The organism is Myxococcus sp. XM-1-1-1, assembly GCF_020037095.1.
In the GTDB taxonomy this organism is placed as follows: Bacteria; Myxococcota; Myxococcia; order Myxococcales; family Myxococcaceae; genus Myxococcus; species Myxococcus fulvus.
Genome location: NZ_JAIQDH010000010.1, coordinates 1 through 115,343, shown reverse-complemented (window position 1 = coordinate 115,343; position 115,343 = coordinate 1). Strand labels below are relative to the sequence as shown.

87 protein-coding genes (1 of these 87 running past the window's edge) are annotated in these 115,343 nt (G+C 70.2%); 64 read left to right on the top strand and 23 right to left on the bottom strand.

Annotated features, from left to right (window positions below):
• A protein-coding gene (locus K8640_RS20910; RefSeq protein WP_223748625.1) for a carboxypeptidase regulatory-like domain-containing protein crosses the window boundary here: on the bottom strand, nt 1–1,930 show its 5' portion. It extends 953 nt beyond the left edge of the window; only the first 1,930 of its 2,883 coding nucleotides appear in the window; its start codon is at nt 1,928–1,930; the stop codon falls past the left edge of the window.
• A 272-nt stretch (nt 1,931–2,202) separates the two neighbouring features.
• On the opposite strand from K8640_RS20910, the gene K8640_RS20905 reads away from it, so the two are divergent.
• The 4 genes from K8640_RS20905 to K8640_RS20890 all read left to right on the top strand — a co-directional run bounded on the left by K8640_RS20905 (nt 2,203) and on the right by K8640_RS20890 (nt 6,070).
• Nucleotides 2,203–2,874 carry a phosphoribosylanthranilate isomerase gene (locus K8640_RS20905; protein ID WP_223748624.1) on the top strand — a complete coding sequence of 224 codons (672 nt, stop codon included), beginning with the start codon at nt 2,203–2,205 and terminating at the stop codon, nt 2,872–2,874.
• A 113-nt stretch (nt 2,875–2,987) separates the two neighbouring features.
• The gene (locus tag K8640_RS20900) at nt 2,988–3,932 is read left to right on the top strand and encodes a patatin-like phospholipase family protein (protein ID WP_223748623.1); all 945 of its coding nucleotides are present in this window, start codon (nt 2,988–2,990) and stop codon (nt 3,930–3,932) included.
• Nucleotides 3,933–4,010: 78 nt separating this feature from the next.
• Entirely contained in the window at nt 4,011–4,787 is a 777-nt protein-coding gene (locus K8640_RS20895; RefSeq protein ID WP_223748622.1) for a hypothetical protein, read from the top strand.
• 116 nt (nt 4,788–4,903) lie between these two features.
• A complete protein-coding gene (locus tag K8640_RS20890; protein ID WP_223748621.1) occupies nt 4,904–6,070 on the top strand; it encodes a proprotein convertase P-domain-containing protein in 1,167 nt (388 codons plus the stop codon).
• A 55-nt stretch (nt 6,071–6,125) separates the two neighbouring features.
• Here the strand turns inward: K8640_RS20890 and K8640_RS20885 are convergent, their stop codons facing one another.
• Nucleotides 6,126–6,866: a TVP38/TMEM64 family protein gene (locus K8640_RS20885; protein WP_255653314.1), complete on the bottom strand. Its 741-nt coding sequence runs from the start codon at nt 6,864–6,866 to the stop codon at nt 6,126–6,128.
• 354 nt (nt 6,867–7,220) lie between these two features.
• Here K8640_RS20885 and K8640_RS20880 point away from each other — a divergent pair, with 354 nt between their 5' ends.
• The 8 genes from K8640_RS20880 to K8640_RS20845 all read left to right on the top strand — a co-directional run bounded on the left by K8640_RS20880 (nt 7,221) and on the right by K8640_RS20845 (nt 14,031).
• On the top strand, nt 7,221–7,670 hold the full coding sequence (locus tag K8640_RS20880; RefSeq protein WP_141324348.1) for a general stress protein: 450 nt from the start codon (nt 7,221–7,223) through the stop codon (nt 7,668–7,670).
• A 38-nt stretch (nt 7,671–7,708) separates the two neighbouring features.
• Nucleotides 7,709–8,047, top strand: a complete 339-nt coding sequence (locus tag K8640_RS20875; RefSeq protein WP_046713755.1) for a hypothetical protein — start codon at nt 7,709–7,711, stop codon at nt 8,045–8,047.
• 32 nt (nt 8,048–8,079) lie between these two features.
• Complete coding sequence (locus K8640_RS20870; RefSeq protein ID WP_223748619.1) at nt 8,080–9,300, top strand: sodium:proton exchanger; 1,221 nt, start codon at nt 8,080–8,082, stop codon at nt 9,298–9,300.
• On the top strand, nt 9,297–10,595 hold the full coding sequence (locus K8640_RS20865) for a cation:proton antiporter (protein WP_223748618.1): 1,299 nt from the start codon (nt 9,297–9,299) through the stop codon (nt 10,593–10,595). Before K8640_RS20870 ends, K8640_RS20865 begins: the two co-directional genes overlap by 4 nt.
• Before the next feature lie 35 nt (nt 10,596–10,630).
• A complete protein-coding gene (locus K8640_RS20860) occupies nt 10,631–11,242 on the top strand; it encodes an L-threonylcarbamoyladenylate synthase (RefSeq protein WP_223748617.1) in 612 nt (203 codons plus the stop codon).
• 60 nt (nt 11,243–11,302) lie between these two features.
• Complete coding sequence (locus K8640_RS20855) at nt 11,303–12,253, top strand: hypothetical protein (protein ID WP_223748616.1); 951 nt, start codon at nt 11,303–11,305, stop codon at nt 12,251–12,253.
• Between the two features lie 66 nt (nt 12,254–12,319).
• Entirely contained in the window at nt 12,320–13,246 is a 927-nt protein-coding gene (gene xerD, locus K8640_RS20850) for a site-specific tyrosine recombinase XerD (protein ID WP_223748615.1), read from the top strand.
• Between the two features lie 128 nt (nt 13,247–13,374).
• Nucleotides 13,375–14,031, top strand: a complete 657-nt coding sequence (locus K8640_RS20845) for a Uma2 family endonuclease (RefSeq protein WP_223748614.1) — start codon at nt 13,375–13,377, stop codon at nt 14,029–14,031.
• Here K8640_RS20845 and K8640_RS20840 read toward each other — a convergent pair.
• Complete coding sequence (locus K8640_RS20840) at nt 13,935–15,119, bottom strand: DUF4388 domain-containing protein (protein WP_223748613.1); 1,185 nt, start codon at nt 15,117–15,119, stop codon at nt 13,935–13,937. The two genes, K8640_RS20845 and K8640_RS20840, sit on opposite strands and share 97 nt — an antisense overlap.
• Nucleotides 15,120–15,401: 282 nt before the next feature.
• On the opposite strand from K8640_RS20840, the gene trpS reads away from it, so the two are divergent.
• The 6 genes from trpS to K8640_RS20810 all read left to right on the top strand — a co-directional run bounded on the left by trpS (nt 15,402) and on the right by K8640_RS20810 (nt 25,355).
• Nucleotides 15,402–16,448: a tryptophan--tRNA ligase gene (gene trpS / locus K8640_RS20835; protein ID WP_223748612.1), complete on the top strand. Its 1,047-nt coding sequence runs from the start codon at nt 15,402–15,404 to the stop codon at nt 16,446–16,448.
• A gap of 163 nt (nt 16,449–16,611) precedes the next feature.
• Nucleotides 16,612–17,481 carry a segregation/condensation protein A gene (locus tag K8640_RS20830; RefSeq protein WP_223748611.1) on the top strand — a complete coding sequence of 290 codons (870 nt, stop codon included), beginning with the start codon at nt 16,612–16,614 and terminating at the stop codon, nt 17,479–17,481.
• A complete protein-coding gene (gene scpB / locus K8640_RS20825; protein WP_223748610.1) occupies nt 17,468–18,451 on the top strand; it encodes an SMC-Scp complex subunit ScpB in 984 nt (327 codons plus the stop codon). The genes K8640_RS20830 and scpB overlap by 14 nt, the downstream gene beginning before the upstream one ends.
• A 24-nt stretch (nt 18,452–18,475) precedes the next feature.
• Nucleotides 18,476–21,133 carry a pseudouridine synthase gene (locus K8640_RS20820; RefSeq protein WP_223748609.1) on the top strand — a complete coding sequence of 886 codons (2,658 nt, stop codon included), beginning with the start codon at nt 18,476–18,478 and terminating at the stop codon, nt 21,131–21,133.
• Nucleotides 21,134–21,216: 83 nt separating this feature from the next.
• On the top strand, nt 21,217–23,337 hold the full coding sequence (locus tag K8640_RS20815) for a HEAT repeat domain-containing protein (RefSeq protein WP_223748608.1): 2,121 nt from the start codon (nt 21,217–21,219) through the stop codon (nt 23,335–23,337).
• A complete protein-coding gene (locus K8640_RS20810) occupies nt 23,337–25,355 on the top strand; it encodes a cyclic nucleotide-binding domain-containing protein (protein WP_223748607.1) in 2,019 nt (672 codons plus the stop codon). The genes K8640_RS20815 and K8640_RS20810 overlap by 1 nt, the downstream gene beginning before the upstream one ends.
• A 15-nt stretch (nt 25,356–25,370) precedes the next feature.
• On the opposite strand, the gene K8640_RS20805 is transcribed toward K8640_RS20810, so the two are convergent.
• Nucleotides 25,371–26,063 carry a general secretion pathway protein GspE gene (locus K8640_RS20805; protein WP_141332434.1) on the bottom strand — a complete coding sequence of 231 codons (693 nt, stop codon included), beginning with the start codon at nt 26,061–26,063 and terminating at the stop codon, nt 25,371–25,373.
• A 161-nt stretch (nt 26,064–26,224) separates the two neighbouring features.
• On the opposite strand from K8640_RS20805, the gene K8640_RS20800 reads away from it, so the two are divergent.
• Complete coding sequence (locus tag K8640_RS20800) at nt 26,225–27,049, top strand: hypothetical protein (protein WP_223748606.1); 825 nt, start codon at nt 26,225–26,227, stop codon at nt 27,047–27,049.
• Between the two features lies 1 nt (nt 27,050).
• Here the strand turns inward: K8640_RS20800 and K8640_RS20795 are convergent, their stop codons facing one another.
• Nucleotides 27,051–28,298, bottom strand: a complete 1,248-nt coding sequence (locus K8640_RS20795; RefSeq protein WP_223748605.1) for an SLC13 family permease — start codon at nt 28,296–28,298, stop codon at nt 27,051–27,053.
• Between the two features lie 89 nt (nt 28,299–28,387).
• Here K8640_RS20795 and K8640_RS20790 point away from each other — a divergent pair, with 89 nt between their 5' ends.
• The 3 genes from K8640_RS20790 to K8640_RS20780 all read left to right on the top strand — a co-directional run bounded on the left by K8640_RS20790 (nt 28,388) and on the right by K8640_RS20780 (nt 32,977).
• Nucleotides 28,388–30,805 carry a DEAD/DEAH box helicase gene (locus tag K8640_RS20790; RefSeq protein WP_223748604.1) on the top strand — a complete coding sequence of 806 codons (2,418 nt, stop codon included), beginning with the start codon at nt 28,388–28,390 and terminating at the stop codon, nt 30,803–30,805.
• A gap of 19 nt (nt 30,806–30,824) precedes the next feature.
• Nucleotides 30,825–32,384, top strand: a complete 1,560-nt coding sequence (locus K8640_RS20785; protein ID WP_223748603.1) for a ribonuclease H-like domain-containing protein — start codon at nt 30,825–30,827, stop codon at nt 32,382–32,384.
• A gap of 110 nt (nt 32,385–32,494) precedes the next feature.
• Nucleotides 32,495–32,977 carry a peptidylprolyl isomerase gene (locus K8640_RS20780; RefSeq protein WP_141333454.1) on the top strand — a complete coding sequence of 161 codons (483 nt, stop codon included), beginning with the start codon at nt 32,495–32,497 and terminating at the stop codon, nt 32,975–32,977.
• A gap of 90 nt (nt 32,978–33,067) precedes the next feature.
• Here the strand turns inward: K8640_RS20780 and K8640_RS20775 are convergent, their stop codons facing one another.
• The 3 genes from K8640_RS20775 to K8640_RS20765 all read right to left on the bottom strand — a co-directional run bounded on the left by K8640_RS20775 (nt 33,068) and on the right by K8640_RS20765 (nt 36,870).
• A complete protein-coding gene (locus K8640_RS20775; RefSeq protein WP_223748602.1) occupies nt 33,068–34,075 on the bottom strand; it encodes a hypothetical protein in 1,008 nt (335 codons plus the stop codon).
• A 56-nt stretch (nt 34,076–34,131) separates the two neighbouring features.
• A complete protein-coding gene (locus tag K8640_RS20770; RefSeq protein ID WP_223748601.1) occupies nt 34,132–35,022 on the bottom strand; it encodes a bile acid:sodium symporter family protein in 891 nt (296 codons plus the stop codon).
• A 222-nt stretch (nt 35,023–35,244) separates the two neighbouring features.
• The gene (locus tag K8640_RS20765) at nt 35,245–36,870 is read right to left on the bottom strand and encodes a M28 family metallopeptidase (protein WP_223748600.1); all 1,626 of its coding nucleotides are present in this window, start codon (nt 36,868–36,870) and stop codon (nt 35,245–35,247) included.
• 149 nt (nt 36,871–37,019) lie between these two features.
• On the opposite strand from K8640_RS20765, the gene tesB reads away from it, so the two are divergent.
• From tesB to K8640_RS20740, 5 genes are all read left to right on the top strand, one after another.
• Nucleotides 37,020–37,898: an acyl-CoA thioesterase II gene (gene tesB / locus K8640_RS20760; protein ID WP_223748599.1), complete on the top strand. Its 879-nt coding sequence runs from the start codon at nt 37,020–37,022 to the stop codon at nt 37,896–37,898.
• A gap of 54 nt (nt 37,899–37,952) precedes the next feature.
• Complete coding sequence (locus tag K8640_RS20755) at nt 37,953–38,648, top strand: type 1 glutamine amidotransferase (RefSeq protein ID WP_223748779.1); 696 nt, start codon at nt 37,953–37,955, stop codon at nt 38,646–38,648.
• Between the two features lie 266 nt (nt 38,649–38,914).
• A complete protein-coding gene (locus tag K8640_RS20750; RefSeq protein ID WP_223748778.1) occupies nt 38,915–39,454 on the top strand; it encodes a PDC sensor domain-containing protein in 540 nt (179 codons plus the stop codon).
• Nucleotides 39,455–39,472: 18 nt separating this feature from the next.
• Complete coding sequence (locus K8640_RS20745; RefSeq protein ID WP_223748598.1) at nt 39,473–41,365, top strand: methyl-accepting chemotaxis protein; 1,893 nt, start codon at nt 39,473–39,475, stop codon at nt 41,363–41,365.
• A 177-nt stretch (nt 41,366–41,542) separates the two neighbouring features.
• The gene (locus tag K8640_RS20740) at nt 41,543–43,909 is read left to right on the top strand and encodes a hypothetical protein (RefSeq protein WP_407940328.1); all 2,367 of its coding nucleotides are present in this window, start codon (nt 41,543–41,545) and stop codon (nt 43,907–43,909) included.
• A 115-nt stretch (nt 43,910–44,024) separates the two neighbouring features.
• Here the strand turns inward: K8640_RS20740 and K8640_RS20735 are convergent, their stop codons facing one another.
• From K8640_RS20735 to K8640_RS20720, 4 genes are all read right to left on the bottom strand, one after another.
• Nucleotides 44,025–44,951, bottom strand: a complete 927-nt coding sequence (locus K8640_RS20735) for a helix-turn-helix domain-containing GNAT family N-acetyltransferase (protein ID WP_223748596.1) — start codon at nt 44,949–44,951, stop codon at nt 44,025–44,027.
• A 27-nt stretch (nt 44,952–44,978) separates the two neighbouring features.
• Nucleotides 44,979–45,968, bottom strand: coding sequence for a bile acid:sodium symporter family protein (locus K8640_RS20730; protein ID WP_223748595.1), 990 nt, complete (start codon nt 45,966–45,968; stop codon nt 44,979–44,981).
• 58 nt (nt 45,969–46,026) lie between these two features.
• Complete coding sequence (locus K8640_RS20725) at nt 46,027–47,115, bottom strand: endonuclease/exonuclease/phosphatase family protein (protein WP_223748594.1); 1,089 nt, start codon at nt 47,113–47,115, stop codon at nt 46,027–46,029.
• A 127-nt stretch (nt 47,116–47,242) separates the two neighbouring features.
• Nucleotides 47,243–49,015: a hypothetical protein gene (locus K8640_RS20720; protein WP_223748593.1), complete on the bottom strand. Its 1,773-nt coding sequence runs from the start codon at nt 49,013–49,015 to the stop codon at nt 47,243–47,245.
• A 178-nt stretch (nt 49,016–49,193) separates the two neighbouring features.
• On the opposite strand from K8640_RS20720, the gene K8640_RS20715 reads away from it, so the two are divergent.
• Nucleotides 49,194–50,417, top strand: coding sequence for a low specificity L-threonine aldolase (locus tag K8640_RS20715; protein ID WP_223748592.1), 1,224 nt, complete (start codon nt 49,194–49,196; stop codon nt 50,415–50,417).
• A 91-nt stretch (nt 50,418–50,508) separates the two neighbouring features.
• The gene (locus K8640_RS20710; RefSeq protein WP_046713785.1) at nt 50,509–50,703 is read left to right on the top strand and encodes a hypothetical protein; all 195 of its coding nucleotides are present in this window, start codon (nt 50,509–50,511) and stop codon (nt 50,701–50,703) included.
• A gap of 2 nt (nt 50,704–50,705) precedes the next feature.
• Here the strand turns inward: K8640_RS20710 and K8640_RS20705 are convergent, their stop codons facing one another.
• From K8640_RS20705 to K8640_RS20680, 6 genes are all read right to left on the bottom strand, one after another.
• On the bottom strand, nt 50,706–51,992 hold the full coding sequence (locus K8640_RS20705; RefSeq protein ID WP_223748591.1) for an MFS transporter: 1,287 nt from the start codon (nt 51,990–51,992) through the stop codon (nt 50,706–50,708).
• Nucleotides 51,993–52,103: 111 nt separating this feature from the next.
• Entirely contained in the window at nt 52,104–53,240 is a 1,137-nt protein-coding gene (locus tag K8640_RS20700; RefSeq protein WP_223748590.1) for an ABC transporter permease, read from the bottom strand.
• Nucleotides 53,241–53,256: 16 nt separating this feature from the next.
• The gene (locus tag K8640_RS20695; RefSeq protein ID WP_223748589.1) at nt 53,257–54,390 is read right to left on the bottom strand and encodes an ABC transporter permease; all 1,134 of its coding nucleotides are present in this window, start codon (nt 54,388–54,390) and stop codon (nt 53,257–53,259) included.
• A gap of 4 nt (nt 54,391–54,394) precedes the next feature.
• The gene (locus K8640_RS20690; protein ID WP_141324951.1) at nt 54,395–55,333 is read right to left on the bottom strand and encodes an ABC transporter ATP-binding protein; all 939 of its coding nucleotides are present in this window, start codon (nt 55,331–55,333) and stop codon (nt 54,395–54,397) included.
• Nucleotides 55,330–56,091, bottom strand: coding sequence for an ABC transporter ATP-binding protein (locus tag K8640_RS20685; protein ID WP_223748588.1), 762 nt, complete (start codon nt 56,089–56,091; stop codon nt 55,330–55,332). The genes K8640_RS20690 and K8640_RS20685 overlap by 4 nt, the downstream gene beginning before the upstream one ends.
• A complete protein-coding gene (locus tag K8640_RS20680) occupies nt 56,088–57,152 on the bottom strand; it encodes an HlyD family secretion protein (RefSeq protein ID WP_223748587.1) in 1,065 nt (354 codons plus the stop codon). The genes K8640_RS20685 and K8640_RS20680 overlap by 4 nt, the downstream gene beginning before the upstream one ends.
• A 303-nt stretch (nt 57,153–57,455) precedes the next feature.
• Here K8640_RS20680 and K8640_RS20675 point away from each other — a divergent pair, with 303 nt between their 5' ends.
• The 9 genes from K8640_RS20675 (at nt 57,456) to K8640_RS20635 (ending at nt 68,240) form a co-directional block, all read left to right on the top strand.
• A complete protein-coding gene (locus tag K8640_RS20675) occupies nt 57,456–57,644 on the top strand; it encodes a hypothetical protein (RefSeq protein WP_223748586.1) in 189 nt (62 codons plus the stop codon).
• Nucleotides 57,645–57,710: 66 nt separating this feature from the next.
• Entirely contained in the window at nt 57,711–58,322 is a 612-nt protein-coding gene (locus K8640_RS20670) for a TetR/AcrR family transcriptional regulator (protein ID WP_223748585.1), read from the top strand.
• Nucleotides 58,319–59,533, top strand: coding sequence for an MBL fold metallo-hydrolase (locus tag K8640_RS20665; protein WP_223748584.1), 1,215 nt, complete (start codon nt 58,319–58,321; stop codon nt 59,531–59,533). The genes K8640_RS20670 and K8640_RS20665 overlap by 4 nt, the downstream gene beginning before the upstream one ends.
• Nucleotides 59,534–59,545: 12 nt before the next feature.
• On the top strand, nt 59,546–60,889 hold the full coding sequence (locus K8640_RS20660) for a HAMP domain-containing sensor histidine kinase (protein ID WP_223748583.1): 1,344 nt from the start codon (nt 59,546–59,548) through the stop codon (nt 60,887–60,889).
• Between the two features lie 67 nt (nt 60,890–60,956).
• Nucleotides 60,957–62,309, top strand: coding sequence for a sigma-54-dependent transcriptional regulator (locus K8640_RS20655; protein WP_370640372.1), 1,353 nt, complete (start codon nt 60,957–60,959; stop codon nt 62,307–62,309).
• Nucleotides 62,310–62,398: 89 nt separating this feature from the next.
• On the top strand, nt 62,399–64,339 hold the full coding sequence (locus tag K8640_RS20650) for a CocE/NonD family hydrolase (RefSeq protein WP_223748581.1): 1,941 nt from the start codon (nt 62,399–62,401) through the stop codon (nt 64,337–64,339).
• A gap of 411 nt (nt 64,340–64,750) precedes the next feature.
• Nucleotides 64,751–65,827 carry an RNA 3'-terminal phosphate cyclase gene (rtcA, locus tag K8640_RS20645; RefSeq protein ID WP_074952728.1) on the top strand — a complete coding sequence of 359 codons (1,077 nt, stop codon included), beginning with the start codon at nt 64,751–64,753 and terminating at the stop codon, nt 65,825–65,827.
• On the top strand, nt 65,824–67,146 hold the full coding sequence (locus tag K8640_RS20640; RefSeq protein ID WP_223748580.1) for a hypothetical protein: 1,323 nt from the start codon (nt 65,824–65,826) through the stop codon (nt 67,144–67,146). Before rtcA ends, K8640_RS20640 begins: the two co-directional genes overlap by 4 nt.
• A 74-nt stretch (nt 67,147–67,220) precedes the next feature.
• Entirely contained in the window at nt 67,221–68,240 is a 1,020-nt protein-coding gene (locus tag K8640_RS20635; protein WP_141324932.1) for a hypothetical protein, read from the top strand.
• Between the two features lie 49 nt (nt 68,241–68,289).
• Here the strand turns inward: K8640_RS20635 and K8640_RS20630 are convergent, their stop codons facing one another.
• The gene (locus K8640_RS20630; RefSeq protein ID WP_141324930.1) at nt 68,290–68,643 is read right to left on the bottom strand and encodes a hypothetical protein; all 354 of its coding nucleotides are present in this window, start codon (nt 68,641–68,643) and stop codon (nt 68,290–68,292) included.
• 103 nt (nt 68,644–68,746) lie between these two features.
• Between K8640_RS20630 and sppA the strand changes: the two genes are divergently transcribed.
• The 12 genes from sppA to K8640_RS20570 all read left to right on the top strand — a co-directional run bounded on the left by sppA (nt 68,747) and on the right by K8640_RS20570 (nt 79,106).
• Complete coding sequence (gene sppA / locus K8640_RS20625; RefSeq protein WP_223748579.1) at nt 68,747–70,534, top strand: signal peptide peptidase SppA; 1,788 nt, start codon at nt 68,747–68,749, stop codon at nt 70,532–70,534.
• On the top strand, nt 70,531–71,133 hold the full coding sequence (locus K8640_RS20620; protein WP_223748578.1) for a hypothetical protein: 603 nt from the start codon (nt 70,531–70,533) through the stop codon (nt 71,131–71,133). The genes sppA and K8640_RS20620 overlap by 4 nt, the downstream gene beginning before the upstream one ends.
• Before the next feature lie 200 nt (nt 71,134–71,333).
• Nucleotides 71,334–72,419 carry an Mrp/NBP35 family ATP-binding protein gene (locus K8640_RS20615; RefSeq protein ID WP_141324925.1) on the top strand — a complete coding sequence of 362 codons (1,086 nt, stop codon included), beginning with the start codon at nt 71,334–71,336 and terminating at the stop codon, nt 72,417–72,419.
• A gap of 19 nt (nt 72,420–72,438) precedes the next feature.
• Nucleotides 72,439–72,966, top strand: a complete 528-nt coding sequence (locus K8640_RS20610; protein ID WP_141324923.1) for a hypothetical protein — start codon at nt 72,439–72,441, stop codon at nt 72,964–72,966.
• A gap of 2 nt (nt 72,967–72,968) precedes the next feature.
• The gene (locus tag K8640_RS20605; protein WP_141324921.1) at nt 72,969–73,403 is read left to right on the top strand and encodes a hypothetical protein; all 435 of its coding nucleotides are present in this window, start codon (nt 72,969–72,971) and stop codon (nt 73,401–73,403) included.
• A 69-nt stretch (nt 73,404–73,472) separates the two neighbouring features.
• Complete coding sequence (locus tag K8640_RS20600) at nt 73,473–74,321, top strand: 3-hydroxyacyl-CoA dehydrogenase family protein (RefSeq protein ID WP_223748577.1); 849 nt, start codon at nt 73,473–73,475, stop codon at nt 74,319–74,321.
• Nucleotides 74,322–74,342: 21 nt separating this feature from the next.
• Nucleotides 74,343–75,119: an enoyl-CoA hydratase-related protein gene (locus tag K8640_RS20595; RefSeq protein WP_223748576.1), complete on the top strand. Its 777-nt coding sequence runs from the start codon at nt 74,343–74,345 to the stop codon at nt 75,117–75,119.
• Complete coding sequence (locus K8640_RS20590) at nt 75,116–75,868, top strand: hypothetical protein (protein ID WP_223748575.1); 753 nt, start codon at nt 75,116–75,118, stop codon at nt 75,866–75,868. The genes K8640_RS20595 and K8640_RS20590 overlap by 4 nt, the downstream gene beginning before the upstream one ends.
• 69 nt (nt 75,869–75,937) lie before the next feature.
• Nucleotides 75,938–77,080, top strand: coding sequence for an acyl-CoA dehydrogenase (locus tag K8640_RS20585; protein WP_223748574.1), 1,143 nt, complete (start codon nt 75,938–75,940; stop codon nt 77,078–77,080).
• A 5-nt stretch (nt 77,081–77,085) separates the two neighbouring features.
• Nucleotides 77,086–77,535, top strand: coding sequence for an AgmX/PglI C-terminal domain-containing protein (locus tag K8640_RS20580; RefSeq protein ID WP_223748573.1), 450 nt, complete (start codon nt 77,086–77,088; stop codon nt 77,533–77,535).
• Between the two features lie 10 nt (nt 77,536–77,545).
• On the top strand, nt 77,546–78,691 hold the full coding sequence (locus tag K8640_RS20575) for an acyl-CoA dehydrogenase family protein (protein ID WP_223748572.1): 1,146 nt from the start codon (nt 77,546–77,548) through the stop codon (nt 78,689–78,691).
• Between the two features lie 4 nt (nt 78,692–78,695).
• A complete protein-coding gene (locus K8640_RS20570) occupies nt 78,696–79,106 on the top strand; it encodes a hypothetical protein (RefSeq protein ID WP_223748571.1) in 411 nt (136 codons plus the stop codon).
• A 535-nt stretch (nt 79,107–79,641) separates the two neighbouring features.
• Here the strand turns inward: K8640_RS20570 and K8640_RS42890 are convergent.
• Entirely contained in the window at nt 79,642–81,963 is a 2,322-nt protein-coding gene (locus K8640_RS42890) for an Ig-like domain repeat protein (RefSeq protein ID WP_305070670.1), read from the bottom strand.
• A gap of 596 nt (nt 81,964–82,559) precedes the next feature.
• Between K8640_RS42890 and K8640_RS20555 the strand changes: the two genes are divergently transcribed.
• The 7 genes from K8640_RS20555 (at nt 82,560) to K8640_RS20525 (ending at nt 90,304) form a co-directional block, all read left to right on the top strand.
• Nucleotides 82,560–84,272, top strand: a complete 1,713-nt coding sequence (locus K8640_RS20555; RefSeq protein WP_141330440.1) for a 30S ribosomal protein S1 — start codon at nt 82,560–82,562, stop codon at nt 84,270–84,272.
• Nucleotides 84,273–84,491: 219 nt separating this feature from the next.
• Complete coding sequence (locus tag K8640_RS20550; RefSeq protein WP_223748570.1) at nt 84,492–85,673, top strand: acetyl-CoA C-acetyltransferase; 1,182 nt, start codon at nt 84,492–84,494, stop codon at nt 85,671–85,673.
• Nucleotides 85,674–85,754: 81 nt separating this feature from the next.
• A complete protein-coding gene (locus K8640_RS20545; RefSeq protein ID WP_046713813.1) occupies nt 85,755–86,453 on the top strand; it encodes a CoA transferase subunit A in 699 nt (232 codons plus the stop codon).
• Between the two features lie 7 nt (nt 86,454–86,460).
• A complete protein-coding gene (locus K8640_RS20540) occupies nt 86,461–87,117 on the top strand; it encodes a CoA transferase subunit B (protein ID WP_223748569.1) in 657 nt (218 codons plus the stop codon).
• 68 nt (nt 87,118–87,185) lie between these two features.
• Nucleotides 87,186–87,569 carry a TIGR02266 family protein gene (locus K8640_RS20535; RefSeq protein WP_141330444.1) on the top strand — a complete coding sequence of 128 codons (384 nt, stop codon included), beginning with the start codon at nt 87,186–87,188 and terminating at the stop codon, nt 87,567–87,569.
• Between the two features lie 36 nt (nt 87,570–87,605).
• Nucleotides 87,606–88,907 (top strand): class I SAM-dependent RNA methyltransferase, encoded by a 1,302-nt coding sequence (locus K8640_RS20530; RefSeq protein WP_223748568.1) that lies wholly within the window; start codon nt 87,606–87,608, stop codon nt 88,905–88,907.
• Nucleotides 88,907–90,304, top strand: coding sequence for a VWA domain-containing protein (locus tag K8640_RS20525; RefSeq protein ID WP_223748567.1), 1,398 nt, complete (start codon nt 88,907–88,909; stop codon nt 90,302–90,304). Before K8640_RS20530 ends, K8640_RS20525 begins: the two co-directional genes overlap by 1 nt.
• Nucleotides 90,305–90,337: 33 nt before the next feature.
• On the opposite strand, the gene K8640_RS20520 is transcribed toward K8640_RS20525, so the two are convergent.
• Together K8640_RS20520 and K8640_RS20515 are read right to left on the bottom strand one after the other, a co-directional pair.
• Nucleotides 90,338–91,300: a GNAT family N-acetyltransferase gene (locus tag K8640_RS20520; protein WP_223748566.1), complete on the bottom strand. Its 963-nt coding sequence runs from the start codon at nt 91,298–91,300 to the stop codon at nt 90,338–90,340.
• A 102-nt stretch (nt 91,301–91,402) separates the two neighbouring features.
• Nucleotides 91,403–94,423 carry an HYR domain-containing protein gene (locus K8640_RS20515; RefSeq protein WP_223748565.1) on the bottom strand — a complete coding sequence of 1,007 codons (3,021 nt, stop codon included), beginning with the start codon at nt 94,421–94,423 and terminating at the stop codon, nt 91,403–91,405.
• A 220-nt stretch (nt 94,424–94,643) separates the two neighbouring features.
• Here K8640_RS20515 and K8640_RS20510 point away from each other — a divergent pair, with 220 nt between their 5' ends.
• The 7 genes from K8640_RS20510 (at nt 94,644) to K8640_RS20480 (ending at nt 101,114) form a co-directional block, all read left to right on the top strand.
• Complete coding sequence (locus K8640_RS20510) at nt 94,644–95,171, top strand: hypothetical protein (protein WP_223748564.1); 528 nt, start codon at nt 94,644–94,646, stop codon at nt 95,169–95,171.
• Nucleotides 95,172–95,244: 73 nt separating this feature from the next.
• Nucleotides 95,245–96,633 carry a tRNA (N6-isopentenyl adenosine(37)-C2)-methylthiotransferase MiaB gene (gene miaB, locus K8640_RS20505; RefSeq protein ID WP_141330456.1) on the top strand — a complete coding sequence of 463 codons (1,389 nt, stop codon included), beginning with the start codon at nt 95,245–95,247 and terminating at the stop codon, nt 96,631–96,633.
• A gap of 3 nt (nt 96,634–96,636) precedes the next feature.
• The gene (locus K8640_RS20500) at nt 96,637–97,152 is read left to right on the top strand and encodes a gamma carbonic anhydrase family protein (protein WP_046713821.1); all 516 of its coding nucleotides are present in this window, start codon (nt 96,637–96,639) and stop codon (nt 97,150–97,152) included.
• A 39-nt stretch (nt 97,153–97,191) separates the two neighbouring features.
• On the top strand, nt 97,192–97,662 hold the full coding sequence (locus K8640_RS20495; protein ID WP_223748563.1) for a cyclic nucleotide-binding domain-containing protein: 471 nt from the start codon (nt 97,192–97,194) through the stop codon (nt 97,660–97,662).
• 28 nt (nt 97,663–97,690) lie between these two features.
• On the top strand, nt 97,691–98,710 hold the full coding sequence (locus K8640_RS20490; RefSeq protein ID WP_223748562.1) for a hypothetical protein: 1,020 nt from the start codon (nt 97,691–97,693) through the stop codon (nt 98,708–98,710).
• Between the two features lie 16 nt (nt 98,711–98,726).
• Nucleotides 98,727–99,566 carry a DedA family protein gene (locus K8640_RS20485; protein WP_223748561.1) on the top strand — a complete coding sequence of 280 codons (840 nt, stop codon included), beginning with the start codon at nt 98,727–98,729 and terminating at the stop codon, nt 99,564–99,566.
• A 156-nt stretch (nt 99,567–99,722) separates the two neighbouring features.
• Nucleotides 99,723–101,114 carry an MATE family efflux transporter gene (locus K8640_RS20480; RefSeq protein WP_223748560.1) on the top strand — a complete coding sequence of 464 codons (1,392 nt, stop codon included), beginning with the start codon at nt 99,723–99,725 and terminating at the stop codon, nt 101,112–101,114.
• Nucleotides 101,115–101,189: 75 nt separating this feature from the next.
• On the opposite strand, the gene K8640_RS43425 is transcribed toward K8640_RS20480, so the two are convergent.
• On the bottom strand, nt 101,190–115,343 hold a 14,154-nt coding region (locus K8640_RS43425; RefSeq protein WP_223748559.1), incomplete at its 5' end, for a non-ribosomal peptide synthetase.

The following is a 115,343-nucleotide window of genomic DNA, read 5'->3' as shown; positions in this document are numbered from 1 at the left end:
CCGAGACACTCGGCGCGCCATTGGGTTCCAGCACCGTGACGGAGAGGGGACGCTCCGCCTCGCGGACCTGCAGGTCCACGCGCTCGGTCGCGCCCGCCTTCAGGTCGACGACCTTCTCCTGGTCGCTGTTCTGGTTGCCCACGTCGACGAGCCATGCGGCGACGCGGTAGCGCCCGGCTCGCACTCGCATGCTCCAGGTGCCGTCCGCCGCGGTGGGGATCTGATGTGCCTCCGTGCGCGCCGTGTCCGCGAGCTGCGCGAAGACCGTCACGGCCGCCGTGGGCACGCGCCCGTCCGCGAGCTTCACGGTTCCCTCGAGCGTGCCTTCGCCCCCCAGCTTGAGCTTCACCTGATGTGTCTGGCCGGGGCTCACCGCCACGCGCTCGCGGACATGGAGCTGACTGCCCGGCCGGCGCGCGGCGACGAAGACGTCACCCGGCGGGACGTCCTCGAGAACGAAGGCACCCTGTGCATCCGTCACCGACGTGAGCACGCCTTCCATGGGCATCATCCGCCAGCGACGCTCGGGGGTGACCTGGATTCCCGCGAGAGGTTGGTCGCTGTCGTCGACGACCGTGCCCTCGATGCGCCCATTGGCGTCCAGTTCGGCCAACATCTCGAAGCGCTGACCCGCGAGCACCGTGATGCCTTCTCGCCGCAGAACCCGGAAGCCCTTCGCCCGGACCGTCACCGAATAGGAACCCGGTGCGAGGTTCCCCGCATCGAAGCGTCCGTCCGTGCCGCTCGTGGCGCTCGCGACCTCGGCGGGGGCGGCGTCGAAGGTCGCCACCATGGTGCCCGGGGCGATGGACACCGTGGCTCCCGCGATGGGCACGGAGGTGCCCTTGCCGCGCACGATTCCCGTGAGAGACGCGGCGGCGCCCAGTCGGATGCGGACGTCACGGAGGGTCATCCCCGCGCCGACGACCGCGCGCTCCCGCGCGGTGCCCGTCAGCGCATCCAGCCGCGCCGACACTTGATAGACGCCCGGGGGCACATCGAGCGAAAACCCACCGCCCGCGCTGGTTTCCGTCTCGAACGTCTCGCCCATGCCCGTGGCCGTGACGCGAGCCCCCGCCGCGGGCTTGCCCTCCGGCAGCTCGACGAATCCCTCGATGAAGGCCGAGCCATCGAGCTCGACGACGAGTCCGGAGGCCGGAGCCTGGACCCGGGCGATGCGCCGGGTCGAGTGGGCGGGCGCCGTGACCTCGAGCTGGTATTCGCCGGGCGTGAGTCCTTCGCAGCGGAAGAGGCCGCGCTCGTCGGCCGAGGCTTCGTGACGTTCCTCCTCCGGTACGGAGGTGGTCGCGACGGAGGCGGAGGCCAGCACCGTGCGCGGCGTGAGCGTGAGCCTCGCGAGAGGGACGGGGGCCTTCGAGGCGCGCTCGACGACCGAGCCCGACAAGGTCACACCCTCGCCAAGGGTGAGGCGTACGGGCGTGAGTGCCTCGCCACGAGGACGGGTGAGCGACAGCCTCGCGGTGGCGAACCCCCGCGCCTTCGCGGTGACGAGGTACGGACCGGGCCTCGCGGGGAGTCGCAGCGTGCCCGTGGCGTCCGTGGTTCCTCGCCCCGCGACGAACCACGTGGGGCGGCCTGTCTCAGGTGAACGCGGCCCCTGGACGTAGAGCGATACCTGCGCTCCCTCGACGGGCCGCGAGCTTCCGTGGACTTCGACCTGGACGGTCCCTTCCTCCTCGCGCATCGCTTCGGCGACCGGAGGTGTCCCTGTCGCGGGAGCCTGGGCCACGGTCCCTCGCGGGGTGGAGGGTGACGCAGGCTTCGCCTTGGCCGACTCACCAGGAGAGGCGGAGTCGGACGCGGGGGGAATCGAGGCGTCTCCCCCCTCTGTCGACGCCGCGCGCCAGATGAAGAGCACACCCACGAGCGCCAGGCCGATCGCCACCGCGAAGACTGTCTTTCGACTCATTGTCCCTCCCGCGCTCATTCTCTCGCCAGACGGACCGGGAGTGCCAGTCCCTCGGCTGTTCGCCGCGACGTTGCAGGAACTCCGAGCGCTCGTGACTCGGCGAAGACCGCATCCGACGAGCTTCGAGGTGGGCCTCGACAGGCCACGGAAGGCACCGAAGCGGCGCGTGCAGCGGCAAGGTGCCCGGCCGATGGACTTCTCCTTTCGCGGCTCCCTCTCGTTACCTATGTCGTCGTGCTGGCTCAGGCCCGCTCGAAGGATGGAGGAATCCGATGCAACCGGTGCGACATGTCCGGGTGAAGGTGTGCTGCATCTCGTCGCGCGAGGAGGCGAGACTCGCGGTGGAGTGGGGCGCCGATGCACTGGGGCTCGTCTCCAGGATGCCCAGCGGTCCCGGTGTCATCGATGAGGCGCTCATCACCGAGCTCGCCGTCACCACACCTCCCGGTGTCTCCACCTTCCTGCTGACCTGTGAAGAGGACGCCGAGCAGCTCATCTCCCAGGTCCGTCGCACCCGCGTGAACACCGTGCAGTTCGTCGACAGCCTTCCGGTGGGGACACTGCGGCGGCTGCGCGCGGCGCTGCCCGCTGTGAAGCTGGTGCAGGTGGTCCACGTCGTCGATGCCGCGTCCGTGGAGGAGGCTTGTGCCGTCGCTCGCGAGGTGGATGCCTTGCTGCTCGACTCCGGCAACCCGTCCCTCGCGGTGAAGGAGCTGGGTGGCACTGGCCGCGTGCACGACTGGTCCCTCAGCCGGCGCATCCGTGAGGCGGTCGCCGTCCCTGTCTTCCTGGCCGGGGGCCTCAAGCCCGAGAACGTGGCGGAGGCGATTCAATCCGTGGGACCGTTCGGCCTGGACGTGTGCAGCGGACTGAGGACTTCGGGGGCGCTCGACGCCGACAAGCTCCAGCGCTTCATGCGCGCGGTGCGGGCCGCCGAAGGCTGAGTCGACGCGGGAAGGGCCCAGGGGAGGACAGCGGGCCTGGGCCCTCGGGCGATACCGGGCCTCCGCCGTGGTGCCTATCTCCCGCTTCCCACCGTCCCCAGCGAGGTAGCCCCATGTCGGACCGTCCCGCGACGCTCGTGCTGTCTGGTGGTGGAGGCAAGGGCGCCTTCCAGGTGGGCGCCGAGCGGGTGCTGCGTGAGGTGCACGGCTTCCGCTGGGAGCGCGTCTTCGGCGTCTCGGTGGGCGCGCTGAACGGCGCCGTCATCGCCCAGCGCGAGTACGAGCGCCTGACGGACCTCTGGATGAACCTCCGCGAGTCGGACGTGTACCGGAGATTCCCCTGGCTCGTCGTCGCCCTGCGCATCGGCCTGCTCAACAAGCTGGGCATCCATGACAACACGCCCTTGAGAGATCTGGTCGAGCGCAACCTCGCCGGAAGGCCCTTCGCCATCCCCGCCCACGTGGGCCGCGTGTCGCTCACCTCGGGGCAATACGAGCTGGTGTCGAGCGACGCGAGCGACTTCCTCTCCGCCGTCTGGCAGAGCGCGACCATGCCCGTCATCTGGGAGCCCATCGGTCCCCAGGCCATCGTCGACGGAGGCCTGCGCAACGTGACGCCGCTGGGCGACGCGCTCGGGTACTCGCCCACGGAGATCGTCGTCATCGCCTGTTCTTCCTCGCGACTGGAGCCCGTCCGCCATCCCGCCAACATCCTGGACGTGGCCCGTCGGAGCCTCACGGACATCACCCTCAACGAAATCCTGATGAACGACGTGGATGTCTTCGTGCGCATCAATGACATGGTGAGACAGGCCCATGAGCAGGGGACGTCGCTCCGCGCCCCGGACGGCAAGCCGTATGTCTATTGCCGCATCACCGTCATCGAACCCACCGCGCCCATGGGCGATACGCTCGACTTCTCCCCGGAGATGATTCGCATGCGCCTGCGCCACGGCGAGGACCGGGCCCGCGCGGTGATGCGGCCGACAGGCGTGGGCCCCGGAGAGCGCATGCCCCCGCGCATCGCCGCCCAACTGGAGCCCATCCTCCATTCCTGAGCCGCCAGTTCCGGAAGGTGGGGGCGGCTGGCTACGATGCCTCCCGCCCTGCCGCATCCGGGGCGCGGGAGGAGCACGGTGGGTGAGCGTCAGCGAGTGGCGGTGTCCGGACCTGGCGCGGAGGACTCCGCGACCGAGCGCCTCGAAGCCCTGGTCCGTCGGGCGCAAGGCGCCTCGGAGGAGGAGCGAGGACTTCTGGCCGAGGACATCAACACGCTGCTGCTCCAGTTGCCCTCCGCGCCCGACCCCCAGCGCAGCGCGACGCTGGTGCGCTCCTACCTGGAGACACATGCCCTGGCGGGGCTCGGCACGCCGACGATGCCGTCGACCATCGCCGCCACCCAGGCGCTGCTGAGCCTGGGCTACCCCGATGCGCTCACGCTGACACCCGAGGAACTCGACGCCCTGCGCCAATGGCAACGGCAGCGCTTCGCGGTCCCCTGGCTCATCCTCCTCGTGACGTTGTTCGGGGTCATCCTCGTCCAGCTCTTCCTCCTGACCATGGGCTCGGAGAACGCGCTCTTCGTCCGCTTCAACGCGACGCTCCGGGCCCTGTCCGGCGAGCCCCCGGCGCCGCCCACCCTCATGGAGTTCCATGAGGAGCTCGTGCGGAACTCGGCCTACCGATTGCTGTTCGCCCAGTTCGTCGCGGGCGCGGCGGCCTTCTTCTACTCGGTGACCGCGGGCCGTCGGCGCGGAGGCCGGGCCCGCGCGCGACGCGTCTTCCTGACGCTGGCCGGAGTCGGAGCGGCCATGGCCCTGTTCCAGCTCCCCGCGAACGGGTGGATCGCCGCCACCACCTTCACCGCCGCCGCGGGCGCCTTCTTCTGCGCCGCCAGGCTGAAGCCGACCTGAAGGGGCCGTGACCGGCGACTCGTGACGTCTCTGTTGAAGATTACGTCGGACACCTGATGTACACGGTTCTCATGACCTTCAACTTGATGCGGTATCTACCGCTTTCCATTCTTCCCATGCTGTTGGGCTGTGGAACCCCCGCCGACGAGAAGCCCGCCGCGGTGCTGATGACGCGCGCGCAGGCCCTGATGACGGGGACTCCGGCGTCCACGGGCGTGCTGGCGTTCCTCAACAGCCGCTCGACGACGGTGGCCGTGCTGGACAACGAGGTGCCGCTCAACGCGCTCACCGCGCAGAGCCTGGTCGCGTACCGCAACGGGCCGGACGGCATCGAGTCCACGGCGGATGATCGCCACTTCGTCTCCATCGCCCAGGTGGACGCGGTTCCGCAGGTGGGCCCGGCCGCGCTGGAGGCGCTGGAGGCCTATGTCCGGGGCACCGGCCGCGTGGAGATGCCGCTGGACGAGCAGGTCGGCATCTTCCACGGCATCGCGTTCAACCTCGCCGAGGCCCGCCGGGTCATCGCCGCCGCGAACTCGGCGCCTCTCAACGTCCTGCAGGGCACCGTGGGCCTGAGCGCGGCCCAGGCGCAGGCCGTCATCGACGCGCGCCGCATCGACCACCTGGTGGAGCTGTCCCGCCTGCCGTTCATGGATGGCGCGGGGCTGCAGGCGCTGAAGAACCACGTCGCGCTCGCGCCGGAAGGTGACCCGTGCACCGGGCCGAACACGTGTCAGGCGGGCCTGTCGTGCACGGGCCTGGCCTTCGGCGGTCCCATCGCCTACGGCCGCTGCCGCAACACGGCGTACGTGCCGGGCGACGGCGACAGCTGCTCCGTGCTGCGTCCGTGTGCCGCGGGCCTGACGTGCTCGGGGCCCCAGTCCGGCGCGGAGGACGGGCTCTGCCGTCCGTCGTGGATGGCGGGCACGTTCACGAACCACGCGGACCTGTCGCTGCCGGCCTCGACGACGACGCCCTGGGTGTCCACGGTGGGCGTGGTGGGGCTCGCGACCGTGCCCGAGGACATCACCGTGGAGCTGGACCTGGTGCACGCCCAGCCGTCGAAGCTGGTGCTGACGCTCGAGGACCCGGGTGGTGAGACGGCCCTGCTGTGGGACGGCCCCAACGAGGGCGTGCCCCCGGCGCGCATCCCCGTGACGCGGGGCATCCCGCGCGACGGCACCATCAACGGCAAGTGGCTCCTGCGCATCTCCAACCCCACGGGGCAGGGCAGTGGCACGCTCCGCTCGTGGTCCGTGAAGCTCACCAGCCGCTGGGACTGAGGTCGGAGGGAACCTCCGGGGCCGCGCGGGTGTCCGCGCCCGCGCGCGCCTCCACTCAATACGTGGCAGGGACGCCGCTGCTCTTGGCCTGAGCGGCAGGCACCGCCGCGGCCGTCGCGCTCCGCAGCTCGGGAACCGTCGAATCCCCTCGCGCATCAGATGGCGGTGAAGGGACTTCCGGAGCCTCATTGAGCTCCTTGTAGAAGCGACGGCCGATGAACACACCCAACACCAACGACAGGACCAGGCCCGCGGCGGACACCGCGGTCATCACCGTGCGTCCCTGGGCCAGCCCGCTGCCGAACTGCGCGGTGAGGAAGGTGCCGGGAATGGTGCCGAGCATCACTCCGGCCACCGAGGGCCAGAACCGCGCGCCACTGGCGGCGGCCGCAGCCAGCATCACGTCGGTGGGGCACAGCGGGTTGATGCACATGGTGAACGAGAAGAGGAAATCGTTGCGCTTCGCCGCGCGCACGAGCGCCGGGTACTTGCCGCCGGCCAGGCGCTTCATCGGCCGGGTCCCCAGCTTGCGTGCCAGCACGAAGAGCAACATGGCGGCCAGGAAGCTGCCCGTTAGTGAATAGAGGGTCGCTGCGAGCGTCCCGAACATCATCCCGCCCACGGCGGTCATGAGCTGCCCGGGCAGCAACGTCAGGGGACGTACGGCGAGGAAGGCGATGTATGCCAAAGGCGCCGCATCACCCAGTGGGGCCAGCAGATCCGAGAGATGTCGCTGGTCGATGAAGTCCGGCCCCAGGAGCCGGAGCGTCAACAGTCCACCCACGGACACGAGCATCGGGGCCAGGACCCGAAGCCATGTCTTCGCACCCTGCGCCACGCAACGCCTCCCCGCGGCACGAGAACACGCGCCGCGGGCATGAAAGTGAGTGTCGGTTCGGGAATCGGCAATGCGGAGGGAATTGTTTTCAACAAGAGAGCGTCCTGCCGGGCATGCCTCCGCCGGGAAAGTAAGCAGGGCGAGCTTGACGAACCCACCGGAATCATTGGGGTTTTGGTGTGGTGGGTCAGGCGAGAACGGCTGGCGGTGTACGGAGCTTGCTTGCATCGGGGCGCTTCCGTCCCAAGGTTTCAGGCAAGGGGCAATCGCGGTGAGGGATGGGGGCAGGCAGCCAAGAGAGGAGAGGGCGCAATGTCGGACAAGGACAACAAGGGCAGCATGACGGTGGCCGAGGCGGGCCGTAAGGGTGGCGAGACGGTCCGGAACGAGCGAGGTCGCGAGTTCTACGAGACCATCGGTCGCAAGGGCGGAGCGACGGTGAAGGCGGAGCGAGGTCGCTCGTTCTACGAGGAGATTGGCCGCAAGGGCGGCGAGACGGTGAAGGCCGAGCGCGGCGCCAAGTTCTACGAGGAGATCGGCAAGAAGGGTGGCGACCGGGTCAAGGCCACCCGAGGGCCGAACTTCTACGAGGAGATTGGCCGCAAGGGTGGGCAGAAGGTGAAGAAGCTCATCGAGGAGGGCAAGCGCGCGGCCCGGGCCGCGATGGCGGCGACGCCGGAGGGCTCCGCGCCGCAGCAGGAGGGCTCCACGCCTCCGGCGGCTCCCTCCGGTGAGACGGCGGGCCCCGGCCAGAACGAGTAGCGTGGCCAACGGCACGCGGACCCGGTAAGACGGCCCGCGTGTACCTGGTCATCACGTTCCTCGAGCAGGTGGAAGGCACCGAGCGAGCCATCCGTCGGCTCCGGGAGTTTGGAATCCCGGAGCCGCTGGTGGTCCGAGCTCGCAGCGCGGCCGCGGCGCTGTCCGCCGAAGTCCCCGTGTTCGCGGGGCTTCGCAGTCTGGCCCTCGGAGCGGACGAGGACCGGGTGTTGTTGGTGAGCACCCTCCCTGGCGTGTCGGCCGAGGAGATGGAGCGGATGATCCAACGTGTCCAGCTGGAGATGGACGCGGATGATCCCCCGATGGGTCGGCTGGTAGCCCTCCCGGTGATCGCCGCCCCCACCCACCGGCGCTCGTGACGAGCGGGGCGTGGCCGGTGTAAGCAAGCCCCGTGCAAGCGCTGCTCGTCTTCCTCGCCATCGCGGCGCTCTCCCTGCTCGCATCGAGTCCGGCGTTGGACCCGGGGCGTTTCCCCGCGCTGGCGCGGCTGGCGGCGGGGGGATTCCTGTTCCTGTTGTTCGGCGTGGTGTTGGGGCCCTCGGCGGCGGGGGTGCTGTCCGCGGAGGACGTACAGCTGATGCGCCCGGTGATGGCGCTGGGGCTGGGCACCGCGGGCGTCATCCTGGGGTTGAACCTGGAGCCCCGGCTGCTGCGGCTGTTGCCCCGGCCGGTGTACGCGGCGGCGCTGGCGCACTCGGGCACGGCGTTCCTGTTCGTGGCGGTGCCGCTGGTGGTGCCCCTGATGCTGACTTCGCGGCCGTCCGTGGTGGCGGCGGTGGGGGCGGCGTCGCTCCTGGGCGCGGCGGCGAGCCTGTCCTCCGGACACTTCGCGGTGCTGGCGTACCGGGGCGGGCGGATGGACCGGGCGCGGGGGTTGGGCGTGGCGCTGTTGACGATGCTCGACGACGCGCTGGGGCTGGCGGTGCTGGCGGTGGCGCTGGTGCTGGGCGCGGGCTCCAACGCGGGGGAGGGGCTGGGGCTGGTGTGTCTGGCCATGCTGCTGGGCGTCCTGTGCGGCGCGTTGCTGGCGTTCCTGACGCGGGCGATGAAGGACCCGGCGGAGCTGACCACGGTGACGTTGGGCATGGTGGCGCTCGTGGGCGGCGCGGCGGCGTACCTGCGGGTGTCGGCGCTGCTGGCGGGCGTGGCGTGTGGGGCGACGCTGGCGCTGGTGGGCGGGCGCACGGTGGAGCGGGTGGCGCGCGCGCTGGGGCGGGTGGAGCGGCCGGTGTTCCTGGTGGTGGTGTTCCTGGTGGGCAGCGGGCTGTACACGCGCGACTGGGCGGCCTGGGCGCTGGTGCCGGGCTTCGTGGGGCTGCGGTTCCTGGGAAAGGTGGTGGGGGGACGGATGGCGCAGCGGCTGGCGCGGGGCGTGTTGGAGCTGCCGCCCCGGGTGGGCTACGCGCTCATCGCGCAGGGCGGGCTCGCGCTGTGCCTGGTGGCCGAATACGAGTTCCTGGTGCCGGGCACATTGGCGCGCCGGGTGTTGGACGTGGTGGTGGTGGGCGCGGTGGTGAACGAGCTGCTCGCGGGACCGGCGTTCCGCCAGGTCCTCTCGCCACCGCCGCCGCGTGAGCCTCCGGAGTCCGCGAGCGTGGGGGTGGCCACATGAGGGGCGCGGTGCTGCGGTTGCTGCTCCTGGTGGGGCTGCTGGCCATCATCAGCCGCGCCCAGGTGCTGCGCGAGGACGCGGGCACGCCGGTGACGCTGGCGGCCGGCGCGCTGCTCTTGTGCGGCCTGTTCGCGGGCAAGGTGGCCAAGGGGCTGGGGCTGCCCCGGCTCACGGGCTACCTGCTGGTGGGCGTGGCGGTGGGGCCGTACGCGTTGGGCTTCATCCCGGGCGAGGGCGTCAAGGGGTTGGACCTGGTGAAGGGGCTCGCGGTGAGCCTCATCGCGCTGGTGGCCGGCACGGAGCTGCGGCTGGGGCTCATCCGCCGCGTGGGCGCGAGGGTGGCGCTCCTGTGCGCCGCGGTGTGCGGCGTGACGTTCGCCGTGTGCTTCGGGGCGACCTTCGCGCTCAAGCCGCTGCTGCCGTTCCTGGCGCCGATGTCCTGGCAGCAGGCGCTGGCGGTGAGTGCGCTGGTGTCCACGGTGGTGGTGTCGTTCTCGCCCACGGTGACCATCGCCATCGTCCAGGAGACGAGCGCGCGGGGCTCCTTCACGGAGTTCCTGATGGCGCTGGTCATCATCGGCGACCTGTTCGTCATGGTGGCGTTCGCGCTGGCGGCCGGCGTGACGCGGGCGAGCTTCGGCGGCGGGCTGGACGTGACGGGCCTGTTGAGCGGGGTGGGGTGGGAGCTGTTCGGCTCGGTGGTGGTGGGCGGGGTGCTCGCGGTGGTGATGCTCCTCTACATGCGAGGAGTGAAGCAGGAGCTGCCGCTGTTTCTGGTGGGACTGTCCTTCGCGGCGGCGGAGGGGGGCACGCGGCTGCACCTGTCCCCGCTGCTGGTGTCGCTGGCGGCCGGCGCGCTCATCGCCAACCTGGACGAGCGCGAGGGGGAGCGCATCCACCACGCCATCCAGCGCGCGGGGCTGCCGGTGTTCGCGCTCTTCTTCGCGGCGGCGGGCGCGGGGTTGAAGCTGGACGCGTTGATGACGGTGGGGCCGGCGGCGCTGCTCCTGGTGGTGCTCCGGGGGCTGGCCATCTGGTTCGCCTGTCGACGCTTCGCCCCCACGGATGACCCGCGGCTGAAGGAGTACCTGTGGATGGGGCTCATCTCGCAGGCGGGCGTGACGTTCGGCCTGGCGGCGCTGGTGTCGCGCACGTTCCCGACCTTCGGGCCCCAGGTGGAGGTGCTCATCGTCGCGATGATCACCGCGCACGAGCTGGTGGGCCCGGTGTTGACGCGACGTGCACTGACGGCCAGTGGCGAAGTCAGGACGGACGAGGCACAGGGAACCGCGTAGGCTTTTGGGCCGCACGCAGGAGGGACACACGAATCATGGCCGCACCCATCCTCGAGGTGGACATGGAGCACCCGTCGCCGCGCCACATCCAGCGCGCGGTGGAGGTGCTCGAGCGCGGCGGGCTCATCGCCTACCCGACGGACACGTACTACGGCATGGGCTGTGACCTGGGCTCGAAGAAGGCCATCGAGCGGCTCTACCAGCTCAAGGGACGCGACAAGAAGAAGCCCCTGTCCTTCCTCTGCCCGGACCTGTCGGACGTCGCCCGTTACGCTCACGTCAGCAATTTCGCGTATCGGACGATGAAGGGTCTCACTCCAGGTGCGTTCACCTTCATCCTCGAGGCGACGCGGCTGGTGCCCGATTTGATGATGTCGAAGCAGAAGCAGGTCGGCATCCGGGTCCCGGATGCCCCCCTGGCGCGCGAGCTGACGCGTGCACTGGGGCGCCCCCTGGTGACGACGTCGGTGAGCAATACGGACGGTGAGCCGCTCACGGACGCGCGGGAGATCAAGGACGCGTTCGGGCATGGCCTGGAGCTCATCCTCGACGGAGGCGTGACATTGAACGAACCGTCGACAGTGGTTTCACTCATCGGCGACACGCTTGAAATCCTCCGGCAGGGCAAGGGTAGGCTGGAGGACTGAAACTCGAACAAGAGGGGGGCCGCCGTGGAATCAGGGGCCGCGGAGCCAACGCGAACGGACATGCCGCAGCAGGTTCCGTCGCTGATGAGGTTGCTATTGCTACTGTTGTTCCGCCCGGTGGACCTGCACTACAGGCTCCGCGCGGCGGGAATCCTCGCGCCCGGGGGGCGCATCGGCCAGCTGTGGCGTGAGCAGGCCAATGGCGGCCGGGCCGCGGGGCTCTACGTCCGGCGGATGTTGTTGATGCTGGTGGTGGGCTCGCCGCTGGTGACGGGGCTGGTGGGGCTGGGGTTGTACTGTGCCGGCATTCCACTTCGCGGCGGCTGGGCGGTGTCCGCGTTGTGTTGTTCGGCGGTGGGTCTGGCCCTCGCGCAGGTGTCGGGGCTCGCGGCCGGGGTGATGTTGGGCTCCTTGGCGAGCCTGTCCATGCTGGTGGGGTTGCACGCGACGGCGGCGGGGGCCTTCGGGCCGGTGCTCGGGGGCGCGGCGGGGGTGGCGGTGGGCATCTGCCTGGGCATGGTGTCCGGGCTGTCGGTGGGCAGCATCGCGAGCATCAGCGGCGGGCGGGGTCCGTCGGTGTGGCGGGTGCAGGTGGCAGCCATCGTCACCAGCGTGGTGCCCATGTTGGTGTGGAGCCGGCAGGCCAACGTGTCGTTCGCGGGCGCGGTGGCGGCGTCGGCGCTGGTGGCCTTCCTGGTGAGCGCGTTCCGGTTGCCGCTGTACGCGCTGGAGGTGCTCGCGTCGGCGGTGGCGTACGCGGTGGAGCGGTGGACGGGGCGCCCGACGTTGCACTGGGTGCCGGTGCGCCATCACAACCTGAGCTACCTGCCGCACCCGTTCCTGAGCCGGCACCTGGCGCTGGCGGTGCGCTCGCGGCCGGCGGAGGTGCTGGCGGTGGCGGATGCCTGCCTGCGCTCGCCGGGCAACATCCTGGTGGGCTGGCCGTGGGTGGTGCAGGCGCTGGAGCGCGCCTCGACGACGGAGGGCGCGGCGGGCGGGCCCCATGGCTGAGGGGCGCGCCCGGGAAGTTGGGGGCGTTGGATTGCCTCGGCGCGAGGCTCCGCTAGCCTGAAGGCCATGGAAGGGTTGCTCGACGCGTTCATCGCGTTCATCCGCGCCGAGCGCGGGCTGTCCGGCAAGACGGTGGATGCCTACGCCGCGGACCTCACCGCGTACTTCGAGGACCTGCGCGGGCGCGGCGTCGACGATGTGACGCGGGCGCGCCAGGAGGATGTGACGGCGCACCTGTCGGCGCTGACGAAGGGCGGCCTGGGCAAGCGCAGCCAGGCGCGACACCTGGCCGCGCTGCGCGGCTTCCACCGCTTCCTCGTCGCCGAGCGGCTGGCGGACAAGGACCCGACGGAGGACGTGGACACGCCGCGCTCGGCGCGCAAGCTGCCCTCGTTCCTGACGCTCGAGGAGGTGGAGCAGCTGCTCGCCGCGCCGGACGAGGGCTCTCCCGCGGGGCTTCGGGACAGGGCGATGCTGGAGGTGCTCTACGCCACGGGGCTGCGCGTCAGCGAGCTGTGCGGCCTGGGCGTCAACGACGTGCAGCTCAGCGCGGGGTATCTGGTCGCGAAGGGCAAGGGCGCCAAGGAGCGCGTCGTCCCGTTGGGGCGCGTGGCGGTGGAGAAGGTCCGCGAGTACCTGGCCGGCTCGCGTCCGGCGATGCTCGGGCGGCGTGAGGCGCGGGCGCTGTTCGTGACGCCCCGGGGCTCAGGCTTCACCCGGCAGGGGTTCTGGAAGCTCATCAAGCGCTACGCCCTGAAGGCGGGCATCCTCAAGCCGCTGTCTCCGCACAAGCTGCGGCACTCGTTCGCCACGCACCTGGTGGAGCGCGGCGCGGACCTGCGGGCCGTGCAGCAGATGCTCGGTCACGCGGACCTGGCCACGACGCAAATCTACACGCACGTGAACAGCGCCCGGCTGCGCTCGGTCTACGACGAGTTCCACCCGCGCAGCGACGCGTTCACCCCCAAGAAGAAGCGCAAGACGGGGTCGTAGCCGCGACGGTGGGGTCGGTGGACCCGACATGTCAGACCGGGCGTTAGACTGCCTACGTATCAGGTCGACACCCTGTGGGGTGGGGTGTCACGCGAGGGACGCTGGGCGTCCCATCGACGGAGGCAGGCGTGGGAGACATCCGAGGAACGAAGCCCAGGACGTATGAGGACATCGAGACGCCGCCCCTGCCGTGGGTGGCGGAGCCGCTCGAGGCGCTGTGGCCCGCGCCCATGCCCCGCGCGGCGGTGGACCTGAATCCGCTGGTGCATCGGCTGGGAGCGCTGCTCGTGCGGCCCTTCGACTGGGCCCGGGGCGGGCCGGGGGGCTGGTGGTTCCTGGAGACGCCGGAGCTCCACCTGGAGTCGGGCGTCGTCGTGCCCCCGTTGGCGGCCTGGCGACGGGCGGAGGTGCCGGAGCCCCCCGAGCCTGAGGCACCCTGGCTCACACCCGCGCCGGATTGGGTCTGCGAGGTGCTCTCGTCACGGAGCGGGGAGCTCTCCTCTCGGATGCAGGCGTATCACCAGGCCCGCGTGGAGCATGTCTGGCTCATCGACCCGGCCCGGTGTCGCCTGGAGGTGTACCGACGCGGGAACAGGGGCTGGGCGCGGGTGGGGGTGCACGAAGGCTCCGCCCGGATGCGCGCGGAGCCCTTCGACGCGGTGGTCCTGGACCTGGGGGAGCTCTGGCTTCAGGAGCCCACGTTGACCGCGGGGACGCCGAAGGGGTCCGTGCTGGTGCGGCGCGCCTCGGCGGTGGCGTCGGAGCCGGGCAGGGGCGCGACGTGAATGAGCCCGGAGGCCATCAGCCGGTGCACCGAACGCGACGCGGCCAGCTCGCCCATGGCCGCGGTGCGCAGCGCCTGGCGGATGCTCCGGCTGCCTCGCAGCTTCGAGTACAGATAGAGGTCATCTGCCGTAAGCTGCGACGGGGTGGGGCGGGGGATGGGCTCGAAGACGAGCCGTCCATCCAGCGCGAACAGCTCGTCGCTCAGGGCCAGCGTCAGGCGGACCTCGGCCTCACGGTACAGGGCGTGGGCCTCGGGGACGGGGCCTCGCTCGAGGATCTGCGCGGCCAGGGCCACCGCGTGGTCGTACTTGCCCGACTCCAGGAAGCGCTTCACCAGGTTCAGGAGCTCGGCCAGCTCCGCGGCCTCTCCCAGCCTGGGGCCCTTGGGCAGGCGCGGCGCCAGGGCGCCCCGGCGATAGAGGTGGAGGATCCACCGCGCGGCGAACAGCGGGGCCTCCTTCGCCGTGGCCAGCATCTCCCCCAGCGTGGCGCCGCTCGCGGCCAGCTCCAGCAGCTTGTCCTCCTCCTCGGAGAAGGTCTCCACGGCGAACTCGCGGAACACCCTGAAGGTGGCGTCCAGGTGCGGGAAGACCTCGCGGAACACGGACCACTCGCGCAGCCGCGTCACCGCGTCGCGGTGCAGGCTGTTCAGCGCGAGCTTCAACCCCACCGCGCGGGAGGACGGCGGGAGCTTCGGGGTGAACTCCACCTCGCCCGACTCCCAGCCGTAGCAGTCGAAGAGGGCCTCGCGGGCCTTGTGCTCCATCGCCTCGATGAGGCGGGGCAGTTCCACGAAGCAGCGCTGCACCAGGAAGGTGCCATAGGGGGTGCCCGCGCCCTCCGCCGCCTCGAAGGCCGCCGCGGCCCGGGGAGCATCCAGGATGCGCAGGTTCACCAGGACCTGGGACAGGTGCTCGCGGGGGTCATTCGAGCTCTCACCCACCAGGAAGCCGTCCTTCACCTGGAAACACCGCCGGATGGCTCCGCGCTCCACGCGCAGGGTGCCTTCCACCCCCGCGGTCGAGAACAACGGCGGCATCACCATCTGCAGGCGATAGCTGGCGAGACTTCCCTTGAATGACTCCATGCCGGTCTGTCCTCCCGAGGTGAGGTTGCTCGCAGGTGTGGCGGTCAGGGTACCGCTCCATCCACCGGCGCTCAACCGCAAGCGCCTGGAATCACTCAGGATTTCCGTGCGCGCCGCAATTTTCCACGAGGGCTCGCGGCGGGCGGGCGTCAGGCCCGGGGAGTGCCCGCGACTGAACGGAAGATTGCAGGGGCGCGGCGGGTGTGCGAACCACCTCGACGCTGCAGAACACAAAACGCGCGAAAACGACTCTGCGCGCTGACTCCCGACTCGGAACCCGACATGCGGACCCTCTCAGGCGTGCAGTCCTCCGGCAAGCTGCACATCGGCAACTACTTCGGCGCCATTCGCCAGTTCGTGCAGCTCCAGGAGGAGGGCGAGGCGTACTACTTCATCGCCAACCTGCACGCGCTCACCACGGTGCGTGACGCGAAGCTCGCGCTGGAGCTCACCCGCGAGGCGGCGCTGGCGTACCTGGCGCTCGGGGTGGACCCGAAGAAGGCGGTGCTCTTCCGCCAGAGCGACGTGCGCGAGGTGCTCGAGCTCAACTGGATCCTGGGCACCGTGGTGCCGCACGCGCACCTGGAGCGGGCCCACAGCTACAAGGACAAGGTGGCCAAGGGCATCAGCCCGGACTTCGGCCTCTTCGCCTACCCGGTGCTGATGGCGGCGGACATCCTGCTCTACAGCACGGACTTCGTCCCGGTGGGCAAGGATCAGATCCAGCACGTGGAGTTCGCCCGTGACTGGGCGGTGAAGTTCAACACCGAGTACGTGAAGGGCTACGATCCGGCGGACCCGGACGGCAAGGAGCGCGGCCACGCGCCCGGCATCCTCAAGCTGCCCCAGGCTCGCATCCAGGAGGCCACCCAGACGGTGCCCGGAGTGGACGGCAAGAAGATGTCCAAGTCCTACGGGAACACCATCGAGATGTTCGGGGACGAGAAGGAGATCAAGAAGCGCATCATGTCCATCAAGACGGACTCCACGCCGGTGGAGGCGCCCAAGCCGGTGCCCGAGGGCAAGCCGGCGGACGCGTCGCTCGTCAGCGAGGTGCCGCTTTACGACTTGCTCAAGCTGATGCTGCCGGCGTCCGAGTTCGCGGAGGTGGACGCGTCGTGGAGGGCGGGAGGGAAGGGCTACGGGGAGTACAAGAAGAAGCTCCTGGAGGCCTTCCACACGACCTTCGGACCGGCCCGTCAGCGGTACGCCGAGCTGGCGGGCGACCCGGCGGAGCTGGAGCGCATCCTCCAGGATGGCGCCCAGCGGGCCCGCCAGGAGGCCTCCGTCCTGATGGACAAGGTCCGGCGCGCGGTGGGCATCCCGTGAGGTTCCGGGCCTGAACGGGTGTTTACCGCCGTTTGTTTGACCCACCTGGGACCCACTGTTAAGGAGGTGTGTCCCCCGGTTCGCGCTCGAATCACGCGAATCCGGGCCCTTGCGTGATGACCAGCAGCCACCGACAGCCAGAAGGGCCGCCAGGAACACGCCGGTGAGTGACGGCCGCCCGACATCGGCCGATGAAGGCCTCGGCGAAGGCGCCCCGCCCCGGACCCCGGCGGACGCCTTCCGCGTCGCGCTGCCCAACTTCGAGGGTCCGCTCGACCTGCTGCTCCATCTCATCAAGGAGCACCGGGTCGACATCTTCGACATCCCCCTGGCGCTCATCACCGAGAAGTACCTGGAGCACCTGGAGCGGATGCGGGAGATCAACCTGGACATCGCCGGGGAGTTCCTGGTGATGGCGTCCACGTTGGCCCACCTGAAGAGCCGCATGCTGCTGCCCCGCCAGGACGCGGTGGCGGTGCCCGAGGGCGGCGAGGCCCTGGCGGCGGTGGAGGAGCCCGAGGACCCCCGCGCGGAGCTGGTCCGCCGGCTGCTCGAGTACCAGAAGTACAAGGACGCCGCCGAGCACATGGCCCGCCAGGACATCCTGGGCCGGGACGTGTTCGCGCGCAGCGTCCCGGTGGAGGCGGTGCCCATCCCCGAGGAGGAGGTGGGCCTGCAGGAGTTCAGCGTCCTCAAGCTCATCGAGGCGCTGGACCGGGTGCTGGAGCGGCTGACGCCCAAGGTCCAGCACGAGGTGGTCCGGGAGAAGATCACCCTCTCCGAGGCCATCCTGCGCATCGTCGGGCGGCTGCGTCCCCAGGGACAGGTCCTCTTCGAGAGCCTGTTCAACGAGGAGGACACGCCCACCCGCCAGGAGATTGTGGTCACCTTCCTGGCGATTCTGGAAATGGTGAAACGCCGGCTCATCCGTGTGGTACAGGACGAGCCGCTCGGGCCCATCCTGTTGTTGCCCAACGGGGATGCCCTGGAGCGGCTGGCCCCCACGGAGGTCGACGAGAGTGACTACCGGTAGGAAAGGCTCCCGAGGCGGAGACGGCGAGGAGTCCGCCGCGTCCGGAGGGCCGAGCCCCTTCTCCGAGGAGGAGCTGGCGGCCGTCACGGGCCCCGGCCCGGCGGACGAGCTGGACGAGGTGGAAGCGGCGGCCATCGAGGAGGACTCCGAGTCCACGCCCGACCTGGAGACCTCCTTCGAGAAGCTGGTCTCCAAGAGCCGCAAGCTGTCGCAGGACCGCGTCCGGACGGTCATCGAGAGCGTGCTCTTCGTGGCGGAGCGCCCCCTGTCCGTGGACGAGCTGTACCAGGCGACCGGCATCGAGCAGACGCTCATCGCCGAGGCGCTCAACCAGCTGTCCGGCATCCACCGGGACGGCATCAGCGGCATCGTCCTGTACGAGGTGGCCGGCGGCTGGCAGTTCCGCACGGACCCCCACTCGGGCGAGTACGTCCGGCGCTACCTGCGCGTGAAGCCCCAGCGGCTCACCCGGGCGGCGGTGGAGACCCTGGCCATCATCGCGTACCGGCAGCCGGTGACGCGGCCGGAGTTGGAGGACATCCGCGGCGTGGATTGCGGCGCCGTGCTCAAGGCGTTGATCGACCGCAAGCTGGTGAAGATCCTGGGCAAGCGCGAGGAGGTGGGGCGACCCATCCTCTATGGCACTACGCGTGAATTCCTGGAGTTCTTCGCCCTGAAGGACCTGTCGGCGTTGCCCACGCTGCGGGAATTCCACGAGCTCACGCAGGAGCATCGCGAAATCGTGGAGAAAGAAGTACGACCCGCACCGGCAGCGGCGGGGACGGTGGAAGCACTCTCCGACCCGGGATTCACGAAGCGGATGGAGAAGAGCGCGGCGGCGAGCGAGGCCGCGCTGGAGGACCTGGAGGAAGCCATGGCGGCGGCTGACCAGATACAGAAGGCCAGCTCCAGTGTCCTGGACACAGCCCCCAAGCCCGAGACGGGCACCGAGGGGCAGAAGCCCGAGTGACGGGCAGCAAGTGAAGGGGAAGTAATGGCGGCCGAACGACTACAGAAGTACCTGGCCCGCGCGGGAGTTGCTTCGCGCCGGCACGCAGAAGAGCTGATCACCGCGGGCCGCGTGGCGGTGAACAACACGACGGTGACGGAGCTGGGAAGCCGGGTGGAGCCGGGGACGGACCTGGTCTCCGTGGACGGCAAGCTCGTCACGCCGCCGGACGAATCGTCCTACTTCCTGCTCTACAAGCCCGTGGGCGTGGTGACCACGCTGTCGGACCCCCAGGGGCGCCCGACGGTGGCGAACTACGTGGAGGAGACGGGCAAGCGCCTGTTCCCCGTGGGCCGGCTGGACTACGACGCCGAGGGAGCGCTGCTGTTCACGGATGATGGCGCGCTGGCGCACAAGCTGACGCACCCGAGCTTCCAGGTGCCTCGCACATATCTGGCGAAGGTGAAGGGTCAGCCCGACGTGCCGACGCTGGAGAAGCTGCGCGGCGGCGTGCGGCTGGAGGACGGCATGGCCACGCCGGTGTCGGTGGGCGTGTTCGAGGCCGCCGAGAAGAACACGTGGCTGAAGATCGTCGTGGCGGAGGGCCGTCCGCACCTCATCAAGCGGCTGTGCGCCGCCGTGGGGCACCCGGTGGTGCGCCTGTTCCGTCCGGCCTACGCGGGCGTGGGCGTGGAGGGTTTGCGCCCGGGTGAGCTGCGTCCGCTGAAGAAGGCGGAGGTCGAGCTGCTCAACGAGGTGGCCGACGGGAAGGCGTCGCCTCCGTCGTCGGAGCTGCGGCTGCCGCCTCGGCGCCATGGTCGCGCGGCGCCGGGCTTCGATGAGTCGGACGAGGACGAGCTGGCCATGGACGATGACGCGGCGCCGGTGCGCCGCAAGCCCGCGGCCCGTGCGGAGCGGAAGCCGGCGGGTGAGGGTGGCTCGGGGCTCGCGCGCTTCGGCCGGGACCGTGCGGGCGCGGGTCGTCCGGCTCGCAAGGAGTTCGGGAGCGGGGATGCTCCGCGCTCGCGTGGACCGCGTGCGGAAGGTGGTGCGTCGCGCTTCGGTCGTCCTGCTCGGAAGGAGTGGGGCGAGGGCGCTCGCGGTGAGGGGCGCCCGGCGCGCAAGACGTTCGGCGGTGACGAGGGGCCTCGTGGCGCTCGGAGCGCTGGTGGCGAGGGGCGTCCGGCTCGTAAGTCGTTCGGTGCGGGTGGTGAGGACCGTCCGGCCCGTAGGGCATTCAGCGCCGGTAGCGAGGATCGCCCGGCTCGTAAGTCCTTCGGCGGCGATGAGGGCCGCCCGGCGCGTAGGTCCTTCGGCAGTGACGAGGGGCGTCCGGCGCGCAAGCCCTTTGGCGGTGACGAGGGTCGTCCGGCGCGTAAGTCTTTCGGCGGTGATGAGGGCCGTCCGGCGCGCAAGTCCTTCGGCGGTGACGAGAGTCGTCCGGCGCGTAAGTCTTTCGGCGGTGATGAGGGCCGTCCGGCTCGCAAGTCCTTTGGTGCCGGAGGCGAAGGTCGTCCGGTTCGCAAGTCTTTCGGCGGTGACGAGGGTCGTCCGGCTCGCAAGTCCTGGGGCGGCGATGACAGTCCTCGTAGCGCGGGTGGCGAGGGCCGCCCCGTACGCAAGACGTGGGGCGCTGGTGGCGACGAGGGTGCACGCGGTGAGGGACGTCCGGCTCGCAAGACGTGGGGCTCCAACGACGAGGGTGGTGCCCGCAGCGCGGGACGTCCTGCCCGTAAGGAGTGGAGTGCGGGTGGCGAGGATCGTCCTGCCCGTCGGTCCTTCAGCGCGGGTGGAGCGGATCGTCCGGCTCGCAAGTCCTTCGGCGCGGGTGGAGAGGATCGTCCGGCTCGCAAGTCCTTCGGCGCCGGGAGCGAGGATCGCCCGGCTCGCAAGTCCTTCGGCGCCGGCGAGGATCGTCCGGCTCGCAAGTCCTTTGGTGCCGGCGAGGATCGTCCTGCCCGTCGGTCCTTCGGCGCGGGTGGCGAGGATCGTCCGGCCCGTCGGTCCTTCGGCGCGGGTGGCGAGGATCGTCCGGCCCGTAAGGCCTTCGGTGCCGGCGAGGATCGCCCGGCTCGCAAGTCCTTCGGCGCCGGGAGCGAGGATCGTCCTCGGGGTCCTCGTGGTGCGGGTAGTACGGGCCAGGCCCGGTTCGGCCGTGGCGGGAGCTCCGATCGCGCGCCCAGCGGCGAAGGCCGTCCTCGCTTCGGCGGCGCTGCGTCCCGTGGCGCATCCAGTGGCATGAGCCGTCCCCGCTTCGGCGGTGCCGCGGGCGGTGAGTCCAGCGGAGAGGGCCGTCCTCGCTTCGGTGGTGCGCGAAGCGCGGGTGGCCCGGCGCGTCGTTCATTCGGCGACAAGGCCGCTCCGCGCGGCCGCGCCGAGGGGCGTCCGTCTCGGGGTCCCCGTGACGCGGAGGGCGCTGGCCCTCGGGGTCGCGGCTTCGGCGCGAAGCCCGGCGGCAGGGGCGCCAAGGGAGCAGGCGGCGAGGGGAAGAGCTGGGCCCCCTACGACGACCGTGGCGCTCCCCGTGAGCGAGTCGTCCGCGCGGGCGCCCGAGGGGCCGCTCCCACGGACGGTCGCAAGTCCGAGGGCTTCCAGGACTGGGGCAAGAAGAAGGAGTCGGGCTCCAAGCCCCGCTGGAGCGCTCAGGCTCCGCGCGGCGGCCGGTCCGGCGGACCTTCCAAGGGACCTCGCCGTCCTCGCTGAGGACCACACGGCGGATTGGGCGACAAGGGGGGTGTTGATATAACCCCTCGCGACTTTTCCACCGTTTCCCTCAGCGGAGACCGATGCGAACCGGCGCACGCCCCTACATCCTCATGCTGGCCCTGGTCCTCGGTTGCAACGGGAGCCGGGACCAGCTCCTCGCAGACCTCCAGAGTCCTCGACCGGAGGTCCGCGCCCTGGCGGTGAAGAAGCTCGCCGGACAGGGCAATCCCGATGACCTGATCCTCTTCACCCGCGCGGCCAAGGACCTGGCGTCCATCGTCCGCGCAGAGGCGGCCGTCGCGCTCGGCGAGAGTCAGGATCCTCGCGTCGTCGACCTGCTGGGCGAGCTGCTCGAGGACTCCGACGAGGAGGTCCAGGGCCGCGCGGCCATGGCGCTCTCCAAGGTGCGCAACGACAAGGCCAAGGCCTACCTCACGCTCCAGTACGGGCGCCGGGGGCGCACCACCCGCCAGGTCATCGTCCAGGCCCTCAAGAACGCCAACGTGCCGGGCGCCATGGCGGAAGTCGTGGCCGCCGAGGCCAAGGGCCAGTGGGACCGCAACCTCCTCACGCTCACCGAAGGCGAGCTCCCCGAGCGCGTCGGCGCCGCCGAGGAGCTGGGCAAGAGCGGTCGTCCCGAGGCCGTGAATCGGCTCCTGCCCCTGGTCCGAGACAGCCAGGTCATCCTCGCCGCCGCCGCCGTGCGCGGCCTGGGCGACGCGGGTGACAAGCGGGCCGTGGGCGACATCGCGCTTCTGCTCGACGAGAGTTTCCCGGAGCTGCGCGAGTCCGCCATCACCGCGCTGAGCAAGCTGCAGGACCCCGCCGCCGCGCCGCGCCTCCAGGCCGTGGCCGTGGAGAAGAGCGCGGTGAGCCCTCTGGCCATCGACGCCATCCTGTCCTTCCCGCGCACGCCGGAGACCGACACCGCGCTGTGCGCCGTCGCGCTCGATGGTGCCCCGTCCGACGCGCTCGCGGCGGCCCTGGCGATGCGCACCCGCGGCGGCTGCCCGTTGGACCCCATCGGCGAGCGCCTGGCGCGTCCCGCCACCGCCGCGAGCGGGCTCCAGGCCGTCGCCGGGCTCGGCCCCGTGGCCCAGCCGCTGCTCGCGAAGGTGACGCCGTGGCTCAACCAGAACGATGCCACGCTGCGCATGCTCGCGGTGGACGCCGTGGCCGCGGTGGGCGACGCGTCCGTCGTGCCCCAGCTCCAGAAACTCTACGAGCAGGAGGCCAAGGGGCTGGAGGCGCTGCGCTCGGACTGGGTCACCCAGAAGCTCCCCGAGACTTACGGCGCCGGGTTCGACCCGTCCGGCACGACCTCCCCGCACGTCGCGGCCTCGCCGAATGACGAGCGCGCGTCCCGCCACGCCTCGCTCTTCGAGCGGGTGAAGGCGCTCAACGCGCAGCGGGCCAAGGACGCGGGCCGCACCGTGGTCAAGCCCCGCGTGCCCAGCGAGCTGTTCGACGACGTGGAGGCCGAGCGGCTCGTCCCGCTGGCGACCCTGATTCGCGCGCTGGGGGCCCTGCGCGCGCCGGGCGCCCTGGAGCTGCTCAAGGGATACAGCCAGGACCCGAGCATCCCCCTGCGCACGGCGGCGCTCGTGGGCCTGACGCGCCTGGGCGCCGAGGGCGTGGCCGTGGCCCGCGAGGGAATCTTCGAGCCCGAGAGGGATCTCCAGAAGACGCTGGCGCAGGCGCTCGCCGAGTCGGGCGAGGCGGGGCAGGTGGCCTTGCTGGAGGCGCTGCCGAAGATGGGCGGCGAGAAGCTGCTCGTGCTGGACGCGCTGGCGAAGGGCCCCGGGGTGCCGGCGTCGGCGTCGGCGGTGCTCCAGGGCGTGGTGAAGGAGGGTGGGCCGGAGGCGGCGCTCGCGGCGGTGGTGCTCGCGCGCATCCAGGCGAAGGACGCGGTGCCCACGCTCATCAAGGCGCTCGATGAGACCAACAGCGTGGCGAGGCGCGACGTGCTGCTGGCGCTCGGGACGATCGGGGACGTGCAGGCGGCCGACGTGGTCGCGAGGGACTTGTTCCACGACCTGCCGGAGATTCGCGCGGCGGCGGCCACGGCGCTCAAGCGCATGGGCGCGACGACGCACTCGGAGTTCCTCGATGCGCTCAAGAGCGACTACTTCCGGACCGTGCGTGACGCGGCGGGCGCGGCGCTGGCGAAGGGGGGCACGGCTTCGGAGGGGGCTCGGTAATGGAAGCACGCAAGCTCAAGGACAGCGCCGCCGCGGCCTTCACCAAGGGGCGCTTCTCCAAGGCCGCCGAGCTGTACGAGGACTTCTGCAAGCTCGACCCCAAGGACCACCAGTCGCGCCTGCGCATGGGTGACGCCTGGGCGAAGGCAGGGGAGCGCGAGCGCGCCGTCGCCGCGTACCAGTCCGCCGCCGAGGGCTTCGCCAAGGAGGGCTTCCTCCCGCGCGCCATCGCCGCGAGCAAGCTCATCCTCGAGCTGGACCCGAGCCACCAGGGCGTCCAGCAGATGCTGGCGAACCTCTACGCGCGCCGAGGCACGCCCGTGGGCGCCCGGGCCCGAGGCCCCATGGGCAGCGCGCTCTCCGCGCCGCCGCCGCCCGAGCGCCCCGCGCCGTCCCCGCAACCGGTGTCGGGCGACGCATCGGATGGACTCGAGCTCTCCGTGGAGACGTCCTCCAACACCTCCAGCGCGGAGGAGGTCGTCGTCCATTCCGTGAGCGTGGGGCAGGAAGCCGAGCCCGCCACTCACGATGACGAGGCACCGTCCTCCCACGTCGAGCCGTCGAGCACCGGATGGGCCGAAGCGGGCCTCTCCCCCTCGAGCACCGTTGCCGTGGCACGGGCTTCGATGGCACCGTCGCCCGCCTCGAGCACCGCCTCCGAGGATGAAGGCTTCGACGTCGTCGTGGGCGAGCCCGAGCCGGGTGCGCCCCCCACGGCGAGCTCACTGCCTCCAGGACTCGCGCCGCGCACCCCGCAGCGAATCACGCCCCCCTCGGCACCTGTGCCCGCGGCGAAGTCCCCCGTGAGCGGGAAGTGGAAGGCGTTGTCCTCGCCCATCGCGGATGCACAGGCGATGGAGCCCGGCCTCCCGCCGACGCCCACGGTCATCGACCCGCCCTCGGCGCCTCCGGGCCTGCGCCCGCGCCGCGCGGACGTCACGCCCCCCGCGGGCGCCACCGCCGTCCCGTTCCGCGAGGTGTCCCGCGAGCTGGGCGCATCGCTGCGCGCGGTGACGCCGCGCCCGTCGTCCTTCACCGAGCTGGAGCTCGAAGCGGACTCCCTGCTGCATGCCGTGGAGCTCGCGGCCCAGGCCGGTCTGAATCAGCGGGCCGGGAGCGCCGCCGTCAGCGACGAGGAGGAGGTCTTCAGCCTCACCGAGGAGGTCATCACCGACGCGCCCTCTCTGGACGCGCTGCCGACCATCCCGCTGTTCTCGGACCTGCCTCGCGACGCCTTCATCGAGCTGTTCGAGCGCTGCCCGCTGCGCCGCTTCAGCGCGGGGGAGCGCATCATCGAGCAGGGCAGCCACGGCGATGCCTTCTACGTCATCTGCGAGGGCCAGGCCCGCGTCTTCCGGATGGACGCCGAGCGCCGCGTGGAGCTCGCGGTGCTCGAGGGCGGCGCGTTCTTCGGCGAGATGGCCATCCTCTCCGGAGCGCCGCGCACCGCCTCCGTGGAGGCCGCCTCCGAGGACACGCAGCTGTTGGAGATCTCCGCGCCCGTCCTGGCCTCGCTCTCCCGGAGCCATCCGCAGGTGGCCGCGGCCCTGAAGAAGTTCGTGCGCCAGCGTCTGCTCACCAACGTGATGAACACCTCCGCGCTCTTCCGGCCCTTCAACCGGAAGGACCGGCGCACGCTGGTAGAGCGCTTCCGCGCCCGCGACGTCGAGCGCGGTGACGTCATCATCCGCGACGGGGACCAGACGGACGGGCTCTACGTCCTGCTCTCGGGCGAGGTGGAGGTGCACAAGGACGGGCACCTGCTCACGCGGCTGAAGGAGGGAGACCTCTTCGGCGAAATCTCCCTGCTCCAGAAGACCCCCGCCACGGCCACCGTGACCGCGGGGCGTCACACCACGCTCCTGCGACTGCCGCGCGCCGACTTCGACGCGCTCATCTCCAGCCACCCTCAGATCCTGGTGCTCATCTCCGAGCTGAGCGACGAGCGCCTTCGCCGCACGGAGCAGGTGCTCGGCGTGGAGGCCCTGGGCGGCGACGAGGACCTCATCCTCGTCTGAACCGGGCCTCGTCCCTCAGCGCACCTTCGCGAGGTAGTCGTCGCGGGTGACGAGGCCCCGCGTCTCCAGGAGCTCCAGCATGGCGCGCAGCGAGCGCGCCTGCTGCGCCACCATGCGCTCCAGGTCCGTCACCTTCTGCGTGAGGGCCTCCACCTGCTGCGTGAGCTCACCCTCCCGGACGGACGACGGGCCCGACGCGCGCGGTGCGGGCATCAGCTCCACGGCCGACTCGGACGGAGGCGCCAGCTCGAAGGTCTGCTCGTCGATTCCGAACGCCAGCGGAGACGCCGTCGTGGAGGTGATCTCCCCATGGTAGTGACGGCGGATGGCCCGCTCGATGGACGAAGCCGCGGCCACCACCACCTGGAGCCGCTGGCCCGTGTGGAACGCCAGCTCCTGGAGCGACTCCACGTTCGTCGGGTCCGACGTGGCCACCGTGAGCAGCTTGCTCGACGGCTCGTAGGCGGTGGGGAACACCGTGTAGCGCTCGGCGATGTCCACGCGCAGCGCCTGCATCGCCGGAGCCGAAGGCGTCAGGGCATCCAGGTCCACCGTGGGGATGGCGAGCTGGCGCGACAGGGCGTGCACCATGGAGCTCTCGTCCACGAAGCGCATCTGCACCAGCGTGAGGCCCAGGCGGCCTCCCCACTTGCGCTGCTCGGCCAGCGCGGAGCGAAGCTGGGTCTCGGTCAGGAGACCCGCATCCATGAGGATTTCCCCGAGCCGGCGCTTACGGCCGGGGGGAGGGGGTGCCACGGAGGAAGGATTCACGCGCGGGAGCATACCAGCGGACGGCTCGTCGGGAGGGCAGGGCGGCGCCACGGGCCCGGAAGGGGCGGGCCGCCCCGCAATGGGGTAAGTCTCAGGTCATGACGCGAAGCCTTCTCCCGTTTCTCGCGCTGGCGCTCTGCGCCGGCTGTGCGTCGCAGCGGCTCGCCGGCGCCGACCTGGACCGCGTGCGCCGCCCCGCCTTCATCTCCCGCATCGAGGACGGCGCGGGACCTCGCAGCTTCGTATTCCGCGAAGACTCCGCGTACGGCGACAAGCTCAAGAAGCTGGAGCCCGTGGAGGCGGACCGGCGGCTCACCGTGAAGCTCCAGCAGGCGGTGACGCGCTTCGAGATTTCCGAGCGGCTGCGCGTCAACACGCTGACACAGCTGCCTCGCGAGGCCCCGTGGACGTACACGGTGGACCCCGCGCGCGTGGCGTCCGTGCTGGAGAGCTTCCTGGTGGAGGAGGTCCCCGCGAACGCTCCGGACTACGACCTGGTGACGCCGCTGGGCGCGGACACCATCGTCGAGTTCGTGGTGCAGGAGTACGGCATGCGCAGCAAGAAGGGCCACGCGGGTGCCTTCCTGCGCGGCTATGGCCGGATGTTCACGCTGGATGGGCGCTCGGAGGTGTGGCGTCACCCGTTCGAGGTGGACCAGGTGGAGGCGGGCGCGGAGCACCTGGACCCGTTCAAGGTGGGGAAGAACCCGGACCTGTTCCGCCAGGCGCTCACCACGCTGTTGGACCAGGTGGCGCTCGAGTTCGTGAAGGACCTCACGCCCAGGGACCGTCGCGGCGGCCCCTCGGTGGCGACGCCTCCGGGCCCCGCCGCTCCCGACGCCGTCGCGCCCACCTTCGTCGAGCCGCCCAAGCCGCCCGACCCGGAGCTGGCGCCGGGCGAGCTGCCGGACCCGGACCCCTGAGTCAGAACAGGGCGTGCTCCGCGAGGAGCACCGCGATCCCCACCACGAAGCTGACGAGCGTCACGGGCAGCCCCACGCGCAGGTAGCGCATGAAGGACATGTCCACCTTGCCGCGCGCCGCCTCGAAGACGATGAGGTTGGCGACGCTGCCGACGAGGGTGAGGTTGCCGGCCAGCGTGGAGCCCAGGGCCAGCACGTGCCAGCCCAGCTCCACGTTCTGCAGCGTGGGCACCCACGAGCGCGCGAGCATGACGAAGGGCACGTTGCTGAAGAGGTTGGACGCCACCAGCGTCAGCCCCGCGAAGCCCAGCGTCTCCCGCCACGGCGGCCCCGCCATCAGCGGCGCGAAGATGAGGCGGATCTCCTCCGCCCAGCCGTGCTTGTTCACGCCGTAGACCACCACGAAGAGGCTGGCGAAGAACAAGAGCAGCACCCAGTCCACGCGCTCGAGCGCCTCGCGCGGCTCGCGACGGGACAGGGCCATCACCAGCGCGGCGCCGGCCAGCGCGCTCCAGCTCATGGGCAGCCCGGCGAAGAAGGCCACGATGACGCCCACCGTCACCGTGAGCGTCAGCACCAGGAGCCAGCGGTCCACGGGCGGCGGCGGCGGCTGGGGCTCGAAGCGCTTCGTGCTCAGCTCGTTGCGGAAGAGGTACACCAGCGCGGCGGCGACGATGACGGTCGACAGGAGCGCGGGCACCGCCATGTACGCCGCGAAGCTGGCGTACGAGATTCCCGACGCGCCCTGGATGAGCATGTTCTGCGGGTTGCCGGTGAAGGTGGCCACCGAGCCGCTGTTGCTGCCCATGCACACGGCGAGCAGGTACGGCACGGGCGGCAGCTTCGCGTCATCCACCGTGGCGAGCACCAGCGGCGTGAGCATCAAGCACACCGTGTCGTTGACCAGGAAGGCGGACAGCACCGCGGAGATGAACGTCACGGCGATCAACAACAGGCGGGGCGTGCGGGCGCGACGTACCGCCCAGGCGCCGGCCGTGCGGAAGACGGCGGCCTGGGACATGTACGCGGCCAGCAGCATCATCCCGAGCAGCAGGACGATGGTGTCCGCGTCGATGGCGTGCTTCGCGGTGTCCTCGCTGTGGTTGAAGACCTCCGCGGGCGAGACCACGCCGAACACCACCATGAGGACCGCGCCGAGCAGCGCGCCTCCGGGGCGGTCGAGCTTGAGGAAGGGGAGCCGGGCGCCGGCGATGAAGACGTAGGTGAACAGGAAGATGGCGAGGGCCACGGGCGCGGGAACCTAGCCGAGCCCCGTCCGGCGTGCTCGACCGTGTTCGCGTTGTCCGCCCCGGTACACACCTGTACAGTGCCCGCCCCATGAAGTTCGAGAAGGAAGAAGGGGCCTTCGGTGGCCCGCGTCGCACCCCGTGGAACGCCCCCCGGGGGTTGGACTCCGTGCTCCAGCAATGGAAGGCGGACCGGGGCCTGTCGCCCTGCTTCTCGCTCGACGAGGCCACCCCCGCCCGGGTCGGCTCGTTCGCGCCCATCCCCGAGGACGTGGCCCCCCAGGTGCGGGAGGCGCTCCGCCAGCGAGGCGTCGAGCAGCTCTTCTCCCACCAGGCCGAGGCCTTCCGGCTGGCCCGCGCGGGCCGGAACCTGGTCATCGCCACCCCCACCGCCTCGGGCAAGAGCCTCTGCTACAACCTGCCGCTGATGGATCGCTTCGCCCGGGAGCCCCAGGCGCGCGCCCTCTACCTGTTCCCCACCAAGGCGCTGTCCAGGGACCAGGAGGAATCCCTCCGGGCCTTCATGCGCGAGGCCGGGCTGACGCATGGCGCGATCACCTTCGACGGGGACACGCCGGCGGACGCACGCCGCGCCGCCCGGGAGCGGGGGGGCGTGCTGCTCACCAACCCCGACATGCTCCACACGGGCATCCTCCCGCACCACGCGAGCTGGGCTCGTTTGTTCTCAAACCTGCGCTACGTGGTCATCGACGAGCTGCACACGTACCGGGGCGTCTTCGGCTCGCACCTGGCGAACGTGCTGCGCCGGCTGCGTCGGGTGGCGCGCTTCCATGGCTCGGACCCGGTGTTCATCGCCGCGTCGGCGACCATCGGCAATCCGCAGGCGCACGCGCGGCGGATGCTCGGATGTGACGTGGAGCTGGTCGCCCAGAGCGGGGCGCCGGCGGGTGAGCGGAGGGTCATGGTGTTCAACCCGCCCGTGGTCAACGCGGAGCTGGGCATCCGGGCCAGCTACCTCAAGACGGCGGTGCGGCTGACGTCGGACCTGGTGCGCGCGGGCGTGTCGACGCTGCTGTTCGGACAGTCGCGCAACAACATCGAGGTGATGCTCAAGTACCTGCGCGACCGGTTCGTCGAGGAGAAGCTGGATCCGTCGCTCATCCAAGGATACCGGGGCGGCTATCTGCCGGGGACGCGACGGGCGACAGAGGCGGCGCTGCGCGCGGGAGAGGTGCGGTGTGTCGTCGCGACGAACGCGCTGGAGCTGGGCATCGACATCGGCTCGCTGGACGCGGTGGTGTGCGCGGGCTACCCGGGCTCGGTGGCGGCGCTGATGCAGCGCTTCGGCCGCGCGGGACGTCGTGGCGCGGGGAGCCTGGCGTTGCTGGTGACGTCGAGCGCGCCGTTGGACCAGTACATGGCCGCGGACCCGCGCTTCCTCATCGGCGCGCCGGTGGAGCACGCGCGCATCGACCCGGACAACGTGGAGATCCTCGTCCAGCACCTCAAGTGCGCGTCGTTCGAGCTGCCGTTCGAGGAGGGCGAGGCCTTCGGCGACGTGCCGGCGGAGTCGACGGCGGAGGCGCTGGGGTTCCTCGCGCAGCACCAGGTGGTGCATCCGACGGCGGGGGAGGGTGGCCGGCGCGTGTTCCACTGGTCCTCGGATGCGTATCCGGCGAACCACGTGTCGCTGCGCAGCGTGGGCTGGGACAACGTGGTCATCATCGAGCGCGGCACGGACCGCACGCTGGCGGAGATGGACTTCCGCTCGGCGCACACGATGTTGCACGAGCAGGCCATCTATCAGCACGAGGCCGAGCAGTATCAGGTCGAGCAGTTCGACTACGAGAACCACAAGGCCTTCGTGCGCAAGGTGGCGCCGGACTACTTCACGGACGCGATGACGTACGTGCGCGTGAATGTCATCCAGGAGGACCAGGGCGCGCCCGTGGGCCCGTCGCTCCAGGCCGGCATGGGCGAGGTGAGCGTCATCGAGAAGGTCGTGGGGTACAAGAAGATCAAGTACCACACGCACGAGAACGTCGGTTACGGCGAGGTGGCGCTGCCGGAGATGCAGATGCACACCACGGCGCTGTGGCTGACGGTGCCGGAGTCGGTGGTGCGCTCGATGAAGGCACCGAGGCCCGCGGTCATCGACGCGCTGCGAGGCATCGCCACGGCGCTGCGCACGGTGGCGTGCGTGGGGTTGATGATCGACCCTCGGGACATCGGCAAGACGCTGGGCAGCCGCGATGACGCGGACGGGCCTCCGCGCAAGGATGGCGGGGTGGGGTTCGATCCGACCATCTTCCTCTACGACAACATCCCCGGCGGCGTGGGGCTGGCGGCGCGGCTGTATGACCAGCGCGACGAGCTGCTCGTGCGCGCGCGGCGACTCCTGGAGTCCTGCGCGTGTGAGGAGGGCTGCCCGGCGTGCATCGGCCCGGCGTCGGGTGTCATGCCGGGACAGGCTCCCGTGGACCCGCATCCGCGCAAGCGCTTGGGGCTCGAGGTGCTGAGCCTGCTCGGCGTCGCGGGCGTGCAGTAGACGGCGGAGGGCTCGGCGCGTGGACCTCAAGCGAAAGCTGGCGCGACTGACGGGCGTGGGCCCCGGCGGCAAGCCCGCGAGCCGCGTGGCCACGCTCCCGGAGCCGTCGGACGAGGGGAGGGCTCCACCAGGGAACGTCGCGGAGCGTTCAGCCGAGGCGAACACCTTCGCTCCTGCGTCACCGCCGCCGACGGTGTCAGCCGCCCCGGCTCCTGCCCATACGGGACAATCCCCCGGGCCGGACGAGACATCGCGCCACGCCGTCACGCCCGAACCGTCAGCCGCCGCCGCATCGCCCCAGGCCCCCGCGCGCCCGAGCGACCCGCGCATCGAGTCCCTCCGGCGGATGCTCGCGGACTGGTCCGAGCGACAGGGGCAGACGGCCGCGCGCCGCCCCACCCAGCCTCGTCCTCCTCCCGGTCCGCTGCCCGTCGTGGCCCAGGAGACACCGCACGGCACCGTCCACGTCTCCGAGCGCCTCCTGCCTCCGGACCACCACCACGGCAGCGCCCCCGTGGCCGGCGCACTCGACGTGGAGGGCGCCCTGGTCGCCCGGCTCGCGCTCCACGAGGACCTGGCCGGCGTGGACTACCAGCGCATGCTCTTCCTCGACACGGAGACCACGGGCCTCGCCGGCGGCACCGGCACCGTGCCGTTCCTCGTGGGCCTCGCCTGGTTCGAGGGGCGCTCGCTGCGCGTCCACCAGCTCTTCCTGCGCAAGCTCGGCGAAGAGGCCCCCATGCTGCGCGTGCTCGCCGAGCGCATGGCCCGCTCCTCCTGCATCGTCACCTTCAACGGCAAGAGCTTCGACTGGCCGCTCTTGCGCACGCGCTTCGTCCTCAACCGCGTGAAGGCCCCCGCCGAGCTGCCCCACCTGGACCTGCTCCACTGCGCCCGCCGCGTCTTCAAGCACCGGGGCGCCGGCACGCGACTGGTCCACATGGAGGAGCAGGTGCTCGGCCTGCGCCGCGTCGATGACGTGGACGGCTCGCTCATCCCGGACCTGTACTTCCGCTACCTGCGCGGCGGCGACGGCGCCTCGCTGACGCCCGTGCTCGAGCACAACGCCAACGACCTCCTCCTCCTCGCCGCCCTCCTGGGCGAGATGGTCCGCCGCTTCCGCGCCGGCGACGGCACCGCCGTTCCCCGGGACGAGGACCCCAGGGACCTGCTCGGCTTCGCGAGCGTGGCGCTCCGGGCGGGAGACCACACCCGGGCCCGGGCCTTCGCGGCCGCGGCGACGAAAGGCTCCGGCACCGTGGGCATGGAGGCCCACGCCCTGGCCTCGCGCCTGGCCCGCATGGCCGGCGAGCCCCAGGCCGCCGCGGACCACCTGCACCAGGCCCTCCAGTCCGCCCGGGGCTTCCAGGCGGCGAGCCTGCACCTGGAGCTGACCAAGCTCTACGAGCACTCCCTCAAGGACCTCGCGGCCGCGCTGCGCCACGCCCGACTCTCGGCGGCGGCGGAGTTGCCGGAGGACCACCGGCGCCGCATCGTTCGCCTGGAGGGCCGAATCGACCGGAGCACGCGGGCCCGCGCGCTGGACCTGGGCGCCCGCCCACCTCGCCCCGGCCCCTGAACGCCCTTGCGTCCGGTTTCGGGCGGGGGGCCCCGCTCCCATGCCCTCCCGCAGACCGGCCGAGCACATGATGGGAGCGTTGGACAACGGCCTGCGCTAAGAGAGGCGCCATGAAAATCGCGAAGGACAGTGTCGTCTCCATCGACTTCAAGCTTCACCTCGGCGATGGAAAGCTCATTGACGAGAGCGAGCCGGGAGATCCGCTCGTCTACCTGCAGGGCCACGAGGAGGTCGTCCCCGGCCTGGAGAAGGCCCTGGAGGGCAAGGCGAAGGGAGACAGCCTGTCGGTCGTCATCCCCCCCGAGGACGGCTACGGGCCGCATGACCCCGAGGGCCTCGAGGAGGTCCCCCGTGACGAGTTCCCCGAAGGGCTGGAGCTCCAGGAGGGCGGCATCCTCACCGCCACGGACCCCGAGGGCGACGAGGTCGACCTGCTCGTGAAGGAGATCAAGGGCGACACCGTGGTGGTGGACTACAACCACCCGCTCGCCGGCAAGACGCTGCACTTCCAGCTGACCGTGGCCGACGTCCGCGCCGCCACGGCCGAGGAGCTGGAGCACGGCCACGCTCACGGCCCGGACAGCCACCACTGATTCGAACCCCGGGGCCTTCGTGAGCCCCGGGCCCCACCACCGCTCCCGCGAAGTCCTCTCGCGGGAGCGGCCCTTCCTCCCTGACGCGGACTAGCGCCCGCCCATCAGGTCCGAGTTGAAGGAGAAGCCCAGCAGCAGGTACGGCATCGCCTCCTGACGGCTGGGGTGCTTCAGGTACCAGGCCACCATGCCCAGCACCGTGGGGCGGTTGAACATCGTGCCCTCGTCCGTGTTGAAGGCATAGGAGACGACGGGGCCCGCGCGCATGTGGCTGTTGTCCGCCTTCAACGCGTCGGAGACCCCCTGGTCCTCGGTGTACTGCGGCCACACGCCGCTGAAGCGCGCGCCCAGCATCCACCGGCCGGACAGGTAGACGACGTCCGAGTCGTTGGTGAAGACCCAGCCCTTGCCCGCGAGCAGCGAGTCGAGCATCGGGTCGTAGAACGTCGTCTCGCCGTCGCGCAGCGACAGGTTCCAGTACTCGATGCTGAACTTGGTGCGCACCGCGATGGGGCCCACCTTCGCCTGCAGCGTCGGCTCCACCAGGAAGTGGTGGCCGCTGGTGCTGTAGGCCGCGTCCTCGCGCGCATCCAGCGCGTCATCCGAGAAGTCGTTCAGCGGGTTCGCGTACCCCTGCAGGAACCCCATGGTCCCCAGGAAGTTCGTGTACTCGTAGCTCAGCCGCAGGTTGAACAGGGCGATCGGCTGGATCTCGAACATCGGACCCACCTTCAACGAGGCGGGGTTCGCCTTGATGAGGGCCGCGGCGTTGACGAACGTGTCGCGCATCAGCACGGACTCGCTGTTGAACAGCCGCTTCTGGATGACCAGCCGGTTCTGCGTCTCCAACCCGATGGGGTTGACGCGGAACAGGTTGAAGCTGGTCATGTACAGCCGGACGTTGGGGATGGGGCGGGGTGGGGGGACCGGGGAGGGCTCGCTGGCGGGGGCGACCTCCGGGGTGTTCGTGGGCCCGGCCGTGGGAGCATCCGGCGGAGGCGTCGGCGTGGCCGCGGACTGCTGCGCGGCCGCGGGGGACACCAGACCCAGGCTCAAACAGAGCGTGCAGATGGACAGCGATAGACGCTTGAGCATCATCTCGACACTTCCTCGGGTGGGGGAGACCGCGGCGGGGAGGAACCGCGGCGGGTGCTTCAGGAACGACTGGGGGTTGCGGCGGGAGAGTCCTGCTCGTCCGCGTGGCGTCGCGTCACCGCGTAGCCGAACGCCGCGGCCGTGAAGTACATGATGATGCTGTAGATGGCCGGCGGGATGGCCATGGTGGCGTTGCCCAACAGCAGCGGGCTCATCGCAATCGTCATCGCGAGGATGCCGTTGTGGATGCCGATCTCCATGCCGATGGCCACCGCCTGACGCCGGGGGAGCCGGAACAGCAGCGGCGTCACGAAGCCCACGCCCATGCTCAACAGGTTGAAGCTCAGCGCCGCCAGGCCCACCTGCTGGAAGTACGCGCCGATGTTCTGGCGCTCCTGGTACACGGCCGCCGCGATGACCACCGCCAGGAACGCGGCGGACATGATGCGGATGGGCTTGTCCAGCTTGAGCGCCACCTGGGGCTTCCTCGAGCGCACCAGCATGCCGATGCTCACCGGCCCCAGCACGATGATGAAGACCTGCAGCACCTTGGCGAACTGCATGGGCACCGCCCGGTCCTCGCCCATGAAGTGGTTGAGCGAGAAGTTCACGATGAGCGGCAGCGTCACCAGCGTCAGCGCGCTGTTGACCGCCGTGAGCGTGATGTTCAGGGCCACGTCACCGCGGGCCAGGTGGCTGAAGAGGTTCGCCGTCGCGCCGCCGGGGGAGGCCGCCAGCAACATCAGCCCCACCGCCAGCTCCGGCCCCAGTCCGAAGGCATGGGCAATGAGAACACCGCCGGCGGGAAGCACCAGCATCTGGCACACGAGCCCCACGATCACCGCTCGCGGGTAGACGATGACGCGCTTGAAGTCCGCGAGCGTCAGCGACAGTCCCAGGCCGAGCATGATGACGGCCAACGACAGTGGAATCAGAACCGCGGTGAACACGTTTGACTGCATTCGCCCCCCGTCGATGTGCGGGCGCTCCTCGCCCGTCTCGCGGCAGATGTATCAATGCAAACAAGCGTGGCGCAAATGGGTGTCTCGCTTCAAGCCACCCCTTGCGATTTGCATCCCGCACGTGAGCAGCGATGACGCCGGGCGTCATTGTTTGTCACGTCGATGGAAAGCTACACCTGTACGCGTGTTACCGGGCCCGCATGGGCGGTGTCATGGATTGCTCAGGGAGGGGGTCGCGTTCGCCTTCGTCGGCGCGAAGCGCAGGAAGAAGCTGTCGTCGTTCCAGCGCGGGCGCTCCGGGGCGTTGGCCACCGCGAGCGTCAGGTCCGCGAGCATGCGGACGAACTTCACGGCGCCCTCCTGGTGGATGGGCTGCGACAGGTCATCCGACGGCGCGTGGTAGTGGCGCGTGTACCAGCGCTTGAAGGTGCGCTCCTCGGCGGAGCCCGGCGCGTAGCCGAACTTGAAGGACAAGGCCGGCACGCCCTGGCGGATGAAGGAGTACTGGTCGCTGCGGATGAAGAGCAGCCGGTGGGGCTCCGGGTCCGGCATCGGCTTCACGCCGTGCCGGGAGGCGACCTGGGCCAGCGGCGTCGCGAGGTTGGACTCCTCCTGGCCGTACGCGACGACGCGCTCGAAGGCGAACAGCGGCAGGAACATGTCCAGGTTGAAGTTGGCGACCAGCGTGTCCGCGGGCACCGTGGGGCGCAGCGCGAAGTAGCGCGAGCCGAGCAGGCCCTTCTCCTCGCCCGTCACCAGCACGAACAGCACGGAGCGCCCCGGCTTCCGGGCCGTGAGCGCGCGCGCCACCTCCAGCACCGCGGCCACGCCCGTCGCGTTGTCCATGGCGCCGTTGTAGAGGTTGTCACCGTCCACGGGCTGGCCCACGCCCACGTGGTCCAGGTGCGCGGTGAGCACCACGTACTCGCCGGCCAGGGCCGGGTCGCTGCCCGGCAGCAGGCCCACGACGTTGGGCGACGTCGTCGCCGAGGACACGCGCTCGGAGCTCGCCTTCAGGCGCGCGGGCAGCTCGAAGCGCGGCATCGGCTGGTTCGCGTTCGCCCGCTTCAGGAGGTCCTGGAACGAGTGCGGCGCGCCGGCGAACAGCTTCTGCGCGTGGGCCGCGTTGACGGTGACGCCCACTTTCAGGCCCGTGCTCTCATCCAGCGCCGGGTCCGCGAAGGTCATCGCCCTCTGGTGTCGCGACGCGGCGGTGCGCGACCACGGCGTCTCCTCCAGCTTCGGGTTGAGCAGCATCACCGTGCCGAGGGCGCCCGCCTTCTTCAGCGCCTTCGTGCGCTCGGCCTGCGAGCTGTGGTGCGCGCGCAGCGGGCCGGAGACGTGGGCCGGGCCGCCCTGGAGATAGACGGCGATCTTCCCCTTCAGGTCCACGCCGGCCAGGTCGTCGTGGCCCGCCTCCGGGATGGACAGCCCGTGGCCCACGAAGACCATGGGCGCCTCCACCGAGCCCGCCTCGCCCGAGCGCGGGGAGATGATGGCGTCCTGACCGATGACCAGCGCCTTGGCGCGGCCGTCATGCACCAACGCCAGGCTCGACTTCGCCTCGACGAGCTGTCGGGAGACGAGCGGCACCTCCTGGAGGTAGCTGTCACCCGCGCCGGGCTTGACGCCGAGCGCCGCCAGTTGCTCGGCCACGTAGGCCGCGGCCTTGCGGTGGCCCTCGCTGCCGGTGTCCCGCCCCTGCAGTGCGTCGTCGGCGAGGTGGCGGACATGGCCCCACCAGCGCTCCGCGTCGGACGGGGGCGCGGCGGGCTCGGCGCCGAGGGCCAGCGAGGGCAACAGGCACAGCGTCGTCAGCAGATGGGGTGTGCGCAAGGGCGGGCTCGTGGAAGAAGGGCTTCCCTGGCTCAACGCCCGGCCCCGCTCCTCATTTCCTTTCGTTCCCCGAGCGGCCGTCCTCTCCGGGACGCGTCACGCACACGGGGCGCGACAGCCGTGGCCAGGGTCGGCTAGGACGACGCCTCATGAGCCGCGTCCTGGACGAGCTGCTGGAGCTCCTCAAGCTGGAAGTCATCGAGGAAAACCTTTTTCGCGGAAAGAGCCAGGATCTGGGCTTCCGTCAGCTCTTCGGCGGACAGGTGCTGGGGCAGGCCCTGTCGGCGGCGAGCCAGACGGTGGAGACCGCGCGGCACGTGCACTCGCTGCACGGGTACTTCCTGCGGCCCGGCGACGCGAGCCAGCCCGTCGTCTACACGGTGGACCGGGTGCGCGACGGCGGCAGCATCAGCACGCGGCGCATCGTCGCCATCCAGAAGGGGCAGCCCATCTTCACGATGATGGCCTCCTTCCACGGCGACGAGCCCGGGTACGCGCACCAGTCGCCCATGCCGGCGGTGCCGCCTCCCGAGGCGCTGCCCACGGACCTGGAGCTGCTCAAGCGCCAGGTGGACCGCATCCCCGCGCGGCTGCGCGAGAAGATCCTCTGCGACAAGCCCATCGAGATGCGGCCGGTGGACTACATGGACCCGTTCCATCCGGTGCCGGGGGAGCCTCGCAAGGCCGTCTGGATTCGCGCGGACGGAGCGCTCCCGGAGGACCCGCAGGTGCACAAGTACGTGCTCGCGTACGCGTCCGACTTCAACCTCATCAGCACCGCGCTGCTGCCGCACGCGGCCAGCTTCTTCCAGCCCCACGTCATCGGCGCGAGCCTGGACCACGCCCTCTGGTTCCATGGGGACCTGAAGGTGAACGACTGGCTCCTGTACGTCATGGACAGCCCGTGGTCCGGCAACGCGCGCGGCCTGTCTCGCGGCTCCGTCTACACGCGCGAGGGAAGGCTCGTCGCGTCCGTGGCGCAGGAGGGACTGCTGCGCATCCTGAAGGGCGACAAGCCCACGTCGTGAGCGAAGGACGTCGCTGGCCGAGCAGCCCCAGGCGGGGCGGAAGGGGACGTGACGATGCGCGCGGTGGTGTATCAGCACGAGGAGCACGAGGGCGTCGGCCTGCTGGGACCCGCGTTGACGGAGGTGGGCTTCACGCTGGTCCACCGCTTCCGCGCCGTCCGGCACGAGGACGTGGACGCGGAGCTGGTGGTGGTGATGGGCGGCCCCATGGGCGTCTACGAAGCCGACCAGCACCCGTTCCTGCGCGACGAGAGCTCCATCCTCATGGAGCGGCTGGCCCATGAGCGCCCGTGCCTGGGCATCTGCCTGGGCGCGCAGCTGCTCGCGGACGCGGCGGGCGCGGAGGTCTTCCCCGGCAAGAACGGCTTCGAGGTCGGCGTGGGCCCGGTGCGCTGGACGCCGGAGGCCCTGAAGGACGCCGTCATCACCGGCGCGCGCCCGCGCGGCACCGTGGCCCACTGGCATGGTGACACGTTCAAGGCCGTGCCCGGCGCGACGCTGCTCGCGTCCACGGACCGCTACACGCAGCAGGCCTTCCGGCTGGGCAGCTCCTACGGCTTCCAGTTCCACCTGGAGCTGACCGCGCGCGAGCTGGGACGCTGGTTCGAGCTGGGCGCCGAGGACCTCGCGCTGCGTCACAAGGACGTGACGCAGCTGGTGAGCCAGCTCCCCAGGCTCGAGGCCGCGGAGCCGGAGAACCGCGAGCTGCTGCAAAGACTCGCACGTCACTTCGCCCAGGCGGTTCGCTGAAGACATCGCTGACGCGAAGGGCTCGCGGTCACGTTGTACCCGGCGCAGCCTCGTCGTCCGCTTGGGGTTTCAGTGTTTCACGAATGAGCGGGGCTGAGCCTGGGTCAGGATGGCTCCGGGCGGGCAGGTGAGCGGAGGGAAGGTGAGGGGCCGTTCAGGTGTGGGGCTCACCGGCGACGTCTCATTCATGTATCGTCGACACATCCGCCGGCGGAGAGGGGGAAGTCTGTCTCGCCGATGCAGCGTGCGGACGCGTTGAGGTCGTGATGTGGCATTTCGGCATGGCGCTCCTGCTGCTCGGAGGACTTCCTCCGGACGGCGCCGCGCAGCTCGCGAAGGTGAGCCGGCTCCAGGCGGCGTTGCAGCGCGTGGCCGCGGATCCGGAGCTCGTTCAAGCCGTGCGGGCCCAGAACGCGCGCGGCCTGACACTCGCCACCATCCGCGCGGAGGATGACGTCTGGCTGTCCACGCCGGCGCTCACGCCCTTCAAGCAGCGCGTGCTCGACGCGAGCTGCTCACGGGTGCTGGCGCGCCACCGCGAGGCCCTGGGCAGCCGGGTGGTGGCGGAGGCCTTCGCCATGGACCGGCTGGGCGCGCTGGTGGGCGCCACGCGCCGCACGTCCGACTACTGGCAGGGTGACGAGGAGAAGTTCCAGGTGCCGTTCCGCGAGGGACGCATGCTCGAGGAGAGGCCCTTCTTCGACGAGTCCTCCCAGGCCTACGTGGTCCAGGTGTCCCTGCCGGTCCGCGACGCGGGCCGCGTCATCGGCGCCGTCACCCTCTCGCTCTCCCTGCTGGACCTCTGAAGTCCCGCCGCCCCCCCCATGCGCCTCTTCGACGGACTCTCCCTTCGTACCCGACTGACGGTGGCCGTCGCCCTGCTCACGCTCGGGGCCCTGCTGCCCTTCAACCTGTTGGGCCGCGTCTTCGTCTTCAACAACCTCCAGGAGCAGATCCACGCCACCCTGCGCGTGGAGGCCCAGGGCCTGAGAGACCTGGTGGAGAGCGCCCTGGTGGAGCGCGAGGCCAACGCGCGCTCCTGGTCCGAGGACGCCATCCTCCGCGGCGCGCTGCTGTTCGACACCTTCGAGAAGAGCGACGCGGTGCTCGTCTCCCTGGAGAAGCGCCACCCCTCGTTCGCGGGCCTGGTGCTCTTCACCGAGGACGGCCGCGCGGTGTCCGCCAGCGAGGAGAAGCTGCGACGCGCCTACGAGGGCCGCGAGAGCCAGGTGCGCGCCGCGCCCTGGTTCAAGGCCGCGCTCAACGGCACCCAGGACATCACCGGCTTCACGAAGGTGGACCCGTTCTTCGAGCGCACCGTGCTCCCGCTGGCCGTGCCCGTGCTCAGCCCCATCAGCGGCGCGCGCATCGGCGTGCTGCTGGCCGCCTATGAGTGGAGCCAGGTGGGCGAGGTGGTGGCGCCCGCGCTGGAGCGCTCCCGCGCCCGGGGCCAGAAGAGCTTCGCGCTGGAGGTGCTGGACGCGCAGGGCACCACGCTCTTCGACACGCACGAGCGGGACATCGCCCGGCCCGATGACGTCGTCAGCGTGGAGGCGGTCAACGCCAGCAGCGTGCGGGACGTGGGCGACGGCTGGCGCTTCGTGGCCACCGTGGACCCGGAGGACGCGTACGCGCCGCTGGCGGAGGCGGGCAGGGTGGCCGTGGGGCTGACGGCGCTGGCGCTCGTCGTGGCCGGCGTGGGCGGCTTCCTGCTCGCGCGCGGCGCCACCGGGCCCATCTCCCGGTTGAGCCAGGTGGTCACCCGCGTGGTGCGCGAGGGCGACCTCACCCAGCGCGTGGACATCTCCACCCGGCGCGACGAGGTGGGGGAGCTCGCCTCCGCCTTCGCCCTGATGATGGAGCACCTGCGCGAGTCCACCCGCGGCCTGCAGGCGGGCACCAAGGTCCTCAGCCAGACGGTCTCCGAGCTCACCGCCGCCGCCGCCCAGCAGGAGCGCACGCTGACGAAGCAGGCCGCCGCCCTCCAGGAGACGCAGGTCACCGCTCAGGAGATCAAGCAGACCTCGCTGATGGCCGCCGAGCGCTCCCAGGCCGTGCTCGGCGTCACCGCCCGCGCCCGCGAGGTGGGCCTGGCCGGCGAGGCCACGGTCTCCGCCAGCCTCCAGGGCTTCGAGGAGCTGCGCGAGCAGGTGGGCGTCGTCGCCCGCAGCATCGCCGCGCTCAACGAGCGCACCCAGCAGATTGGCGGCATCACCCAGACGGTGAAGGACCTGGCCGACCAGTCCAACATGCTCGCCCTCAACGCGGCCATCGAGTCCGTGCGCTCGGGCGAGCACGGCAAGGGCTTCGGCGTGGTGGCGCGCGAGATCCGCAGCCTCGCCGACCAGTCGATCACCTCCACCGGCCGCGTGCGGGAGATCCTCGAGGACATCCGCCGCTCCATCCAGTCCACCGTCACCCAGGCCGAGCAGAGCCAGGGCAGCGCGGAGACGGGCCTCACCCAGGTGCGCGCCAGCGGCGACAGCCTCCGCGAGCTCACCGGCATCATCCAGGACAACGCCTCCGCCGCTCAGCAGATCGCCGCCGCCGTCACCCAGCAGAACGCCGGCGTGGCGCAGATCTTCACCGCCGTCACCGACCTGTCCCGGATGATGGAGGAGTCCATGCAAGGCCTTCAGGCCGCCCAGCGCATCACCGCCTCCCTGCGGGAGGTCGCCGCTCAGATGGACACCGTGGCGGCCACGTACCGCGTCTAGTCAAAGTCTTGCGGGAAACACTTTCAGTGCCAATCTAGAGCACTCTCCGTGCAAATCTGGATTATGCGCAACCCGGGGATTCCTTGGGCCAATCCCGGCCCCATGGAGTCCCCGTTTCGTTGGTCCTTCACGTGAAGGAGCACCGCAATGCGCAGCGTCGTGAAAGCCGCCGTATGCATGGCAGTGATGGCGACGTCCCAGGCGTGGGGCTTCAATCCCACGGACAACTCCCCCAAGGGCGCCCTGGCCTCCCAGGCGTTCTTCAAGCCCGAGCTGTCGTTGGCCAGCGGGCAGGTGCCCTTGTCCGAGGCCCTGCCGAAGCTGGGCCCTGACAGCAAGAAGGTCTGGGACGACTTCTTCGCCCGCAACGGGAACAACTTCGAGATCTACATCGACGTCGTGACGGGGACGGCCGCCAACATCCAGGGCGCCGTCCCGCTCATCCCCGGCAACGGGGTGGGCAACAAGCTGACCCTGGGGAGCCTGGGCCGGCAGCTGGGTCGCTCGGTCGACAAGGTGGACGGGGCCGTCGTGGCCGACCTCGTCTTCAAGTTCGTGGAGGCCAACCGCGCCGCGGTGGGCGTGGACCTGTTGCAGTTGGGCGAGGCCCGGGCGGATCAGATCACCCCGGACCTGTGGCAGGTCTCCATCCCGCAGCAGTACCAGGGCATCCCCGTGCGGTACGGGCGGCTGGCGGCCACCATCAGCCACGGCAACCTCATCCTCCTGGGCACCGAGTCCTGGGCGAACATCGGCGTGTCACCGATGCCGCTGGTGGACGCGGAGAAGGCCACGGTGCTCGCGCACGAGCGCTTCGGCCTGTACGAGAGCCCGGAGGGCATCTGGAAGGAGCCCACGCTGGAGGTGACGCCGGTGTCCGTGCCCAACGCGGGCTTCGGCCGGGGCATGACGCACCAGCTGGTGTGGACGTACGGCTTCACCACCACCGAGGGCCACGAGCGCTGGAAGGTCACCGTGGACGCGGCCACCGGTGACGTGCTCGCGCTCGAGGACGACAACCACTACTTCGACCAGTCCGTGACGGGCGGCGCCTACGTGTTCACCAACACGGGCATCCCCAACCCGTGCACGCCCGGCTCGTTCTGCGGCGCCCACCAGCCCAACTACCCCATGCCCTGGGCCAACGTGGGCACCGGCGTCTACACGGACGGCTACGGCGTCTACAACTACACCTCCGGCACGACGACCACCACGCTCAACGGCCGGTACATCCGCCTCTCCGACACCTGCGGCTCGCTCAGCGCGTCCGGCGCGGGCAACATCAACCTGGGCACCGGCACCGTGACCTGCCCGTCGCCGACGAGCGGCAACACGGCGGCGACCCGCAGCGCGTTCTACGAGCTCAACCGCATCAAGGAGCTGGCGCGCGGCTGGCTGCCCACCAACACCTGGCTGCAGGCGTCCATGACGGCCAACGTCAACATCCAGAGCACCTGCAACGCCTTCTGGAACGGCTCCACCGTGAACTTCTACCGCAGCGGCGGTGGCTGCCGGAACACGGGGGAGATTGCCGCCGTGTTCGACCACGAGTGGGGCCACGGCATGGATGACAACGACACGGCCGGCACGCTGAGCAACTCCAGCGAGGCCTACGCCGACATCGCGTCCATGTACCGCCTGCCGTTCAACCCGTCGGCCACGCCGACCTCCGGCCAGTCTCCGGCCTCGTGCGTGGGCTACGGCTTCTTCCAGACGCTCAACAACGGCTGCGGCATGACGGCCGATGGCACGGGCTACAACGTCAACGAGGCGCAGACGGGCGGGGCCTGGTGCGCGACCAACTGCTCGGGTGTCCGGGACGCCGACTACGCGGCCCACAACCCGCCCACGCCCACCACCCCGCAGAACTTCGTCTGCACGCGCTGCTCCAGCGGCACCGGCCCCTGCAGCCGTCAGGTGCACTGCGCCGCGTCCCCCGTGCGTCAGGCCGCGTGGGACTTCATCGCGCGGGACCTGCGCTCGGCGCCGTTCAACTACGACTGGAACACGGCGCAGAACATCGGCAACAAGGTGTTCTACCAGGGCAGCGGCAACATCGGCTCGTGGCACGCCTGCAACTGCACGGCGGGCACGTCCGACGGCTGCGCGGCCACCAACGGCTACAAGCAGTGGCTGGCGGCGGACGACGACAACGGCAACATCAACGATGGCACGCCGCACATGACGGCCATCTACAATGCGTTCAACCGCCACAACATCGCCTGTTCCACCCCGGCGCCGGTGAACAGCGGCTGTTCGGGCGGCCCCTCGGCGGCGCCCACCGTCACGGTGACGCCGGCCACGGGCCAGGTCTCCCTGAGCTGGAGCGCCGTCAGCGGCGCGACCCAGTACTGGGTGATGAAGTCGGACGGCATCAACGGCTGCCAGTACGGCAAGGCGCGCGTCGCCACCACCACGGCCACCAACTACGTGGACGGCGAGGTCCTCTCCGGCCACAACACCTGCTACTCCGTCGTCGCCGCGGGCAGCAGCGCCGCCTGCTACGGCGCGGCCAGCACCTGCACCTGCGTGAGCCCGCTGTAGTCCGGCGCTCCCCCTGACCTCCGGCACGGTGGGGCGCGCTCGCGCGGGGCGCTCCCACCGTCGCCCGGGGTCCTCCCGGCGGCCTCGCGCTCACGCGTGGGGCCGCCTTCTTCGTTCAGAGCTTCAGCTCCCACGTCTCGCTCATCAGGCCCTCGCCGAACATGGCGTGAGGCTCCTTGCCCACGAGCGTGAAGCCCGCGCGCTCGTACATGCGGCGCGCCGAGTGGAGCTGCTGCTCCGTCCACAGCCGCACCTTGCGGTAGCCGGCCTCGCGGGCGAACTGGAGACAGGCGTCCATCAGCTTCGTGCCGACGCCGTGGCCCCGGGCCGAGGGCTCCACGAGCAGCAGGCGCAGCTTCGCCACCGTCTTGGTGTCGCGCACCAGGAACACCGAGCCGACGGGGCGGCCGTTCAGCTCGGCGATCCAGCAGCGCTCCCGCGCCGGGTCCCGCTCCTGGATGAAGCGCGAGGTGATGCCGGCCACCAGCGCCTCGAAGCGCAGGTCCCAGCCGTACTCCTGGCTGTACAGGACGCCGTGGCGCTGGACGACCCAGCCCATGTCCCCGGGGCGGTGCTCGCGCAGGACGACGTGGGGCGGGGCGGCCTGGGTGGAGCGCTCGCCCAGGAGTTCCTCGATGGTCTGCATCGCGTCCAGGAGGCGCGGGCGCTCGTCGGCGCGCAGCGGGGAGAGCAGGGCGCGGATGGAGTCGTTGGAGCGGCTGTTGAGCCGGTTGTAGGTCTGCTCGCCCTTGTCGGTGAGCCGCACCAGGTGCTGGCGGGCGTCGAGCGCGGAGGGGACCTTCTCGATGAGGCCCTGGTTGCTGAAGTTGCGCAACAGCCGGCTCAGGTAGCCCGCGTCGAGCGCCAGCTCGCGGCTGAGCTCCGTCGCGGTGGGGGACTCGCGGTGGTACAGCTCGTAGATGACGCGCGCCTCGGTGAGCGAGAACTCGCTGTGGAGCAGGCCTTCGTCCAGCACGCCGATCTTCTGCGTGTAGAAGCGGTTGAAGTGCCGAACCGCCGCCACGGTGGGGTCACGTCGCATCGGTGCCATCCGCGTAGCATCGCCGATTCAGGGCCCCTGTGGGCGGGCCGCGTAGCGCTCCGCGAGCACCGAGCACACCAGGAGCTGGAGCTGGTGGTAGAACATCAGGGGCAGGACGATGAGCCCCAGGGCCGGGTGCGCGCCGAACAGGAGCCGCGCCATGGGCACGCCCGAGGCGAGCGTCTTCTTCGAGCCGCAGAACACCGCGGCGATCTCATCCTCCTTGTCGAACCCCAGTCGCCGCGCGGCCTGGGTGCTCAGCGTCAGGACGATGACCAGGATGAGCGCCGCCCCTCCGAGCACCAGCGCCAGGGTGGCGCCGCCGTGGAGGCCGAAGATGCCGGAGGCCACCGAGTCGCAGAACGACGCGTAGACCAGCACCAGGATGAACAGCCGGTCGATGCCGTTGGTGTACTTGCGATGGCGGGCGAACGTCGCGCCCAGGAGCGGCCGGGCCAGCTGTCCCAGGGCCAGGGGCAACAGCAGCAGCGCGGACAGCTTGAGGATGGCCTCGCCCATGGACAGGCGCGCCCCGGTGGTCTGCGCGAGCAGGCCGACGATGAGCGGGGTGAGGACGATGCCCAGGAGGCTGGACAGGCTCGCGTCGAAGATGGCGCCCGCCACGTTGCCCCGGGCCACGCCGGTCATCGCCACGGAAGAGGAGATGGTGGACGGCACGGCGCAGAGGAACAGGAAGCCGAGCGACACCTCGTCCGACACCCACCGGCCCACGGTGAGGTTGAGCACCATCCAGAGCGCGGGGAAGACGAGGAAGGTGAACGACTGCACCAGCACGTGCAGCCGCCACTGGAGGGCGCCGGCCTTGAGCTGGGAAGTGGGCATGCCCAGGCCGTGCAGGAAGAAGACCAGGAAGATGCCGACGTTGGTGACGACGTCGGCGTGCATCGCGCCGCCGGACCTGCCGAAGTCGGGGAAGAGGAGCGCGAGCCCCACGGCACCGAGCATCCCCAGGAGGAACCAGTCCCGCGACAGGCGCTTGATGAGGCGAAGAGACATGTGGGGGCTTGAATACTCCCGGACCCGGGAGACCTCCAGCCCTCCGTGTGTCACCCCCTCAGCGCTCGACGCGGAACTCCACCACCACGCCCGCGTGGTCGGACGGCCAGAGGCCCGCGGCGTTGCGGTCGTCCAGCTGGTTGCCGACGATGATGGCCGAGCGCACGTCGATGTCGTCGTCATCGTCGGCGAACAGCACCAGGTCGATGCGCTCGTCGAGCGCGGCCGTGGTGGTGTCGTTCACCGTCTCGCTGAAGCAGCAGGTGAAGCCGTCGCCGGTGCCCACGCGCGTCCAGGCATCGACCAGTCCGGTGTTCGCGCTGACGAGGGTGTCGTAGCCGGTGGTCACCGCGCCCGGGCCGGTGTTCATGTCGCCGACGACGATGAGCGGCCGCTTGTAGGTGTTGACGAGGGCGGCCAGCTCCGCGGCCTGGTTCTCGTTGCCGGGGCGGAGCGTCTCCAGGTGGGTGTTGACGAAGGTGAAGGGGACGCGGTTCAGCGTGGCGTCGAGCTTGGCGTAGCCACGCGTGAAGCGGATGGACGCGCCGCCCACGGGGACGTCCTGGGCGAAGGCGAAGTTCGCGGTCTCCACGTTGGCGATCTGCACGTCGCCCCGCGCGAGGATGACGTCGCGGTCCGTCAGGCGGACATCGGTGAGGTCGGTGGCGTTGCCGGCGAGCGCCGCGGGGACCTCCGCGTCCGCGTTCTGGATGGTGGCGGCGACGCGGTAGCTCAGGCCCCGGGCCTGGAGTTCGGCCTGGAGGATGGCCAGGAAGTCGTACGTCACGGTGGTCGCGTTGGGCAGCGGGTTGTTGCTGAAGTCGCTCGGGCTCTGGGTGCGGAAGAGGGAGACCTCCTGCAGGCCGATGAGCGCGGGGTCGGTGGCCTGGATTTCATCCGCGATCAGCTTGGCGCGCGCGGCGAAGTCGGTGGCCTGGACCGTGGTGTAGATGCGCGCGGCGAGGGCGGGGATGTCCTGGGGGGCCTGGGCGGTGGCGAGCAGCTCGATGTTGCCGCCCAGGTAGATGTTGCGGGTCATCACCTTGAACTGCGCCTCGTCGGGCTCCAGCGAGTCATCGTCGCTGTCGTCGTTGCAGGCGGAGAGGAACAACGGGGCGCAAGCGAGGAGCGGTGCGAGGCGGAGCATGCGGAGTGGCGTCATGAGGGCCTGGGGCAGGGGTGGAGTGGCGCGATTTGCGCGCCGGTGCCCTGGCTCGGGCAATCGACCTGCCGGGCCCGCGTCGGCTCATGCACAGCCCCTCGCGGGGGAGTGTTCACATCCCTGCGGGACCCCGGCTGTAAGGCAGAGCGAGATGTTGGCCAGGAGCGGGCAGGTCGATTCGACGCAGGCCGGTGTCGCTCCAGGTGACGAAGCAGAACGCGTCGGACTCGAGGGGTCGGCCGAAGTCGAAGCTCGCGCGGGTGAAGCCCGTGTCGGTGGACTCCTTCACGGTGACGAGGAGGTCGCCCAACGTCAGTCGTGAGCCTGGAGGCGGAGGCACGTCGCGGTTGACCTGCTCCCAGAACCCCAGGTTGCGGGGTGTGCCGCGCACGATGAGGTCGAACGCGTGGGCGGAGGTCCGCTCGAGCACGTGGTCATGGGGTGCGGCGCTGAGCAGGCGGTAGTGCTGGGGGGCGCGGCCCTGGAGGGCCATGGCGGCGGGGACGTAGAGCGAGATGCTCGGGTCCGCGGCGACGACCAGGACGAGGGTCCCCTTGCAAGGAGGCGCCTCGCGGGCGATGCGCCACTGCGCGTCGGCGAGGCGGCCCAGGGAGATGCCGAGTCCCACACGGAACGCGGGGCCCAGGAGACAGTGGCCGAGGACGAGGGCGCTGACGGCCGTCCAGAGCAGCAGTCGATGGCGACGGGGACGTTGGGCTTCACGAGCGGCGGTCCAGCCGCGGAGGATGAGCGTCGCGATGAGGGCGCTGCCGGCGAGGAGCGGCACCATGAGGACCCGGCCGCCGATGATGCCGGCGGCGCCGGGGAGGGTGGCGGCGATGCCTCCGGGGATGAGCCAGTGGAGGGAGTGTTGCTCCTGTTCGGAGAGGAGCGGGCGGATGGCGCGGAACATCAGCAGGACGAGTGCCGAGGTGAGGGCACCCCAGGCCGCGAAGCCCGCGTGGGAGGCGGGGGTGCCCGCGGCGGCGTCGGAGGGGGTGGCCACGACGAGCTCGCCCATGAGGATGAAGACGCGCTGGAGGAGGGTGGCGAGGAAGTCGCCGGGAGCGGCGATGGGGTTGAGGTAGCCGCCGCTGCCGCGCGCGCCGTAGCCCTGGGTTGCGTAGAAGAGGAGATAGGCGATGACGAGGACCGCGTAGGGCGCGAGCCAGCGGACCCGTGTGCGGAGTGGGTCGCGCCGGCCGAACAGCTCGTAGGCGCCGAGGAGGGCGACGGCGCTCAGCGCGGCTTCGCCCGAGAGCAACGCGAGCGCGAGGGCGAGGGGCGCGAGGACACGACCGGGAGCCCAGCTGTCTTCACGGGCGCGCAGGTGCGCGGCGAGGGCGAGGAGGCCCAGCAGCGCGGAGACCAGGGGATGGCGGGCGGCGAGCCACGCGACGGGGAACAGGTGCGCGGCGGCGATGGCGTGGAGGACGGTGGCGAGCGCGGCGACGGGGGCGGGGAGGAGTCGTCGATGGAGCCAGCCCACCACGGCGATGAGACCGAGGAACCAGGCGAGGCTGTGCAGATGGGCGGGGAGGGGAGCGTCGGCGAAGAGCCACTCATCGGCGGCGAGCAGGGCGCTCGGGATGGGCCGGAAGAAGCGGATCGACAGCGTGTCCGAGGTCCACCAGGGGAGCAGCCCGGCTTCGCGGAGTCTCTGTGGATCGGTGCGAGGTCCGCCCACGAACTCATAGAGCGTCAGGGGTCCCCAATCGCCCAGCGCGGCGACCTGCCCGGAGAGGGCGAGCCGGTGGACCAGGTCATCGAGCAGCAGTCCGACGCGAAGGGAGGGCAGGGAGACGAGGGTGCCCAGCGCGAGCGCCAGCAGGAGCGAACGGGGCCAGGTCCACCAGGAGTTCGCGCGAGGAGGGCTCTCCGCCATGGTGGATAGCACCTTCGCGCGAAAGCCTCCAGCGCATCAAGGCGGGGCACGGGTGACTCGGGCGCGGACGTCCGCATCCGGGATTGCGTGTGCCAGAGGCGGGAATCGCCCAAGTCACACGGGCCACGGGATTACGCTCGAGCGCGAGGACCATCATCCGTGCCCCGAGGAGTGCTCGATGTCCCACCACCGCTTCAGCCGAAGTGAGTTCCTCGCGTTGACCCGCCTGCTCGCGGGGAGCGCGCTGCTCGCCCCCGTCGTCTCACACGCCGCCCCCGCGAAGCCCCAGGCCTCGAAGCCCGCGACCGCTCCGCCCACCCGCGCAGAGGTCGATGCGATCCGCCGCGCCTGTCGCGGCTCCGTCACCGGCACCATCGCTCCCGACCCCGCCGCGGAGCTCATCGCCATCGGTGAATGGATGCGCCGCCAGGGCACCGGCAGCGACTTCTACGGACAGGGCGAGCTGGTCGAGTCCTTCGAGAAGAAGCTCGCGACGCTGCTCGGCTTCCCGGCCGCCTGTTACATGCCCACCGGCACCATGGCCCAGCTCATCGCGCTCCGCATCTACGCGGATGCGCGCGGCAACCGGAACGTCGGCCTCCACCCGTCCTCGCACCACGTGCTGCACGAGGACAGCAGCCACGTCGTCCTCCACAACCTGCGCGACGTCATCCTCTCGCCCTGGACGCGCCCGCTCCTCGCCCGCGACGTACAACACTCACCGGACCCGCTCGGCACCGTCAGCGTCGAGCTCCCCGTGCGCTGGCTGGGCGGTCAGCTCCAGACCTGGGAACAACTCCAGGAGCTGAAAAGCACCTGTCGCGAGAAGAACGTGAAGCTGCACATGGACGGCGCCCGCCTGTGGGAGTGCCAGCCTTTCTACGACCGCCCCCTCGCCGACATCTGCCGAGGCTTCGACTCCGTCTATGTCTCCCTCTACAAGCGCATCGGCGCGCTGAGCGGAGCCATGCTCGTGGGCAGCGAGGACTTCATCCGCGAAGCTCGCCTGTGGCGCCACCGACACGGCGGCAACCTCTACCACCACTATCCCTCCGTCGTCTCCGCGGCGATGCGTCTCGATGGCGCCATCGCCGGCCTCCCCGCGCTGTTCCGCCGTACCAAGGCCTTGAGCGAAGCCCTGGCCGCGGACCCACGGCTCACCGTGCAACCCCGTCCCATCCAGACGAACATGTTCCGCGTCTACGTCCGAGGCGACGCCCAGGCCTTCTCGCTCCGCTCCCTCGCCCAGGCGAAGCAGTCACGCATCTGGCTGGGAGGCTTCGCCCCCACACGCGTCCCCGGAATCATCGACACCGAGCTCGAAGTCACCGAGGGCCTCAACGACCTCACCGACGCGGAGATCGTCAGCGCCTATCGCCGGCTCCTTGACGAGGCCACCTGAAGCGACACGGCGCACGGCCCCTCGTGTGCCCGCCTGCTCCCAGCACCGCCCGCGTGCTTGCGGAGGTCGACGTCTGCGTTACCTCAAATGCATGACCGAAGCACACCCCGCATCGCGCGACTTCAAGATTCCCGAGGGTTGCCCTGTCTGCGCATCGGACCTGCCCGTGCGTGTCACGGCGTCAGGTCCCAGCGGCGTCTGCAAGCACTGCGGATGGATGGGCCGCCCCGTCATCACCGTCACGCACCGTGGCCTGCGCGTCAGCTATGAGGGCGCCGCGGCCTGACCTCACCCTGCCTGTGACACGGGAGCCTCGGCCTCCCGGGGCTCGGGCTGCGTGCCTCGCATCGCCGTCTCCAGCCGGTCCACGCGCCGCAGCTCGGGGAAGCCCCAGGCCCAGAGCACCACGATGGCCAGCGTCCCCACCGCGCCCGTCACCACGGCGGGAACCGCGCCCACGTGCTCCGCGAGCCAACCCGCGCGGAACTCCCCCAGCTCGTTGGAGGCGCCGATGCACATCATGTTCACCGCGCCCACCCGCCCACGCATCTCGTCCGGCGTGGCCATCAGCTCCAGCGTGTGACGCACCACCACGCTCACCATGTCCGCCGCCCCGGCCACCGCCAGCGCGAGCAGCGACAACGGCAGCGAGCGGCTCATCCCGAACACCAGCGTCGCCCCGCCGAAGATGGCCACCGCCACGAACATCTTCACGCCCGCCCGTCCCCCCAGCGGCCGCATCGCCAGCACCACCGCCACCAACGCCGCGCCCGCCGCCGGAGCACACCGCAAGAGCCCCAACCCCCACGGCCCCGTGTGCAGCACATCCCGCGCATAGATGGGCAGCAGCGCCACCGCGCCACCCAGCAGCACCGCGAACAGGTCCAGCGTGATGCTGCCCAACAGCATCCGCTGCCGACGCACGAACCCCAGCCCCGCCACCAATGTGGAGAACGACAGGGGCACCGAGGAGGCCCGCCCCGTCCGAACCTTCAGCGAGAGGATCCACACCACCGTCAGCGCGCACAGCGTGGCCGAGCCCAGGTACGCGCCCGTCGGTCCCGCCCACCCATAGAGCACACCGCCCACCGCCGGACCCGCGATGGTGGCCACCTGCCACGTGGTGGAGTTCACCGCCACCGCGCGCGTCAGCTCCTCCTTCGGAACCAGGTGCGGCGTGAGCGCCGAGCCCGCCGGCGCATAGAACGCGCGCGCCGTGCCGAACAGCACCAGCACGCCATACACGAAGCGGACATCCCGGATGTGCCCCAGCGAGAACGACAGCAGCGCCAGGCTGCACAGCAGCATCACGCCCTGACAGATGGCGAGGATCTTCCGTCGGTCGAACCGGTCCGCGACCTGTCCCCCAATCAGGCAGAAGCACAGGAAGGGCACGAACTGCGAGAGCCCCGTGTACCCGAGCGCCAGCGCGCTCCCGGTCACCTCGTACACCTGCCAGCCGATGGCCACCGACTCGACCTGCATCGCGAGCACCGCGCAGAGCCGGGCGATCTGGTAGAGGCGGAAATCGCGATGACGGAAGACGGAGAGGGCAGGGGCGGCGGTCTCGGACATGCTGGTGCCCGCCTGTAACGCACGCCCCGCGCGCTTTCCAGTCTCAGTGCGAGCGCACGGGAGCGGGCCTCCGCAGCGCTCGCTCCCCTGACGACTCCACCCCACACGTCCTCAGGCGGACGTCTTCCGGAACCGCCGCGCCGCCACGGCCATCATCAAGATGCCGAAGAAGGCGAGCAGGACCAGCTGCAGCCACAAGTCCGGCAGCCCCGCCTCTCGCAGCAGCACACCGCGCAGCACCTCCACGTAGTAGCGCACCGGGTTCAGGTACGTCACCCACGCGAGCCAGTCCGGCATCGCCCGGACGGGGCTCATCACCCCCGACAGCAGCACCGCCGGCAGCACGAAGAGGAAGCCTCCGACGAACGCCTGCTGCTGCGTGCGACTCACCGTGGCGATGAGCAGCCCCACGCCCAGCGTGGACAACAGATAGAAGAGCGTGGCCACCGTGACGAGCGTCAGGCTGCCACGCAGCGGCACGCCGAAGACCCACACGCCCACGCACAGCGCCAGCCCCACGTCCACCAGACCGATGAGCAGGAACGGCGTCACCTTGCCGGCCATCAGGATGCCGGGGCGCAGCGGCGTCACCTGGAGCTGCTCCAGCGTCCCCGTCTCACGCTCACGCGACAACCCCATGGCCATGATGACGGTGGTGACGATGAGCAGCAGCATCGCCGCGATGCCCGGCACCACGTACACGGACGTGGCCAGCTCCGGGTTGTAGAGCACGCGCGGCACCAGCTCCACGGGGGCGAGAGGAAGCAGGTCTCCCTGCCGCTGGGCCTGCGCCGAGGCGAGCTGGGTCGCGCGCAGCACCGCGAACTGTGCCACGGCGTTCCCCGCGACGGACGAGCGCGTCGGGTCCGAGCCATCCACCAGCGCCTGCACCTGCGCGCCCTGGCCCTTCAAGACATCCCTCTGGAAGTCCCGGGGGATGATGAGCGCGACCGAGGCCTCGCCTCGCTCCAAGGCCTCCTCGGCGGTGCGCTCGTCGGAGAGCTCCGCCTTCAAGTCCAGCGTGTCCCCGGCGAGCAGGGAGCGCGTGTAGTCGCGGCTCTCCGCCGTCCTGTCCCGGTCCACCACCACCGTGGGGACATGGCGCACGTCGAAGTTCACCGCGAAGCCCAGCAGGAAGAGTTGCATCAGGGGTGCCAGCGTCAGCAGCGCCATGACGCGCCTGTCCCTGGCCGTCTGGCGCACCTCCTTCACCACCACGGCCCGGTACTGCACCATCAGCGGATGCATGTCCGTGTCCCTCCCTTCAATCCAGGCGCCGCTGGAAGCGGCGGGTCGCCAGCACCAGCATGAAGAGCGCGAACAGGGCCAGGGCCACCAGCTGAGGCCACAGCACCGACATTCCATTGCCGCGCAGGAGCACCCCGCGCAGCGTCGCCACGAAGTACCGCGCCGGAATCAACGTGCTGATGAGCTTCAGCGGCACCGGCAGGTTCTCGATGGGGAAGATGAACCCCGACAGCAACATCGACGGCAGCACCGACGTCATCGTCGCCACCTGCGTCGCCACCACCTGGTTGCGCGTCACCACCGAGATGAGCAGCCCCTGGCCCAGCATCCCCACCAGGAACAGGACCGAGCCCAGCCCCAGGACCACGAGGCTGCCGCGCACCGGCACGTCGAACACCCAGGCCCCCACCGTCAGCACCAGCAGGACCTGGAGCAGGCCGATGCCCAGGTAGGGCAGCAGCTTGCCGACGACGATCTCCAACCGTCCCACCGGCGTCGCGAAGAGCTGCTCCATGGAGCCGCGCTCCCACTCGCGCGCCACCGTCAGCGCGGTGATGAGCACCGCGACGATGGCCAGCAGGTACGCGGCCAGCCCCGGCACCAGGAACATCGCCGAGCGCGCATCCGGGTTGAACAGCGTCCGCACGCGCGCCTCCAGCGGCGGCGCCGCGAGCAGCACCGTGCCCCCCATGGAGCGACCCGCCATCTGCACCAGCGCCTGCGCCTTCGCGAGCGCCTGGGTCGCCGTGTTCCCGTCCGAGCCGTCCACCAGCCACTGCACCTGCGCGCCGCCGCGCTTCACGTCCTCCGCGAACCCCTTGTTCAAGAGGAGCACGCCCGTCACGGCGCCACGGCGCAGCTCGCCCAGGGCGGCCTCGGGGGAGGTGCCCTCGTGCGTGACGACGAACTCGTTCGACGCGGTGACGTGGCGCACCAGCTCGCGTGACAGGTCCGTGCGGTCCTGGTCCACCACCGCCAGCTCCAGGTGGTCCACGTCGAAGCTGATGCCGAAGCCGAACAGCACCAGCATCAGCACCGGCATCGCCAGGGCCAGATACAGGGTGCGGATGTCCCGGCGGATGTGCAGCACCTCCTTCTCCGCCATCGCGAGGATGCGTCCCACCCGATGATTCGCGCGTGTCGCGGCCATGGCGTCAGTCATCCCCCCGCTGGGCGCGGGCCGTGAGCGCCAGGAACACGTCATCCAGCGTCGGCGCGGAGTCCTCGAGCTCCAACGGGTCCACGCCCCGAGCCCGCAGCCACCCGGCCAGCGTCTCCGAGGGAAGCCGCGCCGGGTCCACCCGCACCGTGGCCCCCGAGCCGAAGCGGCTCACGTCCAGCACCCCGTCCATGCCGCGCAGCGAGTCGAGCGCCGAGGACAGGTTCGGCCCGCGCACCTCCAGCACCCGGCCCGGCGCGTGTGTCGCCTTCAGGCCCGCCGGCGTGTCGAGCGCCACCAGTCTCCCGTCCACCATGATGCCGATCCGGGCGCAGTTCTCCGCCTCGTCCATGTAGTGCGTGGTGACGAAGACGGTGGTGCCGCGGGACGCGAGGTCGCGAATCAGCTCCCAGAAGGAGCGCCGCTGCACCGGGTCCACGCCCGCGGTGGGCTCGTCGAGGAAGACGATGCGAGGCCGGTGCAGCACCGCGCTCGCCAGCGCCACGCGCTGCTGCATGCCGCCGGGCAGGGCGCCCGTCACCTCGTCCTGGACCGCCTCCAACTGCATGCGCTCCACCATCTCCCCGATGCGCGTGCGCAGCTCCTTCCCATGCGCACCGTACGCGGACGCGAAGAACTCCAGGTTCGCGCGCACGCTCAGGTCCAGGTAGAGCGAGAACTTCTGGGACATGTAGCCGATGCCCGCCTTCACGCGCTCGGGCTCGTGCTCCACGTCGAAGCCGGCGACGCGCGCGTCTCCGCCCGTGGGGCGCAAGAGGCCACACAGCATCCGGATGGTGGTGGACTTGCCCGCGCCGTTCGCGCCCAGGTAGCCGAAGATCTCCCCGACCCCCACGTCGAAGCTCACGTCGTCCACGGCGGTGAAGGCGCCGAACCTGCGCGTCAGGTGACGCACCTCGATGGCCGGCGTCATGCGGCCCTCCCGCCGGTGTGCTTCTCGACCAGCGCCAGGAACACGGCCTCGAAGTTGGACGCCGCGGCGCCGTGTTCGCGCGCCAGGGCCCGGGGGTCTCCCTCCGCGATGAGGGTGCCCGAGTAGAGCAGGCCCACCCGATGACACCGGGCCGCCTCGTCCATGTACGGCGTGGACACCAGCAGCGTCATGCCTTCGTGGACCAGCGAGTAGAGCAGCTCCCACAGCTCGCGGCGGCTCACCGGGTCCACGCCGTTGGTGGGCTCGTCCAGCAGCAGCACGCGCGGCCGGTGGAGCAGGGCGCACGCCAGCGCCAGCTTCTTGTACATGCCTCCAGACAACGCATCCGCGCGCCGCTCCGTGAAGCGGCCCAGGCGGGTGATGTCGAGCAGTCGCTCGCGCCGCTCCGCGAAGTCCTCGCGGGACAGGCCGAACAGCCGCGCGAAGAAGCGCAGGTTCTCGTCGACGCTCAGGTCGCCATAGAGCGTGTTGCGCTGGGGCACCAGGCCCAGGGACTCGCGCACCGCCGAGCGGGTGTCCGCCGGGTCCTCACCGAGCATCCTCACGCGCCCCGCGTCCGGCAGCAGCAGCCCCGCCATCAAGCGGATGGCCGTCGTCTTCCCCGCGCCATCCGGACCCACCAGTCCGTAGACCTCGCCGGGCTGCACGGCCAGCGACACGCCTCGCAGCGCCAGGGCCTTCCCGAAGCTCCGGCGCACGTCCTCCAGCGACACGTCCACGTCGGGGCAGGGACTCATGGCCGCTGCTCCGCCACCGCCGCGTCGTTCACCGGGCCCAGGGTGATCTCCACCGGCATGCCGGGCAGCAGCACGTCCGCGGGCGCCTCGATGTGCACCTCCACGGGATAGACGAGCCTGTCCCTGTCGCCGCGCGTCTGCACGTTGCGAGGCGTGAAGGCGGCCTCGCGCGCCACCGTCACCACGCGGGCATTGAAGGTCCGGTCGGGATACGCATCCGCGCGCACCGTGGCGGACTGGCCCGGCCGCGCCGCCGCGAGCTCCGCGTTCGGCAGATAGAAGGTCGCCTTGGGACGATGCGTGTCGACCAGCCGCGCCACGACGGCGCCGGGCAGGGCGAGTTCACCCACCTCGAGCGCCAGCGTCTCCACCGTCCCGCTCAGCGGCGCGCGCAGCTCGCACTCCGACACGGCGACCTGGGCCCGCCTCACCGTGGCCTCCGCGGCCTGGATGGCGCGAAGCGCGGACTCCGCCTGCTGCAGGCTCGCGCGCTCCTGTTCGGTGGCCGCGCGCGCCTGACGGGACGCGGCCGTGCTCGCATGGCGCGCCGCCGCGAGCTGCTGCTCCAACGACTGCGCCTGCGCGCGGGCCTGGTCCAGCGCGGCCTCCGTGGTCGCATCACCCATCTTCTGGAGCCGGTCCGCCTGCCGCTGGGCCAGGCCCTGCTGGTCCGCCAGCGAGGCGATCTGCGCCTGGCTTCCCTGCGCCTGCGCCGCCACCGCCTCGCTGCTGCGGCTCGCGGCCACCGCCGCCGCTCGCGCCGCGTCCGCCTGCGCCTGGGCCATGGACAACCTCGCGCGGGCCTCCTCCAGCCCGGCCTCGGGCTCGGTGCAATCGAGCGTGACGAGCACCGCGTCCTTCTCCACGCGGGCGCCTTCCTCCACCTGCCGCGACAGCACGCGGGCGTTGATGCGGGCGCGGAGGTCCACCGCCGTGCCCTCCACCACCCCCGAGCCCCCCGCGGGTCCCTCCGCGGCCCGTCGGTCCTTCAGGATGCGCACCCCCAGGAGCGTGGCGAGCGCCACCACCAGGACCACGAACAACACGACGGCACGTCGCATGGAGTCTCCCCTCGATGCCGCGGCCTCGCGCCGCGTGACGACCGCCCTCGATGGCAAACCGCATGCCAGGGTTTCCACACCAGGGCCGCCCGCCAGGTGTCGGAGTCCCGCGCGGCCACCCCGCCGGATATCCGGCACCCCCGCCGGAAGCCCGACACCCCACGACAGTCCAACATCCCTTCTTCATGCTTCTTCACGCCCGTGGACGCAGCGCCATGGCACCTTGCGCTCGCCGTGGCACCGCCATTGCTCTACGGCCGCGCGCCACGCTCCACGCGCAAGTCCCGAAGGCGAAGAGGCCCCATGCTGCTCGACATGTACCTGTTCTTCAGCCTGCCACTCCCACACCCACGCAAGCGCCTGCCGGCCCAGAAGCCCAAGGCCCCCGCGCCTCCCAAGAAGAAGGCGGCGAGCAAGCCCAAGGCCTCGGCCCGTCGCACCTCCAAGCCCGCGCTGCGCGCCATCGACGGCGGCCGCTCCAGCCTCCGCTGAGCCCCGCCCACGCGGCCCGGCAGGTCGAGTTGACAACCTGGGTCCATCTTGTCAAATCTGACAAGAATGGGCACGGACACGAAGACTCCCGCCAGGCCCGCGGCGGAGGACGCACGGAGGCACCGCTTGCTGGACGCGGCGCTCGGCGTCTTCCTGCGCTACGGCTTCCGCAAGACGTCCATGGACGAGGTGGCCCGGGCCGCCGACATCTCGCGCCAGGGGCTGTACCTCCACTTCGCGACGAAGGAGGAGCTGTTCCAGGCCACCTTGCGGCACGCGATGGAGGGCGCGCTCCAGCGGGCCCGCGAGGGCCTCTCGGACGACTCCCTGTCCATCGAGGCCCGGCTGGTGCGCGGGTTCGACGCGTGGATGGGACACTTCGTGGGCAGCGTGGGCGCGGGGGCGTCGGACCTGACCGAGGTGGTGAACGGCACCGCCGCGCGCGAGGTCGTCGTCCAGCACGAGGCCCTGTTCGTGGAAGCGGTGACGAAGGTGGTGCGGGCCTCGGGGCTCGCGGCCGCCTACAAGCCGGCGGGACTGTCCGCCCGGCAGCTCGTGGACACGCTGAACGCCACGGCGCGAGGACTCAAACACAGCGGTGACACACGCGAGGCCTTCGTCGATGGGTTGACCCTCGCCGTGCGCGCGCTGTGCATGCCCTTGGGAGCAGCCCGATGAAGACACGAGGAACGGCCCGACGCGTGCTGCGTCGAGGGATGATGGGACTGGGCGCGGCGCTGGTGTTGGGCACGCTCTTCCTGGTCGTGGATGGCTACACGGCCTTCGGCAAGCGGGCGACGGGGGAGCGCAGGGCGCGCATGGAGCGCTCGCCCCAGTGGAAGGACGGGCGCTTCGTGAACCCACAGCCCCTGGTGAACCACTACGGGGAGATGTTCGGGGGACTGCTCGACGCCAGCCCCCATGCGAGCCCCCAGGCCCCGCTCGCCGTGGAGCCCATCGACCCGAAGCGCTTCCAGACGCCGCCCGCGTCGGGCCTGCGAGTGACGTGGATGGGGCACTCGTCGCAGCTGGTGGAGCTCGACGGCCTGCGCATCCTGACGGACCCGGTGTGGAGCGAGCGCGTGTCCCCCTTCACCTGGGCGGGCCCCAAGCGCTGGTTCCAGCCGCCCATCGCGATGAAGGACCTGCCGCCCATCGACGCCGTCGTCGTCTCCCACGACCACTACGACCACCTGGACCAGCCGACGATGGTGGCGCTGAAGGAGCAGACGAAGGCGGTCTTCATCGTCCCGCTCGGCGTGGGTGCGCACCTGGAGTACTGGGGCGTGCCGGTGGACCGCATCGTGGAGCTCGACTGGTGGGAGCGCACGAAGGTGGGGGCGGTGGACATCGTCGCCACGCCCGCGCGCCATGCGTCCGGCCGGTACCTGTTCGACAACGACGCCAAGCTCTGGGCCAGCTACGCCTTCGTGGGCCCCACGCGCCGCGCATGGTTCTCCGGCGACACGGGGTTGTTCCCGGCGATGAAGGACATCGGCGAGAAGCTGGGGCCCTTCGACGTGACGATGATTGAGACGGGGCAGTACCACCGGGCGTGGCCGGACTGGCACATCGGTCCGGAGCAGGCGGTGCTGGCACACCAGATGCTACGGGGGCAGGTGATGCTGCCCATCCACTGGGCCCTCTTCGGGCTCGCCTACCACGGTTGGACGGAGCCCGCCGAGCGGGTGCGCGCGGCGGCCACCAGCGCCTCCGTGACGTTGCTGCTGCCCCGGCCGGGGCAGAGCGTGGAGCCGGACGCGGAGCCCGTCCGCGAGCAGTGGTGGCCCACGCTGACGTGGGAGACGGCGGCGCAGCATCCGGTGCTCTCGACGGGCATGGACGGCCCTGTCACCGTCACCTCTCCAGGCGGGCCCGCCGCTCGCTGACCGAAGGCGCACATGGAACCGCGAAGTCGACGCAGCTTCCAGGCCATCCAGCTCAAGCACATCGCCCATATCTTCGGGCGCATGGTGCGCCTGAGGGCGTACGGCGGCGCGGTGCTGATGCTCGCCGTGTCCACCGCGGCGCTCGCGGATGGCGCGCCCTGGCGACGCTACTGGTTGGTGGGGCAGGTGGTGGTGGCGCTGTCGTTCTTCTTCTACGAGCTGCGCCGCTACGAGCGCGAGGGGCTCACCACGCGGAGCATCTCCGGCAACCTCGCGCTGGGCATCTTCCTGGAGCAGAGCCTGACCTGGGGCACGGGAGGGCTGGCCAGTCCGCTGCTGCCGCTGGTGTTGCCGCTCGCCTTCGTGGGCGCCGCCGTGCTGCCCCAGCGGCAGCGGTGGGCGTTGATGGCGGCGGAGCTGGTCCTGGTGTCGCTCCTGTCGGCGGCCCACCTGTTCGAGTGGACCCCGCCGTTGCACCTGTCGTTCCTGGGCGAGCCTCCCAAGGCGATGTTGTTCGCCATCGCCGTGGGGATGTTGTTCCTGGTCGTCGCGGCCAACATCGTGGGCGCCGCCATCCGCGGCACCTTCGAGGACATGCTCACCGAGTCCTTCCTCCAGCGTGACGAGCTCTTCGCCACGCACCGCACCCACGCGCGGACGCTGGAGGCGCTGTCGGGAGAGATTGCCCACGAGCTGAAGAACCCGCTGGCCACGGTGAAGGGGCTCACGCAGCTCATGCTCCGAGAGGACGGGCGCGCGCAGCCTCGCGAGCGACTGGAGGTGCTCGCGGGCGAGGTGACGCGGATGCAGGGCATCCTGGAGGAGTTCCTCAACTTCTCGCGCCCGCTCGTCCCGCTCTCGGTCAACCAGGTGGACCTGGCGTCGCTGTGTGACGAGGCGCTCGTCCTCCACGAGGGCCTGGCCACCGAGCACCAGGTGCGGCTGTCGCGCGGTGGGGACGGGCCGGTGCTCGCGGTGTGTGACGCTCGCAAGGTGAAGCAGGTGGTGATGAACCTGCTCCACAACGCCATCGAGGCCAGCCCTCCGGGAGGCCAGGTGTCCATGGATGTCGAGTCGGGGAGCGCGGGCGACGTGCGCGTCACCGTCCGCGACTCGGGGACGGGGCTGTCGCCGGAGCTGGTCGACCGCGTCTTCGAGGCGGGGGTCACCACGAAGGCGCGGGGCTCGGGACTGGGGTTGACGGTGGCGCGCGCGCTGGCGCGGCAACACGGGGGCGACGTGACGCTGCGCAACGAGGACACGGGGGGCTGTATCGCGGAGCTGATGTTGCCTCGGGAGCTGCCCGCGGGCACGCTCGATGGCGTGCGGGAGCGGGAGGTGGCGCGTGCGGGCTGAGGCGAACGAGACGACTCGCGTGCTCGTGGTCGATGACGACGCGGGCGTGCGCTTCACGCTCAAGGAGATGCTCCGGAGTCTGCGGGGCGTGGAGGTGGAGCAGGCCGAGGACGGCGCGGCCGCGCTGGAGAAGCTCGCGGCGCGTTCCTTCGAGCTGGTCATCACGGACCTGCGGATGCCCCGGATGGACGGTCTGGAGCTGGTGCGCCGCGTGAGCGCGACGCCGAGGGCTCCGCGCCTCATCGTCATCACCGCGCATGGCTCGGAGCGCTTCGCGGTGGAGGCGGTGAAGGCCGGCGCCTACGACTACTTCCGCAAGCCCTTCGACGTGGACGAGCTGCTCGCCGTCGTCACGCGCGCGCTCGAGTCCGTGCGACTGCGGGACGAGAACGAGCGACTGACGGGAGAGCTCAACCTTTCGCGTTCGCTGGTCTTCTCCTCGGAGTCCATGGGGCGGCTGGCGCAGCTGGTCCAGCGCGCGGGCTCGCGAGACGTGACGGTGCTCATCACGGGCGAGAGCGGCACGGGCAAGGAGCGCGTGGCGGAGGCGCTGGTGCGGGCCTCGCCGCGCGCGAACCGCCCCTATCTGCGCTTCAACTGCGCGGCGCTCACCGAGGAGCTCGCGGAGGCGGAGCTGTTCGGACACTCGAAGGGCGCCTTCACCGGGGCCGTCAAGTCGCGCCAGGGGCTGTTCCGCGAGGCCGATGGTGGCACGCTGCTGTTGGACGAGGTCGGCGAGCTGGCACCGCCGCTCCAGGCCAAGCTGCTGCGAGTGCTCCAGGAGGGCGAGGTCCGCCCGGTGGGAGAGGACCGACCCGTGAAGGTGGACGTGCGAATCCTGGCGGCGACGCACCGCGACCTCCGCAAGCGCGCGGCGGAGGGACAGTTCCGCGAGGACCTCTACTACCGGCTCAACGTGGTGCAGCTCCGCGTGCCACCGCTGAGGGAGCGGCCGGAGGACATCCCCGTGCTCTCGCGCATGTTCCTGGACCGCTTCAGCGGCCGCTTCCACACGGGCCGCCTGGCGCTTCCGGAGGGGTTCTTCGAGAAGCTCTCCGCGCTGCCATGGCCCGGCAACGTGCGCGAGCTGGAGAACACGCTGGAGAGCCTGGTGGCGCTGTCCAGTGACGGCGAGCTGGACCTGGCCCTCCTGCCGCCCCCCGTCACCACCGGTGCGCCAGCGACGATGGCGCAGTCCGAGGTGCCACCTCGCGGCGAGGAGGCTGGGGCAGGTCTGGGGCTCAAGGAGCGGGTGGAGGCCTACGAGCGCGGGCTCATCCTGGACGCGCTGCGCATCGAGGGCGGCAACCGCAGTGGCGCGGCGCGGCGTCTGGGCATTGGCCGGGCCACGCTCCACGACAAGCTGCGCAAATACGGACTGGACAGCGCCCCCGAGGAAGGCGGAGAGGGGAAGGGCTGAACCCGGGCGGCTCGGGAACAAACGTCGTTCCGGGGAGTTCGGGGCCGGCTTGCGTCCCCCACGATGTCGCGTCTCTTCCAGGAGCGTGCATGTCCCCCGTATCCCGTCGCCTCGTGGCAGTGTTGCTGTGCGTCCTCGGCAGTCCCGCGGTGGCCCAGCGCTCGAAACCGCCCGAGGGCCCGCCTCCGGAGCGTGCCGAGCGCATCCGCAAGGGCTACACCAAGTTCGAGTACCGCATCCCCATGCGGGACGGCGTGAAGCTCTTCACGTCCGTCTACGCGCCGGTGGATGCGTCGCCGGCGAAGAAGTACCCCATCCTGTTGGTCCGCACGCCCTACAGCGTCGCGCCCTATGGGCTGGACCGGTACCGCGGCGCCCTGGGGCCGGGTGAGGAGTTCGAGAAGGACGGCTACATCTTCGTCTTCCAGGACGTGCGCGGCCGGAACATGTCGGAGGGCGAGTTCGTCAACGTGCGGCCGCACAACCCGAACAAGCGCGGGCCCAAGGACATCGACGAGAGCACGGACACGTACGACACCATCGACTGGATGGTGAAGCGCCTGCCGAACAACAACGGCAAGGTGGGGCAGTGGGGCATCTCGTATCCGGGCTTCTACACGTCGGCGGGCGCCATCGACTCGCACCCGGCGCTCAAGGCCGTGTCGCCGCAGGCGCCCATCGCGGACTGGTTCTGGGACGACATGCACCGGCATGGCGCCTTCAACCTGACGCTGGCGTTCAACTTCTTCTCCAGCTTCGGCAAGCCGAGGCCCGCGCCGACGGACAACGAGGACTGGAACCGCTTCCCGTTCGGCACGCCGGATGGGTATCAGTTCTTCCTGGACCTGGGGCCGCTGAGCAACGCGGAGACGAAGCACATGAAGGGGGACGTCGCGTTCTGGAAGGACGTGGTCGCGCACCCCAACTACGACGCCTTCTGGCAGGCGCGGAACCTCTTGCCGCACCTGAAGAACATCAAGGCGGCGGTGCTGACGGTGGGCGGGTGGTACGACACGGAGGACCTGTACGGACCGCTGCGGACGTACGCGGCCATCGAGAAGCAGAACCCGGGGACGCAGAACACGCTGCTCATCGGACCGTGGCCGCACGGTGGCTGGGCGCGGGGCGAGGTCGACAAGCTGGCGGACACGGAGTTCGGCTTCAACACGGCGGAGGCGTTCCAGACGCTGGCGCAGGGGTTCTTCAAGTACCACCTCAAGGGCGGCGCGAAGCCCGAGGTGCCGGAGGCGATGGTGTTCGAGACGGGCGCCAACCGCTGGCGTCAGTTCGACGCGTGGCCGCCGAAGGGGCTGCGTGAGACGCGGCTGTTCTTCCAGCCCAAGGGTGGGTTGTCGATGAAGGCGCCCGCGGGGACGAACCCGGCGGAGTCCTTCGCCGAGTACATCAGCGACCCGGCGAAGCCCGTGCCGTACACACAGGAGATCCTGACGCGCTGGAGCAGCAGCTTCATGGCGGAGGACCAGCGCTTCGCGTCGACGAGACCGGACGTGCTGGTGTTCCAGACGGAGCCGCTGGAGCAGGACCTCACGGTGGCGGGGCCGCTGGAGGCGGAGCTGTGGGTCTCCACGACGGGCTCGGACGCGGACTGGGTGGTGAAGCTGGTGGACGTGAACCCGGGCACGATGCGCGGCTGGTCGCGCGCCGACGCGGAGAAGGGGCTGGAGAACCGGGGCGCGCAGCAGACGCTGATTCGCGGCGAGCCGTTCCGCGGCCGCTTCCGCGACAGCTACAGCGAGCCCAAGCCCTTCAAGCCGAACGAGGTGACGAAGGTGCGCTTCACGATGAACGACGTGTTCCACACGTTCCAGCGCGGGCACCGGGTGATGATCCAGGTCCAGTCCAGCTGGTTCCCGTTCATCGACCGGAACCCGCAGACCTACGTGCCCAACATCTTCGAGGCGAAGGAGTCGGACTTCACGCGCGCCTTCCATCGCGTGTACCACTCCTCCACGCATCCGAGCTCGCTCAAGGTGGGCGTGCTGCCATCGCTGGACGCGCAGGGCGGGTGATGCCCTGCCTGACCGCTCGCTCCGTGGCGGAGGACGCATCCTCGCTGGATGCATGAGGTGGGGGCGCGGCACGGTCGTCCGCGCGGTGGCGGACGACGCGCCGTCAACAGCCGACCAGCGCGACGGCGGTGGAAGGATGACACGGCATTCGGTTCGCCTCCGGCACCCGCCGAGGAGGCACGGCGAGCGGCGCCGGACACCCAGGACCGCTCGATGCACCCTGGCTCGTAGCCTCAGCCGCACTCGAGGTGGGCATGGCGCCACCCCGGGGTGCACAGGGTGGCGGGCCCGAGGGCGCATGTGTCAGGCATCGCCCGCTCGACGAGGCGTGAGGGTTGACGGACGGGAGATCCCCTCCCGTTCCTGTTAGGTTTCGCCGCATCGCGGGACGACGGACGGGAGGGTGGGACAGTGACTGGCACCGAGGGGCCCGACAACGGGCTGGTGCGACTCGACGGGAGTGAGGGCGAGGGAGGAGGGCAGATCCTCCGCTCGGCGTTGTCGCTGTCGCTCATCACCGGCCGACCGTTCCACATCACCCACCTGCGCTCGCGGAGGGACCCTCCCGGACTGCGTCCGCAACATCTGGCGTGTGTGCGCGGCGCGGAGGTCCTGGGCGGCACGAGTGAGGGCGCCTCCGTGGGCGCCTCGGAGCTCTCCTTCACCCCGGGCTCCGTGCGCGCCGGGGACTACCTGGTCGAGGTGGGCACCGCCGGGAGCACACCGCTCCTGTTCCAGTGTCTCGTCTATCCGCTGGCCCTCGCGGGCGGCGGACGGCTGACGCTGCGCGGTGGGACGCACCTGCCGCACAGTCCCAGCTTCCACTACGTGGCCACGGTCTGGCAGCCGGTGGCCATGGCGTACGGGCTGCCGGTGCACCTCACCATGCCGCAGGCGGGCTTCTACCCCGAGGGCGCGGGGGAGCTGGTCGCGGAGGTGGGCGCGCCCAGGCAGCCGCCGCTGCTGGTGGAGCTGCCCGCGCGTGGGATGCTGCACGAGGTGCATGTCTCGTCCTTCGTGGGCGGCTTGCCCTTCAGCATCGCGGAGCGACAGTCGCGAGCCACGGTGGCGACGCTGCGCGAGCGAGGCATCGTCGCGGAGGCGGAGAACCGGCCGCTGCCCGTGACGCGTTCGACGGGCACGGTGACCTTCGTGCTCGCCCAGTTCGAGCACACCATCGCGGGCTTCACGGCGCTGGGAGAGAAGGGCCGTCCCGCGGAAGAGGTGGGGCGCGAAGCGGGCGAGGCCCTGGCGCACTTCATGGAGACCGGCGGCGCGCTGGACGAGTACCTCGCGGATCAGATCCTCCTGCCCGCGGCGCTGCTGGCCTCGGGCCGATTGGGGAAGGCGGAGCCCGGGACCACGCGCTTCACGGCGGCGCGGGTGACGGACCACCTGACGACGCATGCGCGCGTCGTGGAGCGCTTCCTGCCGGTGCGCGTCCAGGTGGACGCGAGCGGGGCCGTCGAGGTACGCCCCGCGGGATGAGTCCTCCTGACCCCGAAGTCATGGCGTTGCTGGCCCGCGTCTACGGCACGAACAGCACCTTCTTCGACGACGACGGGAACTACTGCCACCGCATCCCCACCTCCTTCACGAAGGAGGACCACCAGCGCCTGAAGACCGCGGGGATGGTGCCCAACACCTTCGTGCAGTGGGAGCACGACGAGGTCATCCAGAAGCTGCGCAAGGCCGCCAAGGCCGTGGACCTGCAACGCGCCGCGGATGCGTTCGTGGCCTCGATGACCTCCGCCGATGTCGCGTGGTTGGCCGTCCTGCCCGCCGCCATCCTCGGGCGCGCGATGCCGACCCACAAGGAAGACCCCATGGGCGGTGGCCACTGCCGGGTCTGCTTCTTCGAGGAAGATGCCGTCGACGCCACCTGCACCGCGTACCTGAATCACGTCCAGGGGGCGATGTGGGGGGCGGCGCAACCGACGGAGGGCGTGCTCACCCTGACGCGGGCCCTGGACCAGAAGGCCGCCGGGTGGCCCAAGCCCACGCCGCGCGATGTCTGGGTGTTCCACCAGATACTGGACCTGCTGCGCCGCCTTCCGCCCGCGTCGCGCTACAGCCATGCGCGCACCGCGCTCCACAAGGCGAAGCTGCTGAGCGCCAGCAGCACCTATCGCTGCGAGACGGTGCTGGAGGCGCTCGCGTTCATCAGCATCCTCGAGACGCCCGAGCACCCGGGCCTGCTGACCCGCTTCACCCGGGCCGTGGAGCGCGACCAGCGCCCCACGATTCGGGTCGAGGTCCCGGCCCCGCTGGCGTGGTGGTCGGCCAAGGACGGCGTCCGGAAGGAGAACGTCGAGAAGCTGTTCGGCCACCTCGAGCGACCGAAGAAGGAACCCGTCGCCGCCCCGGCACCGCCGGCCACGAAGCGACGCAAGCCGGCCAGCGCGGCGACTCCCGCCAGCGCGAAGCCGAAGTCCCTCCCTGGACCGCCGACGCCGGGCAGCGTGTATGCCATCCAGTTCCGAGAGGACCTCTGGGGCGCGGCCTATTGCCATCAGGTTCGCACCGATGAGCCCACCGGAACCGTGCGCGGCCGGATGGAGTTCCTCGACCTCTTGTCCCCCACACCCCCCACGGCGGAGCAGGTGGTGGGCCTCAAGTTCCGGGACCGCCTGAACGGCGAGCGATGGCAGAGCTGGTGCGCGAGCCTCGACAAGACGACCGGCATCAAGCGCATCGCGGTGGACGTGCCCGCGCCGACGCACCCCCAACCCATGCCGACGCGCCTCCCCGTCGGTGGCGCCAAGGACCTGAAGCACCTCGCGGGTTGGAACTTCAAGGAGGTCTGAAGAACGGCGACTTCGCCGCGTAACCTTCGCGCTGTGTGCGGGTTCTCATGGGGCCATTTCAGGAGGAAGGTCCCATGAAGCGAAGCGGAACGACGCGGTTCATCTGGGCGTGTGCGCTGTGGTCCCTGGGCAGTGCCGGCTGTGGTCATCCCGACGCCGCGCTCGAAGCGAATGAAGGGACGACGCGCTCGGCCCTCACGGTGTACGAGCAGGCCGCGTTCGACACGGCCCACGAAGCGCTGGGCTGCAAGTCGCTCGGGAACTTCTACTGGGAGATCGGCACCGGGACAGGGCCGCTCTACGGCCTGTCGAAGGGGAGCGGCGTCACGGCGACGACGGTGATGCCCATCGCCTCCGCGAGCAAGTGGCTCTACGCGGGCGCCTACGTGGAGTCCAAGGGCTACGCGAACCTCACCGTGGACGAGAAGAAGCGCCTCAACTTCACCAGCGGCTACATCGACGAGAACACCACGCTGTGTGACGTGGCCGGGACGAACGTGTCCACGTGCTACGGAGCGTCGTTCAAGGGCGTCACCTACCGCCCGCTGCAGAATGGCCGCTACTTCTACAACGGCGGCCACATGCAGAAGCTGGCGCTGGATGACATGCCCCTGCGCAGGGGCACGGGCATCGCGAGCGTGATGGACTGGCTCAACCCCTTGCTGGGCACCACCTTCCCGGAGTCCGACAGCGACGTGGCCCCCGCGGGGGGCTTCTCCGGGAGCGCGGCGCAGTACCGCGTCTTCCTCTTGAAGCTGCTCAACAATCAGACCGCGCTGGCCACCCGGCTGACGGTGGACGCGGTGCCGGCCGGGCCCGGGGGCACGGGGGTGTCGTTCACGCCGTGGACCGCGGGTGAGGCGTACTACGGGCTGGGGCACTGGATTGAAGGGGAGCGCGTCGGCGGCACCTGGACGGTGACGGGACACTCGTCCGCGGGGGCCTTCGGCTTCTACCCGTGGGTGAACGCGGCCCGGACCCGGTACATGGTCCTGGCGCGCCTGCGTCAGCTGGGGAGCGAGGAGGGCGAGAAGTCACGGGCCTGCGCGCAGAGCATCCGCACGGCCTACGAGACGGGGGTGGCGCAGCCGTAGGCCGCGCCGTCGGCTCCAGCTCGACGGAGAGCTGGAGCGCGAGGGTGCTTCAGGCCGCCTCGTCGTCGGCGCGGTTGGAGTTGTTCCCGAAGGTGTTGATGTTGTCCATGTCCTTCGACGTGTTCCGGAAGGCCCGGATGGCGAAGGGGATGGCGACGAGGAACACGATGCCGGCGAGGCCCGCGGCCTTCCAGGGGAAGGGCTGGGTCTTCACCTGGATGTCCTTGCCGTAGTTGTTGAGGTTGTTGCCCATGGCGCGCTGCTTGGCGGCCTCGCGCTCCTCGGCGGTGAGCTCACGGGGGGCGTTGAATTCCTGGACCGGTTTGCGCGGCTGGGCCAGCGCGGCTCCGCCCGTCGCGAGCGCGAGGACGAGGAGGAGTCGGGCAAGGGAAGGGGTTCGCATGGCGGGGGAGGCTATCACGACCCAACGGGCCTGCTGAACAGGGCTTGCACCGGGAGAGCGTGTCCAGTACGCGCCTGGGTGCCCACATCGACCTCGGGACGCCATGCTGCGCCTGCCCTTCCTCGCCATCGCCAACCTGTTGCTGCTCCTGCGAACCCTGTTGGGTGCGCCCTTCCGGATGTTCGCGGCCGGGAGCCGTCCGGCCTACGTGCGCTTCCGCCTGACGGGGGATCCGCCGTACCGGGAGCAGCGCAAGCCCCGGTTCTCACTGGGCGGCGGCTCGAAGCCGGAGCCTGCGGACGTGACATCCCTGGAGACGTTCGGGGAGGCGCTGCGGCTGTTGGCGCGGGACGCCAAGGTGAAGGGGGTGTTGTTGGAGGTGGAGGGGTTGGGGTTGCCCCAGGCGAAGCGGGACGCGCTGCTGGCGTTGCTGGCGGAGTTCCGTGCTGCGGGCAAGCGGGTGGTGACGTGGGCGGTGATGGTGGACACGGATTCGTATCCGGTGCTCTGCGCGGCGGACGAGGTGCTGCTCGCGCCCATGGGGCGGCTGGAGCTGGTGGGGTACGCGGCGGAGTCGACGGCGTTGGGGGAGGGGCTGTCGCGCATCGGCATCCGGCCGCAGTTCATCCGGCGCGGTGACTACAAGACGGCGCCGGAGCTGTTCACGCATCCGGAGGTCTCCGACATCCAGCGGCGGACGGTGGAGTCGTTCCTGGACGAGCGCTACTCGGCGCTGGTGGAGGCGGTGTCCGCGGCGCGGAAGAAGACGCCGGACGAGGTGAGGGCGCTCATCGACCAGGGGCCGTACAGCGCGCAACGCGCGCAGGCGGCGCGGCTGGTGGATGGGCTGGTGAGCGAGGTGGACCTGCCGCTGCACCTGGGGATGGTGGAGAAGAAGGACGGCGCGGCTCCGGAGGATGACGACACGGAGCTGGAGCCGATGGAGATGTACCTGGAGACGGTGCCGTTCCCGCCGGTGAAGTGGCGGCGGTGGAAGCGCAAGCCCCGGCTGGCGTTCGTGCCGGTGTCCGGGATGATCGTCCCGGGGAGCGGGAACGCGGGGGGCCGGTTCGCGACGTCGGACGCAGTGGTGAAGGGGTTGAGGGCGGCGGCGCGGGACAAGCGGTCCAAGGCCATCCTCCTGTATGTGAACAGCCCGGGTGGGGCGGCGATCGCCTCGGAGCAGATCCTCGAGGTGGTGCAGCGGGTGGCGAAGAAGAAGCCCGTGATTGCGTACATGGACCGGGTCTGCGCCAGTGCGGGCTACATGGTGGCGCTGGGCGCGAAGGAGCTGTGGAGCGCGCCGCACGCGGTGGTGGGATCCATTGGCGTGTTCGCGGGCAAGTTCGACACGTCCGGGCTGATGCAGATGTTGGGCATCCACAAGACGGTGATCACGCGCGGGGCGAACGCGGGGCTGCTGTCGTTCTCGCGCGCGTTCACGGAAGGGGAACGGGCCGCGCTCGAGGCGGACATCGAGGAGATGTACCAATCCTTCCTGGGGCACGTGGCGAAGGCGCGCGGGCGGACCAAGGAGGAGATCCACGCGCTGGCCGAGGGCCGCGTGTACTCGGGCCTGCGCGCCAAGGAGGCCGGGCTGGTGGACAAGCTCGGCGGGTTCGAGGAGGCGTGCCGGTACGCGCTGTCGCTCGCGAAGGTGGCGCCGGGTGACTTCGAGTTGAAGTCCTACGGTGCGCCCGCGCCGCGGATGTCAATTCTGAAGCTCCTGATGGGCGCAGCGCACCCGGCCACGTATGCCCTGTGCCCGGTGTCGTGGGACCTGAGCGGCGATGCGAAGGAGATGCTCGTGTCGTTGGCGGACGAGCCCGAGGTCGACTCGTGGCTGCGCCGGTTCGCGCACAAGCTCCGTGGTACGGTCCGCGCCCCATGAAGCGCACCGTCCTCACAGGGCTCCTCGTGCTGGCCCCCGCCTGCGCCACGCCGTCGCGTGAGCCCGTCTCCGTGGCGGAGGCCTACGCGCGAGCCCTCGACGAGGGACGGCTCCAGGACGCCTACGCCCTCACCACCAACGGCCCCGACGGGGAGACGGCCTTCCTGGAGCGCTACTCGGACGAAGCCACCCGCCGTGAGCGCGCCGCCGCCGTCCGCTCCAGCACCGAGCTCCTCGAGGCCCGAGCCCCCGCGCTCACCCTCGCGCGCTCCGGCCCCGACTGGCGCGTCGTCGAGGCCCGCCCGGCCGATGTCCCTCGCGCCGCGCTCCGCCGCTTCCTCGACGCCTCCGACGCCAAGGACTGGAAGACCGCCTACGGCCTCCTCGCCGCTCCCTTGCGCGCCCGCTACACCCCCGAGCGGCTCAAGGAGGACTTCGAGCGCGAGCCCCTCTCCAAGGAGCGCCTGCGCCGCGCCCGGCTCGCCCTCAACACCCACGTGCGAGTCGGCGCCGGTGAGGCCGTCTTCCCCCTGGGCGACGAGCGCGCCGTCCTCCTGGTCCTCGAGGACGGCGAGTACCGTGTCTTGGCCCTGGAATAGGCCCGCCTGCCCGTTCCCACAGTGTCCCTGATGGACACCTTCAGCCTGTCGACACCCTCCGGCCCTCCAGTCCGCCGCCAGGGTGCGTCCTGGGCCACACCGCGTTAAACGACGTTGTACAGCTCCTCCCGGACTGGCATGTTCCGCGCCCCTGGGGGTGCTCCCAAGCGCCCGTTTTCCAAAAGGTTTCAGGTGTCCCGATGAGCGTTACCGAGGCCGACGTCCTCGCGGCCATGTCGAAGGTGATCGATCCCGAGCTGCACGTGGATCTGGTGAAGGCCGGAATGGTGAAGGACGTCCGCGTCACCGGCGACACCGTCAAACTCAAGATCGAGCTCACCACGCCCGCCTGCCCCATGAAGGGGAAGATCCAGGCCGACTCCGAGGCCGCCCTCAAGGCCGTCCCCGGCCTGAAGTCCTTCAACATCGAGTGGGGCGCCCAGGTCCGCTCCGCCGGCGGCGGTGTCCCCGCGGGCGCGCTGCTCCCCAAGGTGAAGAACATCATCCTCGTCGGAGCGGGGAAGGGCGGCGTCGGCAAGAGCACCGTCGCCGTCAACCTGGCCACCGCCCTGGCCCAGCACGGCGCCAAGGTCGGCCTGCTCGACGCCGACTTCTACGGCCCCTCCGTCCCCCTGATGACGGGCCTGGGCGACAAGAAGCCCGTGAGCCCCGACGGCAAGTCGCTGGATCCGCTCATCGCCCACGGCCTCAAGGTCATGTCCATCGGCTTCCTCGTGGAGGCCGACCAGGCCCTCATCTGGCGTGGCCCCATGCTCCACGGCGCGCTGATGCAACTGGTGCGTGACGTGAACTGGGGCGAGCTCGACTACCTCGTCCTGGACCTGCCCCCGGGCACCGGTGACGTGGCCCTGTCGCTGTCGCAGTCCATCCGCGCCGCGGGGGCGGTGCTCGTCACCACGCCGCAGGACGTGGCCCTGGCCGACGTGGTCCGCGCCAAGCAGATGTTCGACAAGGTCCACATCCCCGTGCTGGGCATCGTGGAGAACATGTCCCAGTTCGTCTGCCCGAACTGCTCGCACGTCACCCCCATCTTCAACCACGGCGGTGGTCGCAAGGCCGCGGAGATGTTCGGCATCCCGTTCCTCGGGGAAGTTCCGCTGGACTTGAAGGTGCGTGTGTCGGGAGACTCGGGCGTACCGGTGGTGGTGGGCGCCAAGGACAGCCCGGAGGCCAAGGCCTTCCTGGAGGTCGCTCGCAACATCGCGGGCCGCGTGTCCGCGCAGAGCGCCAAGAGCATCCCGCTGCCGGTGGTGCAGGCACGCTGACCCACCCAGGAGACGCTTCATGCCCCCGGCCGGCAACGACGAGTATCCCGACGACCCGCTCATCGACGAGGACCGTTCCGGCCGGGAAGGGCGCGCCTCGGGGCCCGCGGGTTTCGTCCCGGAGTTCGTCCGCCGCATGGCCGTCGCCGGCCTGGGCGCCCTCTTCATGACCGAAGAGGGCATCCGCAACCTCGCCGGCCAGCTCAAGCTCCCGAAAGAAGCCCTCGGCTTCATCCTCTCCCAGGCGGAGAAGACCAAGGATGAAGTCACGGGCGCGATCACCGAGGAGCTCCGCCGCTTCCTCCAGTCCGAGAAGCTGCGCGACGAGTTCCTCAAGCTGGTCTCCGGCATGACGCTGGAGATCAAGGCGCAGGTCCGGCTCGTCCCGCCGGACAAGGCCGAGAAGCTCGGTGAGGATGAGCCCGAGCCTCCCGCCGCCGAGCCGCGCCCCAAGGAGAAGAAGCACGCCGCGGCCCCCACCGCGCGCGTGGTCATCTCCGAGCTCAATGCCCGCCGCCCCGGCTCCCGGCGCTCGAAGAAGGAGTAGTGGTGGCGGACACGCCTCCCCCTGAAACACCCGCCGCGCCCGCGCGGAAGGGCTTCCGTTCCTCGCCGCTCGCCAAGCGGCTGCCGCTGCTCGTGGCCGTCGGGCTGGGCCTGTGGTTCTGGCAGGTGACCGGCATCCCCGAGCGCGAGCTGGTCATCCATCCCTCGGGTGACGGCTGGCGACAGGCGCGCGCCCTGGACCTCCAGGTGAGCGGCGCGGACGGCGAGCTCATCAAGCGCGAGGAGCGCTTCTTCGGCGACACCGGCGCGCCCCCGGAGCTCACCTTCAAGGTGGACCTGCCGGAGGGTGACTTCCGCGCGGTGTTCTTCGTGAAGCTCGCGGGCCGCGAGGAGCGCCAGCGCGTGGAGGAGCGCCTGTCGGTGGGGGAGGAGCGCTACATCGTCCGCCAGGTGGAGTTGCCCGCCGCGACTCGTTGACCGCCCCGGGGGCGTGGGCTAAGGCCGCTCGACGTCATTCACATTCCGACCGAGGGGTTCGAGAGCACCATGGCAACGGAGCACATCGTCGTCGTCGGCGCCGGGCAGATGGGCGCGGGCATCGCGCAGGTGGCATTGCAGGCGGGTCTGCGCGTCACGCTGGCGGACGTGTCCAAGGAAGGTCTCGCCAAGGGCGCGGACCGCATCCGCGCGGGCCTGAAGAAGCTGGTGGAGAAGGGCAAGCTCGACGCCGCGAAGCAGCAGGCCGCCGAGGCCAACCTCGCCACCCTCACGAACGTCACCGAGGCGAAGGATGTCGACTTCGCCATCGAGGCGGTGACGGAGAACGAGGACCTCAAGCGCCGCATCTTCCAGGACCTGGACGCCGTCGTCCGGCCGGGCGGCATCCTCGCCACCAACACCTCCTCCATCCCCATCACCCGCATCGCCGCGTCCACGAAGCGCCCCGAGTCCGTCATCGGCATGCACTTCATGAACCCGGTGCCGGTGATGCAGCTGGTGGAGCTCATCCGCGGCGCCGCGACGTCCGACGAGACCTACGCCACCACGCGCGCCTTGTCCGAGCGCATGGGCAAGACGACGGTCGTCTCCAAGGACTTCCCGGGCTTCATCGTCAACCGCATCCTCATCCCGATGCTGAACGAGGCCTGCTACGCGCTGATGGAGGGCCTGGGCTCCGCGGAGGACATCGACACCGCGATGAAGCTGGGCACCAACCAGCCCATGGGCCCGCTGCAGCTGGCCGACTTCATCGGCCTGGACACGGTGCTCTACATCGCCGAGGTGCTGCACAAGGGCCTGGGTGACTCGAAGTACCGCCCGTGCCCGCTGCTGCGTCAGTACGTGGACGCCGGCTGGTACGGCAAGAAGAGCGGCCGCGGCTTCTACAAGTACTGAGCCCAGAGAGGACACCGGACCATGACCTACGAGAACCTCCGACTGGAGCACGACGGCGCGGTCGCCACGCTGACCATCGACCGTCCCAAGGCGCTCAACGCCCTCAACAACAAGACGCTGCAGGAGTTCGAGGCGGCGGTGCGCTCGCTCGGCGTCGAGACGCGCGTGCTCATCGTCACCGGCGGAGGCGAGAAGGCCTTCGTCGCGGGCGCGGACATCGCGGAGATGGCGGCGCTGAACGAGTCCCAGGCGCAGGAGTTCGCCGCCCTGGGCCACCGCGCGCTCGCGCTGCTGGAGTCCTTGGCCATCCCCACCATCGCCGCGGTGAACGGCTTCGCGCTGGGCGGCGGCTGTGAGCTGGCCCTCGCGTGCGACTTCATCTACGCGTCCGAGAAGGCGCAGCTCGGCCTGCCGGAAGTGGGCCTGGGGGTCATTCCGGGCTTCGGCGGCACGCAGCGGCTCACCCGCGTGGTGGGCCGGGCCCGCGCGAAGGAGCTCATCTTCACGGGCGCGCGCATCGACGCGGCCAAGGCGAAGGAGATCGGCCTGGTGCTGGAGGTGCTGCCGGCCGACGGGCTGCTCGCGCACTGCCGCGCCGTCGCGGCGAAGATGCTCAAGAACAGCCCATTGGCCATCGGCAAGGCCAAGCGGGTCATCGAGCAGGGCGCGGACAAGGACCTCACCGAGGCCAACACGCTCGAGCGCCAGGGCTTCGCGGAGCTGTTCGGCTCCCATGACCAGCGCGAGGGCATGCAGGCCTTCCTCGCCAAGCGTCCCGCGAGCTTCACGGGCGTGTGATTCACGCGCGCGCGGTCGGGAGTCTCCTCACGGTCCTCCTGGCCGCGTCGCCGGCCCGCGCCGAGCGTGTCCCGACGGGCGTCCTCGATGGGCGCCTGGCCCCTTCGAGCCGCGCGCTCGCCGACGAGCCCGTTCGTCCGCCCGCGCGCGAGGGTGAGCCCCCTGAACCCGCTCGCGAAGCCCCGCCCGACGACGAGCACGGCCGCGCCTCGCCGCTCGTGTCGTGGAAGCGCTCGCTGTGCATCTATACCGGGTGCTTCCTCGAGCCGTTGATGCCCGATGTCCGCTACCAGTGGGCCTCGGGGGCTCCAGACCACTGGGTGCTCTCCTGGCCCATCCATCCGTGGGCGCTCGGAGCGTGGGACATCCCCGGGCCCACGCTGCTCGTCTCGCCCTTCCTCGAGCCCCAGGTCCGCCTGGCCCCCGCGAAGTGGCGGCTGCTCGCGGGGGCACGCGTGTCGGTGTTCCCGGACCGGGCGCGCCTCGGGGTGCTCGCCGAGGGAGCGGGCCTGTGGGGGCAGGACGGCTCCGGGGGCGTGGCGGGGGTGGGCCTCACGTATGACCTGATTGAACGGCACGAGGCCACGACGCCGTGGACGGTGTCGGTGGTGCTGCGCCGGGCCTGGACGGGGGAGGGGGCGCGGATGGACGTGTCCTTCGACGTCACGGTGCCCCTGAACATGTTCCTGGGCTCGCCCCTGGAATCCGGGGAGCGGGGGCGGCCAACCGGCGGCTCCTCGGCACGGTAACCGTCGCTTGGGGACGGGTCCTTCGTCTTCGCTATTCCCTGGGAGCACCCCCCGTAATATGGAGCCCTCATGAACTTCGAGCTGACCGACGTCCAGCGCGAGATCCAGCGGATGTGCCGCGAGTTCGCCGCCAAGGAACTGACCCCCAACGCCCGCAAGTGGGATGAGCACCACACGTGGCCCACCGATGCGGTGAAGAAGCTCGCCGAGCTGTCGCTGCTCGGTGTCGCCGTCCCCGAGCAGTACGGCGGCGCGGGCCTGGACAATGTCTGTTACGCGCTCGCCATGGAGGAGATCAGCCGCGGCTGTGCCTCCACCGGCGTCATCATGAGCGTGAACAACTCGCTCTACTGCGATCCGGTGATGAAGTTCGGCACCGAGGCGCAGAAGGAGGAGTTCCTCACGCCGTTCGCGCGGGGTGACAAGCTCGGCTGCTTCGGCCTGACGGAGCCCGAGGCCGGCAGCGACGCCGCCGCCCAGCAGACCGTCGCGGTGCGCCGGGGTGACGAGTACATCATCAACGGCTCGAAGAACTGGATCACCAACGGCCCCAAGGCCGACGCCATCGTGCTGTTCACGATGACGAACAAGGAGGCGGGCCACAAGGGCATCAGCGCCTTCCTGGTCCCCACCAACACCCCCGGCTTCACGCGCGCCGAGCCCGACAAGAAGATGGGCATCAGCGCCGCCTGGTCCTGCTCCATGTTCTTCGAGGACATGCGCGTGCCGGCCAAGAACCTGCTGGGCAAGGAGGGCGAGGGCTTCAAGGTCGCCATGTCCACGCTGGACGGCGGCCGCATCGGCATCGCGTCCCAGGCGCTGGGCATCGCGCGCGCCGCGTACGAGGAGGCCGTCCGCTACTCGGGTGAGCGCAAGTCGTTCGGCAAGCCCATCCGCGAGCACCAGGCCATCCAGTTCATGATCGCCGACATGGCCATGGAGATCGACGCGGCCCGGCTGCTCATCTGGCGGGCGGCCCTGCTCAAGGACAAGGGCGTGCGTCACAGCGCGGAGAGCGCGATGGCGAAGCTGTTCGCCAGCGAGATGGCCAACCGCGTGACGAACAAGGCCCTCCAGGTGCACGGCGGCATGGGCTACAGCAAGGAGATGGACGCGGAGCGCCACGTGCGCGACGCTCGCATCACCGAGATCTACGAGGGGACGAGCGAGATCCAGCGCATCGTCATCTCGGCCAACGTCCTGAAGGAGTAGGCATCATGAAGAGGGCACTGCTTCCCGTACTGGTCCTGGCGTCCGCCGTGGTGTTCGCCCAGGGCACTCCGTCGAAGAAGTCCGAGGGCGGGAAGCCCGCGGCCCCCACGAAGCCGGCGCCCGCGAAGAGCGACGCGCCGGACGTGGAGCGGATGCCCTTCACGCCGGACTCCATCCGCCAGGTGGTCGCCTACAACCAGGGGCGCATCCAGGAGTGCTACGAGGACCACATGGCGGAGAAGGACAAGAAGGTGGAGGGCAAGCTGCACACGTCCTTCACCATCGACGCCAATGGCCTGGTGAAGAACGCCAAGGTGAAGAAGGGCAGCACGCTGAAGGACCCGAACCTGCACGACTGCGTGGTGGCCGTGCTGACGTCCATGACGTTCCCCAAGCCTCCGGACGGCGCGGACCACCCCATCGAGTACCCGTTCAACCTCAAGGCCGTCGAGTAGGAAGGCTTCCGTGAACCTCGAGCTGACCGAGACCCAGACGCTGATTCGCGAGACGGCCCGCAAGTTCGCGCGCGAGCGCGTGGCCCCGCTGGCCCGAGAGTTGGACCGCACGGAGCGCTTCCCGACGGAGCTCTACAAGGAGCTGGGGGAGCTGGGGCTGCTCGGGGTGAACATCCCGGCGAAGTACGGCGGCTCGGAGGCGGGCGCCGTCTCCTACGCGCTGGCGATGATGGAGATGGCGGCGGCGGACGCGTCCACCGCGGTGACGATGGCCGTCACGAACATGTGTGGCGAGCTGATCAACGCCTTCGGGACCGAGGCCCAGCGCGAGAAGTACGTGACGCGGCTGGCGTCCGGTGAGGCGGTGGCGGGCTCGTTCGCGCTCTCCGAGCCGCACGCGGGCTCGGACCCGGGCGCGCTCAGGACCACGGCGGTGCGGCGTGGCGACACCTGGGTGCTCAACGGCAGCAAGCAGTGGATCACGTCGGGTGCGCACGCCGGGGTGTTCGTGGTGTGGGCGCGGACGTCGGGCGCGGGCAACAAGGGCTTGTCCTGCTTCATCGTGGAGGGCGGGACGAAGGGCCTCATCGTCGGGCGTCACGAGGACAAGATGGGCCTGCGCTCGTCGAACACCGTGCCGCTGACGTTCGAGGACTGCGTCATTCCGGCGGAGAACCTGCTGGCGGCGGAAGGGCAGGGGTTCCGGCTGGCGATGGTCGCGCTGGACGGCGGGCGCATCGGCATCGCGTCGCAGGCGTGCGGCGTGGCGCGGGCGGCGCTGGAGGCGACGGTCTCGTATGTGAAGGACCGCAAGGCCTTCGGCCAGGCCGTGGGGGAGTTCCAGGGCCCGCGGTTCATGGTCGCGGACATGAAGACGCAGATCGACGCGGCGGAGCTGCTGACCCTGCGCGCGGCGTTCCTGAAGGACCAGAAGCAGCCGTTCTCCCGCGAGGCGTCGATGGCGAAGCTGTACGCCAGCGAGACGAGCAACCGCGTCTGCGACAAGGCCGTGCAGCTTCATGGTGGCTACGGCTACATCGACGAGTTCCCGGTGGAGCGGTACTTCCGCGACGCCCGCGTGCAGACCATCTACGAGGGCACCAGCGAAGTGCAGCGCGTGGTGATTGCTCGCGAGAGCTTCAAGCTGCTGGGGTAGGCGCGTGGCGTTGAAGAAGAAGGGCCGGCATTACTACGGCGATTCGCGCGCGGACATCCGCCCCGAGCTGGAGCGGTACAGCAAGGCGAACAAGTATCTCATCGAGCGGCTGGATGAGCTGAGCTGCCCGGAGTGCGGCCATGAGCGCTCGCATCTCATCCTCGACGAGGAGGCGGGTGCGGCGGTGCAGTGCTGCGTGAAGTGCGAGCACGAGGTGCCCCTCGCGGACAGCGAGGAGTTCCTCGAGGAGGCTGAGCTCCAACAGGCCGAGTGCCCCTGTGGGAATGGGGCGTTCGAGATGGCCGTGGGCTTCGCCTTCTACAAGGGCACCACGGATGTCCGCTGGGTCTACATCGGCTGCCGGTGTCCCGAGTGCGGGCTCACGGCGTGCTACGGGGACTGGAAGACGCCGTGAGGCCTGGGGCGAATCAGCCCCGACAGCTGGAGTAGGTGTGCGTCCTGAAATACATGCTGCGCGAGCCGTGCATGTACAGCTCGCCGCAGATGCAATCCTGCCGCCCGACCTCCACGGTCATCGAAGAGTCTGAATAGTAGGCGGTGTACCCGAAGGTCTCGCTGGTGCAGTGCAGCGGCGGGGGAAGCGTCTGCTCCATCTGCCCGAGCCCCTCCTGCTCAGCAGGGGCGTCATCCGTCTCTGGGAGACCGCCTCCGCAGGCAGCCGCCAGGAATGCGAACGCCAGCAACGCACCACGCCTCGATTGGCTGCTGTTTTGTATTTGCATTCCTGTGGCTGTAGCACCTGTCATGCAACACAAGCCATGGAGGAAAGCCACTGGAGGAAGTGTCGTTGTCCCGTGAGGGGCAATTCCTTCATCGCACCTCCGTCCGATAGGCATCGGGCCGAGGTGCCCACCACGACCGAGGGCTTCACGAGGGCGGGCGACTCTCGGCGTTGACAATCCATCATACCGAGAGTCCCGTCCTCGTCGTCAGTCGAGCTTCCGCCTCCGGAGGAACGACACACCCACCCAGAGCGCCATCATCACGAAGGACGCGCTGCTGGCGTCGGTGGCGCCGCAACCCCAACCGGTGACCGTCAAGTCGCGAGGGCCTGGCAGTTCCGGCTCGCTGGGGCCGTTGGGGGCCGAGGGTCCCGCGTCCTCGGTGCCTGCGTCGGGAGCAGTGCCGGCGTCGCCGTCACCCGCGTCCGGTTCTGGCTGCGGCGTCGTACCCGCGTCGTCACCGGCGTCAGGCTCGGGCGGCGTGCCCGCATCTTCACCGGCGTCAGGCTCAGGCGGCGTGCCTGCATCTTCACCGGCGTCAGGCTCGGGCGGCGTGCCCGCATCTTCACCGGCGTCAGGCTCGGGCGGCGTGCCCGCATCTTCACCCGCGTCGGGCTCCGGGGGAGCTCCCGCATCAGGCTCCGCGCCCGCGTCGGCGGTGCCCGCGTCGGGCGTGCCAGCATCCGGAACCCCCGCATCGGGGGTACCCGAGTCCGGCGCTCCTGCATCCGGAGGTCCTGCGTCGAACGCCCCGGCATCGGGCGCCCCGGCATCCCGAGGCCCGCCATCCGGCTGCCCCGCGTCCGGCAGGCTCCCGCCGTCCCCGGGCTCGGCGACCACCAGCAGTTCCTCGGACATGCTCCACGAGTACACGTTCTCGATGCCACCGAACTCCGCGACGACACGATGTTCGCCCATCGGGAAGAACGAGAGCGCCACGGTGGCGGACCCCGCGCTGTCGACGTCCTGGGACGTGACGAAGTCCCCATTCACGAAGAAGCTCATCGTGCCCGTCGTCAGCGGAGTGCCCGAGACGTCCGTCACATACGCCGTGAAGAACGTCGACTCGCCCTCGATGATGGGCCCGCCCTGGTGCTCCAGCCGCGTCACCGTGGGCTCGATGCCCACGCCCCGGATGAGCAACGTCAGGTCGTTGAACGACAGATCTCCGCCCGCGGTGAGATCCTCCCAGCTCATCACCCACGTGTCCGTCGACTCCATGGGCGCCAGCATCAACACGTGGGGCGTGCGCTGCTGATAGCTCCACGCGTCCATGTCGTAGGATTCGACGATCTGGACCTTGCCGTACTCCCGCGACTGGAGCCGCGAGTAGCTCGTCGGGCTGAGCCAGTTCGAACTCGGGTTGACCGTCGTCACCCGGTCCGTCGACAGCGACTGATGCAGGTCCAGGTTCAGTATCGTCTTCGAGAAGAAGACGTTGATGTCCCCGTGCCCCCACAGCTCGCACTGGTACCGGCCCTCGGGGGTGATGGCGGGCAGGAAGCACGCATCCGTGGCGCGGTCGTAGTCATGCTCCAGATACGTGACGAGGAAGAAGACGATCTCCCGCCCCCCCGTCACCGTCCCCAGACTCACCCGGCGGTCCTCCTCGTTGATGGCCGCCGTCACGTCCCGCCCCGCGATGACGCGCCCGTCCGGACCGAACGCGCTCGCCTTGTAGTCGGGCAGCCCATCCAGCGCGCCCGACAGGTCCCAGATGGGCCCCACGGACGCCGGCTGCCCCGGGCCCCGGGATGCCAGCCGCGGCGTGAGGCACTCCACCGCGGGCGACCCCGGGCACAGGTTCTCATCGTCATCCGTGCTCAACAGGATGATGTTCCCCAATCCCATGTGGCCGTTCTGTGCATCATCCGGCTCGAGCAGGTTGGGGATGTGGGGGAAGACGCCCCGGTCGCTGAAGTACGCATCCAGCAGCCCCGGCACCGCGCCCGAACGGAAGTTCCCGCTGGCATCCACCAGGTCCGTCGCATCGCGCACGCGCTGCCCCACCACCGCGCCCACCGGACGCGCGGGATAGTCCGGCACATCGTCCGGCCATCGCTTGGGCCCACCATTCGGCGAGTAGCTGGTGGCCGACGTGCAACCGCCCGTCAGCAGCTCCGGCTCGCGCAGGCGGAGCACCTCACCGGTCTCCGCCCGCCGATGGAAGAAGATGCGCTCCGGGATGCACCGCGTGGCCTCGCCGATGTAACCCCGGTCCGGATTGAGGTTGTACAAGTCCTCGTGGAAGTCCGGGATGCCATTGCCCTCGACGTCGATGAGCACGTCGTCGTTGGGATCATCCGGGTTCCCGATGTCCACGTACCCCCGCGACACCAGGTCGTCGTAGTAGAGCCACCCCAGCGTGTGGGACGCGCCCGCGTAGGCCTTCTCCTCGACGAGCAGGACCTCCACGTTCCTGTCGCGCGACAGGATGAGCCGGTTCGAGTCCACACCCTGCGCGGACACACGACCCGCGCCCAGCAGGACGACGACCACCAGAAGCAGGGAAGGGCTCCAACGAAGCATGGACATCCTGTGCCAGCCGAGAAGTGAACGCGGCATTCTATGTCCTTCTTGGAATCCCAGTACACGGTGCCAGCCCGGAGCGAAGGCGACGACCTCATGAGAGGGAAGGGAAGGAAGAGGCCCGCGGCCGCCGACGTGCGGGAAAACAGTCCACCCCCCCGGGCGCACCTCCCCCATGACTCACGCCGGGCACCGGACTCGCGGACCTCGACCCACGAGCGGAACGGGCCTGCACGCGAGCGGTCGCATTTCAGCGGATTTTTCGAGTACAGTGCGCGGGCTCGCTGACCGGGCAGGTGCACCGGTCGCTCGCGTGACTCCCTGAAGTCAGGGGTGCACGGGAGGGCGAGCGGTCTTAGTTCGAGTGATGCGGAAGGTCCCACCGGGTCTTGACAGTTCCGGCGGAGCACATCCCGTGATCAGCACATGGGGCACGAGCGCGCTTGACTACCGGAATAACCGGTGTCTAGGGTGCGCGGCTTCATTCAAAAGTCCCCAGAGGTGGGGACGTCCGTGACCTCCCGCTGCTCCCCGCGCGGAGGCCCCGTCCATCAAATCAGGGGGCAGCTGTACCGTTTCAAAGGACTTCCAACTCCATGCAGCAGAACGTGAACCAGCAGATCGAGACGGACGCCGGCGATGAGAACTTCGCGGCGATGTTCGAAGAGTCGCTCAAGCAGCGCGGTGGCGACGGCATCCTGAAGGAAGGGGAGATCGTCAAGGGCACCGTCGTGCAGGTGACCAAGGACTTCGCGATCGTCGACATCGGCTACAAGTCCGAGGGTCAGGTCCCGATCTCCGAGTTCACCAGCCCTCGCGGAGAGATCTCCGTCAAGGCGGGCGACCCGGTCGAGGTCCTCCTGGAGAGCCGTGAGAACGACACCGGCATGGTCGTCCTCTCCAAGGAGAAGGCCGACAAGATGCGCATCTGGGACGAGATCAGCGCCGCCTGCGAGCGCGATGAGATCGTCAAGGGCACCATCGTCGGCCGCGTGAAGGGTGGCCTCTCCGTCGACATCGGCGTGAAGGCGTTCCTCCCGGGCAGCCAGGTCGACATCCGGCCCGTGCGCAACCTTGACCAGTACATCTCGAAGGAATTCGAGTTCAAGGTCATCAAGTTCAACAAGAAGCGCGGCAACATCGTCCTGAGCCGCCGCGTGCTCCTCGAGAAGCAGCGCGAGGAGATGAAGAAGGAGACCCTCAAGAACCTGAAGGAGGGTGCGGTCCTCAAGGGCGTGGTCAAGAACCTCACCGACTACGGTGCGTTCATCGACCTGGGCGGCATCGACGGCCTGCTCCACATCACGGACATGTCGTGGGGCCGCATCGGTCACCCCAGCGAGATGTTCAACGTGGGTGACGAGGTCCGCGTCGTCGTCCTCAAGTTCGACCCGACGCAGGAGCGCGTCAGCCTGGGCCTGAAGCAGATCCAGGAGGACCCGTGGCACCGCGCCGACGAGAAGTACCCGGTCGGCACGCGCGTCAAGGGCAAGGTCGTCAGCATCACCGACTACGGCGCGTTCATCGAGATCGAGCAGGGCGTCGAGGGTCTGGTGCACGTGTCCGAGATGTCCTGGACCAAGCGCCTCAAGCACCCGTCCAAGATCCTGGAGGTCGGCCAGGAGGTGGAGGCCGTCGTCCTGGACATCGATCCGAAGGCCAAGCGCATCGCGCTGGGCATGAAGCAGATCGAGCAGAACCCCTGGACGCTGCTCGAGGACAAGTACCCGATCGGCTCCGTCATCAAGGGTCAGATCCGCAACGTCACCGACTTCGGCGTGTTCGTCGGCGTCGAGGAGGGCGTGGACGGCCTGGTGCACGTGTCCGACATCTCGTGGACGCAGCGCATCAAGCACCCGGGCGAGATGTTCAAGAAGGGCGACGAGGTCGAGGCGGTGGTCCTCAACATCGACGTCGAGAACGAGCGCTTCAGCCTGGGCATCAAGCAGCTCCAGCCGGACCCCTGGGAGACGCTGTCCGAGCGCCTGCCTGTGGGCAGCCGCGTGAAGGGCAAGGTCACCAAGGTCACCGACTTCGGCGCGTTCGTGGAGATCGAGCCGGGCATCGAGGGCCTCGTCCACGTCTCCGAGCTGAAGGAGGAGCGTGTCGAGAACCCGCGTGACGTGGTGCAGGAGAACCAGGATGTCGAGGTGAAGATCATCGACATCAACACGCCGGACCGGAAGGTCGCGCTGTCCATGAAGGCGCTGATCGGCGAGGGCGACGACTACCGCGAGTACCTCCGCAAGCAGGCGGAAGGCTCCAAGGCGCGCCTCGGCGACGTGATGGGCAAGCTGACCAAGAAGTAGTCAGCGAGCCGCTTCACGGCGTGACGGCCGGGTTCCCGCAAGGGGGCCCGGCCGTTGCCTTTTCGGGGGAATGGGCGCCGACCTCCCGACCGGTCGGACAGGCGACGCTCCGGCCCGGACGGCGAGCGAGGACGCTTGAACTCCGGGGAACGCCCGGTGATAAGGGCGAGCGCCGCTGTTATCGAAGGACCTCCGTACATCCTCAAGGGAGACAGATTCATGGCTCGTGAAGTCGTCATCGTGGGCGCGGCCCGTACCCCCATCGGCTCCTTCCAGGGGGCGCTCTCCAAGCTGACGGCTCCGCAGCTGGGCGCTGTGGCCATCAAGGCCGCGCTCGAGCGCGCGGGCGTCAAGCCCGAGGCCGTGCAGGAAGTCATCATGGGCAACGTGCTCCAGGCCGGCGTCGGCCAGGCGCCCGCCCGTCAGGCCACGCTGTTCGCCGGCCTGCCCGAGGGAGTTCCCGCCACCACGCTCAACAAGGTCTGTGGCTCCGGCCTGAAGGCCGTCATCGCGGGCGCGCAGGCCATTGCGCTGGGCGAGGCGGACGTCGTCGTCGTGGGCGGCATGGAGTCCATGAGCAACGCGCCGTACATCAGCCACACGATGCGTGGCGGCGCGCGCATGGGGAACGTGGAGTTCAAGGACGCGATGATCCACGACGGCCTCTGGGACGTGTACGGCAACGTCCACATGGGCAACTGCGCCGAGGAGTGCGCCACGTCGCAGAACATCAGCCGCGCGCAGCAGGACGAGTTCGCGCTGGAGTCCACCCGCCGCGCCATCCAGTCCCAGAAGGAGGGCCTGTTCGCCGCGGAGATCGTCCCGGTGGTCATCCCCGGCAAGAAGCCGGGTGAGGAGACGACGGTGTCCGAGGACGAGGGTCCTCGCAACGCCAAGCCGGACAAGATTCCCGGCCTCAAGCCCGTGTTCAAGAAGGACGGCACGGTGACGGCCGCCAACGCGTCCTCCATCAACGACGGCGCCGCGGCGCTGGTGCTGATGAGCGAGGAGCGGGCGAAGGCGGAGGGGAAGACCATCCTCGGCCGCATCACCGGCTACGCGCAGGCGGCGCGCAAGCCCGTGGAGTTCACGATTGCTCCGGCGGACGCCATCAACACGCTGCTGACGAAGAAGGGCGTGAAGGCGGCGGACGTGGACCTGTGGGAGATCAACGAGGCGTTCGCGGTGGTGTCCATCGCCAACAACCGCATACTCGGCCTGGACCCGGCGAAGGTGAACGTGCGCGGCGGCGGCGTGGTGCTGGGCCACCCGATTGGCGCCTCGGGCGCGCGCGTGCTGGTGACGCTGCTGCAGACGATGAAGGACCAGGGCAAGAAGCGGGGCGTCGCGTCGCTGTGCATCGGCGGCGGCGAGGGCATCGCGCTGATGGTGGAGCGGTAGTCCACCCTCTCCCCACGGGGAGAGGGGCGGGGTGAGGGCCTTCGACGGGCCTTCACCCCGTTTCCGTTATCAGGAGGGCGCATGAACAAGGTCTACGCGAGCGCGGACGAGGCGGTCGCCGACATCCCGGACGGCTGTACGCTGATGAGCGGCGGCTTCGGGTTGTGTGGCAACCCCGAGAATCTCATCGAGGCGATTCATCGCAAGGGCGTGAAGAACCTCACCATCATCTCCAACAACTGCGGCACCACCGAGCTCGGGCTGGGCATCCTGCTCCAGAACAAGCAGGTGAAGAAGATGGTGTCGAGCTACGTGGGGGAGAACAAGGAGTTCGAGCGCCAGTTCCTCTCCGGCGAGCTGGACGTTGAGCTCAACCCGCAGGGCACGCTGGCCGAGCGCATCCGCGCGGGCGGCTGCGGCATCGGCGGGTTCTTCACGCCGACGGGCGCGGGCACCCAGGTGGCCGAGGGCAAGGAGACGCGCGTCATCGACGGGCGGCTGCACGTGCTGGAGACGCCGCTGAAGGCGGACTTCGCCATCATCCACGCGGCCAAGGCGGACACGTGGGGCAACCTGGTGTTCAACAAGACCGCGCGCAACTTCTCCCCGATGATGTGCATGGCGGCCAAGGTCACCATCGTCGAGGCGGAGGAGATTGTTCAGCCGGGCGAGCTGGACCCCGACCAGGTGCACATCCCGAGCATCTTCGTGAAGCGCATCGTCCAGGCGAAGAACCTCCAGAAGTGGATCGAGCGGCGCACCGTCCGCAAGACGGCCTGAGGACCCCATGCCACTGACTCGTGAACAGCTTGCGAAGCGCATCGCCCAGGAGCTGCGGGACGGCTTCTACGTGAACCTGGGCATCGGCATCCCCACGCTCGTCCCCAACTACATCCCCGAGGGCGTGGAGGTGGTGCTCCAGTCGGAGAACGGCCTGCTCGGCATCGGGCCCTATCCCGAGGCGGGCAAGGAAGACCCGGACCTCATCAACGCGGGCAAGGAGACGGTGACGACGGTGAAGGGCGCGTCGTTCTTCGACTCGGCGCTGTCGTTCGGGATGATCCGCGGGGGCCACATCGACATGGCCGTCCTGGGCGCGATGGAGGTCTCCGAGGAGGGGGACCTGGCGAACTGGATGATCCCCGGGAAGATGATCAAGGGCATGGGCGGGGCCATGGACCTGGCGGTGGGCGCCAAGCGCATCTACGTGGCCATGGAGCACGCGAACAAGGAGGGTCAGCCGAAGATCCTCAAGAAGTGCTCGCTGCCGCTGACGGGCCTCAAGTGCGTGCACCACATCGTCACGGACCACGCCTACATCGACGTGACGCCAGAGGGCCTGGTGCTGCGCGAGGTGGCCCCGGGCGTGACGGTGGAGCTGGTGCAGAAGCTCACCGAGCCCAAGCTGAAGATCGCCCCGGACGTGCGCGAGATGAAAGTCTGAGCGACCGAGGCTAAGGTGCGCCGCTGGGGGAGGGTGGTACGGACGACTTCCCCGGCGGAGCCCCTCGAATGGCCGATACCTCGGAGAAGCAGAACCCCATCGACCACCGCGCGCCGCGGGTGGAGTACGAGCTGCCGGTGGCGTACCGGAGCGTGGCGGGGTTCGTGACGGACTGGGCCGTCAACCTGTCGCGAGGCGGGCTCTACATCAACACCGACAAGCCCCTGCCGGTGGACACGGTGGTGAAGCTGCTGGTGACGTTGCCGGGGGCGCACTTCCCGGTGGAGTTGAAGGGCCGGGTGACGCGCACCAACGCGCTCGGCGCCGCGTCCTCCCAGTCCCCGGGGATGGCGGTGGAGTTCCTGGACGTTGACGACGACAAGCGGTCGCGGATCGGCGAGTTCGTGGAGCGGTTGCGCTCGGAGCTCCCGTCGGACGCGACCCGGAAGTAGGGCGGCCCGCCTGAGGGCGCCCCATCGAGCGCCTGCATGCTGCCCCTCCCCGAGACACCCATCCCACTGGTCATCGAGCGCCTCGGGCAGCTCGGCGAAGGCGTCGCGTCCTGGCAGGGGCGCACCGTCTTCATCCCGGGCGCGTTCCCCGGCGACACCGTCCGCGTCCACCTGGAAACCCAGGGACGGGTGCTGCGCGGGGTGCTGCGCGAGGTCGTCACCCCGGGGCCCGCCCGGCGTCCGGCGCCGTGCACCCTGGCCGGAGAGTGTGGAGGGTGTGACTGGCTGGGGCTCGCGGAGTCCGCGCAGCGTGAGGCGAAGCAGGAGATCGTCCTCTCGACGCTCGAGCACCTGGGGCACCTGCGGCGCGAGGACTTCACCGTCCGGCCGCTGATGGTGGCGCCTCGGGACTGGGGCTACCGGCGGCGCGCGGTGCTGCACCCGGCGGGCAAGGGAACGCTCGGGTACTTCAGCCGGCGCAGCCATGAGCGGCTCGCGGTGTCCGAGTGTGGCGCGTTGACGCCCGTGCTGACGGCGCTGCCCGGGAAGCTGGTGCCGCTGCTCAAGCCGCTGGCGAAGGACACCGAGGAGGTGTTGCTGCTGGCCGAGGGCGACAAGGCGGCCTTCGCGGTGACGTTGACGGGGCCGGTGACGGCGCGGCACCTGGAGGCCGCGGAGGGCGCGGTCCGGGCGCTGCGGTTGGAGGGGGCGGTGCTGGTGCCGAAGGAGGGCTCGCCGAGGCTGGTGGGCAGGCCGGTGCTGCGCTCGCTCTCGCCGTTGCGGCCGGAGGTGCCGTTGTATCTGCGACCGGATGCCTTTGCCCAGGCGCACGCGGAGGCGAACGTGGGGCTGGTGACGTCGGCCATCTTCGAGCTGGCGGGGCGGGACGAGGAGTCGGTGCTGGAGCTGTATTCGGGCAACGGCAACTTCACGTTCCCGTTGGCGGCGGGCGTCCAGTCGGTGCTCGGGGTGGAGTCGAGCCCGGTGGGCGTGGAGCTGGCGCAGCGCAGTGCCCGTGAGGCGGGCGTGAGCAACGTGCGCTTCGTCCAGGGTGATGCGCGGAAGGTGTGCGACGGGCTGGTGGCCGAGGGGCGTCGGTTCGACGTGTGCCTGGCGGACCCGCCTCGCGCCGGGGCTCCGGGGCTGGCGAAGTGGATGGTGGCGCTGGGGGTCCGGCGGGTGGTGTACGTGGCGTGTGACCCGGCCTCGCTGGCGCGGGACGCGGCGGGGTTGGTGGAGGCGGGCTATCGGCCGGTGGCGCTGCAGGTGGTGGACATGTTCCCCCAGACGCACCACGTGGAGGCGGTGATGTCCTTCGAGCGGGTGGGGCAGGGCTGATGGACGCGCGCATCGTCGAGTTCGCGGAGGTGCTGCGGCAGAACGGCGTGCGGGTGAGCACGTCCGAGGTGCAGGACGCGCTGAAGGCGACGGCCGAGGTGGGACTGACGGACCGGGCGCTGTTCCGGGCGGTGCTGCGGACCACGCTGGTGAAGCGTGAGCTGGATGTGGACACGTTCAACCGCGCGTTCGACTTCTTCTTCTCGGGGGCGGCGGCGACGTTCGAGGCCATCGACAAGTCGCTGGCCGCGCAGCTCCAGGAGGAGGGGTACCTGGATGGGGACCTGCTGAAGATGGTCACCTACCAGATGAACCTGTTGCTGCCGGAGATGTCGCCGTTGGCGCAGGCGGTGCTGGAGGGGGACAGGGCGCGGCTGGCGCAGATCTTCCGGATGGCGTCGCTGCAGTTGGACCTGTCTCAGCTGGAGAGTCCGCTGCAGGCGGGGTTCTTCGCGCGGCGGATGCTGGCGGGGGCGGGCATCGACAAGGCCCGGTCCGACATGAAGTCGCTGGAGGCGGAGCTGAAGGCGCGTGGGCTGGCGCCGGAGGGCGTGGAGATCGTCTCGCGGCACGTGGCCGCGGCGATGCGGAAGATTGAAGACGCCGCGCGGCAGGAGGTGAAGCGGCAGGCGGAGGCTCGCATCCGTCGGCGGACGGACACGGCGCAGGACAAGCCGCTGCACCTGCTCTCGCAGGCGGAGGTGGACCAGATGGAGTCCGCCGTGCGCACGCTGGCGGAGAAGCTGCGCAGCCGGTTGATTCGTCGGCAGCGCTCGCACCGCAAGGGGGCGCTGAACGTGCGCAGGACGCTGCGTCGGAACATGACGTGGGGTGGGGTGCCGATGGTGCCCCAGTTCCGCAGCCGCAGGCCCGAGCGTCCGGAGCTGGTGGTGCTGTGCGACGTGTCGGACTCGGTCCGGAACGCTTCGCGGATGATGCTGCTGTTCATGCACACGATGCAGTCGCTGTTCGTGCGCGTGCGCTCGTTCGTCTTCGTGTCCGACGTGGGCGAGGTGACGCAGTACTTCAAGGACCTGGACGTGGACGAGGCCATCGACATGGCGACGGCGGGGAAGACGGTGTCCCTGAGCGCCAACTCGAACTATGGCCGCGCGCTGGCGGACTTCACCCGGGACCACCTGGGCAGCATCACCCGGCGGACCACGGTGATGGTGATTGGGGATGGGCGGAACAACTACAACGCGAACAACGTCTGGGCGCTGAAGGACCTGCGTCGCAAGGCGAAGCGCGTGCTGTGGATCTGCCCCGAGGAGCGCGGCAACTGGGGCATCGGTGACAGCGAGATGCTCACGTACGAGAAGCACTGTCACCAGGCCGTGGTGGTGACCTCCGTGTCGGACCTCGCGCGCATCGCGGACCAGCTCGTCCCGGCTTGAGCGGACCTCCGCCGAAATGGCCGGGCAGGGGACTCACGGACGTGCCCTCGGCTGATACGACATCGCCACGTCGCAGCGCGCGTAGCGTGCGCCGAACCGCTGCATGATTTCGGCGTCGTGCACGAAGCCCAGCTTCTCGTACAGATGGATGGCCGGGCCGCACTTCTTGTTCGTCAGCAGGTAGATCTTGTCCATGCCCAGGCTGGACGCCCGCTCCAGCGTCTTCGCGAGCAGGAACTCACCGACCTTCAGACCGCGCGCGCTCTTCAGCACGCCCATCTTCGTCAGCTCCACCCAGCCGTCCTTCGACACCATCAGCGCGCAGGTGCCGACCACCCCCAACTGCGGCGTCTCCGCGAACAGCACCACGCCGCCCTTGTCGAGGATCAACTCGCGCGGCTTCGACAGCAGCGCGATGTCGTTCTCCTCGAGCTTGAACATCTCCTGGATCCACTCGGCGTTGATGCGGTGGAAGGCCTCCGCCTGGTCATCGGAGAAGTCACGCACCCACATCGCCGGCGGGCCCGCGGCCTCAATCCGCTTCAGCATCGAGGACTCGGCCAGCCGCGCCTCCACCTTCGCCAGGCCCTGCATGAAGTCCCCCGACAGGCCCTCGACCAGCTGGGCCGCTGCGGGCTCGATGCGCGCCAGCAGCTGCGTCTGCACCCGGACCAGCAGCGCCTCGCCTTTCTCCGTCAGCGCCAGCACCTTCGCGCGCTGATCGTCCGGCGAGCGCCGCGTCTCGATGAACTCCTCCAGCGACCCGAGCGCCCGCGTCACCGTCGGCTGCGCCACCCCCAGCCGCTCCGCCACCTCGCCCACCGTCATCGGCCCGTGCAGCCGCAGCGTCATCAACAACGACATCTGCGCGGGCATCACCGGCAGGTCCAACGAACGGGCCACCTCCCCAGCGTCGGCCTGCATCCGCTCCGCCAACCGCTTGAGACGACTGCCCAGGAAACCCACTCCGAGCCCCGCGAGGAAATCGACTTCCATGCCGAACCTCCAATCCATAGCGCGATATATAGCTAGCTATATATCCGGCGGATTGCAAGGCGGTTTTCAGCGGAGCTCGGGCGGCTGGCCTGCGATAAAGGCCTACCTGGGCGTCACGCAAGGGCGACGCCGCGACAGGCCGAGCAGCGCGAACAGCGCCATCGCCCAGGGGAGGGAAGAGGCACCACTCTGGCAGCCACAGCCGCTGTCCTCGTCCGGCGGCTGCGTGGGCGGAGGACCTCCCGCATCCGGCGTGGACGGACCCGCGTCTGGCTGGGACGTTCCCGTCACCGTCACCGAGAAGGTGCACGTACCCTCGTTGCTCGAGAGGTCCTTGGCCGTGAACGTCACCTCCGTGGTGCCCACTGGGAACGTCGCTCCGGAAGCGTGGCTTGCGTCGAGCGTGAGCACTTCACCCGAGTCGTCGTAGGCCGTGGCGTCCTCGAAGCGGACCTCGGCGCCTCGAGTGCTCGTCGCCGGCACGGACTGGTTGGGCGGACAGCTGACCCTCGGCGGGAAGGTGTCCGCGATGAGGCCCGCCAGCTTGTAGACCGTCATGCCCTGCCCGTAATCCGCCTGGAAGTAGAGCGTCGAGCCCACCATCGTGAGGCGGCTCGGGTTCGAGCCTCGCGCTCCCGGAATCATCTCCGCGAGCAGGGTCGGCGCCCCCGTGGGTGAATCCAACCGCCACAGCTCGCGCCCCGTCGTGGGACCGAGCGCCGCGAACACCAGCGGGCCCTCGGGCGACGCCAGGAGCAATGCATTCGGATGCGCCGAATCGACGCCGGGCATCAGGTCCGCGACTCGCACCGTGCCTTCCTCCGTCCCATCCGTGCGCCACAGCTCGCGGCCACCTTCCGCGTCCGCGCCGCTGAAGAACAGGTGGTCGCCCCACGCCACGAAGTTCGCGTCGTCCAATCCATCCGCCGTGGCAGCACGCCGCAACGTCGCCGCGCGCAGCGACACCGTGCCCGCCTCCGTCCCATCCGTCTTCCACAGCGTCGTGACACCTTCCGTCGCCGTCGCCCAGAAGTAGAGGTGGCCCTTCCACGCGAAGAGCTGCTCGGGTGACGCACCGGCCTCCCCCGGGCGGAGGTCCGCCACGCGCACCGTGCCGCTCGTGGTGCCGTCGGACTTCCACAGCTCGCGGCCGGCCTGGTCCCTCGCGGAGAAGAACGTCAGCGCGCCCAGCCCCGTGAACTCGCGTGGAGCCGAGCCCCCGTCGCTGGTGACGACGTGGATGTCCTTGAGCTTGCGCGTCAGGCCGAGCTCTCCCGTCGTCGTCCAGGGCTCCAGGCGACCATCCTCCGTCTTGCCGCTGAACCAGAGACTCCCCTGGACGTACGCCGGCTCGGACACGCCCTCAGGGGCATCCGAGATGCGCCAGGTCCCCGACTGTGTGGCGTCCGTGCGCCAGAGCTGGCCTCCCACCGTGAGGAAGGCCTTGTCCCCGCCGGGGATGATGCGGGCCGAGGAGACATCCCCCGTCACGTGGTGGATGCCCGTGGCGCTGCCATCCGTGGCCCACAAGCCCGAGGCCGTGGAGAGCAACGCCTGGCCCTGGAAGGGCGCCAGCTGGATCCAATCGTTGAGGCTGTTCGTCGCGAAGTGGAGGTTCTTGGCCATCGTCGTGCCGTCGAGCCGAATCAGTCGCTGGCCCGCCCCCAGGTGCGATGTCACATAGAGCCGCTCGTCGAGCGCCGCCATGTCCAGGACCCGACCCGTACCCCGCCTCGGGGTGGGGTCCGCCACGATGTTCGTGCCCTGCTGCGTGCCATCCGTGAAGTGCAGCTCCAACCCACGCAGTCCATCGCTCGCGGGGAAGAGCAGCTTGCCCCCGAAGACGACCGCGTCCCGTCGCAGGTCCGCGATGACGAACTGCTCGACGGGCGAGAGCTGCAGCAACAGCCTCGTTCCATCCTGCGTGCCATCCGTCGCCCACAGCGAGCTCGAGCCCCCTCCCTGATGACCGTAGAAGACGAGGTGGTTGCCCACCGCGCTCAATCCGGCACGCATCCCGATTCCCGCGAAGGGCTTCGCCCCCCAGACAACCTCGCTGCCGCCCACCGTGCCGTCACTCGCATGGAGCCGACACTCCTGACCGTTGCCCACGCCCAGTGACGCGCACGCCTGGAAGATGAGCCTCCCACCGAGTACGGCCGGCTTGCGCGGCGACGTGGCGCCCGTGCCTGGATTCAGGTCCAGGATCGTCGTGCTCTCCGCCGTGCCCTCGGTTCGACAGAGCTCCTCGCCCGTCGCCTCGCTCACGCAGGGGAAGTACGCCACGCCGTCCAACAGGGTGGGGGACTGCGCGAGCCCCTGGAGACCCAGCGGAGCCTCCACGCCATCGTCCCCCAGCGACGCGGAGGCATGCAGCAGGACGGTGCCAGACGCCGTGCCGTCATTCGCGTAGAGCCGACGCGGACTCGACGGCGTCCCCGCGCTCGCGGAGAAGAGCACCCGGCCCGCCACCGCGCCCAGCAGCCGAGGTGCGCCACCGCCGGAGCCGGGCACCAGGTCCGCGACCACCGTCGTGCCCGCGGACGTGCCATCCGTCCGGCACAGCTCCAGGCCCGACGCCTCGGACGCACAACCGAAGAAGAGGTGGCCTCCCGCCTCCACGGCCGGCGTCACGCCGAGGTCCTTCATCGCGAACGCCGCGAGTTCCCGCGTCCCCTGCGCCGTGCCGTCCGAGCGATACAGCCGCGAGCCCGCCGAGAAGTAGAGCGCGCCACCGAAGGAGACGGGCGTGGTCGGCGACTCGGCGAGCCCCAGGCTCCCCATGAAGCGCGTGCCCTCGGGGGTGCCGTCCGTGGTCCACAGTCCCTCGGGGCCTCGCCACCAGGCGCTCGCGCCCAGGACGGCGAAGCGGGGCGGAGGCTGCCAGCCGAAGTTGTCGGGGCCGAGCGGCTCGGGCCGCCACGCGAGCGTGCGCAGCAGCATCGTCCCCTCGGGCGTCCCATCCGTCCGATAGAGCTCGCGCGAGTTCTCCCCGAAGAAGAGCGCGTACCCCTCCATCGCCGTCAGCCCCATGGGCCCCGTGTTGACGACGCTCCCGGGAGTCGACACATCCGCCAGTCGCACCGGCTCGGCCCACGCGGGCAGGGCACCCAGCAGACCCAACCACCACCACCGCCCCACCACAGGTGCTGTCCAAGAAGTCATATCGCCTGATACGCAACCGCCCCCGGATTCCGGTCGGCCGGGAGGAGAGGGGACGAGGAGCCGACCTGCCTGACGGGCCCTCGACCGACATGCCCCCACCCGAGACCCGGCGCGCCACGAGCCTACCGTGGCGCACCAGGCCCTGTTACACATCCCCGCGATTTCCCCAGGAGCGCCCATGGCCCCCTCTCTCTTCGACGACCACGGCTACCAGGACGTCCCCAACCGCGAGGTCCACGGCACGGACCTCTCCGCGGCGGATGACCGGACCCTTCGCATGGCCACGCCCCGCGTGGACACCGCGCTGCTCGACGCCCTGGTGCGCTTCCAGGAGTCCTTCCTCTCCCACGCGGGCTCGGACCGGAGCGCCCAGGCCCTCGCCACCGCCCACCGCCAGGCCCAGGACGCCTCCGGCCTGGACGCCAAGACGCTGGAGCAGGGCGTGTCCCTGCTGCGCGCCTTCGGAGGCCGCAGGTGGACGGCTCGCAAGCTGGACGACAAGCTGCGTCAGCTCGAGTCCCACCCTCCGAGCCCCGAGACGGACGAGCTGAGGGCCCGCCTCCGCGGGGAGCTGATCAAGCAGGAGCAGGCCACGGACGCCCTGGCGCGCCGCTATGGCGAGGACACCCTGGCGCTCCTCAAGGCCCACGAGGCGCGGCTGGTGGACCTGCACACCCGGATGACCGGCCTCTTCAGCCAGGGATGACCGCCGTCCCCGGTTCGGTTGATTTCCACGCCCGGCCGTCGCATAAGGGCACGTTCTTGCTCAGAGAAATCCCATGAAGCGCTACTTCATCCACACCTTCGGCTGCCAGATGAACGTCAACGACTCGCTCCGCATGAGCGAGGTGCTGGCGAAGATGTCCTACGAGCCGACGCCGGTGCCGGAGAACGCCGACCTCATCATCCTCAACACCTGCTCCATCCGCGAGAAGGCCGAGGACAAGATGCTGTCCGCGCTGGGCCGCTACAAGCCGGTGAAGGCCAGCCGCGGCGCGCTCATCGGCGTGGGCGGCTGCGTGGCCCAGCAGGAGAAGGACCGCCTCATCAAGAAGGTGCCGTACCTGGACTTCGTCTTCGGCCCCGACAACATCGCGCGCCTGCCGGACATCATCGGCCGCGTCGAGTCGGAGCGCGCGCGCGTCGTCGAGACGGCCTTCGTCGACTCCGAGGAGTACGTCTTCCCGCGCGCCGACCCGGAGACGTCCCGCGGCAAGGTCACCGAGTTCGTCACGGTGATGAAGGGCTGCGACAACGTCTGCTCCTTCTGCATCGTGCCGCACACGCGCGGCCGCGAGGTGAGCCGCGCCTTCCCGGACGTGCTCCAGGAGGTGGACGGGCTGGCCAAGGTGGGCGTGCGCGAGGTGACGCTCATCGGGCAGAACGTGAACTCGTACCTGGGCGGCGTGTCCTTCGCCCAGCTGCTGCTGCGCTGCGCGGAGGTGCCGGGCATCGAGCGCGTGCGCTTCACCACCAGCCACCCGCATGACCTGTCGGACGAGCTCATCGAGGCGTTCCGCACGCAGCCCAAGATCGCCCCGCACTTCCACCTGCCCGTGCAGTGCGGGAGTGATCGCATCCTGAAGATGATGCGCCGCGACTACACCGTGGAGCAGTACCTGGAGCGGCTGCGGAAGCTGCGCGACGCGCGGCCCGGCATCGCCGTCACCACCGACATCATCGTGGGCTTCCCCGGCGAGACGGAGGAGGACTTCGAGATGACGATGAAGTTGACCGAGCAGGTCCGCTTCGACAACCAGTTCTCCTTCATCTACAGCCCGCGTCCCAAGACGGGCGCCGCGCTGCGCGAGAAGGACTGGGGCCCGGTGGAGCACGAGGTGAAGATCGCCCGCCTGGAGCGCCTGCAGAAGCTGCAGCGCCGCATCAGCGCGGAGACCACCGCCGCCCTCGTGGGCACCGAGGTGGAGGTCATGGTGGAGGGCCACTCGCGCTACGACGCCGCCAAGCGCTTCGGCCGCACGCCGGAGAACCGCACCGTCAACTTCGACGGCGACGCCCCCGCGGGCGCGTTCGTCACGGTGAAGGTGGACCGCTCCACGCCCAACCAGCTCGCCGGCAAGCAGGTGGCGGTGCTGCAGCTGCCCACCGTGGAGCCGCTGCCCGTGCCGCGTCCCGACTCGCCGTTCCACGTCGTCGCGGAGGCCTGAGACATGGCGCTCAGGCCGTTTCGCGGCGTGCTCCCCACCGTCCACCCCAGCTGCTTCGTGGACGAGTCCGCCCAGGTCGTGGGCGACGTGCACCTGGGCGAGGACTCCTCGGTGTGGATCAACACCGTGATGCGCGGGGACGTGAACCCCATCCGCATTGGCCAGCGCACCAACATCCAGGACCTGTCCCTCATCCACGTCACCGGCGGCCGCTCCAGCACCGTCGTCGGTGACGACGTGACGGTGGGGCACCACGTGGTGTTGCACGGCTGCACCGTGGGCAACCGCGTGCTCGTCGGGATGGGCGCCATCCTCCTGGACGACGTGGAGGTGGGGGACGACTGCATCATCGGCGCCGGGACGCTCTTGACGCCCGGGACGAAGATTCCCCCCGGCTCGCTCGTGGTGGGCTCCCCCGGCAAGGTGAAGCGCGCGGTGACTCCGGAAGAGCGGGAGTTCCTGTTGTTGTCCGCTCAGCACTACGTCCACATCGCCTCCGAGTACCGCGCCAGCCGTTGACTCGCCGGCCCGCGCGGCCCGTGTTAGGACCCTGGCACCATGGCTCTCGTGCCTGCGAACACCCTCAAGGCGTGCCCTCTCTTCAAGGGCTTCACCGACACCGGCATCCATATCTTCGCGGGTGTGGCCGTGCCTCGGGCCTTCCCCAAGGGCACCGCGTTGTTCGTCGAGGGCAAGACGGGCGAGTCGCTCATCATCGTCGGCGAGGGCACGGTGCGGCTGAGCGCCAGGAGCCCCTCCGGCGAGGACGTGTCGCTGGGCGAGGTGGGCACGGGAGAACCCCTGGGCGAGCTGGCCCTGGTGCAGAAGGGTGAGCGGCTCTGCACCGCGACGGCCGTCACGGACGTGTCCGCGCTGGAGATTCGCGCGGCGGACTTCCAGAAGCTGCTGGCCACCAAGCCCCAGGCCTGCGTGAAGCTGCTGATGGGCATCGTCGGCTTCTTCGGCCAGAAGGCCCGGGACAACCGGGACATGATTCGCACCCTCATCGGAAAGGCGCCGGCCGCCTGAAGGGCGCGTGCTAGCCTGGGGGCTCCGTATGCGAGCCCCCCACCTGGCCGTCCTCCCACTGCTCGGGCTCCTGGCGTCGCCCCCGGCGGTCGCGGGGTCGGCCGCCCAGGTTTCCATCGCCTCGGAGGAGGACTGGTTCGCCAGCCAGTACACCCCCGGTGGCCTGGAGGTGCGCGCGGATGTCCGCGTCTTCACGCTCTATGCGCTGCTCAACCGCGCGGGCTACGACGCCGGCCCCGTCGAGCGGGCCCACCCCGTCCCCGTCATCCGCTACCCCCCCGCCCGCGCCCGGGTCCGCCAGGTGCTGGCCTCCGCGCCCGACGCCGTGCTCACCGAGGCCCGCGCGTACTTCGCCGCGCACCCGGAGCCGGTGGAGGTCTACCTGGCCCGCGTCCTGGGAGGACCGAAGGCTCCAGGCCGCGCCGCGAGCCTCATGGGGTTGGAGGAGCTGCTGGCCCGCGCCGAGCAGGAGTGGCCGGTGACGGCGCTGCGCGCGGAGACGCTGCCGGACTTCCGCTTCGAGCAGCGCGCCTGGCTCCCGCTGCTGGATGCCCCCGTCCAACAGGCCACGCGACTTCTGGGCCTGCCGGAAGGCGGGCCCGCACCTCGGGTGGTGGTTAATCTGCTCGAGGCCGAGGGAAGCGTGCGACCGGTGGACACGGGGCAGGGGTGGGTGGTTGTGGTGGGACCTGTGGCGCGCACGCCTGACGCCGAGCCGGTGGTGCGGGAGCTGGCGCGTGGGGTACTGAGCTCACGGCTGTCCGGCCGCCTGGGTGCTCGCTGGGCGGGTGGGGCGGCGGCGCTGAAGGATGCCCGGGCGAGGGGGGCGGGTGAGGGGACGGTCGACGAGTACGGGGTCGCGCTCCTGAGTCGGGCGCTGGCCCTGACGGCCACGGGGGCTCCGGCCGGGGCCTACGAAGCGGCCGGGCGCGACGGGTATTTCGGGTTGAAGACCCTGTCGCGGAGTTTTGAGGAGGCGCGCCCGGTTGATGCGTGGGCGCTGGATGGGCTGGCTCGGGCGGTGCCCCAGCAGGCCCCTCGGAAGTGAACGGACGGGACAACGCGTGCTTGATTTCCTCACCACCCTGCTTGGCGACTCCCAGGGCTTCATTGCCTACGCCATGGTCTTCGGCATCCTCGTGGCCTGTGGCCTGGGCGTGCCGCTGCCTGAAGACATCTCGCTCATCCTGGGCGGCTTCCTGGCCCACAAGGGCGCGGCGAGCCTGCCGGTGATGATGGTGGTCGGCTTCATGGGCATCCTGGTGGGCGACAGCCTCATCTTCTTCGCCGGCCGCAGGCTGGGCGGGAGGCTGGGGCGGGGCACCGGGGCCACCCAGGAGGCGCCGAAGGGCGGCGGAGGGTTCTTCGCGCGCATCGTCACGCCGGAGAAGCGCGCGCGCGTGGAGGGGCTCTTCGAGCGCCACGGGCAGAAGATCGTCTGCATCGCCCGCTTCATGCCGGGCGTGCGCGCGGTGACGTACTTCACCGCGGGCTCGGTGGGCATGTCCTACTGGCGCTTCATCTTCTGGGACGGCCTGGCCGCGCTGCTGTCCGCGCCGGTGTTCATCTGGCTCGGGTTCCACTTCGGTGGCGAGCTGGACATGCTCATCAGCAAGTTCAAGGAGGGCCAGTACACCGTCATGGGTGTGCTCGCCGTCGCCGCGGTGGGCTTCTTCCTGTGGCGCCGCAGCCGGAACAAGCGGCTGGCCGCCGCGCAGGCGCAGGGCAACACCACGGTGACGTCGTCGCCCGTGTCCAACGACGAGCCCGCGGCGCCCACGTCCGGGCCCCGCAACACCGTGAAGGGCAGCGGCTCCGACCCGCTCTTCAAGGTCGCCTCCACGTCGTCGCCGGAGAAGGTGACCGTCTCGGTGGACCCGTCGCGCGAGTTGATGAAGCACTGAGGCCCGCGCCGCTCGCGCGACCATCGCGAGCGAGGCGAGGTGGTTTGAGCTCACAGGAGCCGCGAGGCTCTTGTGACGCGCGGCAGGCGAGCACGATGTGGCTGGCGACGCATTGCGGCGCCTGTTAGTCCCAGCCCGCGTTCATCGCGGCGAACCATGTCACTCTCGACTGCGCAGGACCCCGCCAGGATGGGGTTGTTCCGGCTCACGTGGCCGATACTCCTGGAGCTCCTCCTCTTCATGATGATGGGAACGGCGGACACGCTGATGCTCAGCGGTGTGTCCGACGACGCCGTCTCCGCGGTGGGGGTCGTCAATCAGTTCCTGTTCATCTGTCTGCTCATCATGGAGGTGATGAGCAACGGCGCCTCCGTCGTCGTGTCCCAGTACCTGGGCGCGCGGCGCTCCGAGGAGGCGGCGCGCATCGCCGCGGTGGGAATCACGTTGAACCTGCTGCTCGGCGTGACGGTGAGCGCGGGGCTGCTGCTGGGCGGAGACGCGCTGCTGGCGCGGATGAACCTGGAGGGCGTGGTGCTGGCGCAGGCCCGCACGTACATGGGCATCGCCGGAGGGTTCATCTTCCTCCAGGCGCTCATCAACGTGTGCTCCGCGCTCATCCGCACGTACGGCTTCACGCGTGAGTCCATGTTCATCGCGATGGGGATGAACGCGCTGCACGTGGGCGGCAACGCGCTGCTCATCTTCGGACTGCTGGGGCTGCCCCGGCTCGAGGTCGCGGGCGCGGCCATCTCCACGGTGGTGAGCCGCGCGCTGGCGCTCGTGGTGTTCGTGTGGCTCTTGTACCGGGTGATGGACGTGCGGATGAAGGCGCGCGACTTCGTCCGGTTCACCTCGGACATGGTGCGGAAGATCCTCCGCGTGGGTGTGCCCTCCGCCGTCGAGCAGGGCACGTACCAGTGCTGCCAGGCGGTGTTCCTGTACTACGTGACGTTCCTGGGCTCGACGGCGCTGGCCTCCCGGCAGTACGCGAACGCCATCTCCCAGTACGTGTTCCTGTTCAGCCTGGCCGTCGGCATGGGCACGGCCATCATCGTGGGACGGCTGGTGGGCGCGCGCCGCGCGGACGACGCATACCGGCGGGTGCTCCAGAGCCTGAAGTGGGCGGTGGCCATCACCTTCCTCGTGGACGTGGCCGTCATCCTGGTCCGCGTGCCGCTGGTGGGCATGTTCACCCATGATGGCGACATCGTCCGGCTCACCACGCAGGTCATCGTGATCGGCTTGCTCCTGGAGACGGGGCGCTCGTTCAACCTGGTGCTGGTGAACGCGCTGCGCTCGGCGGGGGACGCGCCGTTCACCGTGTACATGGGCTTCCTGTCGATGGTCTGCATGAGCCTGCCGCTGGGCTACGTGCTCGTCTTCAAGCTCCACCTGGGGCTCGCGGGCGTGTGGCTGGCGGTCGCCGCGGATGAGTGGGTCCGAGGCATCTCCATGTGGGTCCGCTGGCGCTCTCGCATCTGGGAGCAGAAGTCCCTGGTCGAGCCCCTGGCCCCGGTGGCGGAAGCCCCCGTCGTCGTGGCGGCGTAGGCCTTGTTCCTCGGGTGGCTGCCGCCTCGGACCTTCGAGGTTCGAGGACAGCAGCCACCTGGGTGAAGCCGCCGCTCAGGGCAGGTGCTTCATCGCCTCACGCAGGCGCTCGGACAGCGCCTGGACGCCCGGCTCACGGAGCACGCCGTAGTGGCTTCCGACCACGGGGTGCCGCTCCAATCCGGCGCCGACGAGCGTGGACCAGCCGCCATCCGCGGGCAGCTCGGCGTCATGCTCGGTGGCCTTGAGCAGCACCACGCGCTCCTGGGTCGGCCGGGGGACGTAGCGCCGCGCGGCCTTCAGGTTCGACTCGAAGACCTGGAGCAGGGACTGGAGCTGCCGGGGGTCCGTCCCGAGGGGCAGGACTCCGGCGCGCTCGCCCTCGACACGCAGGTGTTCGAGCACCGCGTCCGGAGACATCGCCGCGAGCGCCTCCAGGTCCAGCTCGACGTGGGCCAACGAGGCGCCGAGCAGGTCCTGGATGAACATGCCGATGACCTGGAGCCGGTCCATCTCCGAGGGCTCCGGGGCCTTCACCGCGCCCGGGGCGTACGTGTCGATGAGCGCGAGCAGTTCCACCCGCTGGCCCTGCTCACGGAGCTGCCGCGCCATCTCGTAGGCGATGACGCCTCCGAGCGACCAGCCGCCCAACAGATACGGGCCGGACGGTTGGACCTTCCGCATCGCGTCCACGTAGGCCGTCGCCATCTCCTCGACGGTGCCTCGCGGCGTGGCCTCACCATTGACGCCCTGGGCCTGGAGCCCCACGAACGGGCGCTCCGTCCCCAGCCGACGCGCCAGCTCCGCGTAGCAGAGGACGTTGCCGCCCACGGGGTGCACGCAGAAGAACGGCGTCTTCCCGCCCGGACGCAGGGCGCCGAAGGGGACCACCGGCGAGGTGCCTGTCATCGTGGCCCCGTCGCGCAGCAACGCGGCGAGCTGCTCCACCGTGGGCGCCTGGAACAGCGCGGCCAGCGGCACCGGTCGGCCCACTGCCTCGCTCACCGCGGACATCATGCGCACGGCGAGCAGCGAGTGGCCGCCCAGCTCGAAGAAGCTGGAGCGGACACCGATGGGACGAACCCCGAGCACGTCCTCCCAGACGCGCACCAGCTGGAGCTCGAGCGGCGTCCTGGGCGGGAGCAGGTCCTGAGGGCTGGAGGCCTCGAGCGTGGGCTCCGGCAGGGCCCTGGTGTCCACCTTGCCGTTGAGCGTCAGCGGCAGGGCGGGGAGGGTGACGAACGCGGAGGGCACCATGTACTCGGGCAGGCGCTGCTGGAGCCACGTCCTCAGCGAGAGGACCTCCGGAGCGAAGGACGACGACGCCACGACGTAGGCCACGAGCTTCCGGTCCGCGCCGTCTCCTCGCGCCACGACGATGGCGTCTCGCAGGGCGTCATGGCCGCGCAGCACCGTGGCGACTTCGCCCGGCTCCACGCGGAAGCCACGCACCTTCACCTGGAAGTCCACGCGGCCGATGAACTCCACGCGGCCATCCTCGAGCCACCGGACCCGGTCTCCCGTGCGGTACATCCGCGCCTCGGGTGCCTTGCTGAACGGGTCCGCGAGGAAGCGCTCCGCCGTCAGCTCCGGGCGACCGAGGTAGCCCCGCGCCACCTGCGGGCCTCCCACGTACAGCTCGCCCGGCACACCCACGGGCACGGGCTGGAGGCTCGCGTCGAGGATGTAGAGGCGCGTCTGTCCCAGCGGATGGCCGAGCGGCACCTGCGCCGGAGCCTTGTCCCCGGGCGGCAGCTCCACCCGCCCCGCGAGGACTCCCACCGTGGTCTCCGTGGGTCCGTAGTGATTGAAGACCTGGCACTCGGGCGCGAGGGCATGCACCCGCTCCAGCAACGCCCACGACGAGGACTCTCCGCCGAGGACCAGTCGCTTGCGCGGCACGATGGTTCCCGTCTCTCCCCCCGTGAGCAGCGCCGCGAGGTGGGACGGGACGATCTTCATGCAGTCCACAGCGTGGCGCTGGAAGTACTCGGCCATGCCTTCGGGGCTGCGCGCGCGTTCCTGCGTCAGCACGTGCAGCAGTCCGCCCGTGACGAGCGCGGGGAACAGCACCGTGTTGCCCAGATCCGCGGCGAACGTCGAGACCAGCGCGAAGCTCTTGCACTCCGTCAGCGAGAGCCGGTCGATGACCGCGTTCACGTAGCTCATGAGCGCGCCGTGCGACACCGCCACGCCCTTCGGTCGACCCGTGCTGCCCGACGTGAAGAGCACGTAGGCCAGGTGCTCGGCCCGGACCTCGACTCGCAGCGCCTCGGTGGACTGCCTCGCGAGCACGGCCTCGTCCGTGTCCATGCGCACGCGGTGGAGGGACAGTCCCTCGAAGGCCGACTCATGGGCGGACCCCGTCACCACGACGGGCGTGGAGACCTCTTCCACGAGCGCGCGAAGCCGCGCGGCCGGCTGTGACGGCTCCAGCGGGACGTAGGCTCCGCCCGCCTTGAGGACCGCCAGCAGCGCGGCGATGAGCTCCACGCCTCGCTCCAGGCACAGGGCCACGGGGACATCCGGGCCCACGCCCAACGAGCGCAGGTGGTGCGCGAGCTGGTTCGCCCGTTCATCGAGCCGACGGTACGTCCACTCCTGTTCCTCGCAGCGGAGCGCCGGCGCATCAGGGGTGCGCGCCGCCTGCTGCTCGAAGAGACGATGGAACGGGAGTCCCGGCGACACGGGCGCGGACTCCGTCACGAGGACACGCTGTCGCTCCGCGTCCGTGAGGAGCGGGAGCGTCGCGAGCGGCGCATCCGGGTTCGCCAGCGCGCGCTCCAGGAGCTGCTGGAAGTGACGCACCAGTCGCTCGCCGGTGGCGGGCTCGAACAGGTCCGTGCTGACGAAGAGCCCGCCCCGGTAGCCGTCAGGTGCCCGGAACAGGTGGAGGTTGAGCTCGAACTTCGTCGAAGCCAGCTCCACGTCCATCGCCTCGAGCGTCAGGCCCGACAGCGACACCCCGGGCGACGGCGCGTTCTGCAGCACGAACATCGCCTGGAACAAGGGCGTGCGGCCCAGGTCTCTCGCGGGCTGGAGCTCTTCCACCAGTCGCTCGAAGGGGAGGTCCTGGTGCTCGAAGGCCCCGAGCGTCGCGTCACGGACCTGGGACAAAAGGCCCCTGAACGTCAGCTCCGGCGTGAAGCGGGCCCTCAGCGCCAGCGTGTTGATGAAGACGCCCAGCAGTCCCTCCGTCTGCGCGTGACGTCGGCCCGCGATGGGCGAGCCCACGACGACGTCCTCCTGGCCCGAGTAGCGCTGCAGCAGGGCCTGGTAGACGGCGAGGAACAACATGAACGGGGTGACGCGTTCACGCTGCGTCGCCACGTCCACCGCGTCGCTCAGCGCGGCCGGCAGCCACACCGGCAACAGCGCGCCGTTGGACGAAGGCACGGCCGGACGAGGCTTGTCGGTGGGCAGCTCCAGCGCGGGCGCGGCGCCGTCGAGGTGCTGCTTCCACCAGTCGAGCTGTGCACGCAGGGCGCCGCCCTGGAGCCAGCCTCGCTGCCACACGGCGTAGTCGGCGTACTGCACCGGCAGCACCGGCAGCTCCACGGCCCCACCTTGATGGAAGGCCGTGTAGAGCATCGTCAGCTCACGCACCAGCACACCGATGGACCAGCCGTCCGAGATGATGTGGTGCATGCACACCAGCAGCACCTGCTCCGTCTGCGACAGCCGCATCACCGTGACGCGGAGCAGGGGACCGGTGGACAGGTCGAACGGGCGCACCGCGTCCTCGCTGATGACGCGTCGCGCTTCGGCCTCGCGCTGCTCCGGTGACGACGCGCGCAGGTCCACCATCGCGAACGGCCGAGGCGCCGGCGCGTGGATGACCTGTCGCGGCTCACCCCCCTCCATGCGGAACGTCGTGCGCAAGGACTCGTGACGCTGAACCAGCGCATCGAAGGCGCGTTGGAGCGACGACAGGTCCACCTCGCCCGTCAGCTTGAGTGCATAGGGGATGTTGTAGAGCGCGCTGCCCGGCTGGAGCTGGTCCAGGAACCACAGGCGCTGCTGCGCGAAAGAGAGAGGGAGCAGCCCGTTCCTCGGCGCGGCGACGAGCGGCGGCAGCACCGTCACCCCTTGCTCCTCGGGCAGGCCCTGCTGGAGGCGCGCCGCGAGCGAGGACAGCGTGGGCGACTCGAACAGGGCGCGGACGCCCAGCTCCTGTCCCAGCTCGTCGCGGATGCGGGCCACCAGACGCGTGGCCAGCAGGGAGTGGCCACCCAGCTCGAAGAAGCTGTCGTGACGTCCCACGCGCGACACCTGAAGCAGCTCCTTCCACAGCTCGGCCAGGCGCTGCTCGGCCGGGGTCGCCGGGGCTTCGTGGGCCTTGCCGGTGTCGAGCCCCGAGGCGTCCGGCTTCGGCAGCGCCTTGCGGTCCACCTTGCCGTGCGTCGACTGGGGCAGCGCGGGCAGGAACACGACGTGCGCGGGCACCATGTACTCGGGCAGCCGCTGCCGCAGCCACGCCTTCGGGTCCTCTCCCTTCGGTGCGTGGCCGTCGGCCGTGGCGACGTAGGCCACCAGGCGCTTGTCTCCGGGCACGTCCTCGCGGACGACGACCGCCGCCTCGCGGACCTCGGGGTGCGCACGGAGGGAGGCTTCAATCTCTCCCAGCTCGATGCGGAAGCCGCGCACCTTCACCTGGAGGTCGATGCGCCCGAGGAAGCGCAGCGCGCCGTCCTCGGTCCAGCAGACCTTGTCCCCGGTGCGGTAGAGGCGCTCGCCGGGCGTGGTGGAGAAGGGGTCCGGAACGAAGCGCTCGGCGGTGAGCGCGGGTCGGCCCTGGTAGCCACGCGCGAGGCCCGGGCCGCCGATGAACAGCTCACCGGGGATGCCCACTGGCACGGGATGCAGCGACGAATCCAGCACGTACACCCGTGTATTCGGAATCGGGCGTCCGATCGGGACGGCCGTGTCGATGGACGCGCCCGCGGGCAGCACGTGCTGCGTGGTGACGACGGTGACCTCCGTCGGGCCATACGCGTTGATGAGCGAGCCCCCCTTGGCCAGTCGCTCCCGCGCCGTGGGCAGGGGCAGCACGTCTCCGCCGACCCACAGGCGGGGCAGCCGGGACAGCGCGGCCGGCTCGTGCTGCTGCATGACATCGAAGAGCGCGGTGGCCAGGAGCGCCGTGGTGACGCGGTGCTCGTCGATGACCCGGGCCAGCTCGGAGACCTCCGGGGTCGTCGGCGGGTACACCGCGAGCCGAGCGCCCGTGAGCAGCGCGCTCCAGACCTCGAGCGCCGTCGGGTCGAACGTCAGCGGCGCCACCTGGAGGATGACCTCGCCCGGCTCGCGGGACGCGAAGCCCACGCCCGAGACCAGCCGCAGCACCCCGCGGTGGGTGATGGCCACGCCCTTGGGCGTCCCCGTGGAGCCGGACGTGTACGTGACGTACGCGAGGTTGTCCGAGCTCATCGGCACGAACGGAGCCTCCGTCGACTGGCGGGAGATTCGCTCCCACTCGGTGTCGAGCGTCACCACGGGCCACGAGCCCGAGGGCAGCAAGGCTCCCAGCGCGCTCACCGTGAGCACACCCGCCACACCCGAATCCTCGAGCATGAACGCGAGGCGCGCCTGGGGATGCGCGGCGTCGAGCGGGACGTAGCAGCCACCGGCCTTGAGGATGCCGAGCAGCGCCACGTACAGCTCCAGCCCACGAGGAATCAGCACCGCGATGCGCGGCTCACGGCCCAGGCCCAGCGACAACAGATGCCGGGCGAGCTGACCCGACCGGGCCTCCAGCTCCGCGTAGGTGAGGCGCTGGCCCTCGAACTGGAGGGCAATCGCCTCGGGCGTGCGACGGGCCTGCTCGGAGAATAGGGCGGGCAGGGTGGACTCCGACGGGTAGTCGGCCGCCGTGTCGTTCCAGTCCACGAGGATGCGCTGGCGCTCCGCCTCGTCCATCAGGGACAGGGAGGACAACGGCGCGTCCGCCTTGGCGACAGCCTCCTCCACGAGGCGCAGCAGGTGCGTCACCATCCGCTCGGCGGTGGAGCGCTCGAACAGGTCCGTGCTGAAGCTGAGGGCCCCTTGGTAGCCCGCTGGCGTGCGGACCAGGGCCAGCTCCAGCTCGAAGCGACTGACGGTGGACTCGACCTCCACGCCCTTGAGCGAGAGCTCCGGCAACGTCAGCTCCGCGCTCGGCATGTTCTGGAGGGCGAAGAGCGCCTGGAACAACGGCGTGCGACTCAGGTCGCGCGTGGGTTGCAGCTCCTCGACCAGCCGCTCGAAGGGGACATCCTGGTGCTCGTAGGCCCCGAGCGTGGAGTCGCGCACCTGCGCCAACAGGCGCCGGAACGTGAGCGTCGGCGTGAAGCTCGCGCGCATCACCAGCGTGTTGACGAAGAAGCCGATGAGGCCCTCCGTCTTGGCGTGACGCCGACCCGCGATGGGCGTGCCCACCAGCAAGTCATCCTGCCCCGAGTACCGGTGTAGCAGCGCCTGGTACGCCGCCATCCACACCATGAAGGGCGTGACGCCTTCACGGCGCGCCAGCGCCTCCAGCGCCTGGCTGAGCGAGGGGGACACGCTCACGGGCACCGTGGTGCCCTGGTGCGAGAGCACCGCGGGACGCGGCTTGTCGGTGTGCAGGTCCAGCGCCCCCGGGGCTCCGGCGAGCTGCTGGCTCCACCAATCGAGCTGCTTCCGGAGCGTCTCTCCCTGGAGCCACTGGCGCTGCCACAAGGCGTAGTCCGCGTACTGCACCGGCAGCTCCGGCAACGGCGACGGACGACCGCTCCTGAACGCCTCGTAGAGCTGGACGAGCTCACGCACCAGCACGGCCTGCGACCAGCCGTCCGAGATGCTGTGATGCATGCACACGAGCAGCGCGTGCTCCTTGGCGTCCAGCACGAGCAGCGTGATTCGCAGCAGGGGCCCCGTACGCAGGTCGAAAGGGGTGAGCGAGTCCTCGCGCGCCAGCCGGTAGGCCTCCTCCATCCGTTCGTCGGCAGAGACGCGGGACAGGTCCACCACCCGGAGGTTGCCGGGCTGCGCGGGGTGGATGACCTGCCGAGGCTCACCGCCCACGGTCTCGAACGTGGTGCGCAGGGACTCGTGACGACGCACCAGCTCGTCGACGGCGCGATGGAACGCGGCGCGCTCCACGCGTCCCGACAGGCGCAGCGCCACGGGCATGTTGTAGATCGCCATCCCTGGCTGGAGCTGGTCCAAGAACCACAGGCGCTGCTGCGCGAAGGACAGCGGCAGCGGCCCATCACCGCGATCCACACCGAGGTCCGGGAGCGTGTCCCCCCAGGTGGCGCCGGAGATGCGCTCGGCGAGCCCCGCCAACGTGGGGGTCTCGAAGAAGGCCCGCAGGCCCAGGTCCACCTTGAAGTCCTCGCGGACCCGCGCCACCAGCCGCGTGGCCATCAACGAGTGGCCCCCCAGCTCGAAGAAGTTGTCGCGACGACCCACGGTGGGGACGTTCAACAGCTCCCGCCACAGCTCGGCCAGTCGCCCCTCCAGCGGCGTCGCGGGAGGCTCATGCTGGCGGCTGACCCGGTGCAGGTTCGCATCCGGCGCGGTCAGCGCCTTGCGGTCCACCTTGCCGTTGGGAGTGAGGGGCAGGGCGGCCAGCGGCACGAAGGCCGCGGGCACCATGTACCCGGGCAGGTGCTGCCGCAGGTGGTCATGGAGGCCCAGGATGTCCAGGGTCGGCTCCAGGCCCTCCTTCACTTCCGTCGGCACCACGTACGCCACCAGGCGCTTGTCGCCCGGCGGGTCCTCGCGCGCCAGCACCACCGCGTCATGGACCTCCGAGCGAGCGCGCAGCGCGGCCTCGACTTCTCCCAGCTCGATGCGGATGCCGCGCACCTTCACCTGCGTGTCGCCGCGCCCCAGGTACTCCAGGCCGCCGTCACGTCGCCAGCGCGCCTTGTCACCGGTGCGGTAGAGCCGCTCGCCCTCGCCGAAGGGGCTCGGGATGAAGCGCTCCGCCGTCAGGTCCGGCCGGCCGAGGTAGCCACGCGCGACGCCCTCACCGCCGATGAACAGCTCGCCCACCACGCCCGTGGGCGTCGGCATGAACGCGCTGTCCAGCACGTACGTCGTCACGTTGGTCAGCGGCCGGCCGATGGGCACCTCCTGGGCGCTCTCGAACGCCTCGGCCGGGGACGCCATCAGGTCCACCGCCGTGGCCACCGCCGTCACCTCCGTCAGTCCGTAGGTGTTGCGCAGGGGCAGGGCGGAGCCCACCGTGCGACGCCAGGCGGCGACCCGCTCCGGCGCGGCGCGCTCTCCGCCAATCACCACCCACTTGAGCTTCGAGGGCAGCTTCGCGCGGCCTTCCTCCAGGCTCGCCGTCACCTCGTGCCAGAAGGCCGTGGGCAGGTTGAGCTGCGTCACCCCCGCGGCCTCACACCGCGCCAGGAAGACCTCCGGCACGTCGAGCATGTCCGGCGTGCGCAGCACCAGCGTCCCGCCTCGCGTGAGGCACGGGTAGATCTCCTCCGCGCTGGTGTCCCAGCTGATGGAGGCGAACTGGAGCACGCGGTCCCCCAGCTCCACGGGGTACGTCTTCCAGGCCGCGCGGGTGAAGTTCACCAGCGAGCGGTGCTGCACCACGACGCCCTTGGGCCGACCCGTCGAACCCGACGTGTAGAGCACGTAGGCCGCCGCCTCCGGAGGCACCACCACGGAGAGCGGAGCGACGTCCCCCGTCTCGGGCACGGCGTCCACGTCCAGGTAGACGCGGTCCGTGGTGTCGCCCAGCTTCTCGCGGACCTGCCCGCGTGCCACCACCACGCGCGCGCCGCTGTCCTCCAGCATGAAGCTCAGCCGCTCCGCCGGGTACTCCGGGTCCAGCGGCACGTAGGCACCACCGGCCTTCAGCACGCCGAGGAGCGCGACGAGTTGCTCCACCGAGCGCTCCACGCACACCGCCACCCGCGTCTCCAGCCCGACGCCCAGCTCGCGCAGGCGCCACGCCAGCCGCGTGGCCCGCGTGTCCAGCTCACGGTAGGTGACCGAGTCCTCACCGGACACCACCGCGATGACGTCCGGCGTGCGCAGCACCTGCTCCTCGAGGAGCGCGTGGATGCGCGCGTCCGCGGGCAGGGGCTCGCGCTCACCCGTCCACTCCAGCAGCAGCTGCTTGCGCTCCTCGGGAGGCAGCAGCGGCAGCTCCTCCAGCGGTGTGCCCGGGTTCGCGACGATGCCTCGCAGCAGCACGAGCAGGTGCTCGGCGAAGCGCTCCATCGTCGCGCGCTCGAACAGGTCCGTGCTGTACGTGAAGCCCCCGGAGAAGCCCTCCGGCGCGCGCGTCAGGTCCAGCCCCAGCTCGAACATGGCCAGGTTGGTGGAGTCGATGGGGTGGGGCCCCACGGACAGCTCCGGCAGGACGATCTCCGGCAGCGGCGCGTTCTGCAGCGTGAACATCGCCTGGAACAGCGGCGTGCGGCTCGCGTCGCGCGTGGGCTGGAGCTCCTCGACGATCTTCTCGAACGGGACGCCCTGGTGCTCGTAGGCGCCGAGCGTCCGCTCGCGCACCTGGGCCAGCAGCTCGCGGAAGCACATCTTCGGCGTGAAGCGCGCGCGCAGCACCAGCGTGTTCACGAAGAAGCCGATGAGCACCTCCGTGTCCGCCACGTTGCGGTTCGCGATGGGCGAGCCCACCAGGATGTCGTCCTGGCCCGAGTACCGGTGCAGCAGCGTCTGGAACGCGGCCATCAGCACCATGAACGGCGTGGCGCCTTCCTTCTGGGCCAGCGACTCCAGCGCCTGGCTGAGCTTCAGCGGGATGACCAGATCCAGCACGGCGCCCTTGTGGGTGAACACCGCCGGGCGCGGCTTGTCCGTGGGCACGTCCAGCGCGTACGGCGCGCCCTCCAGTTGCTGCTTCCACCAGCCGACCTGCGCCTCGAGCGTCGCGCCGCGCAGCCACGAGCGCTGCCACACGGCGTAGTCGGCGTACTGCACGGCCAGCTCCGGCAGCGGCGAGGGCAGCCCCTTGCGGAACGCCTCGTAGAGCGACGTCAGCTCCCGCACGAACACGCCGAGCGACCAGCCGTCCGACACGATGTGGTGCACGTGGAGCAGCAGGATGTGGTCCTGCGGACGCAGCTTGATGAGCAGCGTGCGCAGCAGCGGCCCGCGCGAGAGGTCGAACGGGCGACGCGCCTCCTCGTTCGACAGCCGCAGGGCCTCCGCCATCCGGAGGTCCTCCTCGTCGATGCGCGACAGGTCCACCTTCTGCACGGGCACGAAGGTGGCCGGGTGGATCTTCTGGACCGCCTGGCCTCCCTCCGCGCGGAACGTGGTGCGCAGCGACTCGTGACGCCGCACCAGCTCGTCGAAGGTGCGCCGCAGGGCCCGCTCATCCAGCGTGCCCTCCAGCCGCAGCGGGAACGGGTTGTTGTAGAGCGTGGACCCGGGCTCCAGCTGGTCGATGAACCAGAGCCGCTGCTGCGCGAAGGACAACGGCAGGTCCGTCGTGCGCGGCACGCGCGTCAGGGCCGGGGCCTTCGCCACCGTGGCGTTGGCCAGTCGCTCCGCGAGCTTTGCCACCGTGGACGCGCCGAACAGCTCACCCAGGGGCAGCTCGACGCCGAGCGTGGCCCGGATGCGAGACACCACCTGCGTGGCCAGGAGCGAGTGGCCGCCCAGCTCGAAGAAGTCATCGTGGATGCCCACCGAGTCGTGGTGCAGCACCTCCGCCCAGATGGCCGCCAGCTGCGTCTCCAGGGGCGTGCGCGGGGCGTTCTCGGCCGGGTCCTTGGAGACAGGGGCCTCCGGGGCCGGCAGGGCCTTGCGGTCCACCTTGCCGTTGGACGACAGGGGCAGGGCGGCCAGCTCCACGATGGCGGACGGCACCATGTACTCGGGGAGCTGACGCTGGACGAAGGTCTTCACCGCGCCCACGTCCACTCCCGCGGTCTCCGGGACGACGTAGGCCACCAGTCGCTTGTCGCCCGGGATGTCCTCGCGGGCCACCACGACGACGTCCCGCAGGCCGGCGAAGCGGCGCAGCGTCTCCTCGACCTCGCCGGGCTCGATGCGGAAGCCGCGGATCTTCACCTGGAAATCGACGCGGCCCATGAACTCGAGCGTGCCGTCCGCGCGCCAGCGCGCCTTGTCGCCCGTGCGGTACAGGCGGGCGCCCGGCGTCGAGGCGTACGGGTGCGGCACGAAGCGCTCGGCCGTCAGGTCCGGGCGGTTCAGGTAGCCCCAGGCCAGGCCGTCGCCTCCGACGAACAGCTCACCGGTGACTCCCGGCGGCACGGGCTGGAGCGCGGCGTCCAGCACGTAGGCCGTGGAGCTCGACAGCGGACGGCCGATGGGCACCGAGCGGCCCACCGAGTCCCCGGCCCGCTGCGTGTGCGTGGCGGAGAACGTGGTGTTCTCCGTGGGGCCGTAGCCGTTGATGAACACCGCGTCCGGCCCGATTCGCGACAGGTGCTCCGTCACGCGCTGCACGGGCAGCACGTCGCCACCCGCGAGCACCTGGCGCACTCCCGCCAGCGCCTGGCCCTGGTGCTGGACGACCTGGTCGAAGAGGGCCGCCGTCAGCCACAGCGCGGTGACTCCCGAGCTCGTCAGCAGCGCGCCCAGCGACTCGATGGACTGCGCCTTCGGAGGCGCGAGGACCAACCGTCCACCGTTGAGCAGCGCGCCCCAGACCTCCAGCGTGGAGGCATCGAACGCCACGGGCGCGAGCTGGAGGAAGACTTCGTCCGGCCCGAAGCGCATGAACGTGTTGTCGCGCACCAGTCGCAGCACACCACGGTGGGGAACGCAGACGCCCTTGGGCTGGCCCGTGCTGCCCGACGTGAACATCACGTAGGCCAGGTCCTCCTCGCCCACGGAGACGACGGGAGCGCTCGTCGGCTGCTTCGAGATGGCGCGCCACTCCGCGTCCAGCAGGACGGGCAGGCAGCCCAGCTCGGGCAGCTCGTCCGCGAGGTGCTCCTGGGTCAGGAGGATGCTGACTCCGGACTCACGGATGATCCACGTGAGGCGCTCCGTGGGGTAGCTCGGCTCCAGGGGCACGTAGGCCGCGCCCGCCTGGAGGATGCCCAGCATGCCGATGATGAGCTCCGGGGAGCGCTCCACGCACAGACCCACGCGGCCACCGGGACGTACGCCCATCACGTGCAGGTGGTGCGCGACCTGGTTCGCGCGGGCGCGCAGCTCGGCGTAGGTGAGCTGGCCCTCCGCGTGCGTGAGGGCGATGGCCTGGGGCGTGCGCTCCGCCTGCTTCGCGAAGGCGTCGTGAATCGACGGGGGACGCGGCGTCTTCGTCGCGGTGTCGTTCCACTCCACCAGCACCCGGTTGCGCTCCTCGCGGGTGAGCATGGAGACCTGGGCGAGCGGGACGTCCGGCGAGGCGATGACCTCTTCGAGCAGCACGCGCAGGTGGCTCGCCATGGCGGCCACGGTGTCGTGGTCGAAGAGGGACGTGGCGTAGTTGATGCCGCCACGGAAGCCCGTCTCCTCGCGATGGAAGGACAGCTCCATGTCGAAGCGGATGACCCCGTGGTGGTGGTCCATCGGCCGCAGCGTCAAGCCGGGCAGGGACAGCGCCGGCAGCGGGGCGTTGTGCAGCGTGAAGGAGACCTGGAACAGCGGCGTGCGGCTGGCGTCACGGGCCGGGTGCAGCTCCTCCACCAGCTTCTCGAAGGGCACGTCCTGGTGCTCGAACGCCTCCAGCGTGGTGTCCCGCACCTGGGCGAGCAGCGCGCGGAACGAGTCCTGCCCCCGGATGCGGGAGCGCAGGACGAGCGTGTTCGCGAAGTAGCCGATGAGGGCCTCGGACTCGGCCAGTCGACGTCCGGCGATGGGCGAGCCCACCAGGATGTCGTCCTGCCCGGAGTGCCGCTGCAGGAGGACCTGGAAGGCCGCGAGCAGCACCATGAACGGCGTGGCGCCCTCGCGACGGGCGAAGGTCTCCAGCGCCTCGGTGAGCGGCAGCGGCAGGTGCATCAGCGCCGCGGCCCCATGGAAGGACTGCTGCGCGGGGCGCGGCTTGTCCGTCGGGAGGTCGAGGTGCGACGGCGCGCCCTCGAGCTTCTTGCGCCAGTAGCCGACCTGCTCCTCCAGGACCGGCCCCTGGAGCCAGTCGCGCTGCCAGACTGCGAAGTCCGCATACTGCACGGGGAGCGCCGGCAGCGGCGAGGGACGCTCGTCATGGAACGCCGCGTAGAGCGCGGCCATCTCGCGGACCAGCACCCCCGTGGACCAGCCGTCCGAGACGATGTGGTGCATGTTGAGCACCAGCGCGTGCTCCTGTTCGCCCAGCTTCAACAGGAGCGCGCGGGCCAGCGGGCCGCTCAGCAGGTCGAACGGGCGCCGTGCCTCTTCGAGGGCGAGTCGGACGGTCTCCGCCTCGCGCTCCTTCGCGTTCGTGAGGGACGTGAGGTCCACGAACTGGAAGGGCAGCGGGAAGGCCGGGTGGATGACCTGGACGGGCGTGTCACCGTCCGCGCGGAAGGTGGTGCGCATCGCCTCGTGGCGCTCCATCAGCGCGTCGAAGCCACGCTGGAGCGCGGAGAGGTCCAGCACGCCCTCGAGCTTCAGGGCCAGCGGGATGTTGTAGGCGCTGACCGCGCCGGCGAACTGGCTGATGAGCCAGAGCCGCTGCTGCGCGAACGAGAGCGGGATGGGCTTCGTCCGGTCCACGCGGACCATCGGCGGCAGCTCCGCACCCGGGCGACGGGCATCCAGCCGCTCCGCGAGCGCGGCGACGGTGGGTGCCTCGAACAGGGTGCGCAGCGGCAGCTCCAGCCCGAGCGCACCCCGGACGCGGACCACGACCTGGGTCGCGAGCAGCGAGTGACCGCCCATCTCGAAGAACCCATCGTGAATCCCGATGCGCTCCACGCCGAGGACCTGCGCGAAGAGCGTGGCGAGCGTCTCCTCCACGGGCGTCCGAGGTGCGACGTAGCGGCCGGGCTGGACAACAGGGGCCTCCGGCGCGGGCAGGGCCTTGCGGTCCACCTTGCCGCTGGGCGTCAGCGGGAGCACGCCCAGGTGCGTGAAGGTCGAGGGCACCATGTACTCGGGCAGCCGAGACTGGAGGTGCGTCTTGAGCAGCGACGCGGTCAGCGGCTCGGCGTCACCCGTGACATAGGCGACGAGGCGCTGGTCGCCCGGGGAGTCCTCGCGCACGAGGACCACGGCCTCTCGCACCGAGGCTTGTGACAGCAGCGCCGCCTCGATGTCTCCCAATTCAATCCGGAAGCCTCTGAGCTTCACCTGGAAGTCCGAGCGGCC

What these genes read in the sequence shown, in the direction of transcription:
- K8640_RS20905 (WP_223748624.1), top strand. Translation starts at nt 2,203, where the DNA reads ATGCAACCGGTGCGACATGTCCGGGTGAAGGTGTGCTGCATCTCGTCG.
- K8640_RS20900 (WP_223748623.1), top strand. Translation starts at nt 2,988, where the DNA reads ATGTCGGACCGTCCCGCGACGCTCGTGCTGTCTGGTGGTGGAGGCAAG.
- K8640_RS20890 (WP_223748621.1), top strand. Translation starts at nt 4,904, where the DNA reads ATGCTGTTGGGCTGTGGAACCCCCGCCGACGAGAAGCCCGCCGCGGTG.
- K8640_RS20885 (WP_255653314.1), bottom strand. Translation starts at nt 6,866, where the DNA reads ATGCTCGTGTCCGTGGGTGGACTGTTGACGCTCCGGCTCCTGGGGCCG.
- K8640_RS20880 (WP_141324348.1), top strand. Translation starts at nt 7,221, where the DNA reads ATGTCGGACAAGGACAACAAGGGCAGCATGACGGTGGCCGAGGCGGGC.
- K8640_RS20865 (WP_223748618.1), top strand. Translation starts at nt 9,297, where the DNA reads ATGAGGGGCGCGGTGCTGCGGTTGCTGCTCCTGGTGGGGCTGCTGGCC.
- K8640_RS20860 (WP_223748617.1), top strand. Translation starts at nt 10,631, where the DNA reads ATGGCCGCACCCATCCTCGAGGTGGACATGGAGCACCCGTCGCCGCGC.
- K8640_RS20855 (WP_223748616.1), top strand. Translation starts at nt 11,303, where the DNA reads ATGCCGCAGCAGGTTCCGTCGCTGATGAGGTTGCTATTGCTACTGTTG.
- xerD (WP_223748615.1), top strand. Translation starts at nt 12,320, where the DNA reads ATGGAAGGGTTGCTCGACGCGTTCATCGCGTTCATCCGCGCCGAGCGC.
- K8640_RS20840 (WP_223748613.1), bottom strand. Translation starts at nt 15,119, where the DNA reads ATGGAGTCATTCAAGGGAAGTCTCGCCAGCTATCGCCTGCAGATGGTG.
- trpS (WP_223748612.1), top strand. Translation starts at nt 15,402, where the DNA reads ATGCGGACCCTCTCAGGCGTGCAGTCCTCCGGCAAGCTGCACATCGGC.
- K8640_RS20820 (WP_223748609.1), top strand. Translation starts at nt 18,476, where the DNA reads ATGGCGGCCGAACGACTACAGAAGTACCTGGCCCGCGCGGGAGTTGCT.
- K8640_RS20815 (WP_223748608.1), top strand. Translation starts at nt 21,217, where the DNA reads ATGCGAACCGGCGCACGCCCCTACATCCTCATGCTGGCCCTGGTCCTC.
- K8640_RS20810 (WP_223748607.1), top strand. Translation starts at nt 23,337, where the DNA reads ATGGAAGCACGCAAGCTCAAGGACAGCGCCGCCGCGGCCTTCACCAAG.
- K8640_RS20805 (WP_141332434.1), bottom strand. Translation starts at nt 26,063, where the DNA reads ATGGATGCGGGTCTCCTGACCGAGACCCAGCTTCGCTCCGCGCTGGCC.
- K8640_RS20800 (WP_223748606.1), top strand. Translation starts at nt 26,225, where the DNA reads ATGACGCGAAGCCTTCTCCCGTTTCTCGCGCTGGCGCTCTGCGCCGGC.
- K8640_RS20790 (WP_223748604.1), top strand. Translation starts at nt 28,388, where the DNA reads ATGAAGTTCGAGAAGGAAGAAGGGGCCTTCGGTGGCCCGCGTCGCACC.
- K8640_RS20780 (WP_141333454.1), top strand. Translation starts at nt 32,495, where the DNA reads ATGAAAATCGCGAAGGACAGTGTCGTCTCCATCGACTTCAAGCTTCAC.
- K8640_RS20775 (WP_223748602.1), bottom strand. Translation starts at nt 34,075, where the DNA reads ATGATGCTCAAGCGTCTATCGCTGTCCATCTGCACGCTCTGTTTGAGC.
- tesB (WP_223748599.1), top strand. Translation starts at nt 37,020, where the DNA reads ATGAGCCGCGTCCTGGACGAGCTGCTGGAGCTCCTCAAGCTGGAAGTC.
- K8640_RS20755 (WP_223748779.1), top strand. Translation starts at nt 37,953, where the DNA reads ATGCGCGCGGTGGTGTATCAGCACGAGGAGCACGAGGGCGTCGGCCTG.
- K8640_RS20750 (WP_223748778.1), top strand. Translation starts at nt 38,915, where the DNA reads ATGTGGCATTTCGGCATGGCGCTCCTGCTGCTCGGAGGACTTCCTCCG.
- K8640_RS20745 (WP_223748598.1), top strand. Translation starts at nt 39,473, where the DNA reads ATGCGCCTCTTCGACGGACTCTCCCTTCGTACCCGACTGACGGTGGCC.
- K8640_RS20740 (WP_407940328.1), top strand. Translation starts at nt 41,543, where the DNA reads ATGGCAGTGATGGCGACGTCCCAGGCGTGGGGCTTCAATCCCACGGAC.
- K8640_RS20735 (WP_223748596.1), bottom strand. Translation starts at nt 44,951, where the DNA reads ATGCGACGTGACCCCACCGTGGCGGCGGTTCGGCACTTCAACCGCTTC.
- K8640_RS20730 (WP_223748595.1), bottom strand. Translation starts at nt 45,968, where the DNA reads ATGTCTCTTCGCCTCATCAAGCGCCTGTCGCGGGACTGGTTCCTCCTG.
- K8640_RS20725 (WP_223748594.1), bottom strand. Translation starts at nt 47,115, where the DNA reads ATGCTCCGCCTCGCACCGCTCCTCGCTTGCGCCCCGTTGTTCCTCTCC.
- K8640_RS20720 (WP_223748593.1), bottom strand. Translation starts at nt 49,015, where the DNA reads ATGGCGGAGAGCCCTCCTCGCGCGAACTCCTGGTGGACCTGGCCCCGT.
- K8640_RS20715 (WP_223748592.1), top strand. Translation starts at nt 49,194, where the DNA reads ATGTCCCACCACCGCTTCAGCCGAAGTGAGTTCCTCGCGTTGACCCGC.
- K8640_RS20710 (WP_046713785.1), top strand. Translation starts at nt 50,509, where the DNA reads ATGACCGAAGCACACCCCGCATCGCGCGACTTCAAGATTCCCGAGGGT.
- K8640_RS20705 (WP_223748591.1), bottom strand. Translation starts at nt 51,992, where the DNA reads ATGTCCGAGACCGCCGCCCCTGCCCTCTCCGTCTTCCGTCATCGCGAT.
- K8640_RS20700 (WP_223748590.1), bottom strand. Translation starts at nt 53,240, where the DNA reads ATGCATCCGCTGATGGTGCAGTACCGGGCCGTGGTGGTGAAGGAGGTG.
- K8640_RS20695 (WP_223748589.1), bottom strand. Translation starts at nt 54,390, where the DNA reads ATGGCCGCGACACGCGCGAATCATCGGGTGGGACGCATCCTCGCGATG.
- K8640_RS20690 (WP_141324951.1), bottom strand. Translation starts at nt 55,333, where the DNA reads ATGACGCCGGCCATCGAGGTGCGTCACCTGACGCGCAGGTTCGGCGCC.
- K8640_RS20685 (WP_223748588.1), bottom strand. Translation starts at nt 56,091, where the DNA reads ATGAGTCCCTGCCCCGACGTGGACGTGTCGCTGGAGGACGTGCGCCGG.
- K8640_RS20680 (WP_223748587.1), bottom strand. Translation starts at nt 57,152, where the DNA reads ATGCGACGTGCCGTCGTGTTGTTCGTGGTCCTGGTGGTGGCGCTCGCC.
- K8640_RS20675 (WP_223748586.1), top strand. Translation starts at nt 57,456, where the DNA reads ATGCTGCTCGACATGTACCTGTTCTTCAGCCTGCCACTCCCACACCCA.
- K8640_RS20670 (WP_223748585.1), top strand. Translation starts at nt 57,711, where the DNA reads ATGGGCACGGACACGAAGACTCCCGCCAGGCCCGCGGCGGAGGACGCA.
- K8640_RS20665 (WP_223748584.1), top strand. Translation starts at nt 58,319, where the DNA reads ATGAAGACACGAGGAACGGCCCGACGCGTGCTGCGTCGAGGGATGATG.
- K8640_RS20660 (WP_223748583.1), top strand. Translation starts at nt 59,546, where the DNA reads ATGGAACCGCGAAGTCGACGCAGCTTCCAGGCCATCCAGCTCAAGCAC.
- K8640_RS20655 (WP_370640372.1), top strand. Translation starts at nt 60,957, where the DNA reads ATGCTCCGGAGTCTGCGGGGCGTGGAGGTGGAGCAGGCCGAGGACGGC.
- K8640_RS20650 (WP_223748581.1), top strand. Translation starts at nt 62,399, where the DNA reads ATGTCCCCCGTATCCCGTCGCCTCGTGGCAGTGTTGCTGTGCGTCCTC.
- K8640_RS20640 (WP_223748580.1), top strand. Translation starts at nt 65,824, where the DNA reads ATGAGTCCTCCTGACCCCGAAGTCATGGCGTTGCTGGCCCGCGTCTAC.
- K8640_RS20635 (WP_141324932.1), top strand. Translation starts at nt 67,221, where the DNA reads ATGAAGCGAAGCGGAACGACGCGGTTCATCTGGGCGTGTGCGCTGTGG.
- K8640_RS20630 (WP_141324930.1), bottom strand. Translation starts at nt 68,643, where the DNA reads ATGCGAACCCCTTCCCTTGCCCGACTCCTCCTCGTCCTCGCGCTCGCG.
- sppA (WP_223748579.1), top strand. Translation starts at nt 68,747, where the DNA reads ATGCTGCGCCTGCCCTTCCTCGCCATCGCCAACCTGTTGCTGCTCCTG.
- K8640_RS20620 (WP_223748578.1), top strand. Translation starts at nt 70,531, where the DNA reads ATGAAGCGCACCGTCCTCACAGGGCTCCTCGTGCTGGCCCCCGCCTGC.
- K8640_RS20615 (WP_141324925.1), top strand. Translation starts at nt 71,334, where the DNA reads ATGAGCGTTACCGAGGCCGACGTCCTCGCGGCCATGTCGAAGGTGATC.
- K8640_RS20610 (WP_141324923.1), top strand. Translation starts at nt 72,439, where the DNA reads ATGCCCCCGGCCGGCAACGACGAGTATCCCGACGACCCGCTCATCGAC.
- K8640_RS20600 (WP_223748577.1), top strand. Translation starts at nt 73,473, where the DNA reads ATGGCAACGGAGCACATCGTCGTCGTCGGCGCCGGGCAGATGGGCGCG.
- K8640_RS20595 (WP_223748576.1), top strand. Translation starts at nt 74,343, where the DNA reads ATGACCTACGAGAACCTCCGACTGGAGCACGACGGCGCGGTCGCCACG.
- K8640_RS20585 (WP_223748574.1), top strand. Translation starts at nt 75,938, where the DNA reads ATGAACTTCGAGCTGACCGACGTCCAGCGCGAGATCCAGCGGATGTGC.
- K8640_RS20580 (WP_223748573.1), top strand. Translation starts at nt 77,086, where the DNA reads ATGAAGAGGGCACTGCTTCCCGTACTGGTCCTGGCGTCCGCCGTGGTG.
- K8640_RS42890 (WP_305070670.1), bottom strand. Translation starts at nt 81,963, where the DNA reads ATGCTTCGTTGGAGCCCTTCCCTGCTTCTGGTGGTCGTCGTCCTGCTG.
- K8640_RS20555 (WP_141330440.1), top strand. Translation starts at nt 82,560, where the DNA reads ATGCAGCAGAACGTGAACCAGCAGATCGAGACGGACGCCGGCGATGAG.
- K8640_RS20550 (WP_223748570.1), top strand. Translation starts at nt 84,492, where the DNA reads ATGGCTCGTGAAGTCGTCATCGTGGGCGCGGCCCGTACCCCCATCGGC.
- K8640_RS20545 (WP_046713813.1), top strand. Translation starts at nt 85,755, where the DNA reads ATGAACAAGGTCTACGCGAGCGCGGACGAGGCGGTCGCCGACATCCCG.
- K8640_RS20540 (WP_223748569.1), top strand. Translation starts at nt 86,461, where the DNA reads ATGCCACTGACTCGTGAACAGCTTGCGAAGCGCATCGCCCAGGAGCTG.
- K8640_RS20535 (WP_141330444.1), top strand. Translation starts at nt 87,186, where the DNA reads ATGGCCGATACCTCGGAGAAGCAGAACCCCATCGACCACCGCGCGCCG.
- K8640_RS20530 (WP_223748568.1), top strand. Translation starts at nt 87,606, where the DNA reads ATGCTGCCCCTCCCCGAGACACCCATCCCACTGGTCATCGAGCGCCTC.
- K8640_RS20525 (WP_223748567.1), top strand. Translation starts at nt 88,907, where the DNA reads ATGGACGCGCGCATCGTCGAGTTCGCGGAGGTGCTGCGGCAGAACGGC.
- K8640_RS20520 (WP_223748566.1), bottom strand. Translation starts at nt 91,300, where the DNA reads ATGGAAGTCGATTTCCTCGCGGGGCTCGGAGTGGGTTTCCTGGGCAGT.
- K8640_RS20510 (WP_223748564.1), top strand. Translation starts at nt 94,644, where the DNA reads ATGGCCCCCTCTCTCTTCGACGACCACGGCTACCAGGACGTCCCCAAC.
- miaB (WP_141330456.1), top strand. Translation starts at nt 95,245, where the DNA reads ATGAAGCGCTACTTCATCCACACCTTCGGCTGCCAGATGAACGTCAAC.
- K8640_RS20500 (WP_046713821.1), top strand. Translation starts at nt 96,637, where the DNA reads ATGGCGCTCAGGCCGTTTCGCGGCGTGCTCCCCACCGTCCACCCCAGC.
- K8640_RS20495 (WP_223748563.1), top strand. Translation starts at nt 97,192, where the DNA reads ATGGCTCTCGTGCCTGCGAACACCCTCAAGGCGTGCCCTCTCTTCAAG.
- K8640_RS20490 (WP_223748562.1), top strand. Translation starts at nt 97,691, where the DNA reads ATGCGAGCCCCCCACCTGGCCGTCCTCCCACTGCTCGGGCTCCTGGCG.
- K8640_RS20480 (WP_223748560.1), top strand. Translation starts at nt 99,723, where the DNA reads ATGTCACTCTCGACTGCGCAGGACCCCGCCAGGATGGGGTTGTTCCGG.